At 64.4% G+C, this 109966-nt stretch carries 96 protein-coding genes, 1 tRNA gene and 3 pseudogenes; 51 read left to right on the top strand and 49 right to left on the bottom strand.

All coding sequences use genetic code 11. From position 1 onward, the window contains the following. Position 1: 1 nt before the first annotated feature. From SIN08_RS14300 to SIN08_RS14280, 5 genes are all read right to left on the bottom strand, one after another. Complete coding sequence (locus SIN08_RS14300) at positions 2 to 1399, bottom strand: NAD(P)(+) transhydrogenase (Re/Si-specific) subunit beta (protein WP_322449554.1); 1398 nt, start codon at positions 1397 to 1399, stop codon at positions 2 to 4. Position 1400: 1 nt separating this feature from the next. Beyond that, positions 1401 to 1817: an NAD(P) transhydrogenase subunit alpha gene (locus SIN08_RS14295; protein WP_322449553.1), complete on the bottom strand. Its 417-nt coding sequence runs from the start codon at positions 1815 to 1817 to the stop codon at positions 1401 to 1403. Beyond that, the gene (locus SIN08_RS14290) at positions 1817 to 3274 is read right to left on the bottom strand and encodes a Re/Si-specific NAD(P)(+) transhydrogenase subunit alpha (protein WP_322449552.1); all 1458 of its coding nucleotides are present in this window, start codon (positions 3272 to 3274) and stop codon (positions 1817 to 1819) included. Before SIN08_RS14290 ends, SIN08_RS14295 begins: the two co-directional genes overlap by 1 nt. Before the next feature lie 98 nt (positions 3275 to 3372). Further along, complete coding sequence (locus tag SIN08_RS14285) at positions 3373 to 4392, bottom strand: 2-dehydropantoate 2-reductase (RefSeq protein ID WP_322452267.1); 1020 nt, start codon at positions 4390 to 4392, stop codon at positions 3373 to 3375. Between the two features lie 438 nt (positions 4393 to 4830). After that, positions 4831 to 6195 (bottom strand): phosphomannomutase/phosphoglucomutase, encoded by a 1365-nt coding sequence (locus tag SIN08_RS14280; RefSeq protein ID WP_322452266.1) that lies wholly within the window; start codon positions 6193 to 6195, stop codon positions 4831 to 4833. Between the two features lie 192 nt (positions 6196 to 6387). Here SIN08_RS14280 and SIN08_RS14275 point away from each other — a divergent pair, with 192 nt between their 5' ends. The 4 genes from SIN08_RS14275 (at position 6388) to cysQ (ending at position 11318) form a co-directional block, all read left to right on the top strand. Continuing rightward, the gene (locus SIN08_RS14275; protein ID WP_322452265.1) at positions 6388 to 7509 is read left to right on the top strand and encodes a DegT/DnrJ/EryC1/StrS aminotransferase family protein; all 1122 of its coding nucleotides are present in this window, start codon (positions 6388 to 6390) and stop codon (positions 7507 to 7509) included. A 166-nt stretch (positions 7510 to 7675) separates the two neighbouring features. Next, the gene (gene cysD / locus SIN08_RS14270; protein ID WP_322452264.1) at positions 7676 to 8581 is read left to right on the top strand and encodes a sulfate adenylyltransferase subunit CysD; all 906 of its coding nucleotides are present in this window, start codon (positions 7676 to 7678) and stop codon (positions 8579 to 8581) included. After that, positions 8581 to 10494, top strand: coding sequence for a sulfate adenylyltransferase subunit CysN (gene cysN, locus SIN08_RS14265; protein ID WP_322452263.1), 1914 nt, complete (start codon positions 8581 to 8583; stop codon positions 10492 to 10494). Before cysD ends, cysN begins: the two co-directional genes overlap by 1 nt. After that, positions 10488 to 11318, top strand: a complete 831-nt coding sequence (gene cysQ / locus SIN08_RS14260; protein WP_416208075.1) for a 3'(2'),5'-bisphosphate nucleotidase CysQ — start codon at positions 10488 to 10490, stop codon at positions 11316 to 11318. The genes cysN and cysQ overlap by 7 nt, the downstream gene beginning before the upstream one ends. 1 nt (position 11319) lies before the next feature. Here cysQ and SIN08_RS14255 read toward each other — a convergent pair whose 3' ends face one another. After that, positions 11320 to 12240 (bottom strand): carbohydrate kinase, encoded by a 921-nt coding sequence (locus tag SIN08_RS14255; protein ID WP_322452262.1) that lies wholly within the window; start codon positions 12238 to 12240, stop codon positions 11320 to 11322. A gap of 34 nt (positions 12241 to 12274) precedes the next feature. After that, positions 12275 to 13486 (bottom strand): ROK family transcriptional regulator, encoded by a 1212-nt coding sequence (locus tag SIN08_RS14250; RefSeq protein ID WP_416208074.1) that lies wholly within the window; start codon positions 13484 to 13486, stop codon positions 12275 to 12277. A gap of 205 nt (positions 13487 to 13691) precedes the next feature. Here SIN08_RS14250 and SIN08_RS14245 point away from each other — a divergent pair, with 205 nt between their 5' ends. The 6 genes from SIN08_RS14245 (at position 13692) to SIN08_RS14220 (ending at position 19905) form a co-directional block, all read left to right on the top strand. After that, the gene (locus SIN08_RS14245) at positions 13692 to 14732 is read left to right on the top strand and encodes a sugar ABC transporter substrate-binding protein (protein WP_322452261.1); all 1041 of its coding nucleotides are present in this window, start codon (positions 13692 to 13694) and stop codon (positions 14730 to 14732) included. An 83-nt stretch (positions 14733 to 14815) separates the two neighbouring features. Then, on the top strand, positions 14816 to 15853 hold the full coding sequence (locus SIN08_RS14240) for an ABC transporter permease (protein WP_322452260.1): 1038 nt from the start codon (positions 14816 to 14818) through the stop codon (positions 15851 to 15853). After that, positions 15850 to 16629, top strand: coding sequence for an ATP-binding cassette domain-containing protein (locus SIN08_RS14235; RefSeq protein ID WP_322452259.1), 780 nt, complete (start codon positions 15850 to 15852; stop codon positions 16627 to 16629). Before SIN08_RS14240 ends, SIN08_RS14235 begins: the two co-directional genes overlap by 4 nt. 173 nt (positions 16630 to 16802) lie before the next feature. Beyond that, complete coding sequence (locus tag SIN08_RS14230) at positions 16803 to 18329, top strand: aldehyde dehydrogenase (NADP(+)) (RefSeq protein ID WP_322452258.1); 1527 nt, start codon at positions 16803 to 16805, stop codon at positions 18327 to 18329. An 8-nt stretch (positions 18330 to 18337) separates the two neighbouring features. Next, entirely contained in the window at positions 18338 to 19267 is a 930-nt protein-coding gene (locus SIN08_RS14225; RefSeq protein WP_322452257.1) for a 2-dehydro-3-deoxygalactonokinase, read from the top strand. Next, positions 19264 to 19905, top strand: coding sequence for a 2-dehydro-3-deoxy-6-phosphogalactonate aldolase (locus SIN08_RS14220; protein ID WP_322452256.1), 642 nt, complete (start codon positions 19264 to 19266; stop codon positions 19903 to 19905). Before SIN08_RS14225 ends, SIN08_RS14220 begins: the two co-directional genes overlap by 4 nt. 597 nt (positions 19906 to 20502) lie before the next feature. Here the strand turns inward: SIN08_RS14220 and SIN08_RS14215 are convergent. Beyond that, a complete protein-coding gene (locus SIN08_RS14215; RefSeq protein ID WP_322452255.1) occupies positions 20503 to 20760 on the bottom strand; it encodes a hypothetical protein in 258 nt (85 codons plus the stop codon). A 138-nt stretch (positions 20761 to 20898) separates the two neighbouring features. Here SIN08_RS14215 and SIN08_RS14210 point away from each other — a divergent pair, with 138 nt between their 5' ends. After that, entirely contained in the window at positions 20899 to 21369 is a 471-nt protein-coding gene (locus tag SIN08_RS14210) for a GNAT family acetyltransferase (protein WP_322452254.1), read from the top strand. A gap of 138 nt (positions 21370 to 21507) precedes the next feature. On the opposite strand, the gene SIN08_RS14205 is transcribed toward SIN08_RS14210, so the two are convergent. After that, positions 21508 to 22008 (bottom strand): SRPBCC domain-containing protein, encoded by a 501-nt coding sequence (locus SIN08_RS14205; RefSeq protein ID WP_322452253.1) that lies wholly within the window; start codon positions 22006 to 22008, stop codon positions 21508 to 21510. An 87-nt stretch (positions 22009 to 22095) separates the two neighbouring features. Between SIN08_RS14205 and SIN08_RS14200 the strand changes: the two genes are divergently transcribed. After that, positions 22096 to 22503, top strand: a complete 408-nt coding sequence (locus tag SIN08_RS14200; protein ID WP_322452252.1) for a helix-turn-helix domain-containing protein — start codon at positions 22096 to 22098, stop codon at positions 22501 to 22503. Between the two features lie 214 nt (positions 22504 to 22717). After that, positions 22718 to 23275 carry a phosphotransferase gene (locus tag SIN08_RS14195; protein WP_322452270.1) on the top strand — a complete coding sequence of 186 codons (558 nt, stop codon included), beginning with the start codon at positions 22718 to 22720 and terminating at the stop codon, positions 23273 to 23275. A 124-nt stretch (positions 23276 to 23399) separates the two neighbouring features. On the opposite strand, the gene SIN08_RS14190 is transcribed toward SIN08_RS14195, so the two are convergent. The 4 genes from SIN08_RS14190 to betI all read right to left on the bottom strand — a co-directional run bounded on the left by SIN08_RS14190 (position 23400) and on the right by betI (position 27248). Continuing rightward, a tRNA-Pro gene (locus SIN08_RS14190) sits at positions 23400 to 23476 on the bottom strand. Between the two features lie 59 nt (positions 23477 to 23535). Then, positions 23536 to 24999: a betaine-aldehyde dehydrogenase gene (gene betB / locus SIN08_RS14185; RefSeq protein ID WP_322452251.1), complete on the bottom strand. Its 1464-nt coding sequence runs from the start codon at positions 24997 to 24999 to the stop codon at positions 23536 to 23538. A gap of 16 nt (positions 25000 to 25015) precedes the next feature. After that, positions 25016 to 26668 carry a choline dehydrogenase gene (gene betA, locus SIN08_RS14180; RefSeq protein WP_322452250.1) on the bottom strand — a complete coding sequence of 551 codons (1653 nt, stop codon included), beginning with the start codon at positions 26666 to 26668 and terminating at the stop codon, positions 25016 to 25018. Next, the gene (gene betI, locus SIN08_RS14175; protein WP_322452249.1) at positions 26661 to 27248 is read right to left on the bottom strand and encodes a transcriptional regulator BetI; all 588 of its coding nucleotides are present in this window, start codon (positions 27246 to 27248) and stop codon (positions 26661 to 26663) included. The genes betA and betI overlap by 8 nt, the downstream gene beginning before the upstream one ends. Positions 27249 to 27337: 89 nt before the next feature. Between betI and SIN08_RS14170 the strand changes: the two genes are divergently transcribed. Beyond that, the gene (locus tag SIN08_RS14170) at positions 27338 to 28132 is read left to right on the top strand and encodes an SDR family NAD(P)-dependent oxidoreductase (protein ID WP_322452248.1); all 795 of its coding nucleotides are present in this window, start codon (positions 27338 to 27340) and stop codon (positions 28130 to 28132) included. On the opposite strand, the gene SIN08_RS14165 is transcribed toward SIN08_RS14170, so the two are convergent. Further along, a complete protein-coding gene (locus SIN08_RS14165; RefSeq protein ID WP_322452247.1) occupies positions 28039 to 28881 on the bottom strand; it encodes a DUF3750 domain-containing protein in 843 nt (280 codons plus the stop codon). The genes SIN08_RS14170 and SIN08_RS14165 overlap by 94 nt on opposite strands. Before the next feature lie 58 nt (positions 28882 to 28939). Between SIN08_RS14165 and SIN08_RS14160 the strand changes: the two genes are divergently transcribed. After that, entirely contained in the window at positions 28940 to 29947 is a 1008-nt protein-coding gene (locus SIN08_RS14160) for an asparaginase (protein ID WP_322452246.1), read from the top strand. A 112-nt stretch (positions 29948 to 30059) separates the two neighbouring features. On the opposite strand, the gene SIN08_RS14155 is transcribed toward SIN08_RS14160, so the two are convergent. The 3 genes from SIN08_RS14155 to SIN08_RS14145 are packed head-to-tail and all read right to left on the bottom strand — an operon-like array spanning position 30060 to position 34664. Further along, positions 30060 to 31052 carry a magnesium transporter CorA family protein gene (locus tag SIN08_RS14155; RefSeq protein ID WP_322452245.1) on the bottom strand — a complete coding sequence of 331 codons (993 nt, stop codon included), beginning with the start codon at positions 31050 to 31052 and terminating at the stop codon, positions 30060 to 30062. A gap of 49 nt (positions 31053 to 31101) precedes the next feature. Continuing rightward, entirely contained in the window at positions 31102 to 33228 is a 2127-nt protein-coding gene (gene scpA, locus SIN08_RS14150) for a methylmalonyl-CoA mutase (RefSeq protein ID WP_322452244.1), read from the bottom strand. Then, positions 33225 to 34664, bottom strand: coding sequence for a methylmalonyl-CoA mutase family protein (locus SIN08_RS14145; protein ID WP_322452243.1), 1440 nt, complete (start codon positions 34662 to 34664; stop codon positions 33225 to 33227). The genes scpA and SIN08_RS14145 overlap by 4 nt, the downstream gene beginning before the upstream one ends. Positions 34665 to 34867: 203 nt before the next feature. Between SIN08_RS14145 and SIN08_RS14140 the strand changes: the two genes are divergently transcribed. Then, positions 34868 to 36412 (top strand): DUF853 domain-containing protein, encoded by a 1545-nt coding sequence (locus SIN08_RS14140; RefSeq protein WP_322452242.1) that lies wholly within the window; start codon positions 34868 to 34870, stop codon positions 36410 to 36412. 11 nt (positions 36413 to 36423) lie between these two features. On the opposite strand, the gene SIN08_RS14135 is transcribed toward SIN08_RS14140, so the two are convergent. Continuing rightward, positions 36424 to 37170: a L,D-transpeptidase gene (locus SIN08_RS14135; protein WP_322452241.1), complete on the bottom strand. Its 747-nt coding sequence runs from the start codon at positions 37168 to 37170 to the stop codon at positions 36424 to 36426. Between the two features lie 205 nt (positions 37171 to 37375). After that, the gene (locus SIN08_RS14130; protein ID WP_322452240.1) at positions 37376 to 38038 is read right to left on the bottom strand and encodes a haloacid dehalogenase type II; all 663 of its coding nucleotides are present in this window, start codon (positions 38036 to 38038) and stop codon (positions 37376 to 37378) included. Positions 38039 to 38190: 152 nt separating this feature from the next. Between SIN08_RS14130 and SIN08_RS14125 the strand changes: the two genes are divergently transcribed. From SIN08_RS14125 to SIN08_RS14110, 4 genes are all read left to right on the top strand, one after another. Then, a complete protein-coding gene (locus tag SIN08_RS14125; protein WP_322452239.1) occupies positions 38191 to 39069 on the top strand; it encodes a branched-chain amino acid aminotransferase in 879 nt (292 codons plus the stop codon). Positions 39070 to 39170: 101 nt separating this feature from the next. Continuing rightward, complete coding sequence (locus tag SIN08_RS14120) at positions 39171 to 39773, top strand: superoxide dismutase (protein ID WP_322452238.1); 603 nt, start codon at positions 39171 to 39173, stop codon at positions 39771 to 39773. A gap of 163 nt (positions 39774 to 39936) precedes the next feature. Beyond that, positions 39937 to 40386, top strand: coding sequence for a cytochrome c (locus SIN08_RS14115; protein ID WP_322452237.1), 450 nt, complete (start codon positions 39937 to 39939; stop codon positions 40384 to 40386). A gap of 6 nt (positions 40387 to 40392) precedes the next feature. After that, entirely contained in the window at positions 40393 to 41310 is a 918-nt protein-coding gene (locus SIN08_RS14110; protein ID WP_322452236.1) for a cytochrome c, read from the top strand. Positions 41311 to 41386: 76 nt separating this feature from the next. Here SIN08_RS14110 and SIN08_RS14105 read toward each other — a convergent pair whose 3' ends face one another. The 3 genes and pseudogenes from SIN08_RS14105 to SIN08_RS14095 all read right to left on the bottom strand — a co-directional run bounded on the left by SIN08_RS14105 (position 41387) and on the right by SIN08_RS14095 (position 44873). Next, positions 41387 to 43480, bottom strand: a complete 2094-nt coding sequence (locus tag SIN08_RS14105; protein ID WP_322452235.1) for a S9 family peptidase — start codon at positions 43478 to 43480, stop codon at positions 41387 to 41389. Positions 43481 to 43622: 142 nt separating this feature from the next. Further along, positions 43623 to 44457, bottom strand: a pseudogene (locus tag SIN08_RS14100) (DUF6456 domain-containing protein). Beyond that, positions 44454 to 44873, bottom strand: a complete 420-nt coding sequence (locus SIN08_RS14095; protein WP_322452234.1) for a helix-turn-helix domain-containing protein — start codon at positions 44871 to 44873, stop codon at positions 44454 to 44456. The pseudogene SIN08_RS14100 and the gene SIN08_RS14095 overlap by 4 nt, the downstream one beginning before the upstream one ends. Positions 44874 to 45092: 219 nt before the next feature. Between SIN08_RS14095 and SIN08_RS14090 the strand changes: the two are divergent. Then, a pseudogene (locus SIN08_RS14090) lies at positions 45093 to 45353 on the top strand (cytoplasmic protein); the annotation flags it as partial. Between the two features lie 188 nt (positions 45354 to 45541). Here the strand turns inward: SIN08_RS14090 and SIN08_RS14085 are convergent. The 8 genes from SIN08_RS14085 to SIN08_RS14050 form a co-directional block, all read right to left on the bottom strand. Then, on the bottom strand, positions 45542 to 45961 hold the full coding sequence (locus SIN08_RS14085; RefSeq protein ID WP_322452232.1) for a MucR family transcriptional regulator: 420 nt from the start codon (positions 45959 to 45961) through the stop codon (positions 45542 to 45544). Between the two features lie 278 nt (positions 45962 to 46239). Further along, positions 46240 to 46599, bottom strand: coding sequence for a monovalent cation/H(+) antiporter subunit G (mnhG, locus tag SIN08_RS14080; RefSeq protein WP_322452231.1), 360 nt, complete (start codon positions 46597 to 46599; stop codon positions 46240 to 46242). Further along, entirely contained in the window at positions 46592 to 46930 is a 339-nt protein-coding gene (locus SIN08_RS14075; RefSeq protein WP_322452230.1) for a cation:proton antiporter, read from the bottom strand. The genes mnhG and SIN08_RS14075 overlap by 8 nt, the downstream gene beginning before the upstream one ends. Beyond that, on the bottom strand, positions 46927 to 47400 hold the full coding sequence (locus tag SIN08_RS14070) for a Na+/H+ antiporter subunit E (protein ID WP_322452229.1): 474 nt from the start codon (positions 47398 to 47400) through the stop codon (positions 46927 to 46929). Before SIN08_RS14070 ends, SIN08_RS14075 begins: the two co-directional genes overlap by 4 nt. Next, the gene (locus tag SIN08_RS14065; RefSeq protein ID WP_322452228.1) at positions 47397 to 48956 is read right to left on the bottom strand and encodes a Na+/H+ antiporter subunit D; all 1560 of its coding nucleotides are present in this window, start codon (positions 48954 to 48956) and stop codon (positions 47397 to 47399) included. Before SIN08_RS14065 ends, SIN08_RS14070 begins: the two co-directional genes overlap by 4 nt. A gap of 7 nt (positions 48957 to 48963) precedes the next feature. Further along, the gene (locus SIN08_RS14060; protein ID WP_322452227.1) at positions 48964 to 49341 is read right to left on the bottom strand and encodes a Na+/H+ antiporter subunit C; all 378 of its coding nucleotides are present in this window, start codon (positions 49339 to 49341) and stop codon (positions 48964 to 48966) included. After that, a complete protein-coding gene (locus SIN08_RS14055) occupies positions 49341 to 49760 on the bottom strand; it encodes a Na+/H+ antiporter subunit B (protein ID WP_322452226.1) in 420 nt (139 codons plus the stop codon). Before SIN08_RS14055 ends, SIN08_RS14060 begins: the two co-directional genes overlap by 1 nt. 1 nt (position 49761) lies before the next feature. Continuing rightward, complete coding sequence (locus SIN08_RS14050; RefSeq protein WP_322452225.1) at positions 49762 to 52137, bottom strand: putative monovalent cation/H+ antiporter subunit A; 2376 nt, start codon at positions 52135 to 52137, stop codon at positions 49762 to 49764. 225 nt (positions 52138 to 52362) lie between these two features. Between SIN08_RS14050 and msrB the strand changes: the two genes are divergently transcribed. Continuing rightward, positions 52363 to 52773, top strand: coding sequence for a peptide-methionine (R)-S-oxide reductase MsrB (msrB, locus tag SIN08_RS14045; protein WP_322452224.1), 411 nt, complete (start codon positions 52363 to 52365; stop codon positions 52771 to 52773). Positions 52774 to 52863: 90 nt separating this feature from the next. Here msrB and SIN08_RS14040 read toward each other — a convergent pair whose 3' ends face one another. Further along, entirely contained in the window at positions 52864 to 53289 is a 426-nt protein-coding gene (locus tag SIN08_RS14040) for a SufE family protein (protein WP_322452269.1), read from the bottom strand. A gap of 65 nt (positions 53290 to 53354) precedes the next feature. Beyond that, positions 53355 to 53693, bottom strand: coding sequence for a DUF5330 domain-containing protein (locus SIN08_RS14035; protein ID WP_322452223.1), 339 nt, complete (start codon positions 53691 to 53693; stop codon positions 53355 to 53357). A 480-nt stretch (positions 53694 to 54173) separates the two neighbouring features. On the opposite strand from SIN08_RS14035, the gene SIN08_RS14030 reads away from it, so the two are divergent. From SIN08_RS14030 to SIN08_RS14020, 3 genes are read left to right on the top strand one after another with little or no spacing between them, the layout of a single operon-like run. Then, positions 54174 to 55916, top strand: coding sequence for a PAS domain-containing sensor histidine kinase (locus SIN08_RS14030; protein WP_322452222.1), 1743 nt, complete (start codon positions 54174 to 54176; stop codon positions 55914 to 55916). After that, positions 55891 to 56742 (top strand): peptidoglycan-binding domain-containing protein, encoded by an 852-nt coding sequence (locus SIN08_RS14025; protein WP_322452221.1) that lies wholly within the window; start codon positions 55891 to 55893, stop codon positions 56740 to 56742. The genes SIN08_RS14030 and SIN08_RS14025 overlap by 26 nt, the downstream gene beginning before the upstream one ends. A gap of 22 nt (positions 56743 to 56764) precedes the next feature. Next, a complete protein-coding gene (locus SIN08_RS14020; RefSeq protein WP_322452220.1) occupies positions 56765 to 57109 on the top strand; it encodes a DUF1491 family protein in 345 nt (114 codons plus the stop codon). On the opposite strand, the gene SIN08_RS14015 is transcribed toward SIN08_RS14020, so the two are convergent. Further along, the gene (locus SIN08_RS14015; protein ID WP_322452219.1) at positions 57085 to 58005 is read right to left on the bottom strand and encodes a hypothetical protein; all 921 of its coding nucleotides are present in this window, start codon (positions 58003 to 58005) and stop codon (positions 57085 to 57087) included. The two genes, SIN08_RS14020 and SIN08_RS14015, sit on opposite strands and share 25 nt — an antisense overlap. Before the next feature lie 235 nt (positions 58006 to 58240). On the opposite strand from SIN08_RS14015, the gene SIN08_RS14010 reads away from it, so the two are divergent. Next, complete coding sequence (locus tag SIN08_RS14010; protein WP_322452218.1) at positions 58241 to 58420, top strand: hypothetical protein; 180 nt, start codon at positions 58241 to 58243, stop codon at positions 58418 to 58420. A gap of 6 nt (positions 58421 to 58426) precedes the next feature. On the opposite strand, the gene SIN08_RS14005 is transcribed toward SIN08_RS14010, so the two are convergent. The 3 genes from SIN08_RS14005 to SIN08_RS13995 form a co-directional block, all read right to left on the bottom strand. Beyond that, positions 58427 to 58978, bottom strand: a complete 552-nt coding sequence (locus SIN08_RS14005) for a DUF1254 domain-containing protein (protein WP_322452217.1) — start codon at positions 58976 to 58978, stop codon at positions 58427 to 58429. Beyond that, the gene (locus SIN08_RS14000; protein ID WP_322452216.1) at positions 58971 to 59555 is read right to left on the bottom strand and encodes a DUF1214 domain-containing protein; all 585 of its coding nucleotides are present in this window, start codon (positions 59553 to 59555) and stop codon (positions 58971 to 58973) included. The genes SIN08_RS14005 and SIN08_RS14000 overlap by 8 nt, the downstream gene beginning before the upstream one ends. An 85-nt stretch (positions 59556 to 59640) precedes the next feature. Continuing rightward, entirely contained in the window at positions 59641 to 61788 is a 2148-nt protein-coding gene (locus tag SIN08_RS13995) for a PBP1A family penicillin-binding protein (protein WP_322452215.1), read from the bottom strand. A gap of 320 nt (positions 61789 to 62108) precedes the next feature. Between SIN08_RS13995 and SIN08_RS13990 the strand changes: the two genes are divergently transcribed. The 17 genes from SIN08_RS13990 to SIN08_RS13910 all read left to right on the top strand — a co-directional run bounded on the left by SIN08_RS13990 (position 62109) and on the right by SIN08_RS13910 (position 80524). Then, positions 62109 to 63092, top strand: a complete 984-nt coding sequence (locus SIN08_RS13990) for an IS1595 family transposase (RefSeq protein ID WP_322452214.1) — start codon at positions 62109 to 62111, stop codon at positions 63090 to 63092. Between the two features lie 252 nt (positions 63093 to 63344). Next, positions 63345 to 63626, top strand: coding sequence for a CRISPR-associated protein Cas2 (locus SIN08_RS13985; protein ID WP_322452212.1), 282 nt, complete (start codon positions 63345 to 63347; stop codon positions 63624 to 63626). A gap of 1266 nt (positions 63627 to 64892) precedes the next feature. After that, a complete protein-coding gene (locus tag SIN08_RS13980) occupies positions 64893 to 65387 on the top strand; it encodes a hypothetical protein (protein ID WP_322452211.1) in 495 nt (164 codons plus the stop codon). Then, entirely contained in the window at positions 65320 to 66339 is a 1020-nt protein-coding gene (locus tag SIN08_RS13975; RefSeq protein WP_416208073.1) for a terminase large subunit domain-containing protein, read from the top strand. Before SIN08_RS13980 ends, SIN08_RS13975 begins: the two co-directional genes overlap by 68 nt. Beyond that, entirely contained in the window at positions 66336 to 66542 is a 207-nt protein-coding gene (locus SIN08_RS13970) for a hypothetical protein (RefSeq protein ID WP_322452210.1), read from the top strand. Before SIN08_RS13975 ends, SIN08_RS13970 begins: the two co-directional genes overlap by 4 nt. Before the next feature lie 87 nt (positions 66543 to 66629). After that, positions 66630 to 66923: a hypothetical protein gene (locus tag SIN08_RS13965; protein WP_416208072.1), complete on the top strand. Its 294-nt coding sequence runs from the start codon at positions 66630 to 66632 to the stop codon at positions 66921 to 66923. 57 nt (positions 66924 to 66980) lie between these two features. Beyond that, positions 66981 to 67646 (top strand): response regulator transcription factor, encoded by a 666-nt coding sequence (locus tag SIN08_RS13960; RefSeq protein ID WP_322452209.1) that lies wholly within the window; start codon positions 66981 to 66983, stop codon positions 67644 to 67646. Positions 67647 to 67710: 64 nt separating this feature from the next. Next, on the top strand, positions 67711 to 69066 hold the full coding sequence (locus SIN08_RS13955) for an ATP-binding protein (protein WP_322452208.1): 1356 nt from the start codon (positions 67711 to 67713) through the stop codon (positions 69064 to 69066). Positions 69067 to 69179: 113 nt separating this feature from the next. Beyond that, positions 69180 to 69590, top strand: coding sequence for an RT0821/Lpp0805 family surface protein (locus SIN08_RS13950; RefSeq protein WP_322452207.1), 411 nt, complete (start codon positions 69180 to 69182; stop codon positions 69588 to 69590). A gap of 77 nt (positions 69591 to 69667) precedes the next feature. Then, positions 69668 to 70804: a c-type cytochrome biogenesis protein CcmI gene (gene ccmI, locus SIN08_RS13945; protein WP_322452206.1), complete on the top strand. Its 1137-nt coding sequence runs from the start codon at positions 69668 to 69670 to the stop codon at positions 70802 to 70804. 7 nt (positions 70805 to 70811) lie between these two features. Then, positions 70812 to 71246, top strand: coding sequence for a cytochrome c maturation protein CcmE (gene ccmE / locus SIN08_RS13940; RefSeq protein ID WP_322452205.1), 435 nt, complete (start codon positions 70812 to 70814; stop codon positions 71244 to 71246). A 9-nt stretch (positions 71247 to 71255) separates the two neighbouring features. Next, entirely contained in the window at positions 71256 to 73247 is a 1992-nt protein-coding gene (locus tag SIN08_RS13935; protein WP_322452204.1) for a heme lyase CcmF/NrfE family subunit, read from the top strand. Then, the gene (locus SIN08_RS13930) at positions 73244 to 73696 is read left to right on the top strand and encodes a cytochrome c-type biogenesis protein (RefSeq protein WP_322452203.1); all 453 of its coding nucleotides are present in this window, start codon (positions 73244 to 73246) and stop codon (positions 73694 to 73696) included. The genes SIN08_RS13935 and SIN08_RS13930 overlap by 4 nt, the downstream gene beginning before the upstream one ends. A gap of 149 nt (positions 73697 to 73845) precedes the next feature. Then, entirely contained in the window at positions 73846 to 75348 is a 1503-nt protein-coding gene (locus SIN08_RS13925; RefSeq protein WP_322452202.1) for a Do family serine endopeptidase, read from the top strand. Between the two features lie 125 nt (positions 75349 to 75473). Then, positions 75474 to 76148, top strand: a complete 675-nt coding sequence (locus SIN08_RS13920; protein ID WP_322452201.1) for a response regulator transcription factor — start codon at positions 75474 to 75476, stop codon at positions 76146 to 76148. Further along, the gene (locus SIN08_RS13915) at positions 76145 to 77554 is read left to right on the top strand and encodes a sensor histidine kinase (protein WP_416208076.1); all 1410 of its coding nucleotides are present in this window, start codon (positions 76145 to 76147) and stop codon (positions 77552 to 77554) included. The genes SIN08_RS13920 and SIN08_RS13915 overlap by 4 nt, the downstream gene beginning before the upstream one ends. Continuing rightward, positions 77555 to 80524, top strand: a complete 2970-nt coding sequence (locus tag SIN08_RS13910; protein ID WP_322452199.1) for a bifunctional [glutamine synthetase] adenylyltransferase/[glutamine synthetase]-adenylyl-L-tyrosine phosphorylase — start codon at positions 77555 to 77557, stop codon at positions 80522 to 80524. Between the two features lie 109 nt (positions 80525 to 80633). Here the strand turns inward: SIN08_RS13910 and SIN08_RS23660 are convergent, their stop codons facing one another. The 4 genes and pseudogenes from SIN08_RS23660 to pepN form a co-directional block, all read right to left on the bottom strand. Then, positions 80634 to 80810 carry an autotransporter gene (locus SIN08_RS23660; protein ID WP_416208071.1) on the bottom strand — a complete coding sequence of 59 codons (177 nt, stop codon included), beginning with the start codon at positions 80808 to 80810 and terminating at the stop codon, positions 80634 to 80636. Between the two features lie 88 nt (positions 80811 to 80898). Next, positions 80899 to 82839 (bottom strand): annotated as a pseudogene (locus SIN08_RS23655) (autotransporter outer membrane beta-barrel domain-containing protein); the annotation flags it as partial. 1279 nt (positions 82840 to 84118) lie between these two features. Then, on the bottom strand, positions 84119 to 86446 hold the full coding sequence (locus tag SIN08_RS13900; protein ID WP_322452197.1) for a PAS domain-containing sensor histidine kinase: 2328 nt from the start codon (positions 86444 to 86446) through the stop codon (positions 84119 to 84121). A 179-nt stretch (positions 86447 to 86625) separates the two neighbouring features. Beyond that, on the bottom strand, positions 86626 to 89271 hold the full coding sequence (gene pepN / locus SIN08_RS13895; RefSeq protein WP_322452196.1) for an aminopeptidase N: 2646 nt from the start codon (positions 89269 to 89271) through the stop codon (positions 86626 to 86628). Positions 89272 to 89414: 143 nt separating this feature from the next. Here pepN and SIN08_RS13890 point away from each other — a divergent pair, with 143 nt between their 5' ends. Further along, a complete protein-coding gene (locus tag SIN08_RS13890) occupies positions 89415 to 91727 on the top strand; it encodes a xanthine dehydrogenase family protein molybdopterin-binding subunit (RefSeq protein ID WP_322452195.1) in 2313 nt (770 codons plus the stop codon). A 69-nt stretch (positions 91728 to 91796) separates the two neighbouring features. Beyond that, a complete protein-coding gene (locus tag SIN08_RS13885; RefSeq protein WP_322452194.1) occupies positions 91797 to 92753 on the top strand; it encodes a DMT family transporter in 957 nt (318 codons plus the stop codon). Between the two features lie 45 nt (positions 92754 to 92798). Here SIN08_RS13885 and SIN08_RS13880 read toward each other — a convergent pair whose 3' ends face one another. Further along, the gene (locus SIN08_RS13880; RefSeq protein ID WP_322452193.1) at positions 92799 to 93584 is read right to left on the bottom strand and encodes a helix-turn-helix transcriptional regulator; all 786 of its coding nucleotides are present in this window, start codon (positions 93582 to 93584) and stop codon (positions 92799 to 92801) included. Positions 93585 to 93734: 150 nt separating this feature from the next. Here SIN08_RS13880 and SIN08_RS13875 point away from each other — a divergent pair, with 150 nt between their 5' ends. Next, the gene (locus SIN08_RS13875) at positions 93735 to 94130 is read left to right on the top strand and encodes a hypothetical protein (protein WP_322452192.1); all 396 of its coding nucleotides are present in this window, start codon (positions 93735 to 93737) and stop codon (positions 94128 to 94130) included. A gap of 16 nt (positions 94131 to 94146) precedes the next feature. On the opposite strand, the gene SIN08_RS13870 is transcribed toward SIN08_RS13875, so the two are convergent. Continuing rightward, on the bottom strand, positions 94147 to 95004 hold the full coding sequence (locus SIN08_RS13870) for a uracil-DNA glycosylase (protein ID WP_322452191.1): 858 nt from the start codon (positions 95002 to 95004) through the stop codon (positions 94147 to 94149). Between the two features lie 39 nt (positions 95005 to 95043). After that, positions 95044 to 95631, bottom strand: coding sequence for a hypothetical protein (locus tag SIN08_RS13865; RefSeq protein ID WP_322452190.1), 588 nt, complete (start codon positions 95629 to 95631; stop codon positions 95044 to 95046). 159 nt (positions 95632 to 95790) lie between these two features. On the opposite strand from SIN08_RS13865, the gene bluB reads away from it, so the two are divergent. Beyond that, positions 95791 to 96459, top strand: coding sequence for a 5,6-dimethylbenzimidazole synthase (bluB, locus tag SIN08_RS13860; RefSeq protein ID WP_322452189.1), 669 nt, complete (start codon positions 95791 to 95793; stop codon positions 96457 to 96459). Positions 96460 to 96574: 115 nt separating this feature from the next. Next, positions 96575 to 98281, top strand: a complete 1707-nt coding sequence (locus tag SIN08_RS13855) for an electron transfer flavoprotein-ubiquinone oxidoreductase (RefSeq protein WP_322452188.1) — start codon at positions 96575 to 96577, stop codon at positions 98279 to 98281. Positions 98282 to 98351: 70 nt separating this feature from the next. Here SIN08_RS13855 and SIN08_RS13850 read toward each other — a convergent pair whose 3' ends face one another. From SIN08_RS13850 to SIN08_RS13835, 4 genes are read right to left on the bottom strand one after another with little or no spacing between them, the layout of a single operon-like run. Then, entirely contained in the window at positions 98352 to 99374 is a 1023-nt protein-coding gene (locus tag SIN08_RS13850) for an endonuclease/exonuclease/phosphatase family protein (RefSeq protein ID WP_322452187.1), read from the bottom strand. 45 nt (positions 99375 to 99419) lie between these two features. Next, on the bottom strand, positions 99420 to 100916 hold the full coding sequence (locus tag SIN08_RS13845; protein ID WP_322452186.1) for an AMP nucleosidase: 1497 nt from the start codon (positions 100914 to 100916) through the stop codon (positions 99420 to 99422). Positions 100917 to 100957: 41 nt separating this feature from the next. Then, entirely contained in the window at positions 100958 to 101146 is a 189-nt protein-coding gene (locus SIN08_RS13840) for a hypothetical protein (RefSeq protein ID WP_322452185.1), read from the bottom strand. Continuing rightward, positions 101139 to 101333 carry a hypothetical protein gene (locus SIN08_RS13835; RefSeq protein ID WP_322452184.1) on the bottom strand — a complete coding sequence of 65 codons (195 nt, stop codon included), beginning with the start codon at positions 101331 to 101333 and terminating at the stop codon, positions 101139 to 101141. The genes SIN08_RS13840 and SIN08_RS13835 overlap by 8 nt, the downstream gene beginning before the upstream one ends. A 199-nt stretch (positions 101334 to 101532) precedes the next feature. Between SIN08_RS13835 and SIN08_RS13830 the strand changes: the two genes are divergently transcribed. Next, positions 101533 to 102237 (top strand): glutathione S-transferase family protein, encoded by a 705-nt coding sequence (locus SIN08_RS13830; protein WP_322452182.1) that lies wholly within the window; start codon positions 101533 to 101535, stop codon positions 102235 to 102237. Between the two features lie 132 nt (positions 102238 to 102369). Here the strand turns inward: SIN08_RS13830 and SIN08_RS13825 are convergent, their stop codons facing one another. Then, on the bottom strand, positions 102370 to 102714 hold the full coding sequence (locus SIN08_RS13825) for a DUF2147 domain-containing protein (RefSeq protein WP_322452181.1): 345 nt from the start codon (positions 102712 to 102714) through the stop codon (positions 102370 to 102372). 366 nt (positions 102715 to 103080) lie between these two features. On the opposite strand from SIN08_RS13825, the gene SIN08_RS13820 reads away from it, so the two are divergent. Beyond that, positions 103081 to 103347 carry a sel1 repeat family protein gene (locus SIN08_RS13820; RefSeq protein ID WP_322452180.1) on the top strand — a complete coding sequence of 89 codons (267 nt, stop codon included), beginning with the start codon at positions 103081 to 103083 and terminating at the stop codon, positions 103345 to 103347. Positions 103348 to 103613: 266 nt separating this feature from the next. Here SIN08_RS13820 and SIN08_RS13815 read toward each other — a convergent pair whose 3' ends face one another. Continuing rightward, positions 103614 to 105593, bottom strand: coding sequence for an acetyl/propionyl/methylcrotonyl-CoA carboxylase subunit alpha (locus SIN08_RS13815; protein ID WP_322452179.1), 1980 nt, complete (start codon positions 105591 to 105593; stop codon positions 103614 to 103616). A 402-nt stretch (positions 105594 to 105995) separates the two neighbouring features. Here SIN08_RS13815 and SIN08_RS13810 point away from each other — a divergent pair, with 402 nt between their 5' ends. Continuing rightward, positions 105996 to 109952 carry a hypothetical protein gene (locus SIN08_RS13810; RefSeq protein ID WP_322452178.1) on the top strand — a complete coding sequence of 1319 codons (3957 nt, stop codon included), beginning with the start codon at positions 105996 to 105998 and terminating at the stop codon, positions 109950 to 109952. Positions 109953 to 109966 lie beyond the last annotated feature (14 nt).

The raw sequence follows: 109966 nt of genomic DNA, 5'->3' as shown, positions 1-109966 counted from the left end.
CCTACTGTTCGAGTGCCTTGACGATGTCCTCGGTCATTTTCTTTGCGTCGCCGAGCAGCATCATGGTTCCGTCCTTGTAGAACAGGGTGTTGTCGATGCCGGCGTAGCCGGAGCCGAGGGAGCGCTTGACGAACAGGCAGGTGCGGGCCTTGTCGACGTCGAGGATCGGCATGCCGTAGATGGGCGAGGCCTTGTCGTCGCGGGCGGCCGGGTTGGTGACGTCGTTGGCGCCGATCACGTAGGCGATGTCGGCCTGGGTGAACTCGGCGTTGATGTCTTCGAGCTCGAACACCTCGTCGTAAGGAACCTGGGCCTCGGCCAGAAGCACGTTCATGTGCCCGGGCATGCGGCCGGCGACCGGATGGATGGCGTATTTCACCTCGACGCCCGCCGCCTTCAGCTTGTCGGCCATTTCTCTCAGCGCATGCTGGGCCTGGGCCACCGCCATGCCGTAGCCCGGCACGATGATCACCTTCTGGGCATTCTGCATCAGATAGGCCGCATCGTCCGCCGAGCCCTGCTTGACCGTGCGCTCGATGCCGTCGTCCGCCGCGGCGGAAGTCTCGCCGCCGAAGCCGCCGAGGATGACGGAGATGAAGGAGCGGTTCATGCCCTTGCACATGATGTAGGACAGGATCGCGCCCGACGAGCCGACCAGCGCCCCGGTGATGATCAGCGCCAGATTGCCGAGCGTGAAGCCGATGCCGGCCGCCGCCCAGCCCGAATAGGAGTTGAGCATCGAGACCACCACCGGCATGTCGGCGCCGCCGATCGGGATGATCATCAGGACACCCAAGGCCAGCGACAGCAGGACGATCAGCCAGAACACCGTCGTGCTCTGGGTCGTCACCAGCAGGGCGATCAGCACGATCAGCGCGAGGCCGAGCCCGGCATTGACCACATGGCGGGCCGGCAGGAGGATCGGCTTGCCCGACATGCGCCCGTCGAGCTTCAGAAAGGCGATGATGGAGCCGGTGAAGGTGATGGCGCCGATCGCCACGCCGAGCGACATCTCGACCAGCGCCTGGGCGTGGATGGCGCCCAGCGTGCCGATGCCGAAGCTTTCCGGGGAATAGAGCGCGGCCGCCGCCACCATGACGGCGGCAAGGCCGACGAGCGAGTGGAAGGCGGCGACGAGCTGCGGCATCTTGGTCATCTGGATGCGCCGGGCGATCACCGCGCCGGCGCCGCCGCCGGCGGCCAGCCCGAGGACGATCAGCCCCAGCCCGCCGGCAGACGGCGTGGCGATGGCGAGCGTCGTCAGGATGGCGATCCCCATGCCCGCCATGCCGAAATAATTGCCCTGCCGGCTGGTCGTCGGGTGCGACAGGCCCCTGAGCGCCAGGATGAACAGGATGCCGGAAACGAGATAGAGGAAGGAAGCAAGCTCGGCGTTCACGTCACTTGTCCTTCTTCTTGTACATGGAAAGCATGCGGCTGGTCACCAGGAAGCCGCCGAAGATGTTGACCGAGGCGAGCACCAGGGCAACGAAGCCGAAGCCGGTCGCCAGCCCCGAGGCCGAGATGCCGACGGCCAGCAGCGCGCCGACGACGATCACCGAGGAGATGGCGTTGGTGACGCTCATCAAAGGCGTGTGCAGGGCCGGCGTGACCGACCACACCACGTAGTAGCCGACGAAGATCGCCAGAACGAAGATGGCGAAGCGGAAGACAAAGGGGTCGACCGCCCCGCCGGTGGCGCCGTGCGCCAGGGCGCCGGCGGCATCGGCCGCCTCGAAGTTCTCGACGGCGGCGCGCACGCCCGCCGTGGCGCGCTCGAGCTGCTCGAGCGCCCGTTCGACTGCGGTGGGTTCCATCAGTTCTCTCCCCCCGTTGTGTTCGTGCTGCCGGCCGTCCCGGCGGGTGCGGCGGCGCCGGCCGCGGTCTGCTTCGGCTTGGCGGCGTCCGACTTGGCCGCGTCCGACTTGGCCGCGTCCGACTTGGTGGCGTCCGACTTGGCCGCGCCAGATCCGGATGCCCCCGTCTTGGCGGCACCCGACTTGGCCGTAGTGGTCTTGGCCGTGCCGGTCTTGGCGCCCGTGCTCCTGGCCGTGCCGGTCCTGGCTGCGCCTCTCTTGGATGCGCTTCTCTGGGCGCCCGCCGGCTTCTTCGCCGCGCCGCCCTTCGCCCCGCCGGCCGCCGGGGCCGCCTCGGCAAGGTTCGGATGCACCACCTTGCCCGCATGGGTCAGAAGCGTCGCCTTGACCAGCTCGTCGTCGAAGTCGATGGCAAGCGCCCCCTTCTCCTTGTCGACCAGCGTCTCCAGGAAGGCATAGAGGTTGCGCGCATAAAGAAGCGAGGCCGAGGCCGCCACCCGGCCCGGCACGTTCAGATGGCCGAGGATCTTCACCCCGCCCGCCGTCGTCACCACCTCGCCGGGCTTGGCGCCCTCCACATTGCCGCCGCGCTCGACCGCCAGATCGACGATCACCGAGCCAGCCCGCATGGACTTGACCATCTCGGCCGATACCAGCTTCGGCGCCGGCCGGCCGGGGATCAGCGCCGTGGTGATCACGATGTCCTGCTTGGCGATGTGCCCGGAAACGAGCTCTCCTTGAGCCTTTTTCTCCTCGTCCGTCAATTCGCGCGCATAGCCGCCCTCGCCGGAGGCGTCCTTCAAGGCCTCGGTCATGACGAACTTGGCCCCGAGCGAGGCGACCTGCTCGCCCGCCGCCGCCCGCACGTCGGTCGCCGAGACCACCGCGCCCAGACGCCGCGCCGTGGCGATCGCCTGCAGGCCGGCCACGCCGGCGCCCATCACGAACACCTTCGCCGCCGGCACCGTGCCCGCCGCCGTCATCATCATCGGCAGCGCCCGGTCATATTCCGCCGCCGCATCGATCACCGCCCGGTAGCCGGCAAGGTTCGCCTGCGAGGACAAGACGTCCATCGACTGCGCCCGCGTGATGCGCGGCATGAACTCCATGGCGAACGCCGTCAGCCCGGCCTTCGCCAGCGCCGCAACCTCGCCCTCGTGGCCGTAAGGGTCCATGGCGGCGATCACCACCGCGCCTTTTTTATAGCCCTTGACCTCGGCCGCCTCCGGCCGCCGCACCTTCAAGACCACGTCGGCCTTGCCGGCATCGGAAGCCGCGCCAACCTTCGCCCCGGCCTTCTCGTACTCGGCATCGGAAATGCGCGAGGCAACCCCCGCACCCTTCTCGACCACAACCGAAAAGCCAAGACCGACAAGCCGCTTCACCGTGTCCGGCGAAGCCGAAACACGTCCCTCGCCAGCAGCCCGCTCTCGACCAACAAATATCGTCTGTCCCACCGTCTGTTCCTTGTCGTTGGAAGGTTCCGCCGCGTTTCCTCGCCGCATGGGACAGGCCGGGCGTTGCAACGCCCGGCCTTTGCCGATTGCCGGAAGAATCAGGAGGCGGCCTTCTCCTGCACGGGGTCCGTCTCCGGAAAGACCGGGTAGAGCCCCTTCACGCGTCCCATCTGCTGCGCGAGCGCCAGAACGCTGTCGATGAAGGGCGTCTCGATCTCGCCCAGCCGGCCCATCTCCTGAACCGAGGTCAGAAGCGCGTCGAGTTCAATGGTGCGCCCCTTGTCGACGTCCTGCAGCATCGAGGTGCGGTGTGCCCCGACCTTGGCCGCGCCGTTGATCCGGCGTTCGACGTCGACCCGGAACGTTGCCCCGAACTTCTCGCCGATCGCCTGCGCTTCCAGCATCATGTTGCGTGCAAGCGTACGGGTGCCCGGATCGGTCGCGACCACGTCGAGCGTGGCGCCCGTCAGGGCGGAAATCGGATTGAAGCACAAATTGCCCCAGAGCTTGATCCAGATGTCGTTGCGGATGTCGTCGTAAAAGCGTGGGCTCAACTCGCCTGCTTCCAATGCTTCGGCGAGCCGCTTCACGCGTGCGCTTTCGCTGCGGTCCGGTTCGCCGAGGCCGAACTGATTGCCGTAAATGTGCTTGATCACGCCCGGCTCGGTAATTGTGGTGGCCGGGTAGACGGTGGCGCCGATGACGCGCTCAGGGCCTATGACGTTCCATTGCCGGTTGCCGGGGTCGACGCTTTGCAGACGATAGTCTGCGAACTCCGGTCCGAGCCCGTGGAAGTACCACCAGGGCAGCCCGTTCTGGGCAGTCACGACCGCGGTATCCGGTCCCAGAAGGGGAACCATGTCCTCGGCGACCTGCCAGGCCTGATGTGCCTTCAGCGCCACGACCACGTAGTCCTGCGCTCCAAGTTCGCGGGGATCACTGGTTGCGGGCATGTGCTCGACGATCTCGCGATCGTCCAGGAGGAGCTTGAGTCCGTTTTCGCGAATGGCTTCGAGATGGGCGCCGCGGGCGATCAGCGATACGTCGGCCCCGCCGCGCTTCAGCATCACTGCCATGTAGCCGCCGATCGCGCCGGCACCGTAAATGCAGATCTTCATGGTTCTCCTCCAGGTCACCTTGCGCCCGCTGCAGGGATGCTCGCGCGGGGTATGAACCCCGTCCCACGCCGCATTGACAACGGATGCGTTCGATACCACCCGCCACCGATCCCGATGGCAGGTATGCGATGCAGTGCCCTAAGCTGTGGTATACATAATCCCACAGAGGCATGTCGTGTCAATCCCCGTGCTCCTGCTGCAGGCCTGGCATAGGCGGCATTCCCGCAGGCGGGAGGAGGGATGTCACCGCATTTCGACCGGGAGCGTGGGCGCTTTCCAAGGAGACGGCGGCTCGTCCAGTCTGCCGTGAAGGAAGCTAATATGCTGAAAAGGCGGGCCCTTTGCGGCGGACGGGATCTTGACGACCCCGCCGTCGACCGCATGCGGGAACAAGCGGACCCGACGAGACGGCGTTGCGGCTGCGACGCTGTGACCCGGTCAGGCCGGCGTGCCGCCGATCAGTCCGCGCAACTCGGCCACCTTTTCCTCCAGGAGTTGCCGGTCCGCCCGGGTCTCCACATTGAGGCGCAGGAGGGGCTCGGTGTTGGAGGCGCGCAGGTTGAAGCGCCAGTCGTCGAAGACAAGGCCAAGCCCATCGAGCGTCTCGACCTCCGGATTGGCCGGCTTATAGTGCTCGGCGATCTTTTCCTGGATCGCCTTGGCATCCTCGACGGTGAAGTTGATCTCGCCGGAGCAGGGGAACTTGGCGATTCGCTCCTCGAGCACATCGGCGAGCTGCGCGCCGGTGGCCGAAAGCTCGCAGACCACGTCCAACCAGGCGAGCATGCCCGAATCGCAATAGGCGAAATCGCGGAAATAGTGGTGCGCACTCATCTCACCGCCATAGATGGCGTTTTCCTCGCGCATCATGTGCTTGAAATAGGCGTGTCCCGTGCGGCAGGGCTTGGCCACGCCGCCCATGCTTTCCACGATATCGATCGTGTTCCAGGTAAGTCTCGGATCGTAGAGGATGGTACTGCCGGGCACCTTCTCCAGCATGCGCTTGGCGATCATGCCCACCAGATAATAGCCCTCCACGAAGCGGCCCTTGTGGTCGTAGAGGAAGCAGCGGTCGAAATCGCCGTCCCAGGCGATGGCGAGATCGGCCCCATGCTCGACAACGGCTTGGCTCGCTTTTTGCCGCTTCTCCTTGAGCAGTGGGTTGGGGACGCCGTTGGGCAGGCGCGGGTCGGGCTCGTGGTCGATCTTGATGAAGGTGAAGGGCAGGTGCTCTTCCAAAAGGTCGATGATCGGACCGGCGCAGCCATTGCCCGCGTGGCAGACGATCTTGAGCGGCTTGAGATTCTGGCCGGCGACCTCTTCGAGGAGCCGCTCGATATAGGCGGTCCGATCGCATGTCGGCTGAAGCGCTCCGCGCCCGGCATAATCGGCAGCCGTTGCGAACCGCCTGTCTGAGCGCATCAGCGCCTCGATCGCGTTGAAGGCGTTGTCGGGCGTGGCGGCGGCCGCGCCCTTCAGCACCATCTTGATGCCGTTGTAGTCCGGCGGGTTGTGGCTCGCCGTCACCATCAGCCCGGCATCCGCGCCCGAGCGCGCGGTGTGGAAATAGACTTCCTCGGTGCCGCACTGGCCGACCGGCAGCACGTTCACCCCGCTGTCGAGCAGGCCTTGCGCGAGCGCGCCGGCAAGCGCCGGGCTGTCAAGGCGCATGTCGTGTCCCACGACGACAGCCTTGGAACCCAGGCTTTCCTTCACCGCCTGGCCAAAGCGGTAGGCAAAGGGGACGTTGATCTCGCCGGGTATCTGGCCGCGAACGTCATACGCCTTGAAAGGTGCGCTCATTCCGGTTCCTCTCCTGAACAGCAGCGAACGTCTTTCTGTTAAATGGGAAGACATCATGACGCAATTGCGAAGGCGATCCTCACCACTTGTGACAGGTGCTGCGACAGAGTGAACATTGCTATCTGTTGCGAAAGTTCCTGCGCGCGCCTATTCCGCAAGTCAGACACATCGGGGCGAGGCAGGAAAACGAATATGCAATTCATCGATCTCGGCGCGCAGCGCGAGCGCATTCAGGAAAGGCTTGAGAAAAGCATCGCCAAGGTGCTGGCCGAGGGGCGCTATATCCTGGGGCCCGAAGTCGCCGCGTTCGAGGAGAAGATCGCCGACTATATCGGCGTGAAGCATGCCGTCGCCTGCGCCAACGGCACCGACGCGCTTCTGATCCCGCTTTTGGCCCGCGGCATCGGGCCGGGGGACGCCGTCTTCTGCCCGTCTTTCACCTTCGCCGCGACGGTGGAAGTAGTGGCGCTCACCGGCGCCGCCCCGGTCTTCGTGGACATCGATCCCGACACCTACAATATCGATCTCGAAAGCCTCGATGCCGCCATTTCCCTGGTGCGCGAGGACGGTCGGCTGGCGCCTAAGGGGATCATTCCGGTCGATCTGTTCGGACTGGCGGCCGACTACGACGGCATCGCCAGGATCGCCGCGCGCGACGGGCTTTTCGTCATCGAGGACGCCGCCCAGGCGACCGGCGGCGCGCGCGGCAATACCATGTGCGGCGCTTTCGGCGACGTCGCGGCCACCAGCTTCTATCCGGCCAAGCCGCTCGGCTGCTACGGAGACGGTGGCGCGATGTTCACCAACGATGCGGAACTGGCCGACATCCTGCGCTCCGTCGCCTTCCACGGCAAGGGCGAGAGCCAGTACGACAATGTGCGCATCGGGCTCAATTCGCGGCTCGACACCATCCAGGCGGCGATCCTGATCGAGAAGCTCGCGATCCTGCCCGAGGAGATGGATCTGCGTCAGGAGGTGGCGGCGCGCTACAATGACCTGTTGGGGGATGTCGTGAAAGTACCGCAGATCCCGCGAGGCAGCCGCTCCGCCTGGGCGCAATACGCCATCGAAACGCCCGCGCGTGACACCGTCCGTGCCAGACTGAAGGACGAAGGCGTCCCCTCCGTCATCTATTATGAAAAGCCTCTGCACGTGCAGGGTCCCTATGCGCATTATCCGCGCACGCCTGCGGGATTGCCCGTCTCGGAAAGTTTGCCGGATCGTATACTGTGCCTGCCGATGCATCCGTACCTCTCCGAGGGCGACCAGGTACGCATCGCCAGGGTCGTTCGCGAGGCGGTGAGGGAGGCCTGAAAGGGGTGAGGGAAGAACATTTCACATTCGCCTTCATTGGCGAAAAATGTGCGTCGGCAGGCCGGTGCCATTGGGTTGCGGCGCCTTTGAGCGCCTCAGGATCGCCATGCTATTGCCGGAGTGTTCCCGTCGCGGGAGAGTAACGACAGTACGAAGGTTCGAAAATATGCCGGGAACCCTTACGCATCTCCAGCGCCTGGAAGCCGAGTCGATCCACATCATGCGCGAGGTGGCGGCGACCTTCTCGAAGCCGGTGATGCTTTATTCCATCGGCAAGGACTCCTCCGTCCTGCTGCACCTGGCGATGAAGGCCTTTTATCCCGCCAAGCCGCCCTTTCCCTTCCTGCATGTCGATACGACCTGGAAGTTCAAGGAGATGATCGCCTTTCGCGATCGTATGGCCGCCGAACTCGGCTTCGACCTTCTGGTCCATACCAACGAGGAGGGCGTGCGCGACGGCATCAACCCCTTCGACCACGGCTCCAACGTTCATACCAACATCATGAAGACCGTGGCCCTGCGCCAGGCACTCGACAGATACGGCTTTGACGCGGCCTTCGGGGGCGCGCGGCGCGACGAGGAGAAGTCGCGCGCCAAGGAGCGCATCTTCTCCTTCCGCACCGCCTCCCACAGCTGGGATCCGAAGAACCAGCGCCCGGAGATGTGGAAAATCTACAATACCCGTGTCGCGCAAGGCGAATCCATTCGCGTCTTTCCTCTGTCGAACTGGACCGAGCTCGACATCTGGCAATACATCCTCCAGGAAAACATCCCGATCGTGCCGCTCTACTTCGCCAAGAAGCGGCCGGTGGTGGACCGTGGCGGCATGACCATCATGGTCGACGACGATCGCATGAAGCTCTTGCCCGGCGAGAAGGTCGAGGAGCGGAAGGTGCGCTTCCGCACGCTTGGCTGCTATCCGCTGACCGGCGCCATCGATTCCGAGGCCGAAACGCTGGAGGACATCGTCGCCGAGATGCTGACGGCGCGCACCTCCGAGCGGCAGGGCCGCCTCATCGACCGTGACGAGACAGGCTCGATGGAAAAGAAGAAGCGGGAAGGATATTTCTGATGCTGAAGGTCGACGACTCCACGCTTCCCGAAATCGAGGCCGCCGATATCCGCACCTATCTGGCGACTCAGGAAAACAAGACGCTTCTGCGGTTTCTGACCTGCGGTTCGGTGGACGACGGAAAGTCGACCCTGATCGGCCGGCTCCTCTTCGACACGAAGCTGATTTTCGAAGACCAGCTTTCGGCCCTCGAGCAGGATTCCAGGAAGCACGGCACGACTGGAGAGGATATCGATTTTGCCCTGCTCGTGGATGGACTGGAGGCGGAGCGTCAGCAAGGCATCACCATCGACGTCGCCTATCGCTTCTTCTCAACGCCCCTGCGCAAGTTCATCGTCGCCGACACGCCGGGCCACGAGCAGTATACGCGCAACATGGCGACCGGCGCCTCCACCGCCGATCTCGCCATCGTGCTCGTCGACGCCCGGCAGGGAATCCTGAGACAGACGCGGCGGCATTCCATGATCGCCTCCCTTCTGGGCATCCGCCACATCGTTCTGGCAGTGAACAAGATCGACCTCGTTGATTTCGACGAGGCGATCTTCAACGACATCGTGGCCGAGTACGAGTCCTTCGCGAAGGATCTCGGCTTCACCTCCATGGTGCCCATCCCGATGTCGGCGCGCTACGGCGACAACGTCACCAGGGCGTCGGAAAAGACGCCGTGGTATTCCGGTCCCTCGCTGCTGGACCATCTGGAGACGGTGGACGTCGAGGCCGAGGCGAGGGAGCGTCCCTTCCGCTTTCCCGTGCAGTATGTGAACCGGCCCAATCTCGATTTCCGCGGTTTCGCGGGCACCGTCGCCTCCGGCACGGTCGCCGTCGGTGACGACGTGGTCGTCGCCAAGTCGGGCAAGCGCTCGCGCGTCAAGCGGATCGCCAGCTACGGCGGTGACAAGGCGCGCGCCGTTGAAGGCGAGGCGGTGACGCTGCTTCTGGAGGACGAGATCGAGGTCTCCCGCGGCAACATGCTCGTTGCACCGGAGGCCCGGCCGCATGTCGCCGATCAGCTCGCCGCCAATGTCGTGTGGTTCGACGAGCATCCGCTGCTTCCCGGGCGCATGTATCTCCTGCGCACCGAGACGGACGAGGTGAACGCCACAGTCAGTCATCTGAAGCATCGCATCAATATCAACAATTTCGCCCACGAGGCGGCCAAGTGCCTGAACTTAAACGAGGTGGGCGTCTGCAATTTCTCGCTCCAGGCGCCGATCGCCTTCGATGCCTTCCAGGACGACCGCACCACCGGCGCCTTCGTTCTGATCGACCGGCTGACCAACGCCACCGTCGGCGCCGGCATGATGCTTTATCCCTTGCGCCGGGCGGCCAATATCCATTGGCAGGCGCTGGATGTGTCGAAGAACTCGCGCGCCGAGTTGAAGCATCAGAAGCCCGCAGTCCTGTGGTTCACGGGGCTGTCCGGCTCCGGCAAGTCGACCGTCGCCAATCTCCTGGAGAAGAAGCTGCACGCGGCTGGTCGCCACACCTACATCCTCGACGGCGACAATGTGCGCCACGGGCTCAACCGCGACCTCGGCTTCACCGAGGAGGATCGCGTGGAGAACATCCGCCGCGTGGCGGAGGTGGCGCGCCTGATGGCCGATGCCGGGCTGATCGTCCTGGTCTCCTTCATCTCACCCTTCCGCGCCGAGCGCCGCATGGCGCGCGACCTGATGGCGCAGGACGAGTTCGTCGAGGTTTTCGTCGACACGCCTTTCGAGGAATGCGCCAGGCGCGACCCCAAGGGACTCTATGCCCGCGCGCTCAAGGGCGAGATCAAGAACTTCACCGGCGTCGACTCGCCCTATGAGGAGCCGGAACGGGCCGACGTTCACCTGAAGACGGTGGGCCGTGCACCCGAAGATCTGGCGGACGAGTTGGAAACGTGGATGCGGGAGCGAGGCTATTGCTGAACGACACCGTGGAACGGCTGAATGACGAGGCTGCGCTTCTCGGCCTTTTCGAGGAACTTGCGTTGGCCGCCGGCCGCGAGATCATGGTGCATTACCACGAGGGCGTCAGCGTCGAGAAGAAGGCCGACGCCTCGCCGGTGACGGAGGCCGACCGGGCGGCCGAGCGTGTCATCCTCTCAGGGCTGCGCGCCACCCTTGCCGGGGCACCTTGCGTTTCGGAGGAAGAGGCTTCCGGAGGCGTGCTGCCGGTCTGTGGCGATGACGGCTTTCTCCTGGTCGACCCCCTTGACGGCACGCGCGAATTCATCAACCGCCGGGCCGACTTCACGGTCAACATCGCCCTGGTGAAAGAGGGTGTGCCGGTGGTCGGGGTCGTCTATGCGCCGGCGCGCGACCTGCTCTATTCCGGCCGGCCGGGAGCTGCTTTCGAGGTGGAAGTACGCGATGGCGGGAAGGTGACGGGCCGGCGCGAGATTGTCGCCCGCCCGGCGCACACGCCACCGGCCATCGTCGCCAGCCGCTCCCATTCCACGCCGGAGACGGTCGCCTTCATCGAGCGTTATCCGGGTGCGGAGACCGTGTCGGTCGGCTCGTCGCTCAAGTTCTGCATGCTGGCGCGCGGCGAGGCGGACCTCTACCCGCGCTTCGGCCGCACCATGCAGTGGGATACCGCCGCGGGGGATGCCGTGCTGCGGGCCGCCGGTGGGCGCACGCTGACGCTCGAAGGCGCGCCGATCACCTATGGCCCGAAGGGCGGGGAGGGGCTTGAAGCCTTCGCCAACCCGTTCTTCATCGCCGAGGGGCGTCCCGCCGCCCGCGTTTAGGTTACATTTCCGCCCGCCAGGGCGGGTTTGCCCCGGCGCGCGAGACGGTGATCGCGGCAACGCGCGCGGCAAAGGCGAGCGCATCGCGCACGGTGCCTTCCTGCAGCCGTGCCACGCCCGCCTTGCTCAGGGCGCCCGCCTCCCGCAAGGCTGCCAGCATGCCGGCATTGAAGGCATCCCCCGCGCCCACCGTGTCGACGACCTCCACCGGCACTGCCTCGACCACCGCGCTGCCGCCGTTCCAGAATGCCGCTGCGCCCCGGCCGCCGCTGGTGATCACGACGAGCTTCGTGCCCGCCCCGAGCAAGTCCCGCGCTGCCTCGGCGTGGCCACCCGTTCCGCCAAGCCAGGCAAGGTCCTCTTCCGAAATCTTCACGATGTCGGCCATCGCCATCATGCGGCGCATGCGCGCCCTGTGGGTCTCCGCATCCTTGATGAAGACCGGCCTGATATTGGGATCGAGCATGGTGACCCGGGTGGAGGCCTCGCGCGCCATCAGCGCCTCGTAGGTGCCCCCGCAGGGCTCCGTCGCCAAACTTATCCCGCCGAACAGGAGCGCTTCCACCCCGTCGTCGAGGCGTGGCAGGTCCGATTCGGAGAGCATGCGCCCGGCGGTGTTCTCGTCATAGAAGAAATAGCTCGCCTGTCCGTCCGCGAGAGTGACGAAAGCGAGCGTGGTGGGAAGGCTCGAGATCCTGGCATAGGTCAGATCGACCCGGCTTTCGCGCAGGGCCGCCTGGAGCCGGACGCCGAAGAGGTCGTCGGAAAGCCCCGAAAAGAAGCCCGCAGGCGTCTCCAGCCTGCCGAGCGCCAGCGCACTGTTGAAGACCGAGCCGCCCACATGCGGGGCGAAAGCGCTCTCGCCGCTTTTCGCTTCGCGCGGCAGCATGTCGATCAGCGCTTCGCCGCAGCACAGGATCATGGTTTCTCCTCCCTCGGTTAGATTGATGGCCGGATCAAAAAGCGGATTGGGCGCCGACGAGGAAGCGGTCAGCCAGCGGCAGGCTTGCGCCGCCCAGCGCGCGGGCGTGGCGCCCCACCGTTCCCTCGCGCACGGCGGGCAGGGCGATGCCCTCCGAATCGAGACCGGCGAGGCGGTGCGCCGTGCGCTCCACGATCGCGGCGCGAACGGAAAGCGGCAGCCATCCGTCGATCACGGCCGTCTGGAAATCGATTACCGCCGAGGCGGCCAGAATCGCATGCGCCAGACCGTGTGCGGCTTCTTCGATCCACGCGCTTTCCTCCGGTCCCTGGGCGCCCCAGTCGTCGGGGGAGACCCACAGATGCGTGGTGTCCCGTCTGCTCGCCAGAAGCCGTTTTTCAAGCGCGCTCAGGGAAGCGATGTCGATAAGCTGCCGCATCCTGCCGTTCCTGTCCGGAACGGGCATCGATCCAAGCGCCCCGGCATTGCCGGTGCGTCCCCCGAACAGGCGGCCGCTGAGAGCCACGCCTCCGCCGACGAAAGCACCGAGATAGAGATAGACGAAATCGCCCCGGGCGGGCGGATCGCCGAAGACGAGTTCGGCGCCGCAGGCCGAGGTCGCATCGTTCTGCAGATAGACCGGGAAGGGACATTTTTCCGCAACCGCGGCGCGAATATCCACCTCCCGCCAGCCGTCCATGGCCCCCGGCGGCGCCCCGGCGGCGTCCGCCCAGTTCCAGAGCTGGAAGGGGATGGCGATCCCCAGGCCGGCGACACGCTCCCAGTCCCGGGGCGCGAGGCTGCCGGCGATCTCGTCCATGTCCGCGGTCACCAGGCGGATCGTCTCTGCCGGTGTCGGATAGGCGTAGGAGTGCCGGCATGTGCGGCGGATCGTGCCGCAAAAATCGATCAGCGCCAGCTCCGAGCTGCGCCGTCCGATCTTCAGGCCCAGGAAAAAGGCGCCGTCGGGATTGAGGCTCATCGGAATGGAGGGCTGCCCCACCTTGCCGCGCTGCGGATCGCCGCGCACCAGAAGTTCCTCCGCTTCGAGCCGGCGCATGATGACCGAGACGGTCTGGGCGGAAAGCCCGGTCATGCGCGCGATCTCGGTCTTGGCGAGGCTGCCGTTGCGGCGCAGGAGCGAAAGGACGAGGCGCTCGTTATAGTCGCGCATGCCGCTCTGGTTGGTGCCCAGATTCTGGCGTGGCGGTGCCTCTTCGCCCTCTCGTTGCAGGCCGATTTCCACGGACTGGTTCCTTTCCCTCCCGGCATGGATTGCGGCGCAGAATGCTGCGCCCGGCGCGTCAAGTCAACAATAAATAAATAAAGTTGATTTATATATTGACAGCTCCGTGATCCTTCTGTTTTCTGACTGCGTGTGATCGCTCGAAAAGGGCTGACACCTCGTGGCGCCGACAGGCGTCATCTCATGTTTTCTCGGGAGGATTACCGTGAACAAATATGCGCTACTGAAGACCACTGCGTTCGCGCTTGCGAGCGCCGCCATCCTCGGGCTTGCCCAGCCTGCCGCTGCGCAGGACGAGCAGGTAAGCGCCTGTCTCATTACCAAGACGGACATCAACCCGTTCTTCGTCAAGATGAAGGAAGGCGCGACGCAGAAGGCGGAAGAGCTTGGCATCGAGCTTTCCACCTATGCCGGTCGCGTGGACGGGGACCATGAGACCCAGCAGCAGGCGATGGAAAGCTGTATCGCCGCGGGCGTCGATGGTGTGCTTATCACCGCGTCCGACACCAAGGCCATCGTGCCGCTCGTCCGCCGCGCCCGCGAGGCCGGCATTTTGGTGATCGCGCTCGACACGCCGTTGCAGCCACTCGACGCCGCCGATGCGACGTTCGCCACCGACAATTTCGAGGCCGGCCGCCTGATCGGCGCCTGGGCGAAGGCGACGCTTGGCGAGGAGGCGGAGAATGCGCGCATCGCCTTCCTCGACCTCAACGAGAGCCAGCCCTCGGTGGGCGTCCTGCGCGACCAAGGATTCATGACGGGCTTCGGCATCGACACGGCCGACCCCAACCAGTGGGGCGACGAGGACGATCCGCGCATCGTCGGCCACGAGGCCACCAACGGCAACGAGGAAGGCGGCCGCAGGGCGATGGAGAACCTGCTTCAGGTCGATCCGAACCTGAACGTCGTCTACACCATCAACGAGCCGGCTGCGGCGGGTGCCTACGAGGCGCTCAACGCGTTCGGCAAGGCCGACGACGTGACGATCGTCTCGATCGACGGCGGCTGCCCGGGCGTCCAGAATGTCGCCGAGGGCATCATCGGCGCCACCGCTCAGCAATATCCGCTGCTGATGGCCTCGATGGGCATCGAGGCGATCGCTCAGTACGCAGAGGACGGCACGGTGCCCGAGCCGAGCGAGGGCCTTGATTTCTTCAACACGGGCGTCAACCTCGTCACCGACGATCCGGTCGAGGGCATTCCCTCCATTTCCGTGGAGGAGGGGCTGGAGCGCTGCTGGGGCTGATCCCGGGGCAAGGCCGTTCATTCATGTGACGGGGCGGCACTCGCGGCCGCCCCTCCATGCTGGAAGAGGCAGGGATGTCGGACATGAGTAAGCAAGAAGGCGTGGCCGAGCAGTTCGCACAGTTCGATCACGTCACCCGTGGACCATTGGCGACGGTGCAGCGCTTTCTTCACGCTAACCCGACGATGGTACCGTTCATCGTGCTCTTGCTGTCGACGGTGATCTTCGGGCTGATCTCGCCCAATTTCTTTTCCGCCTTCAACCTGTCGCTGATCATGCAGCAGGTGGCGATCGTCGGCACGCTGGCGGCGGCGCAAAGCCTTGTCATCCTCACCGCCGGCATCGATCTTTCGGTGGCCGCCGTCATGGTGATGGTCTCAGTCATCATGGGCCGGCTCTCGGTCGACTTCGGCGTTCCGGTGCCGCTCGCCATTCTGGCGGGCATGCTGTGCGGGCTGGGAACCGGGGCGGTCAACGGCCTGCTCGTGACCGCCGTGCGCCTGCCGCCCTTCATCACCACGCTCGGCACGTGGAACGTTTTCCTGGCGCTCAACTATTATTTCTCGGGCCGCGAGACGATCCGTTCCCAAACGCTGGACGCCGAAGCGCCGCTCCTGAAGCTCTTCGGCGAACGCTTCGAGGTCGGCGGCGCCGTGCTCACCTGGGGCGTCGTGCTGATGGTCGCGATCTTCATCGTGCTGTGGTACGTGCTGCAGTACACTGCCTGGGGACGACGCGTCTACGCCGTCGGCGACGACAAGGAAGCGGCGGAACTCGCCGGTATCCGCACCAACCGGATCCTCGTTTCGGTCTATATGGCGGCGGGCTTCATCGTGGCGCTGGCGGCGTGGTCGTCCATCGGCCGCGTCGGCTCGGTGTCCCCCACCTCCTTCTTCGAGGCGAATCTCCAGTCCATCACCGCGGTGGTGATCGGCGGAATCTCGCTTTTCGGCGGGCGCGGCTCGATTCTCGGCCCCATGCTCGGCGCGCTGATCGTCGGCGTGTTCAATTCCGGCTTGAGGCTCGCCGGCGTGGAAGTGCTGTGGCAGCTCTTCGCGACGGGCTGGCTCATCATCCTGGCGGTCGCCATCGACCAGTGGATTAGAAAGGTGTCGGCATGACGGAACCCGTTCTCAAGGCGCGCGGCATCGTCAAGCGTTACGGACATGTGGTGGCCCTCGACAGGGCCGACTTCGACCTTTACCCCGGCGAGGTGCTCGCGGTGATCGGCGACAACGGCGCTGGCAAGTCGACGCTGATCAAGGCGCTTTCCGGTGCCATCCAGGTCGACAGCGGTGAGATCACGCTGAACGGCGAGCCGATCAATTTCGCCTCTCCGCTGGCCGCCCGCCAGGCCGGCATCGAGACGGTGTATCAGACGCTGGCGCTGTCGCCGGCGCTGTCGATCGCCGACAACATGTTCATGGGCCGAGAGATCCGCAAGTCGGGTGTGCTCGGTCAAGTCTTCAAGATGCTCGACCACGCGGAGATGGAGCGCCAGGCGCGCCAGAAGCTGGCGGAACTCGGCCTGTTGACGATCCAGAACATCAACCAGGCGGTGGAGACCCTGTCCGGAGGCCAGCGCCAGGGCGTGGCCGTGGCGCGCGCCGTCTCCTTCGGCTCCAAGGTGGTGATCATGGACGAGCCGACGGCGGCGCTCGGCGTCAAGGAGTCCCGCCGCGTGCTCGACCTCATCCAGGACGTGCGTGCACGCGGGCTGCCTATTGTTCTGATTTCACACAACATGCCGCATGTCTTCGAGGTCGCCAACCGCATCCATGTACACCGGCTCGGGCGGCGCCTGTGCGTCATCGATCCCAAGGACTATACGATGTCCGACGCCGTCGCCTTCATGACCGGCGCCAAGGAGCCCCCGGCCGAGGCCATGGCGGCCTGAAGTCGGCGCGCGGGGTCGCCCGCGCGGCGCGCCTGTCCCCACCCACTTGCTATCCGGCAGCAAGGTCGGCTTGACGACTCATGCGCTTTTCTTCGCGTCAACCGGTCGACGTGGCGGTTCTGGGAGAATAGATAAGGGCTCTCCCTCCAGGAACTCTTCACAAGGAACGGAACATGTCTGAGAACTTCGAGCCACGCGGAAAACACCTGATTGCCGGCGAGTGGGTCGGAGGCGATAAGACCTTTTCCTCCGATCCGGTGGCCGGCCCGGCGCATCAGTTCGCCGTCGGCACGTCCGCCGATGTCGACCGCGCGGCGAAGGCCGCCGAGGACGCCTTCTGGACATACGGTTATTCGCGCCGCGCCGACCGCGCGGCGTTTCTGAACGCCATCGCCGATGAAATCGAGGCGCGGGCGGAGGCGATCACACAGATCGCAACCCAGGAAAGCGGGCTGCCCGAGGCGCGGATCAACGGCGAGCGTGCCCGCACCACGGGCCAACTCCGCCTGTTCGCCAGCCACATCGAAAAGGGCGACTATCTCGACCGCCGTCACGATCCGGCCGACCCGGAGCGCAAGCCCGCGCCCAAGCCCGACCTGAAGCTGATCCAGCTTCCCATCGGGCCGGTCGGCGTGTTCGGGGCATCGAACTTCCCGCTCGCCTTCTCGACCGCCGGCGGAGACACGGCGTCCGCGCTCGCGGCCGGCTGCCCCGTGATCGTGAAGGGCCATCCGGCCCATCCGGGCACCGGCGAGATCGTCGCCGAAGCGATCGCCGCCGCAATCGAGAAAACGGGCCAGCACCCGGGCGTCTTCTCTCTCATCCAGAGCAACACCAACGAGGCGGGCGAGGCGATCGTCACCCACGAGTTGGTGAAGGCGGTCGGCTTCACCGGCTCGCTCGGCGGCGGCCGCGCGCTCTTCAACCTGGCGCAGAACCGGCCGGAGCCCATCCCCTTCTTCGGCGAACTCGGGTCGATCAATCCGCAATTCGTGCTGCCGGCAGCGCTGGCGGCCCGCGGCGCCAAGATCGGCGAGGGCTGGGCCGGCTCGCTCGTCATGGGGGTGGGGCAGTTCTGCACCAATCCCGGCGTGGCGATCGCGCTGGAGGGAAGCGATGCCGATGTCTTCGCCGGCGCGGCACAGGCCGAGTTGGAGAAGGCCGTCGAGCAGCCGATGCTGACGGCGGGTATCGCCGATGCCTACCGGCGCGGCCGCGATCGCCTGTCCGGCCTTGGCTGCGCGCGGGCGCGGCTGGCCTCCAAGGCCGAGGGCCGCAATGCCGGCCCGGACCTTCTCGAGACCACGGGCGAGGATTGGCTCGCCAATCCCGACATGCACAACGAGGTGTTCGGGCCGCTGGGCATTTTCGTGCGTGCGAAGGACGAGGAGCAGATGCGTGCGATCGCGCGCGGGATCGAAGGGCAGCTCACCTGCACGTTGCACATGGACGACGCCGACACGGCGCTGGCCGCTTCGCTGATGCCCATTCTGCAGCGCAAGGCCGGCCGGCTTCTCGCCAATGGTTTTCCGACCGGCGTCGAGGTGAGCGACGCGATGATGCATGGCGGACCGTATCCGGCCAGCACCAACGCCTCCACCACCTCTGTCGGCACCCTGGCGATCCGCCGCTTCCTGCGTCCGGTTGCCTTCCAGAACCTGCCGGAGGCCCTGCTGCCGGCGGATCTGGTCCAGTCCTGAGGCGCGCCATGGCCGGGCCCGGACCCGCCTTCTGTGCCGCCATCGATTGGGGCACGACGAACCTGCGGCTGTGGCTGATGGACGAGGCGGGCCGGGTGCTCGGCGAGCGGACGAGTGGGGAGGGTATGCGCGCCTGCCTGCCCGACCGCTTCGCCGCCGTTATGGAGACGCACCTCGAAGCGCTCGGCGCGCCTGCTGACCTGCCGGTCGTGGTGGCCGGCATGGCGGGCGCGCGCGGGGCCTGGCGCGAGGCGGCCTATCTCGACACGCCGGCGCCGCTCGACGCGCTGCACAGTCACGCCGTTCGCGTCGAAGGGCTGGGGCGCGATGTGCGCATCCTGCCTGGTGTCTGCCGGCGCACGGCGGGCTGCGAAGACGTGATGCGCGGCGAGGAGACCCAGCTTGCCGGCGCACGCGCGGCCAGGCACGGTACGGGTCTGTTCTGCCTGCCCGGCACCCATTCCAAATGGGCCTGGCTGGAGGCGGGGCGGCTTACGGCGTTCACCACATTCATGACCGGCGAGCTCTTCGCCATCCTGAGCGAACACTCCATCCTTGCCGAGACGGTCGGCGCGGACGGGGAGCCCGCTTCCTCCGCCTTCACCGATGCAGTGGGCGAGATGCTGGAGGAGGGCGCTGGACTGACCGGACGCCTCTTCACTATCCGCGCCGCAGCACTTCTTGGCCGAGGCGCCCCCGCCGAGGCCAGTGCACGGCTGTCCGGACTGCTGATCGGTGCGGAGGTCGCCGCTATGCGCGCGCGTTGCGAAGGGGCGGGCGAGGTGTTTCTGGTGGCCGGCGGAGCTCAGGCACGGGCCTACGAAGCGGCACTCACCGCCGCGGGCTTCGGCTGCCGCAACCTGGATGGTGGGGCGCTGGTCCGGCAAGGTCTCTTCTTCGCCGCGAGGGCCCTCTGGCCGGAAAGGACAATTGCATGACGCAACAACGTATTCCCTGGCCCCAATTGCGCCGCGACCTCGTCGCCATCCTGCGCGGGCTGCGGCCCGAGGAAGCGCCGGCCATCGTTGAGGCGCTGCTTGAGGCGGGGATCGAGGCGATCGAGGTGCCGCTGAACTCGCCGGAACCGTTCCGTTCCATCGAGCGTGCCCGCAAGCTGGCCCCGGACAACGTTCTGATCGGCGCCGGGACTGTGCTGAGCGTGGCGGATGTGGACCGGCTTCGCGATTGCGGCGGAAACCTTCTCGTGAGCCCCAATGTCGACCCCGCCGTGCTCTCTCGTGCCGCCGAATGCGGCATGGTGACCATGCCCGGCGTCTTTTCGCCCACCGAGACGCTGGCCGCCGCGGCCTCCGGCGCTTCGGCGCTGAAGTTCTTCCCGGCGAGCGTGCTCGGGCCCTCCGGGATCAAGGCGATCATGGCCGTGTTGCCGCCCGGCGTGCCGGTGGGTGCTGTCGGCGGCGTGTCAGAGCGCGATTTCGCGGCCTATGGCGATGTCGGCGTGCGTACCTTCGGTCTCGGCTCCAGCCTTTACAGCCCCGGTGCCGGTGCTGCCGAGGTCGCCGAAAAGGCACGCGCGGCCGTGGCGGGGTATGACGCCGTCTTTTCCAGCGGCTGAGCGCCGGTAGCAGCCAAATGAGGAAAAGGGAAACGATCCAGGACCCCGTACCGGTTCTTACCTGAATTGCCGCATTGACTTCGGCGACCGCGCCCGCATTCTATCCTGGGGCTTGGACGTTTCTATCGACAGGGAGTGCATCAGCCACATTTACCGATGTCATTGAAATCTTCGGGCAATTGGGATTGTCTGCTGAACAGATGGTGGGGCGCGCCTTTTCTCGTATCCTGATGGCAAGCGCTGGACCGCTGGCAGGCTGATCGATCCCGAAATTCCGCATCTTCATGAAACGAAACGGCGCCAGCCCGTTATTTGTCGAATCCGGCGGGGTATGCGGCCACCGCATGAAGGGACAGCTCCGGGGGAAGATTTGCAGAAGCAGGAAACATGGCGTTGCGAGGGGTGCGGTGAGAGTCGGAATATGCGCGATATCGACAGGCACAGATTCGTTAGGATCTCGATCCGCCTGGCCGGGGGAGGCAGGTTGCTTGATGTAGAACGCGAACTTTGCCCGGACTGCATCAGGCGATTGTTGCGCACGGCCGATCCTGAAAACTGGGCAGACACCGCCTCTCCAGGCGAAGAGAAATCGGCTGGCTAGGGCGTCTCAGGGCTGCTGTCGGGCGAGACCTCGCCATCGTTCAACTGCCGGATGGCCTCGTCGGCTTCGTCCTCCTCGAGTCCGGACAACGGCAGCCCGTCTATCAGGACGACCTCCTCGCTGTCGCTGTCGAAGACCTCCCATAGCCCTTCCGTATCTTGCCGTTTGTCGAAGCCGTTCGCCATGAAGAGACAGATAGCGTGCAATGCGGTCGCGGCAATGGCCCGCCCGCGTTCTGCGCTGGATTTGCACACTGCCACACGCTGGTAGAGCGCGCATGGGCAGTCGCCCTTCCGTAACGACTGGCAAGCACGCGGGACCAACCAAGCACCGGTTGTGCAGGAACGAAAACGCTCCGCCGACGCTTTAGTCAAAAAGGAGGGGCGCTAGCCGTGAAGACACTCTACGAAAAAGTGGCACTCACCTATTTTATGGTCGCCACGGTCGCTTTGCTTGTTTCAGCCTTTCTTCTGGTGGGCTTTGCTGTTTGGGAAATTGCCAGCAGTGTCATTGCCGCGGAAATCCCGATCGTCGACCGCGTCCGCCGGACGTTGGACGGTATAGGACTGATGATCATCGGCTTCGCCGTGGTAGAGGCGGGGACGTTCATCGCGGAGGAGGAACTGTTCCGCAAAAGGGAACTGCGCTCCACGCGGGAATCGCGACGATCGATAACAAAATTCATCACGATCATTGTAATCGCAGCCAGCCTGGAAGCACTGGTGATGGTCTTCAAGACGAGTCGCGAGCATATTCCAGCGGTTATTTATCCGGCGGCGCTGTTCACTTCGGCCATGTTGGCGCTGGTAGCGCTGGGCGTTTACCAGTGGTTCTCCAGCCACGTTGAAAACGAATCCGAATAGCCAACACGACCGGACCAGGACCAAACGCTCGATCCGTAACGCACAAGAAGGTTCAACCGGCGAGATCGAACTTCTTCAAAACATCAGCTTTCTGGGGGACCACCACCTTCCGGGCTTTCCACGAGTCTGCCGTATAGCTCATGCGGAAGCTGCCGCTCGTTCCTCGGCCAGAATCTCGGCGAGGCGCGTTAGACTCGTCTCCCAGCCCGCCCGCGTCGCCTCGCATATCTCCCTGATCATCAGGCCCGCATGATCAACCGTCAGGCGCACGCTGTCGCCCTCCGGCTCCACGCGATAGGTGACGGTCGACGGGTTTCCCGCTTCGCCGACCATCTTCCACGTATGAACCAGCCGAACGGGAACCTCGATTTCGAGATATTCGCCCTTCAGCCGATAGGGCTGTCCTCCCCCAATGCCAGCCGATTCCCAGCGCCCACCGACACGCACATCGCCATTCCATTCCCTGGTATCGAACACGCCGGGATGTACCCACCACCGGCAGATTTCCGCCGAGGTCATCGCTCGGAAGACACGATCGGGCGTGGCGGGAAGCAGAGCCGTGGCCGAAACTTCGCCCCGCGCGAAATCGGCAAGCGCGGTTACCGATGTTGCTCTTGTGGGGCTATCGGACTTCATCATTGTCTCCTCCATTCTTCGATGGATGGAGGGTAATCATCATAGTACGATTTCGTAAATACGGACAAAAAAGATAGTATGGAGAAAATCATGCAGGCAGGATCGGAAAGTTTTTCGGGCCCAGCCGCCTCGCTGCTGACAGGGCTCGACATGAGCCATATCCGGCTTTGCCCGGCCATCGCGTTCAACCAGATCGTCGGCGGCCGCTACAAGCTTCACATTCTTTGCGTTCTCAACAGCGGACCTCATCGCTACGGCGAGATCGGACGTTCGCTCCTCAAGGGGGGGCTGGGCAAGCCGATCACGCCCCGCATCCTGAGCCGCGAGCTGAAGGAACTGGAACAGCGGGGCCTTATCGATCGCAAGGCCTATCCGGTCGTGCCGCGCAAGGTGGAATACAGCCTCACGAATCGAGGACGGGCACTCCTGCCGATCCTGGCCGAAATCATTCGCTGGGGAGCAACCGGCGCCCATGAGGAAATACTGGAGGGCGCATGAGCGCAGGCCATAGATCAGCGGGAATGGTCATGACCGTTGGCCGGGCGCTCAATTGCATCTCCTTGCTAGCTCCAATGGCGGTCGCGTTACCGCCGGTGTCGCCCGCGTTGGGGACACCGTCAGGCGGCCGATCGCAAAAGATCGAGCGCATGTACACGACCTCCTTTCTCACCTTGAGCGGAGGGGCTTTGCGGGTGCGCCGCGCTTCTTGGGCATGGACGAGCAGGATCGCGAAATTCTGAGTTTCCTTCCAGGAGAGGTGCCGAGCGACCTTGGTCACTTCGGTGATGCGCAGATTACGACCGCCGCGGATCTCCCAAAGCGCTTTCATGATGCAACGGCAGACTTTCCTCTTGTCCGAGATAGCGGTGCAGAGGTCATCTGCCACAATGACTGGGGCCCGACGAATGCGGTCTTCCGAGACGGCTTGCCTTACGGGTTAATCGATTTCCACACGATGGTGCCGGGCCTCCGTCTATGGGATTTGGGTTATTCAGCTTTCGCCTGGCTCGATCTAGGCAATCCCGACTATACAGGCGATGAGCAAATTCGACGTTTGTCAGCCATGGCGGAAGCGTATGGAAAGCGGGGCTGTTCTGCCGACCAGATTGCGATCTATGCGGTGGCGCGGCAGACCGCTCTTGCAATATCAGGGCGGGTGCAAGCCAATGCCGAGATGGCAAATTGGGCGGCCTCCGCCGCGTCTTGGACCGTCCTCAACGTAACCGAGCGATTGAGTCCTACCGGCTATGCTTTGCGTTCACGCATTTAGACTGCGCGGAACTGCCAACCGAAATTGCGCGCCATAGGATCTCGACAACGCGAAAAGCACAAACGTTTGCTGTGGGATATTTGTGAGGTGCCGCGCACGACGGAGCCAGACGCCTTGGAGATGTTGGTCGGAGTGGCAGGATTCGAACCTGCGACCCCCTCGTCCCGAACGAGGTGCGCTACCAGACTGCGCTACACTCCGTGACCCGACGGCGGGCTTATAGCTGCCGTGCGGCTGCTTCGCAAGTCGAAACCGGCCTTTCAGTAGGGGCTTTCGACATCGCCCGTCTCGACATAGACCGCCTTGATCTGGGAATAGTGGTCGAGTGCCGCAAGGGCGTTTTCGCGGCCGACGCCGGAATTCTTGAAACCGCCGAAGGGCAGTTCGATTGGTGTCAGGTTGTAGGTGTTGATCCAGCAAGTTCCCGCCTGCAGCGCGCCGATGACCCGATGGGCGCGGGCCATGTCGCGCGTGAAGACGCCGGCGGCCAGGCCGAACTCCGTGTCGTTGGCGCGGGCGACCGCTTCCTCCTCCGTCCCGAAGGATAAGACCGACATGACGGGACCGAAGATCTCCTCGCGCGCGATCCGCATGTCGTCGCGTACCTCGGTGAAGATGGTCGGTTCGATATAGAAGCCGTTTTCGAGCCCCTGTAGGCCGGGCACGCCACCGCCCAGATGCAGGTGAGCGCCTTCATCCTTTCCAAGCTCGATATAAGACAGGACGCGCTCGCGCTGAGCGGCGGAGATGAGCGGGCCGAGGTGCGTATCGGGGTCGAGCGGATCGCCGAGGCGGATGGCGCGCGTGCGTTCGGTCAACCGGTCGAGGAAGCGGTCGTAGATACCCTTCTGCAGGAAGACGCGGGTGCCGTTGGAGCAGATCTGGCCGGTGGAATAGAAGTTGCCGAGCATGGCCCCGCCGACGGCGTTTTCCACATCGGCGTCGTCGAAGACGATGATGGGCGACTTGCCGCCAAGTTCCATGGTCGCCTTCTTCATATGTTCGCCGGCCAGTCCCATGACGCGCTTGCCCGTGGCGACGGAGCCGGTGAGCGAAACCTTCGCCACGCCCGGATGGCCCACGAGCGCAGCGCCCACTTCCCCGGCACCCTGCACGACGTTGAAAAGCCCGTCCGGCAGACCGGCTTCGGTGAGGATCTCGGCAAGCGCCAGCGCAGAAAGCGGGGTGTTTTCCGACGGCTTGAAGATCATGGCGTTGCCCATGGCGAGCGCCGGGGCAGCCTTCCAGGCGGCGATCTGGATGGGATAGTTCCAGGCACCGATCCCCACACAGACGCCGAGCGGCTCGCGCCGTGTGTAGCCGAACGGGCCGCCGAGTTCGACGTGATCGCCATTGTGCGCGGCAATCGCGCAGCCGAAGAACTCCAGCGCGTCCGCCGCGGAAGCGGGATCGGCCACCAGCGTCTCCTGGATGGCCTTGCCGGTGTCAAGCGTCTCCCGCCGGGCGAGTTCGTCGTTGCGCTCACGCAGGATCTCCGCTGCCCGCCGCAGAACGCGGCCGCGCTCCATCGGTTTCAGGCCGCCCCAGGACGTTTGTGCGGCTCGCGCCGATTCGACCGCCAGTTCGATGATGTTCGGCGTGGCGAGGTGGAGGCGGGCGATCGTCTCGGCCGTCGCCGGATAGAGGACGGCGAGCGGATCGCCTTGCGTGTCCTCGACGAAATCGCCGTTGATGTAGTGCGAGGCCTTGGGCTGGGCACGCATTGTTCTTCTCCGAATGTTAGCGGTCGCACACCTGCCAGCGCGGATTGATCCACGGCTCGCGGTTCGATGGCGGCAGGAGCGGCTTGCCGAGGATATGATCGGACGCCTTCTCGCCGACCATGATGGATGGTGCGTTCAGATTGCCGTTGGTGATGCGCGGGAAGGTGGAGGAGTCGGCCACCCGCAGCCCCTCCACGCCGATCACCCGCAATTGCGGATCGACGACGCTCGCCGAATCGGCCCGATCCCCCATACGGCAGGTGCCGCAGGGATGGTAGGCGCTCTCGACATGCTCGCGGATGAACTCGTTCAGCGCCTCGTCCGAGGCGACATCGTCTCCGGGCGCAATCTCGTGGCCGCGGTAGGGCGCAAAGGCGTCCTGGGCGAAAATCGAGCGCGTCAGCCGGATGCAGTGTCGGAAATCGGCCCAGTCGTCCTCATGGGCCATATAGTTGAAGCGGATTTCCGGCGCCTTCCACGGGTCGGAGGAGGTAAGGGTGACCGCGCCGCGCGACTTCGACCGCATCGGCCCCACATGGGCCTGGAAGCCATGCGCTTTGGCTGCCGCTTTGCCATCGTAGCGGATGGCAACCGGCAGGAAATGATACTGGATATCCGGGTATTCGACGCCGGCGCGCGAGCGCAGGAAAGCGGCCGCCTCGAAGTGGTTGGAGGCGCCGAGGCCGCTCTTGAAGAGGAGCCATTCGGCGCCGATCAGCGCTTTCGAGGCCAGGCCCAGCTTCGAGTAGAGCGTGATCGGCTCGAGACATGCCTGCTGGATATAGAGCTCCAGGTGATCCTGCAGGTTTTTTCCGACGCCCGGCCGATCCGCTATCACCTCGATACCGAGGCGGCGCAATTCTTCCGCCGGGCCGATGCCGGACAGCATGAGGAGCTTCGGCGAATTGATGGCGGACGCCGCGACGACGACTTCGCGCCTTGCTTTAACGACCTGAATCGCATTGCGCGCTTCGATCTCGACGCCCGTCGCGCGTTGATTCTCGATGACAATGCGCCGCGCGAAGCCTTTGACGAGACTCACGTTCTGCCGTTTCAAGGCCGGCTTAAGATAGGCGTTGGCAGCGGACCAGCGGCGCCCCTGATGGATCGTCTGCTCCATCGGACCGAAGCCTTCCTGCTTGGCGCCGTTATAGTCGTCCGTCACCTCGAAGCCCGCCTCGCGGCCCGCCTCGATAAAGGCCTGAAAGAGCGGATTAAGTCTTTGTCCGCGCTGCACGTGAAGCGGCCCGTCCGTGCCGCGCCAGCCGTTTTCGCCGTCCTTCGCGTTCTCCATGCGCTTGAAATAGGGCAGCACGTCCGCGAAGGCCCAGCCGGCCGCGCCGGTTTCGGCCCAGTGGTCGAAATCGCGCGCGTGGCCGCGCACATAGACCATGCCGTTGATGGAGGAGGAGCCGCCGATCACCTTGCCGCGCGGCGTGGCGAGCACGCGTCCGCCCAGATGCGGCTCGGGCTGGGTGCTGTAACCCCAGTCGTAGCGCCGCATGTTCATGGGGAAGGACAGTGCCGCCGGCATCTGGATGAAGGGCCCGAAATCGCTGCCGCCATACTCGATCACGATGACGGAGTGCTTGCCGTCTTCCGACAGGCGGTAGGCGAGGGCGGAGCCCGCCGAGCCGGAGCCGACGATGACATAATCCGCTTCAAGCATTGCCGGACCCTTCGAGCTTGAGCTTGAGATAGTCCTCGACCAGCGCGATCGCGGAGGCCGCGTCCGGCGGTCCGTCCTTCAGCGCGCGGCGGATATAAAGGCCGTCGACGAGGGCGGCGATGCCTTCGGCCGTGCGCTCCGCCTCGGTGGCAGAAAGGAGTGGCTTCAGGGCAAAGACGAGGTTGGAATGAAGCCGGCGTGCATAGACACGCAAGAGCCGCCTGAGTCGCACGCTGCGCTGCGCCTCCACATAGAAGGCGAGCCATGCGGCGATGATCTCCGGCCGGAACTGCTTAGACGAGAAGTTGACGCCGATGATGGCGCGCAGGCGCGCCGATCCCGCCAGCCCCTCGACCGCCGAACGCAGGTCGCGGCCAAGCTCGGCGAGGATGTGCCGCATGGTTGCAAACAGCAGATCCTCCTTGCCGCCGAAGTAATGGTGCGCCAGCGCGGGCGAGACGCCGGCCCGGCCGGCGATTTCCGACATGGTGACGTCGAGCGAACCGCGCTCACCGATGGCGACGATGGCGGCATTGATCAGCGCCTGGCGGCGCACGGGTTCCATTCCGTTCTTGGGCACGGCGTGAAGTTAATATTGATTGACCAATCAATCAAGAAAAATCCCCTCCGCGTTCGGTTGCGATGTGGTATGAATGCGCAAGCGAGGAGATGGCGAATGGCGGCGGCACCGGACGGGCTTTCCGTCACAATGCAGGCAAGATGAACCAGGTGGTGGTCGTCACCGGCGGCGCCTCGGGAACGGGGCTGGCCGTGGTCGAGCGGCTCCTCGATGACGGCTGGTTCGTGGCCGTGGTGGACGCCGACAGCGCGGCGCTGGCGGAAGCGGAAGACCTCTTAAGCGGCGAGGAGGCGATCTTTCTGGCCGCTGACGTGACCGACGAGGACGAGGTCGCCGAAGCATTCGACACGGCGGTGGAGACCTTCGGGCTGCTGACGGCACTCGTCAATTGCGCCGGCGTTCGCCGGGAGACGGCTTTCGAAGAGACGAACGCGGAACTCTTCCGGCAGGTCCTCGACATCAATCTTGTCGGCTCCCTCATCGCTTCGCAAGCGGCGCTGGAGCGCATGGGCGAGAGCATGGGAATCGTCAATCTCTCCTCCGTCAGCGGCCTGCGGGCGACCGCCGGCAGCGCCGCCTATGGCGCGGCCAAGGCGGGGGTGAAGATGATGACTGAAACGATGGCGCTGGAGCTTGCCGGACGCAGCGTGCGCGTCAACTGCGTGGCGCCCGGTCTCATCGAGCCCCCGGCCACCGTTTTCGACGAGGACATGGACCATCGTCGCGCATGGCTCGAACACACGCCGCAGGGGCGCTTTCCAACCCATCGTGAAGTGGCGTCCGCCGTCGCCTACCTGCTTTCGCCCGAGGCCGGTTCCGTCAACGGCCATACCCTGGTGGTGGATGGCGGCTTCTCGATCGCAGGCCTGCCGCGCGTCGATTGAGCCGACGCGGTATTCCAAAGCTCGATTCGTCCGAAGCCCGGCAGCTTCAGGGCGGGACGCAGGATGTCTATGCCGGCGACCAGGCCGAGGAAATTCAACTCCACGCCGGTTTCCCGTCCAAGCGCTATCCCCGCATATCCGCCGAGAAAGAGGCGGATGTCCGACCAGTCGGCGTCGTGCTCGAAGCGCAGCCAGTCCGGCCGGAAGTCGCGGCCGATGGCATTTGGCGGCATCAGCACGCCGAGGTCCGGCACTTCGTTCACGACATGGGCGACGAAAGAGTTGGAATTGGGCCCGGGCCAGATGGTGTAGTCGCCGTTGTCGGCAAAGGGATAACCGTCAATCGCGACACGAACCGCGGGGATCAGGCGCTCGGCCTGCATGCCGTGCATCGACCTGACGATATAGGGCTGGTTGGAATACCAGCGCCCGTCCGGCGGATAGGCGTTGCGGCGGACGGGGCGGCCCCAGCCTACTTTGTCGTAGCGCTCATAGGCGCCGTCTTTCGGCTTGAGCACGATCCAGGTATGGACGGAAAGCGCGCCCTTGAGCCCGCCCGTTCGCGCGGCCATCACATAGATGGCGGCCTGCGGGCTTTCCGCGGCGGGCGGCAGGAGACCCGTGGCGCTCCAGTTGGCGGTGCGCCAGGACCCGGGGCGCTCCTGCAGGACCCACCACCCGGCGAAGGCCGCCGCCGGCAGAAGGAAAGCGACCAGGATAAAGATTACGAGATACTTGATTTTCCGCACCGTGCCCGCTCTACACCACCAGGAGAGACAATCCTAATGCCGGCAAGATGGTGAGAGAATGGCAAACCCTGTCCTTGTCGAGGTGCTGCGCGGGGTGACCGTGGAGAGCAGGCACCGCGGCGCGGTCTCTGTGGTCGATGCCGATGGCCGCGCGGTGCTCGAGATCGGTGACGTCGAGCGGCCTGTTTTTCCGCGATCGGCGGTGAAGGCGGTCCAGGCCCTGCCGCTTCTCGAAAGCGGCACGGCGGATGCCCTCGGTTTCGGCGATCGCGAGATCGCGTTTGCCTGTGCCTCCCACTCCGGCGAGCCGGCGCACACCAGGCTGGCCCTGGAGATGCTCGCCAGGGCCGGGCTGGATGAAAGCGCCTATGAATGCGGGGCGCACTGGCCGACGGGGCAAGGCGCGACCATCGCGCTTGCGAGGGCCGGCGGCACGCCGACCCAGGTCCACAACAATTGCTCGGGCAAGCATGCCGGCTTTCTCTGCACCTGCTGTCATGCCGGCATCGACCGTCACGGCTATGTCGCCCATGGCCATGCCCTGCAGGAGATGGTGCGCGAGGCGCTGGAAAGCATGACGGGTGTGGCCCATGGGATGGATGCGTGCGGCACCGACGGCTGCTCCATTCCCACCTATGCTGTGCCGCTGAAGAAGCTCGCCCACGGCTTTGCCCGCATGGCGACGGGCACCGGGCTGGCGAGGGAGCGCGCGGCGGCGGCGAGGCGCATCGTCACCGCCTGCATGGCAGAGCCTTTCTATGTCGCCGGCACGGATCGGGCCGACACTGTCATGATGGAAGCGGGGAGGGGGCGGATTTTCACCAAGACCGGCGCGGAGGGAGTGTTCTGTGCCGCGATACCGGAACTGGGGCTTGGGATCGCGCTCAAATGCGACGACGGCGCCACCCGGGCGGCGGAGGTGATGGTCGCGGCCGTCCTGTCCCGGCTCTTGCCGGCCGATGATGCGCTGCGCGCACAACTGGCGGTCATGGCGCGGCCGGTGCTGAGGAACTGGCGGGGAACCGAGGTGGGCGCCCTGCGGCCGGCGGGAGCGCTGGAAGGATAGGCGCTGTTCCGCTTTTCCCGCTCTATACTTCGATCGCTATCGTATAATCGCTGAAAAAGGTGGCGGCACCGTCCTCATCGATTTCACTGGCTGCGAGTGGCAACGAAGGTGGCTAAAGCCACCCTTTGCGACGGAAGTAGAGCAGCGGCAGGAGCGCCGAAACCACCATCAGGAAGAGGGCCATCGGATAGCCCCAGGGTTGGTTCAGCTCGGGCATGATATTGAAATTCATGCCGTAGATGGAGGCGACGAGGGTCGGAGGCATGAAAACGACGGCGACCACGGAGAAGATCTTGATGATGGCGCTCTGTTCGACCGTGATCAGCCCGACGATGGTGTCGAGCAGGAAGGTGATCTTGTTCGAAAGAAAATCGATATAGTTTTCCAGCGAGTGCGCGTCCCGCTCCAGGGATTTGATCCAGGTACGCATTTCCTTCCGGGCGTCGTCGGCCTTCATGGTCACCGTGACATAGGCGAGCAGCCGGGAGATCCCGGACAGGCTCTCGCGTACCTTCGACAGGAAAGTCCCCTGTCCGCCGATGCGCGTCAGTATACGGCGGAACTCCTTGGTGCTCATGGGGCGTTCTTTTCCTCGCCGGTTGAAGATCGTGCGCGAGGCGGTATCGATTTCCTCCGTCACGCCCTCCAGAATATCGGCGAGCCGGTCCGTCGCCGCTTCGATGATGCCGAGTACGACGGTCATTCCGCTGCACTTCGGATCGAGCAGCCCGTTGCCGGGCTTGGTGGCGCGGCTGACGTAAAGGCCGAACGCCTTGGGATCGCTGTAGCGTACGGTGACGAGCAGCTTTCCCGACAGCACGAAGGAAACCGGGGCAATGGCGCGGTGCTCCTTGTCGACCGCATGCATCAAGGGTGCGGTCAGATATTGCACGCCCTCTTCCATATAGAAGCGGCTCGACTCCTCGATTTCGACCATGTCTTCGTTCGTTGGTATCGGCGCACCTGCCCATGCCTCCACCGTTTTTTCCTCTTCGGCGGAAGGATGCAGCAGGTCGATCCACAATGCGTTGGCGGGCAGTGGTTCGCCCGGGTGCAGATCGACCTGGCGCAGGTGGTCGTCCTCGATGCAGAAAACCTGAATCATGGCTTGTCCCCGTGCCGCGGCTGGTGCTGGATGATGAAGTGCAAAGGTTTCAGAGACGTTCAAGCAGCGTGTCGACCAGCCGCTCGGCCGTTTCCGGAATGTTGCTGCCGGGCGGGAAGATCTCGGCCGCCCCTGCATCGCGTAGCGTATCGAAATCGTCCGGCGGGATGACACCGCCGGCGACGATCAGGACATCGTCGCGACCGCGCACCTCCAGCGCTTGTTTCAATTCGGGGATGAGAGTGAGATGGCCGGCGGCAAGCGAAGAGACGCCGACGATGTCCGCTTCATTCTCCGCAGCCAGATCCGCCACTTCCTCGGGCGTTTGAAACAGGGCACCGACCGTCACCGCGAAGCCCAGATCGCCGAAAGCGGTGGCGATCACCTTCTGCCCGCGGTCGTGGCCGTCCTGCCCGATCTTGGCGACGAGGATGCGGGGCGGCCGGCCGGTTCTGGCGCGGTATGCGGCGATCTTCTTCTCCGCGCCGACAACCGCGGGGTTCCCACCCGATTCCTTGCGGTAGACGCCCGAGATCGTGCGAATCTCGGCGACATGGCGGCCGAAGACCTTCTCCAGCGCCAGGGAGATTTCGCCGACCGTGGCATGCGCGCGGGCGGCGCGGACGGCGAACTCCAGAAGGTTCCGCCCTTCCTCGGCGGCCTTTGTAAGCGCGGCAAGGGCGGCCTCGACGGCACCGACGTCGCGCGTGCCCTTCAGTTGCTGAAGCTTCGAAAGCTGACGCGCGCGGACCTGTGCATTGTCTACTCTGAGCACATCGACCGTCCGGTCCGACTCCGGCCGGTACCGGTTGACGCCGACAACCGCCTGTTCGCCGGAATCGATGCGCGCCTGGGCGCGGGCGGCCGCTTCCTCGATCCGCAGTTTGGGAACGCCTTTCTCGATCGCCGCGGCCATGCCGCCGAGGCCCTCCACCTCCTCGATATGCGAAAGAGCGCGCGCGGCGAGGTCGTGGGTGAGGCGTTCGACGAAGTAGGACCCGCCCCAGGGATCGATGAAGCGGGTCGTGCCGGATTCGGCCTGCAGCACGAGTTGCGTGTTGCGGGCGATGCGGGCGGAATGGTCGGAGGGCAGCGCCAATGCCTCGTCGAAGGCGTTGGTATGCAGCGATTGCGTGTGGCCCTGGGTGGCCGCCATGGCCTCCACCATGGTGCGCACGATATTGTTCGAGGGATCCTGGGCGGTGAGCGACCAGCCCGAGGTCTGGCAATGGGTGCGCAGCGACAGCGAGCGCGCGTCCCTGGGCGCGAAGGTCTCGCGCATGAGGACGGCCCACAGCATCCGGGCCGCGCGCAGCTTGGCTACCTCCATGAAGAAGTTCGTGCCGGTCGCCCAGAAGAAGGAAAGGCGCGGCGCGAAGCGGTCGACCTCGAGACCCGCGGCGATACCGGCGCGGACATATTCGATGCCGTCGGCGAGCGTATAGGCAAGCTCCAGATCCGCCGTCGCGCCGGCCTCCTGCATGTGGTACCCGGAGATCGAGATGGAATTGAACTTCGGCATGTGCTCCGCCGTGTAGGCGAAGATGTCCGAAATGATCCGCATGGAGGGCTTGGGCGGATAAATGTAGGTGTTGCGGACCATGAACTCCTTCAGGATGTCGTTCTGGATGGTCCCGGCGAGATCCTTCTTTTGGACACCCTGTTCCTCCGCGGCGACGATGTAGAGCGCCATGATGGGCAGCACGGCACCGTTCATGGTCATCGAGACGGTCATTTCGTCGAGCGGGATGCCGTCGAAGAGCTGGTGCATGTCGAGGATGGAATCGATCGCCACGCCGGCCATGCCGACATCGCCGGCGACACGCGGATGATCGCTGTCATAGCCGCGATGGGTGGCAAGATCGAAGGCGACGGAAAGCCCCTTCTGCCCGGCCGCGAGGTTGCGCCGGTAGAAGGCGTTCGATTCCTCGGCCGTCGAGAAGCCCGCATACTGGCGGATGGTCCACGGCCGATGCAGATACATGGTCGCGTAGGGCCCACGGACGAAGGGGGGTAGGCCGGGATAGGTGTCGAGAAAGGGGAGGCCTTTTAAATCCTCCTCGCCGTAGGTCCGGCGGATGGCGATTCCCTCGGGTGTCTCGCGGCTCTGGGAAGTGTGCTCGCCTCTGCCCTCAGCCGGCGGCGACCAGGCGAGCGCGGAGAAGTCCGGGATCATGCACTTTCTCCGAGCCCCTCGTCGATCCGTGAGGCCGGCAGTGGATCGCAGGCCATCGCGCCGTCGTGCGGCATGGGCTGCCGCTCGGCCGAAAGGGTGGTGACAGGCCGTTCGCGGTCCATCGTGTAGACAGTCGTGCCGACCACCTTGTTCTCGCCGTCGCGGAACCCGGCAAGGCGTTCGCTGCGCGCCGCGGCGATGCGCTTCTGGAGATGACCGGCCGCGAGGCTGCGCAGAACACCGCCCTCCGCCTCGATATGCCGGAACTCCTCCCACGCCTTCTCACAAAGGCTCTCGGTCAGCGCTTCGACGCTGCCGGAACCGGCGGCCGGGTCAGCCACGAAATCGAGGCGGCATTCCTTCTCGAGAATGAGCTGCGTGTTGCGCGCCAGGCGCCGGGCGAAGGCGTCGGGCAGGCCATGGGTGATGGTGTGTGGCAGGACGGACAGGGAATCGGCTCCACCGGTGGCCGCGGCAAAGGCGGCAATGGTGGTGCGCAGGATGTTGGTTTCGGGGTCGCGTGCCGTCATCATCCGGTAGGATGTCTCGGCATGGATCGCGACCGGCATCGGATCGATGCCGCAGGCTTCCAGCATGCGCGCCCACAGCTTGCGCAACGCCCGGATCTTGGCCATGGACAGGAATTCGTCCTGATCGATACTGAGCGAGAACCCGATATGGGGCGCGGCATAGATGAGCGGCTGGCGCGCCTCCTCGAACATTCTCAGATGCGCCACGGCAGAAGCCAGCATGATGCCGAGTTCCTGGGCCTCCGTCGCCCCGGCATTGTGGAAGACGCGGCCGTCCGCCTCCAAAAGGATGCCCGGCAGCGCCATGGCGAAGAACCCGGCGAGCGACTGCGGCATCGAGGCCTCGAGCGCCTCGATCGACATGCGCATGCGCCCTGTCCCGGCAAAGAGCGAGGCGGGATCTATGCCGAAGGACAGGCTAAGGCGTTCGGGGTCAACCCGCTTCTCGCGCAGAATGTCCACCAGCCAGTCCACGGAAGCGCGGCTTTGCGGGTGGACGTCGATGCGCAGATGCAGGTCGTGCAGCGGGATGTCCGCAAGAACCGTCTGCAGCCCTTCCGCGCTGGCCGGAAGCCCATAGCCGAATGCGTTAGGCGCACCGGCGAAGACAAGCGACAGGCCGGTGGCACCCTGCGCCAGATCGTCCTTTGCCTGCGTGTTGGCGCGTACGGGGTCGGGATCGTCCAGCCGCTGGACCAGGAGCCACGGCGTGTTCGGGTCGCGGCGGGGCAGCGGGTTCCGCCCGGCGGCGCGTTCACGGAGCGGCTCGATGCCTATCCCGTCGCCGGTGCGGTGGACAAGCGCGTTATAGTCGACGTCCTTGCCGAGCGACTTTGCGACGAGTTCCAGCCACTGCTTCCGGTCGACACCGGGAAAATCCGACTTGGTGAGGACCGTCCGATCCATCTTGCCTCCCAGTTCCTTGTGCTACCCCGCCTTCTAAGCCTGCGAGTTTAGGATGAGCTTGAGCGCGCTGCAATGCATCCTTCGATGAGTGTTGCAAATAGGGCGCACGGAGTGCAGCTCAAGAAGAGGCCGTTGTCGGAATCGGCAGCTCTGTTATAGCTGAAACGCTTATCGGCCGTCGCGGCGCGGAGGGAGAGGAAGACATGACCACCGAGGACAGCATCTTTGTGGGCGCCAGCCGGAACACCGACGACAGCTATCAAAAAGCCGAACGGCTCTTGCTGAAATACGCCAACCGGCATGGTCTTATCACCGGCGCGACCGGCACCGGCAAGACGGTCTCTCTGCAGATCCTGGCGGAAGCGTTCTCCGATGCCGGCGTGCCCGTTTTCTGCGCAGACATCAAGGGCGACCTCTCCGGGATCGCGATGAAAGGGGAGGAGAAGGATTTCCTTCTCAAACGGGCGGAGGCGGTCCGGCTGGAACCCTACACCTTCCGCGAGGCCCCCGTCATCTTCTGGGATCTGTTCGGCGAAAAGGGCCATCCGGTGCGCACCACCATCTCCGAGATGGGGCCGCTTCTTCTCTCGCGGCTGATGGACCTTTCGGAGGCGCAGGAAGGCGTCATCAACATCGCCTTCCGGGTCGCCGACGAAGAGGGGCTGCTGCTGCTCGATCTGAAGGATCTGCAGGCCCTCCTGGCGCACGTGGCCGAGCGCGCCGACGAGATCGGCACCCGCTACGGCAATGTCTCGAAACAGTCCGTGGGTGCCATCCAGCGCGCGCTTCTGGTCCTGGAGCAGCAGGGTGCGGCGCACTTCTTCGGCGAACCGGCGCTGGGAATCTCCGAGTTGATGCGCACCACGCGCGACGGGCGTGGCTATGTCAATGTGCTGGCAGCCGACAAGCTGATGATGAATCCGCGCCTCTACGCAACCTTTCTCCTATGGCTTCTGTCGGAACTCTTCGAGGCATTGCCTGAGGTCGGGGATCCGGACAAGCCACGGCTCGTCTTTTTCTTCGACGAGGCGCATCTGCTCTTTGACGAGGCGCCGAAAGTGCTCACCGAAAGGGTGGAGCAGGTGGTCCGCCTCATTCGCTCGAAGGGGGTGGGCGTCTATTTCGTGACGCAAAATCCTCTGGACGTGCCCGAAAGCGTGCTGGCACAGCTCGGAAACCGGGTTCAGCACGCCTTGCGCGCATACACCCCACGGGAGCAGAAGGCGGTGAAGACGGCGGCGGAGACCTTCCGCCCCAATCCAGACTTCGACTGCTTCGAGGCCATCACCAAGCTCGGTGTCGGCGAGGCGCTGGTCTCCACGCTGGAGGAGAAGGCGGTTCCCTCGATCGTCCAGCGCACGCTCATCCGGCCGCCGTCCTCGCGCATCGGCACCATTACCGATGCCGAGCGCCAGGCGGTCATCAACGCCAGCCCCGTGGCCGGGCAGTACGACAAGACGGTGGACAGGGAGTCGGCGTTCGAGCGGCTGCAAAAGAAGACCGAAAACGTGGCGAGCGCACCGCAATCCGGCCAGGAGCAGGAAAAGGCCGAAAGCGGCACGACCGGCTGGTCATTGCCCGATTTCGGCGGGGGAGGCTCCCGCTCCACCAGCCGTTCGTCCGGTCGCAGCTCCTATCGGCGCCAGTCGGTTACGGAAGCCGCGATCAAGTCCGTCGTCCGGTCGGTCGGCACGACCCTGGGCCGCGAACTGATCCGCGGCATCCTCGGCAGCTTGAGACGGCGCTGAAGGGAAGGGCTCTAAACCATGCTGGGCCCGTCGGTGACGAGGATCGGCGAGTCGATCGGGACCTGATCGTAGAGATGGATCACATCCTGGTTCATCATGCGCACGCAGCCCGATGAAACGGACTTGCCGATGGTCCACCATTCCGGCGAGCCGTGGACACGGTAAAGCGTGTCCTTGCCGTCCTCGTAGATATAGAGCGCGCGCGCGCCGAGCGGATTCATGATCCCCGGCTGCATGCCGCCGTTCCACTCGCCGGTCGCTTCATCATACTTCGCGCGGTACTCCTCAAGTTCCGGCTGGCGGTCGATCATTTCGGCGGGCGGGAACCATTTCGGCCACACGCGCTTGCGCGCAATCTCGGCGCGTCCCGACCATTCGAAGCCGGCACGGCCCAGGCCCACGCCGTAGCGCAGAGCTCTGCCGCCTTCCCGCACCAGATAGAGAAAATGCTGAGAGACATTGACAACGATCGTTCCGGGCCGTTCGCCGGTCGGGTCCGGCACTTCCTGGCGATAGAGGCGCGGATCGATCTTCTCAATAGGCACGGGCGGGATCTCGTAGCCGTTGTCCACCATAGGGCCGTACATGGCGCTGTAGGAAGCGGGACCGGGCTCCGGCTGGGGGAGTGGGCGGACTGCCGGCGGCGTCGACGGCACGCTCACGCAGGCCGAGAGGGAGAAAGTCGCCGCCCCCGCCGCTGCGGTGGTGAGCAGCCTGCGACGGGTGAGGACCCGTGGAAAATCATCGACTGTCGGCATGTCGTCTCTTCTGTATGGTGCGAATGGCTTTCATCCGAATGGTATCGTGATCTCCACCCTCCGGTCGGGACCGGTCCGGAGATGCGACAATATACGCATCTGCATTGCAATGTGATTCAGGCGTGAAGGTGATCCTTTTGGACGGCAGTGCTTTGTCCCCTCGCTTATGGCATTTTTGCAACGCTTTCGCCCGTTGCTGTATCCATCAACTTGACGTGATAAGTCCTTTGAGCGAGGGCAGAATCAGGTCCGGCGGGAAATCGGTGTACTCGTTCGGCTGCTGCGTGCGGTTGATCCATACGGTGCGGAATCCGTACAGCGCGGCGCCGGCGATATCCCAGCGGTTCGAGGACTGGAAGGACACGGCGTTGGGATAAATACGCCACGCCGTGGTTACCAGGTCGTAAACAGCGGGATCCGTCTTGAACTTGCCCGCCAGATCGGCCGAGAGGACGTCGTCGAGAACGGAGTCGAGGGCGGCCGAACGCACTGCGGCTTCCAGCATGGGCATCGACCCGTTCGACAGGATGGCCAGGCGGGCCCCTGCCGCCTTCAGCGCTTTCAGGACCGCCGGCACCTCCGGATAGCAGTCGAGATGCCAATAGGCCTCCAGCAGTGTGTCCCTGTGAGTCGGGTCGACGGAGGGCACCTTTTTGAGGGCGAAATCCAGCGCACGTTCCGTCAGGGTCCAGAAGTCGACGTGCCGGCCCATCAAGGTGGAGATCCAGGAATATTCCAGCTGCTTGGCGCGCCAGATTTCCGAAAGCACCTGGCCATCCGAACCGATCGCCCCGGCGTGGCGGCGCACGGCCGCGTGCACGTCGAAAAGCGTGCCATACGCATCGAAGACGAATGCGGAAAATTGCATGGGCGGAGCCTTGATCAAACGGCAACACTTGACCGCAACCGCCCCCTGCGGTCAAGAACCGCTGGACCGATCCTTGAAGGGGTGTGACAATTGACGAGGCAGAGCAAACCATTATCCCTGCCGCTTACGGGAAAAGACGCGGAGCCGAAACGATGAACGCCCTGCCGGAAGCGCAAAGCACCACCTGGACCTTTCTCGACGGCGAATGGCACGAGGGCAATGTGGCGATCGCCGGCCCGCGCACCCACGCCATGTGGCTCGGTTCCTCCGTCTTCGACGGGGCGCGCTGGTTCGAGGGAGTCGCCCCGGACATCGACCGCCACGCGGAGCGCGTCAACAACTCGGCACGCGCCATGGGCCTCGAGCCGAGCCGGCCGGTGGAAGAGATCGTCGCGCTGACCTGGGAAGGGCTGAGAAAGTTCGACGGCAAGACGGCCGTCTATATCCGTCCCATGTACTGGGCCGAGCACGGCGGCTATATGAGCGTGCCGGCCGATCCCGCCTCCACGCGCTTCTGCCTGTGTCTCTACGAGGCGCCGATGATCTCGCCGGCGGGCTTCTCGGTCTGCGTCTCGCGCTTCCGCCGCCCCACCTACGAGACCATGCCGACCAACGCCAAGGCGGGCTGTCTTTACCCGAACAACGGACGCGCCATTCTCGACGCCAAGGCACGCGGCTTCGACAATGCGCTGGTGCTCGACATGCTGGGCAACGTCGCCGAAACCGGCACCTCGAACATCTTCATGGTCAAGGACGGCCAGGTCTTCACGCCGGCGCCCAACGGCACCTTCCTTTCCGGAATCACGCGCACGCGCGTGATGGCGCTGCTTGCCGAAGCCGGTTCGCCGGTGGTGGAGAAAGCATTGAGTGTGCAGGATTTTCTCGGCGCCGACGAGGTCTTCTCGACCGGCAACCATTCCAAGGTTGTTCCCGTGACCCGCGTCGAGGATCGGCAACTGCAGCCCGGCCCCATGGCCAAGAGGGCGCGGTCGCTTTATTGGGAATGGGCGCATTCGACGCCCGCGGCTTAAGCTGATAGGAACCATCGGGCCGGCGCGGTGTTGTCGAACCGCGCCCTCGATCCCATCTGCAAGAAGCAGGATTTCAACCGCTGTTACGAGGGAGACCGAACATGGCCTTTGAACTGCCAGACCTGCCTTACGACTACGAAGCGCTTCAGCCCTACATGTCCAGGGAAACGCTTGAGTATCACCACGACAAGCACCACAAGACCTATGTCGACACCGGCAACAAGCTCGCGGCCGAAGCCGGCATGGACGGTCTTTCCCTCGAGGAGATCGTCAAGCAGTCTCACGGCAAGAATCAGCCCCTCTTCAACAATGCCGGCCAGCACTTCAATCACCTCCATTTCTGGAACTGGATGAAGAAGGACGGCGGCGGCAAGAGCCTGCCGGGCGCGCTGCAGACGGCCTTCGACAGCGATCTCGGCGGCTACGACAAGTTCCGCGCCGATTTCATCAATGCCGGCGTCACACAGTTCGGCTCCGGCTGGGCCTGGGTGGCCGTCAAGGACGGCAAGCTGGAGATCATGAAGACGCCGAACGGCGAGAATCCGCTCGTGCACGGCGGCACGCCGATCCTGGGCGTCGACGTGTGGGAGCATTCCTACTACATCGACTACCGCAACGCGCGGCCCAAATACCTCGAGGCCTTCGTCGACAACCTCATCAACTGGGACTACGTCCTCGAGCTCTACGAAAAGGCGACCGGCTGAGCCGACGCCGGCAGTGGACGCATTGGGAAACCCGGCCTTGCGCCGGGTTTTTCATTTGCGCTTTCCCGATCTCACGAAACCGTGAATGCATCTGCGGGACATTTGAGACATGCGTCGCTGTCAGCAACTATCATGCCGGTGAGCGAATCTCCGGAGCTAGCTGATGAAAAGACTTGCAATTTCCCTTTCCGCGCTTCTCGTCTCCTCTGTCGCCGTGGTCGCCGCCGACGATCCGATCGCGGTGCGGCAATCCCTGATGCAGGCCGTCGCCGGTGCGGCCGGTGCCTCGGGCGGCATGTTGAAGGGAGAGATCGATTATAATCCCGTCGTCGCCAAGGCGGCGATCGCCACGCTTTACGGCGTTTCCCAGGCCTATGGCGACTATTTCCCGGAAGGCTCCCAGAACGGCGATACGGATGCTGCTCCTGAGATCTGGGAGGATATGGAAGGGTTCCATAACGCGCTGGCCGATTTCCAGGCCGACGCGGCGGCCGCCTTCGAAGCGGCGGGCAAGGACGGCCCCGCGGATCTGGCGGCGTTCAAGGCGGCTGTTCAGCCGGTCCTTTCCAACTGTCGCGACTGTCACGAAAGCTTCCGCATCCAGGACGACTAGACCTCGATGCTGCGCAACCTGCTTTTTGGCGGCGCCGCCCTCGCGGTGCTGGCCGGTGCCGCGTTCTGGTTCCTGACGCGGCCGGAGGGGATTGGCAGTTCGGCCCTTGCGGCGGTCGGACCCGGCGATGCGACGCGCGGTGAGCGCATCTTCTGGGCAGGCGGCTGCGCATCCTGCCATGCGCGGCCGGAGGCCGAGGGGGAGCGCCTTCTGGAACTCTCCGGCGGGCTGGAACTGGAAACGGCGTTCGGGACGTTCGTGGCGCCGAATATTTCGCCCGATCCTGCGCAAGGGATCGGCGAGTGGGACGAGAGCGTCTTCGTCAACGCTATGCTGCACGGCGTCTCGCCGGAAGGCAAGCATTATTACCCGGCCTTTCCCTACCCCTCCTACGCCCGCATGGAGACGCAGGACGTCCTCGACCTTTTCGCCTATCTGAAAACACTGCCGCCGGCCGCGGAAGAAACGGCGCCGCATCGCCTTTCCTTCCCCTACACAATGCGGCGCGGTATCGGCCTATGGAAGCTCATCTACATGCATGAGGAGCCCTTGGTCGAGCTACCAGCCGATGCCCCGGAAGCGGTCTTGCGCGGGCGTTATCTTGTCGAGGGCCCCGGCCATTGCGGCGAGTGCCATACACCGCGCTCCTTCGCCGGCGGGCTGCAGTTCGAGCGCTGGCTGGCCGGTGCGCCGGCGCTCGAAGGCGACGGTCGGGTGCCGAACATCACGCCGAGCAGCGCCGGCATCGGCTCCTGGTCGGTTGCGGACATCACCTATTACCTCGAATCCGGCTTCACGCCGGATTTCGATTCCGTCGGCGGGGAGATGGTCGCCGTGCAGAAGAACATGGCCCGATTGCCGGAGGAGGACCGTGCGGCCATTGCGGCGTATCTGAAGGCGGTGCCGGAAGTCGAAGGGGAGTAGGCGCGCGAGTCCCTGCTACCGCCTCCGTGCGAAGCCTGGCGCCCGGGCTTTTCGATGCTTTTGCTGCCCTGCTGCCTTATTCCTCTATTCCCACCATCTTCAGGACAAAGGCATAACTCAGTGCCTTCTCCTCCAGACTCGAGAAGCGGCCGGAAGCGCCGGCGTGGCCGGCATCCAGGTTGATCTTCATGAGGATGGGATTGTCGCTCGTATTGTGGTCGCGCAGGCGCGCCACCCATTTTGCCGGTTCCCAATAGGTCACGCGCGGGTCAGTCAACCCCGCGAGCGCCAGGACGGCGGGGTAGGGCTGGTCCGCCATATTGTCATAGGGCGAATAGGCGGCGATCGTCTCGTAGTCTTCCCTGCTGGCGATGGGATTGCCCCATTCGGGCCATTCGGGCGGAGTGAGAGGCAGCGTGTCGTCGAGCATGGTGTTGAGCACGTCCACGAAAGGGACGGCGGCGACGATGGCGCGAAAATCCCGCGGCGCCATATTGGCGACCGCCCCCATCAGCATGCCCCCGGCCGAACCGCCCTCGGCGATCAGGCGGTCATGGCTGGTATAGCCCTCGGCCACGAGATGGCGGCCGCAGGCGATGAAATCGGTGAAGGTGTTTGTCTTCTTCTCGCGCTTTCCATCCTCATACCAGGCAAAGCCCTTGTCCTTGCCACCGCGGATATGAGCGATGGCGTAGACAAAGCCGCGGTCCACCAAGGAGAGCGGGTTGGTGCGGAAGGCGGCGGGAATGGTGATGCCGTAGGCGCCATAGCCGAACAGCAGGCAGGGCGCGCTGCCGTCGCGTGGCATACCGCGCCGATGGACCAGCGAAATGGGCACCAGCGCGCCGTCGGGCGCCGGCGCCATCAGCCGGCGCGTGACGTAGTCGGCCGGGTCGTGGCCGGACGGCACCTCCTGGGTTTTCAGAAGCGTCCGCGCGCGCGTGCGCATGTTGTAGTCGAACTCCTGCGCCGGCGTCGTCATGGAGGAGTAGGTGAAGCGGAAGACGTCCGTATCGTATTCGAAGGAACCGATGAGCCCCAGTGAATATGCTTCCTCGTCGAAGGCGATGACGTGTTCGTCACCGCTTGCGCGCTCGCGCACGACGATGCGCGGCAGGCCGTCCTTGCGTTCGAGCCGCACCAGATAATCCTTGAAGGCGAGCAGCGAGAGAATCAGCCGGCCCGGTTCGTGCGGAACCACCTCGCGCCAGGTAGCCGGGGACGGGTCGGCGGCGGGCGCGGTCATGATCTTGAAATCCTTCGCGCCGTCGCGGTTCGTCAGGATGAAGAACGCCTCGCCGGCGGGCTCCAGGTCGTATTGCACGCCCGTCTCGCGCTCTGCGACCAGCCGCGGGGCGGCGCGCGGATCGTCCGCCGGCAGTATGCGGTATTCGCTGGTCTCGTGGTCGTGGATGCTGATGAGGATCCAGTCGTTCAGCCGGCTGTCGACGACATTCATGAAAAAGCCGGGATCGGTTTCCTCGTAGATCAGCCGGTCTTCCGCCGCCGGCGTGCCCAGGGCGTGGAAGAAGACCTTGGAGGGGCGGTGGTTGTCGTCCAGACGGGTGTAGTAGAAGCCGTCGCCGCCGGCATTGAAGCTGCCGGAGCCGCTCGTGTTCTCCACCTGGTCCTCGAGATCGGTGCCGGACGGCAGCGCGCGCACCTTGAGTGTGTAGAACTCCGAGCCCTTGTCGTCATAGCTCCACAAGAGGTGGCCATGGTCCGGCGAGTGGTCGACGGTGCCGATGTGGAAATAGGCCCTGCCGTCCGCCTCGCCGTCGCCGTCGAGCAGCACCTCTTCCTCACCGCCCTCGCGCGGCACGCGGAAGAAGCGGGGATGCTCTCCGCCCTCGCGAAACGCGCTGCCATAGGCGAAGGGACCATCCTTCAACGGCACCGAGGAATCGTCTTCCTTGATGCGCCCCTTCATCTCGGCGAAAAGCGTCTTCTGCAGCCCTTTGGTATCCTCAAGGAACTGCTCCTGATAGGCGTTCTCGCCCTCCAGATGGGTGCGAATGTCCGCCGCGAGCCGAGAGGGATCCTTCAGCACCTCCTGCCAGTTCTCCGCCCTCAGCCAGGCATAGTCGTCCGTGCGCGTCACGCCATGGCGGGTATCCTCGTGCGGGCGGTTTTCGGGTCGCGGCGCGGAAGAGGGGGCCTGTGCTGACATCGGGCGCTCCTTGGTAAAGATGAAGATCGGATCCTGTCCGGGTCCGGGGGAATGAGCAGTCTTGCCGCATGACGTCAAGTCTGCAGGCTGGCTCCGGCGGTCATGGTGTCTCGGAGGGGTAGGGGCGCAAGCCCGTCCGAGCTTACCCCGACCCGTCGAATCGCGGCCGGTAATCCTGCGCGCCCCAGTGCAGGATCCTTCCGCTCCGGTGACGGCGCGTGCGCGGTTCGTAATGCCGGCTGAGTGCGGCAAGTGCGGTCTTCAGGACGACCTTGGCCGAGCGCACCGGCCAGCCGCGCTCCGCCTCGACGCGCTCCAGACCTTTGAGGAAACAGCAGACGTCGACCAGAACGCCGGCAAGTTCCGGTCCGACCGCCGCCAGTGCCTGTTCAACCCGCTGGCGTGCGGCCAGAGCGGATTCGGTCAGGTTGGCGAGGCCGTTATCCCCGCCGCCGCGGCGGCCGCTGGAGACCGACTCTTCCCAATTGGCGCCGAGGCGCGGCATGATCTGACCGCGGGTGTAGTCGGCGCGCAAGCGCTCGCCGGCGCGGAATTCGCTCTCCTCGAGAAAGGGTGTGCCATCCCTGCTGCGGCGGCGGGCGAGCTGGGCGAGGGGGGGATTCGGTCAGATTCGCCGTCAGCGTGCACTTCCCCTCCCGGGTGAGGTATGTGCGCTCGCCGATCTCCATCTGCTGGGCACGGAACGGCTCGCCGCCCTCAGCCAGGCTACGCCGTGCCAGCGCTTCCCCTTCCGGCGAGAGCACGAGATCGCCGCCGGCTTTTCTGACCAGGCCGTCATGCGTCAATCGGCGAACGGTCTCGACGCGTGCCGAGACCGTTCCGCGTTCACCGCCGTCGAGAAGCACGGTTCCCGTCTTTGCGGCCGGGCGCGGCGTTGCCGGTCCCTGGGAGAGAAACCGGGTCACCCGGAGCCGTTCCTTGCGCGCACGTAGCGTGGCCGTTTCCTCACGTTTCATCGCAGCACCTCCGACTGTCGGAAAGCCGCGGCGGTCACGCGCTCCGTCATGACGACGATGCGGTCAAAGTCCTCATCATCGCGCATGTCCTCGATCAGGTGGCATGCATGGAGAACGGTAGTGCGGTCGCGTCCGAAGCCACGGCCGATCTCGGCCATCGTCAGGCCCAGGACCACATGCGCGGCATACATGCCCAGCTGCCGGACGCGCGCGACATGGGTGGGCGACTTCCCCGGGCGGCGCAGCGCGCGCCCGCTTACGTTGAAAAGCGCGGCGACGATGTCGATCACGCAGTCGCAGATATCCGCGACCCGCTCGTCGCTCACCGGGCTCAGCCGCCTCGGGGGGCCGTCGGCAAGCGGGGCGGGATCGTTCTGGATCCCCTCTCGTCTCCAGGTGGCGGCGGAAATCGGCACGGGGTTGATTCCTCCATGGTGGAAAAAGGAATTTTTTCCTTTATAGCGCCGTGCGTTGTGAGCGTGAACAAATAAAGAACATTGATTTGGAAGGTTGCGTTTACCCCTTTGATATCAAAAGGTTTTTTCATCGGGACAAAAAATAGAACGACCGATTTATCCCCGCTCTGCGCTCGCGCGTCACACTCCGTGCATCAATGAAAGGAGGTTGCGAAGGGCATGATCGAAGATGAGGCGAAGGCATTCCGCGATGCCAGGAAGCGCGAAGTAGCCGAGGCAAGACAATGCGCGGCTTTTTTCCTCGTTTCCGGCATCGATCTCGCCGAGGCCCTGACGGCGAAGGGCGAGGAGCGCGCGGCGATCCTGGTTCGCCTTGCGCGATTGATCGAGCGGGAGCGGCTGAAGGGCTCGCGCCGGCACTGGAGCTACGATCTCAACCGGCACATTGCGCTCAAGCAGGCGTATGATCGTCTGAAAGGATGTGAGGAAGCCCGGCTTTCCGGCGCCCGGACCGCCGGAAATGTTTCTCCGGTGCGCCGCCGGCGCCGCCGTGAGATTGCGCGTCCGGCAGACCATGGGCGGTTCGCCGGCTCCCGCTGAGATGAGGGGCCGGCTCAACGAAAGGCGGCGCCCGCGGGGCGCCGCCATTTTCGTGTATAGCGAATGCTCTACTTGGATTTCGGCTTGCGGCCGAGACCCATCTTCTTGGCCAACTGCGAGCGCGCCACGGCATAGTTGGGAGCGACCATGGGATAGTTGGGGTCCAGCCCCCACTTCTCGCGATACTGCTCCGGCGTCAGTCCGTAATGCGTCATCAGGTGGCGCTTCAGCGATTTGAACTTTTTGCCGTCTTCCAGGCAGATGATGTAATCGTCGTGCACGGAGCGCTTCGGATTGACGGCTGGCTTCTGCTTCTCGGCAGGGGCCTGCTCTGCGCTACGGTTCACGCGACCAAGCGCTGCATGAACGTCAGCGATCAAGTTCGACAACTCCGAAGCAGGAACAGGATTGTTGCTCACATACGCAGCGACAACATCCGCCGTCAGTTCGATCAGCACCTCATCATTTTTCGTCTGTTGGTCATCCATTTCGATACCTATCCCCGGTTTTTCTTGAAAGTTTGTCGCACCTTCTAAGGTCTATAGATTCTGGAGCATCCACAATCTTACTCATCATTCCGGTACGCAATGGCGGAATGGATATTCACACTTCAGATATGTCGTCAACAGGAAATCTTTTTCAAGATCCGAATGGACTATATCTGTTATACTTGGTTGCATTTCACACATTTCAAGAAATATAGCGCTCACCGACACTTACACCCAGGTCGATGAACGCATCAAGGTCGTTGGCTGGATCGGTGCGGCTATTTCCGCTGCTCTTCCTTGAACTCGCCGATTGCCGCCATGTCGTCATGGACCGACCCTTCCCAGAGGCGGTAGCCAACCGCGTAGGCGGCTTTGGCGAGCAGGTGAGCGGAGAGGGGGGCGGTCAGCAGGAGAAAGACGATCGCCGCCAGGGCGCGCGTGACCGTGGCGTGGTCATGCGCATAGAACGCAAGCGCCAGAAGCAGAACCCCGGAACCGAGCGTCCCTGCCTTGGAGGCGGCGTGCATGCGCGAATAGAGATCGGGCAGGCGCAGGATGCCGATCGCGGCGACGAGCGTGAAACTCGCACCGATCAACATCAGCGCGCTAATGAGAAGGTTCATCAGCAGTTCAGTCATTGCTCTGATCCACATACAGGCCGCGTGCATCGTCCGAGATGAACTCATCCTCGTAGCGGCGGCTCATCACGAAGCGGGCGAAGGCCACGGTTGCGAGAAAGCCTACCAGCCCGAGCGCGATGGCGATGTCGAGATACAGCGTGAAGCCCGTACGAATGCCGATCACGACGATGAAGCCGATGGCCGTCGTCACCAGCATGTCGAGCCCCAGCACCCGGTCCGGCAGTGTCGGGCCGATGACGACGCGCACCACCGTGAGCAGGAACGACAGGCTCAGAATCCCGAGCGCGACGATCTCGGCGAAGGCAAGGATATTTTCACCGGTGATCATCGAAAGGCCTCCATGATCCTGCGTTCAAAACCCTGGGCGATGTCGCGCCGCAGCGCGTCGGGCTCCGAGCAATCGATGGCATGGATGTAGAGGAACTTGTGGTCCTCCGATACGTCCACCGAGAGCGTTCCGGGCGTGAGCGTGATCATGTTGGCCAGCAGCGTGATCTCGAGATCCCGCTCCACTTTGAGCGGATAGGCGAAAATGCCCGGCTTCAGGTTCATCCGCGGCGACAGAACCAGGAGCGCCACCCGCCAGGCCGACAACACCAGCTCGTACAGAAACAGCGCCGCCAGCGAGATGAACCGCATCCCACGGCGGAAATAGCCGAGGGAGCCCGCCTGTTCGCGGATGAGATACAGCGCGAGTGCACCGAGCAGGAAACCGAAGACAATATTGGAGAGCGTGAACGCGCCCGTGATGGCAGCCCAGACGAGGGCTAGAAGTATGTTGACGAGATACAGATTCACGGCCGCGCCTCCTCGGGGAAGATCGTGCGGATATAGCCGGAGGAATCCAGGATCCCACCGGCCGCCTTCTCGGCAATGCCGATCACAGGGGCTGGATAGAGCCCCATTATGAGGACCGGCACCGTCAGCGCCGTCAGTGCGGTGTAGCCGAGCAGCGGCGAAGTCGGCCTCTGCGGCGCGTCGGCCATTTTCGGACGCCAGATCGCCAGGATGAAAACGCGCCCGAGCGCCAGGGTCGTCAGAAGCCCGGTCGCCAGGATCGCGAAGGCAAGCCAGGGCTGGCCCGAATCGATCGAGGCCCGTACGAGCATCACCTTCGGCCACAGGCCCGAGGCCGGCGGAAGGCCGGCCACTGCCAGCATGAGGATGAGCGCAAACGCGGCGATCAGCGGGTTGGAGGCGTAGAGCCCGGAGAGCGTGCGCAGCGAATAGGTTCCGCCGAGCCCGTTCATGACGCCGGCGAGCAGATAGAGAGCCGTCATCACTATCATCGAGTGGAAGGCATAAAAGACCGTGCCGGCGAGGCCTTCCGCCGTGCCGAGCGCCAGACCGGCCAGCATGATGCCGACCCCGGAGATGACGACGAAGCCCAGCACGCGACGCAGATCCGATTGGGCAAGCGCTCCCATGATGCCGATGACCATGGTGCCGGCCGCCACCCAGGCGATCAGACCGGACAGCAAATTAAGCTCTGGCGGGAACAGCATGACCAGAACACGCAGGAGAGCATAGACGCCGACCTTGGTCAGCACGCCGCCGAACAGGGCCGCCGTGACGATGCGCGGTGTATGATAGGAGGCCGGCAGCCAGAAATTGACGGGGAAGGCCGCGGCTTTCATGCCGAAGGCAAGCAGGAAGAGCACCGCCAGCGTGGTCAGCGGTGCAATTTCCCGCAATCCGTCCGCTTTGCGCGCGATGTCGGCCATGTTGAGGGTGCCGAAAGCGCCGTAAAGCAGTGCAGTCGCGGTGAGAAAGAGCGTCGTTCCGACCAGGTTGAGGATGGCGTATTTGGTCGCGCCGTCGAGCTGTCGATGTTGCGAGCCCAATACCAGCAGACCGAAGGAAGAGATGAGGAAGACTTCGAACCAGACATAGAGATTGAAGATGTCGCCCGTCAGGAAAGAGCCGCTCACGCCCGCCATCATGAGCATCATGAAGGGATAGAAGCCGTACCTCCGCCCGACCGCGCCGATGTCGATCATGGCATAGAACGCGCAGACCAGGGCGGCGAGCGTGGCCACCAGCGCCAGCGAGGCCCCCAGCGCATCCGCCATGAAGGAGATGCCGAACGGCGGAAGCCATCGACCCATGGTCATGGCGAACGGCCCGTTCTCGAGCACGCGCACCAGAAGCCCGATGTTGCACAGGAATGTGAAGACGAGGCCGGTGACCGCGAGGCCGGCGTGAAAGCGCGTCTCATGCCGCACCATGAGCAGGACGGCGCCGAAGACGATGGGGATGGCCACCGGCGCCACCACGAGCCAGTCGGCCAGCGGAACGGGGGCGGTTACCATCGCGCCCGAAAGATCGACCGTATGACCTGGTTCGACAGCCATGTTTGCCTCAATACCCTAGGGGCGGGAGATCCTCGCCTTTCGGCTCGGCCACCCGCATGCCGTCCGTGTCGTCCGTGCCGAGCTCCTGATAGGAGCGAAAGGCAAGCACGAGCAGGAAGGCAAAGATGGAAAAGGAAATGACGATCGCCGTCAGGATGAGGGCCTGCGGCAGCGGATTGGCGACCGAACCGGCGGGAACGTCGAGATCGATCGGGATGATCGGCGGCACCTCGCGCGTGACCCGGCCGGCGGTGAAAATCGTCAGATTGACCGCGTTGCTGAAGACCGACACCCCGAGGAGGATGCGGATGATGTGCTTCGACAGCATCAGGTAGATGGAGACCGCGAAGAAGATGGCGACGGTGAAGGCGAGAATGGCTTCCATCACACATGCTCCCTTTCTTCCAGTGCCAGCGCGATGGAGCTGATCGACCCGACAACGACGAGATAGACGCCGATGTCGAAGAAGAGCACCGTAGAAACGTCCACGGGCAGTCCCAGGACGTTGATCACGGTCCACTGGCCGGTCAGGAACGGCATATCGAGGTACAGCGAGACCACGCCGGACATGGAGGAGACGAACAGCCCGAAGCCGGAAATCGCCATCGGATGAAAGTAGAGCGCGCGGCGCACCGGTGAAACGCCGCAGGCGATGCCGTAGATGGCGAAGGCCGAGGCGGCGATGAGACCGCCGATGAAGCCGCCGCCCGGCTCATTGTGCCCGCGCAGGAGCACGAACACCGAAAACAGCACCATCAGGCTGGTCAGATAGGGTGCGACCGTGCGGAAGATCAGCGTGCGCATTTCATGCCTCCACCTTTTCCGCGGTCCTGACCGGCGGCGCGTCCTTGGCACGCTTCGGCGCGGCCCCGGGCCGGATGCGGACGAGCGCGAGGATGACAAGCCCCGCGATCATCACGACGGCGATCTCCCCGAGGGTGTCGAGGCCGCGGAAATCGACGATGATGACGTTCACGATATTGCGCCCGTGGGCGATGACGCGGGCGTTCTCCGCGAAGAAAGCGCTGAGCGTCGCATCGAAGGGGATCTGCGTCACCTGCAGAAGCATGAGCCCCAGCCCGAGCCCGCAGAGCATGGCGATGGAAAAGTCGACCGCCTTTTCGCTGGTCGGGCGGTGGTCGGCCGGCGACAGGCGAAGCCGGGTCATGACCAGCGCCAGGATGACGACGGAAAGCGTCTCGACCATGAACTGGGTAAAGGAAAGGTCCGGAGCTCCGAGCAGCATGAACAGAAGCGCCACCGCGAAACCCTGGATGCCGAGGGAGACGATCGCCGTCAGCCGGTCGCGCGCATAAAGGATCGCCATAAGCCCGATGAAGGCGATGGCAAGCACAACCACCTCATAGAAGGGAAGTGCGGGGATGGTGGGCATCGAGGGCAATTCGCCGAAGGCGATCATCGGGATGAAGAGAGCGGCCGCGAGCGCGATGAACGTCACAGTCATGTAAATGTCGAGCCGGCCGTTCTGCACGAAGCCAGTCACCAGGGCCGAGATGCGGACGGTGCCGCGCACGGCCTGGTCAAACCCCTTGTCGGGGCCCCAGCCGATCGCCGCGAGCGTGGAGGCCATCGCTGTCCGCCCACGCTCCAGAGCAAGATAAAAGAGAATTCCGAGCGCGACGGTCACCAGCGAAAGGAAAAGAGGCATGCCGATGTGTGGCACCACGGTGATGGAGACAGAGACCGGCTCGCCGATCACGGCGCTGGACATGGGGTTCGAGACGTAGTGGTGGCTCCAGTCGGACGCAAGCGCCGTCAGCAGGCCGCTCACCGCAAGCACCACCGGCCCGAGCCACAGAAGAACCGGTCCCTCATGCGGGGATTTCGGTGTCTCCACCCGGTTGCCGAGGAACGGTTTCAGCGCCACGGCGAAGCCGATGGCGAACATCAGTGCATTGCCGAAGACTGCGACGAGGGTCAGAAGCAGGCTCCAGCCGTTGGCGAAGCCGAGGCCGGCATAGATCTCCTCCTTGGCCAGGAATCCGAAGAAGGGCCCGAGTCCACCCATGGACATGGCGGCGAGCACGGCGGCGAAGAAGGTGACCGGCATGGCGCGACCGATGCCGCCGAGCCTGGTGATGTCGCGCGTGCCCGTCTCATGGTCGATAGCGCCCGCCACCATGAAGAGCGTGCCCTTGAACATCGAGTGGGCGACCAGGTAGAGCACCGCCGCTTCCGCGGCGACCTTCGAGCCGAAGCCGGTCAGCATCACCAGAAGCCCGAGCGAGGCGACCGTTGTATAGGCGAGCATCAACTTCAAATCCGTCTGCCGGACGGCGAGCAGTGTGCCGACGATCAAGGTGGTGCCGCCGAAGATCGGCAGAATGGTCTCCCATGCGACCGTCTCGCCCATCACCGGATTGAGCCGCATGACGAGGTAGACACCCGCCTTCACCATGGTTGCCGAATGCAGATAGGCGGAGACCGGCGTGGGCGCTTCCATGGCGTTGGGCAGCCAGAAATGAAAGGGAAACTGCGCCGACTTGGTGAAGGCGCCGCCGAGAACTAGAAGCAATGCCGCAATATAGAGCGGCGCCTCGCGCAGCGCGTCTTCCTGGTCGAGCAGCGCCGAGAGCGAGGTCGCGCCGACGGCGTGGGTGACGACAAGAAGACCGGCCAGCAGCGAAAGCCCGCCGAGCCCGGTGACGATCAACGCCTGCAGGGCAGCTCGGCGCGAGGCCTCGCGCGCATGGTCGAAACCGATCAGCAGGAACGACGTGATCGAGGTCAATTCCCAGAAGACGAAGAGCGTGAGGAAGGAATCGGCCAGCACCAATCCCTGCATCGCGCCCATGAACATGAGGATGAAGGAGAAGAAGCGCCCTTGCTGCGCGTGTCCCTTCAGATAGCCGCCCGCATAGAGCACGATCAGTGCGCCGATGCCCGAGATCAGCAGCGCGAATGTGAGCGAGAGGCCGTCGATGTACCAGGAGAAATCCGTATCAAGGCTCGGAATCCAGGCGTAGCCGGCGCTTATCGTGTCCCCACCCGCCACCTGCGGCAGGAAGCCGGCGAAGTGGAAGAACGCGGCGAGCGGCACAAGCGCCAGGACCCACGCCGCATTGTGCCCGAACATCCGCGTGAGATAGGGTGCCGCGGCCGCACCGAGGAACGGCAGAATCAGGATCAGAAACGTCGACCACTGCCCATCCGCTGCCATCGAGTCCCCCTCTTATTATGTGCAGCCAGCGAATTGCGAAAGATCTCAGGGCTATGAAGCCTGAATCGCCGCCGTGACATAAACGGTCGCGCCGTGAGGGGCAAGGCGGGCGCGACAATAGGTCCAGCTATTCATCAATTTGCGGCGACAATATCAACAGCTTTACCTGAAAAAACAGGCCTGCTGCGCCTATATTTAGCTGGAGATAAAAGAGGAGCAGTGACTATGGCGGATCAGAAGCGGCCGAAGGTTCAAAAGAGTGAGGCGGAGTGGCGCGAACAGTTGACGCCCGAACAATATCACGTGACGCGCGAGCATGGCACCGAACGTGCTTTTACCGGTCCTTACTGGGACGACAAGCGGGAAGGCTTATATCGCTGCGTCAGTTGCGGACGTCCTCTTTTCGAATCGGAGACCAAGTACGATTCCGGCACCGGCTGGCCGAGCTTTTACGCGCCGGTGGACGATGACGCCGTTTCTCTCCATGAAGACCGGGGGCTCCTCATGAAGCGAACGGAAGTGCGCTGTGCCGACTGCGACGCCCATCTCGGCCATGTCTTTGACGACGGGCCGCAGCCGACCGGGTTGCGCTATTGCATGAATGGGACCGCGCTGGATTTCGAGGAAGAGAAGTAACCGACGGCCTGCATCCCGGGCAGATCAATAACCCGCGTCCGATATCGAAAAATCCGGTATGCGCCGGACTGCCACGGCGGCAGCCCGCGGCTATGCCGCCGCCATGGCGCCTTCGGCCTCGCGCTTGATGCGCTGGATCATGGCGCGCAGGCCGTTGGCACGCTGCGGCGTGAGATGCTCGTCGAGGCCAAGGGCGCGCAGCGCTTCTTCAGCGTCCGTGGCGAGGATCTCGCTTGCTCGGCGCTGGCTGAAAAGGGCCAGGACGATGGCCACAAGGCCGCGCACGATATGCGCATCGGAGTCGCCGCGGAAGGTGATGACCGGATCGGAGCCGTCGCCGATATTGGTCTGTAGCCACACCTGGCTGACGCAACCGCGCACCTTGTGCCGATCGTCGCGCGCTGACTCGGGATATTCCGGCAGCTCGTTTCCCAGCTCGATGATATAGCGGTAACGCTCCTGCCAGTCGTCCAGGAACGCGAAATCGTCGCGGATCGTGTCGATGGTCGTTGTCATGGCCTGCATATAGTGTTTCTCGCCGCGAGCGTCACGGAAAAATCCCGATTCACGGGTGCAGGTCTTCAGTCCTGCGGCGCAGAGGTGCCGACGACGGGTTCCTCAGGGGTGGGGGCTTCCTGCGGTTCCGCCTGCGGCGATTCCTCGCCGCCAGACAGTTGCTCGGCGAGCCGCAAGCCTTCCCGCACGCGTGTGGCGATCGTACGCATTGCCGCGCTGGCGACGGCACAGACCTGTGGCTGGCGTTCACACAGGCGGGCGACGTCGCGAACGGCCTCGCCGGCGGCACCCAGCGTCTCCAAGGGAGTGACCGGTTCGACATCCGGAGCGTGGCCATGCGTGCCCAACGGGATGAACAGGAGCGCCAGCGACAGCCAGAAAGCGCAGCGGATCAGGAATCTCATGGTTCACACGTCTCCTGTGCGGCCTTCGCCCGTGACGGGCAGGGCCGTGGGGCTTGGGTGAAATGCTACGCTTGGGCCCTGAGGAATTGGCTAAAATTCTCGGTAAACAAGCAGAAAAGCCGGAAAATCGGCTCTTGAAGCGTATTTGGTTCAAGTTCTCATAACTTTGGCATTTAGTGCTTAACCAGCCAAACCCCCGCCATCGTTCGGCAATCAGTTTTCCCGCGGCTTGAATCGGGACGCATGGGAGCCGTTATTTCCGCGCGCTGACGGGCGACCCTTTGTTAACCATGCGGGCATTCGCACCTTCGCGCCGCCTGCTTTTCGCGCGCGGCGCGGCGTTCGGCGCCGGCAATTTATCCTTTCCTTAAAGGCTGGGTGCGAGGGTCGCGACGAGAACAAGAGCCCGCCAAGCGGACACAAGCTGAGCGCGTCGAGTTGAGTACACGAGAGTTCCATGTCGCAAATCGGCTCCAGGGCATGCAGGCCGCATGCGCCCGCCTGCTGCATCCGTCCGTGACGGGCGAGGCCGAGCGCGCGCGTCAACTACGCCTTCTTCAGGTCCTCTTTGCCGCCCCTGCATTTGCAGCGCTTGCGGCTGCGCTCGTGCTCGCCGGATGGGGTGGCGGCACGACCGTTTTGAGCGGTGTGGCGATGGTGTTCGGCCTCGGGCTGCTTGCTCCATTCGCGCTGATCGCCACGGGACGTCGCGATCTCGTCGAGCCGGCCGCGGTCATCCTCGGCATGGCAGTTGTCGCCGGCCTGATCGCCGTCGGCGGCGGACTTGCCTCACCACTTGCGGCGATGGCTGCCGTGCCGGCGGTGGAAGCCGGGTGGATCGCCCGCAATCGCAGGGCCGCTGGTATCGGCCTTGCTGCGGGAGGCGCTGGCGTGGTGCTCGGCGCCGGCGCAGCCGCGGCTTTGCCGGATGTGGCGTCCACGGTTTCGGGTTCAGCCTGGCAGTGGATCGTGCCGCTTGCCTACGCCGCCACCATCGTCCTCCGACTTTCCTCCGGCCTTTTCGAGACGCGCGGGGAGACCGAGTCCCGGCAGCCGCCGGTCGAGGACATCATCGGGGCGGTCGTCCTCGGCCTGCGTTCGAACGGCGATGTCGCGCATGCTTCCGAGCAGGCTCGAAGACTTCTGGCGGTCGCGCCCGAGATGCTGCTGGGCCCCGGCCTCTTCGACCGTCTCCACGTCGCCGACCGCGTATCCTACATGAGCGCCCTGGCGGACCTGAGGGAGGGAGCCGAGTCGCGCACAGTGCGGCTGCGCGTGAGGATGCCGGCGGATGACGGCGTTCCGGGAGGGCACTATCGTAGCGTGATCGCAGACATGGTCGCCGATCCTGAAGGGACGATGATCGCCGTTCTTCGCGACGATGCGGCCACCGACGAACTGCAGGCGGCGCTTGCCAGGGCGAAAGAAGCCGCGGAAGGCGCGACACTTGCCCGTGATCACTTCGTGGCTTCCGTGAGCCATGAACTGCGTACGCCGCTCAATGCCATTGTCGGCTTCTCCGATGTCCTTGCCAATGAAATGTTCGGTGGCTTCGCGAACGACAAGCAACGTGAATATGTGGGCCTTATCCGCCAGGCGAGCGGGCATCTCCTGTCGGTGGTGAACGGTGTTCTGGACATCTCGAAGCTGCAGTCGGGCACCTATGCGCTGGCGGCGGAGCCTTTCGCATTCGACGAGGCGGTCGATTTGTGCGTCGCGCTGATGGCGCGCGAGGCGGAAGCAAAGGCGGTGGCCTTGAAGACCGATATCGCAAAGGACATCGGTATGGTGCATTGCGACCGCCGTGCGCTTCAGCAGGTGCTCATCAACTTGATTTCCAATGCCGTGAAGTTTACGCCCTCGGGAGAGGTGAAGGTGACGGCGCGACGTTCTGGCGATCGGCTGGACCTTACCGTCAGCGATACGGGGATCGGCATGGCCGCCGATGACCTGGAGCGGGTAGGGACGCCTTTCACGCAGGTGCAGAACGGCTATTCGCGCCAGGGCACGGGACTCGGGTTGGCGCTGGTCAAGGGGCTGGTGGGCCTGCAGGGCGGCGGCATGAGCATCGAGAGCGCGCCGGGCGCCGGCACACGCGTGCACGTTTCGCTGCCGGCCAGCGATGTGAGGCGAGACGAGGAACTGGAGGTTGCAGGTGCCGCGGACGGCGGAGCGAACTGGAGTGGCGAGTGGAACGATGAAACACTACGCAAGAGCGCCTGAACGCCGCCGGCGTAGCGGCTGGTTCGGTGCGGGGCTTTCTGCCGCGGGGTCCGCCGTTGCGCGCAATCCGATTGCGGTGGGGGGAACGACGGCCTTTTTCGTGTCGCTGGCCTTCGTTTCGGCCAACGCACTATGGTATCAGCCGCAGATGCACCCCAGCGCTTTCGTGTCGACGCGCGCCTCTCAATTCGCCGTGCCCGAGCAGGACATGGCTCCTCAACCTCAAGCCGTACCGCGCGAAGAGGCGCGCCGCGCGCCCGCCGAACCGCGGCGGCAGCCGGCACCGGAACCCGAGACAACCGGCTCGGTTGCCGAGGACACGGACACTCAGCCTGCTGAGGCAGGTGATCCGACGGTGCGGGCGGTACAGAACGTTCTCAGCGAACTGGGGCTTTACCGCGGGCCGGTCGATGGCCTGACGGGACCGCAGACGCGCGGGGCGGTGGAGACATACCGGCGCATCGTCGGACTCGAGGAAAACGGCGAGATCGATGCGCCCTTGCTGCAGCAGCTCGGTCTGGAAGAGGCGACCGCGAATGCTGCCCCGCCGCGTCCTGCGCCACGCCCGGCGCCGCAAGCCGATGGGGCGGTGCAGACCGCTTCCCTGGATACCGCCGCCGCGCAGGCAGCGGGCGATCCGACGGTCGAGCGCGTCCAGGCGGCCCTGAAGGCCTTCGGCAACGACGATATCGAGGTTGACGGTGTCCTGGGCGAGAACACGCGCGGGGCGATCCGCGAGTTCCAGTCCTTGTTCGGCCTGCCGGTGACGGGCGAACCGGACGAACCGCTTCTTTCCAAGATGCGCGAAATCGGGCTGACCAACTGATCCGCCGATTGAGGACCGCTCAATGCGCGTGACCAGCGACTTGTGGGTGTCGGTGCTGGTGAGGCGCATTTTCTCCGACGGCGGTTTCGCGGCGGTCAGGCGCAGGGGTGCGAAGGAGGCAGGCGCCATCTTCGTGATTCGGCGCACGCGCCTGGGCGAACTGGAGCTCTTCGCGCCGGCCTCGCAGACCAGCTATGACGAGGCGCGACCGAGTGACCGGCAGTTCGTGCGTCTTTCCGCCACGGGAGATGAGGAGGCGGTGGAAAAACGCCTGGAGCGCGAGATTCGCTTCGACCCGGACGTATGGATCGTCGAGATCGAGACGGCCGCGGAGGTGGACAGCTATCTGGCGCTGGCCAGCGACTGATGTGCGGCACCCGTTCGCTGCCCCTTCAGGCGCCAGAAGACGACCTTTTCCCGCGCACTTTCCACCGAGGTGGCTTGGTAGCGCTCTACGAAGAGGCGGATGCCGGCGGCATGCGCCAACTGGGCCGGGTAGGCCGTCGCACTGATCAGAAACGCTTGTTCGACCGTCAGTCCGAGTGCTTTCAAGCCGGTGAGGAGATCGGAGTAGACGATGCCGTCGGCGAGGCGGCGCGCCTCTGACAGCGAAATCGAGAGCGCCTCGGCGAGCGCGGCGGCGAACGCGGCTTTGTCCCCGGCAAGCACGGAATCCCGCAAGCGGCGGTACGTCTCTTCCGATCCATGCAAAGCGATCTCGCGGGTTTCCTCTGTTTCGGCTTTCCTTTCCTCCGCTTCCCGCATGACCGCGCGCAGTTGTCGGCGTGCTTCTTCCAGCGCGTCTTCAGCTTGTTCCGAATTGCCGGAGATTTCGGCTGCGCTTTCTGCCCGCGCGATGAGCGCACGGATAAGGTCGGCCACCACGGGATTGAGGTCGTCACGCCTGGCAATGGCGCGCGCATGCGGCAGGCCGTGGCGGGCGATGAGCCTGATCAGATCGACATCGCCGAGGGTGCGTGAACGCACCAGGAGCGGCGCAGAAATTCCCACGGGCTCGGCGCAGAGCCTGCGCACGAGCCCGGGCGGGGCTGGATCGCATTCGCAGAGCGCCGCCGCAGCGAAACGGCGCGCCTCGGCCGGCACGGAATCGTAGAGGCCGAGGGCGAGATCGTCGAGTTGGACGAGCTCATTGCGCGTCGGCCGGGCGAGGCTGCAAAAGCTGGAGATGGCCGCACGGAAGAGCCGCTCTCCATTGCCCGCCTGCCCCCTGAACGCGATATGCCTGAAATCCGCAGTCGACACGCAGCAACGCCTGGACACAACATGGGTTAATTCGGCACGGCGGTGACCACCGTGCCCGTTTCGCTCAAATTATCGGGAATGCGTTAGCGACCCATTAACCGCGCCGTTAAGCAAAGTCTTCACCATGGGGGGTGCGCCGGGGCGGGTTGCATAAAGGGTTTTTTAACCATAATCGGCGTTGATGACGCGCGGAGGCGTTGCGTACCCACTCCGGCACGATGCGGGAACGTGAGATATGGCCACGATCTTTTCCTTCAAGCCCGACCATACGCCGGCACGCGCGCGGCGGGCGCTCCCGGCCGGGGGCGCCGAGGTCATCATTTTCCCCGGTGTGCGCTATGAGCGCGTACAATCCGCAGCTTGCAAGAAGGTTTCCGCCGGCCCGCGCAGTGCCAAGCGGCGGAAGAAGCGCTGAAGGCCGTCAGTCGGCCTGTCCGGGCGCGCAGCGGATGCCTTCCAGAAAGGTCTCGGCGACGCCGCGCCACGTCTCGTCGGGAACGAAGGCGCGAAAGAGCAGCAGTCCCTCCGCGGAATCGACCTCGATGAACACCGAATCGCGGAACGCCGCCGGAACGGCCCGCCGCATCCGCAGCATCTGCTCCGGAGTCAGGACGACGAGATCGAGGTCCTTGCCCGCCATCGCCCGATCGCTGATGCTGAAGACGTTGAGTCCGTTGCGGTCGTAGATGGACATGGACCAGAAGGGGACCGCGCCGCTGCCGCGAACGTGAAGTGTCCCGTCGCCGAGATCGAACGGGCAGACCGCGGCCTCGATAAAGGGATTGGCCGGCTCTGGAACGTCCGCACCGAGGACCGCCCGCTCCAGGCGGACCGTTTCGAAGGGGCGTGCGACAGCGGACAGACGGGTCCAGACATCCTCAGTGGAATAGCGCGGCACCAGGACGAGGATGACGATGTGCACGATGGCCGCCCCGACGAGTCCGAGCAGGACGGCATGGAGGATCCTAAGCATCGCACCCCGTCCTTGTGATTTCCGGCAGTGAAAGCCCTTGTGCTTCAGCACCGTTGGTCGCCGGCGTGTCGAAGAGAGTGAGCACGAGGCGCAACTCCCCCGTGCCGGTGAGAGCCAGCCAGTTTCCCGGTGCGGGATGGGGCGAGACGGTGATCGCGAAGCCGTTGTCGGGCGTGCGCAGAATCCGCCAGGAGTGCAGGGCGGTTTGACGGCGATGAAGCGGAGGCAGCAGCGCGCCGCCGGGCGCGGCGGCATAAAGCGTCCAAAGACGCGCCACCGGCATCGGTCCCTCGATCCTGTAGGTGCAGCTCCGACTGAGACTCTGCCCGGCCGAATCCCGCATGGCGGTGAAAACGATGCCTTCCGAGCGGCCAAGCGGGATGCCGCCTTCGCGGGCAAAGCGCGCCCGGGAATAGGGATCGGCTTCACGGGTTCCCATGCTTGGATAAGCCGTCCACGGCCCCGCCCTGACGGCGCCGATGGGCGGCGCCTCCTCCAGCATCAGCCACACGCTCGCCGCACCTCCGCCGATCGCTATGACGAGCGAGAGCAGGACAAGGAATACCGTTTTCAGCATGAGTGTCCGCGACGGATGTTTTCAAAAGGGGATAGCCGAGCCCACTGCTGCAGTGCAAGCGTGGGCGTTGTCGCCGGCTGACGGGTCAAAGTGCCGAAACCGCCTCGGGGCCCCCGTTCTGCTCCAGGGCAGGCGCACTACGGAAGCGCTCGAGCAGGCCGTCCAAGACGTCTTTGGTGGCCGGCGGCAAAATGCGCGTGCGCGTGCCAAGATCATCCGTTTCGCCCGTCGCACCATCCGTCGCGGCGACCACTGTTTCATCGCGCTCGGGCAGGGGGTTCTCGATCCCGGGAATTGGCTTCAGCTCGATGTTGCGATGCGCATAGGCCATGAAGCGTTGCCAGACCATGGCCGGCAGGGAGCCTCCGGTCATGCGGTTGGTGGGATGGTAGTCGTCATTGCCGAGCCAGACGGCGGCAACATAGTTGCCGGTGTAGCCGACATACCAGCCATCGCGGTAGGACTGGGTGGTGCCGGTCTTGCCGGCCGAGCGCGCCAGGGGAAGGGCAGCCCGCCGTCCGGTTCCCCGTTCGGGAACCTGGACCAGAATGCTGTTCATGGCCGAGACCGCCTGCTCGCTGAGCACGCGGTGCGGGGCAGGGGTGTCGCGCGCGCCATCGTAGACGACCTTTCCCGAGTGGGTGAGAAGCTGTCGGATACCATGGCGCATACCCGCAAACCCGCCATTGGCGAAGACGCTGTACGCGGTTACCTGGTCCATGACGGTCATACCGGAGGTGCCGAGCACCATGGTCTTGTGGCCATTGAGTTCCGTTTCCACCCCCATCGCCTTCGTAAGCTTCTGGATCGGCTCGATGCCGAGATGATCGCGTGCAAGGCGCACCGGTACGGTGTTGTAGGAATGGATGAGCGCGGTGGCGAGGTCCACCCGGCCGGCATAGCGGCGTGTATAGTTTTGCGGCGACCAGTTGCCCCAGGAGATCGGCCCGTCGGAGATGACCGAACCCGGCTCGAAGCCCGCCTCCATCGCCGTGGCATAAACATAGGGCTTGAAGGAGGAGCCGGGCTGCCGCACGGCCCGGGTGGCGCGGTTGAACTGGCTCTGGCCATAATCGCGCCCGCCAACGAGGGCGCGCACGGCGCCATTGGTCTCCAAAACCACCGCAGCGCCCTGGCTGACGTCATAGTCCTCGCCATACTGGCGCAGATGGTATTCGAGCGATTCCTCGACGGCGTGCTGCAGGTCGGGATCGAAGGTCGTGCGCGCGACGAGCGAGTGGGTGGCGCCATCGGGCGCGATCTCCTTGACCTGCTCGAAGGCCCAGTCGAGGAAATAGTCCGGACTGTCGTGCTTGCCCCGGTCCACCGCACTGGCGGGGTTGAGCCGGGCCGAAAGGACCTGCCCCTCCGTCATGAAGCCGGACTGGACCAGATTGGACAGAACCTCGTTGGCGCGGGCGCGGGCGGCCGGCAGGTTGATGTGCGGTGCATAGCGCGCCGGCGCCTTGAAGAGACCGGCGATCATGGCCGCCTCGGCAAGGTCCAGGTCCTTCACCTCCTTGTCGAAGTAGAAATCGGCCGCGGCGGCGATGCCGAACGTGCCGCCGCCGAGATAGGCGCGGTCGAGATAGAACTGGAGAATCTCCCTCTTCGACAGGTTGGCTTCCAGCCAGATTGCCAGGAACGCTTCCTTGATCTTGCGCTCCATCGTGCGCTCGTTGGTCAGGAAAAGATTCTTGGCCAGCTGCTGGGTGATGGTGGAGCCGCCCTGGACGATGGTGTTGGCACGCACATTCTCGCTCATGGCGCGCAGGAGGCCGAAAAAATCGATGCCGAAATGCTCGTAAAACCGCCGGTCTTCCGTGGCCAGAACCGCCTTGACCACGTGGTCGGGCATCTCGCCGACGGGCACGGAATCGCGTTGAATAATGCCGCGCTGGCCGATCTCGTTTCCGTAGCGGTCGAGGAAGGTGACGGCATAGTCGTCCTGGACGCGCCAGTCGCCGGCGGTCTCCTCGAAGGCGGGCATGGCCAGCGCCAGCATGATGACGGCACCGGCAGCAATCAGGGTCACACCTTCGCTGAAGAACTCCACCACCGCGCGCTGCGGGCCGTAGACACGAAAGCGGCGGAAGAAGATCGTGATGTTTTCCCAGGTCTCGGACAGTTTGAAGCCGGCTTCATAGAGCGTGGAGTCGATCCAAGCATCGACTTCGAGGAGCCTCGTCGCCCTCGGTACCCGCCCCTTGTCCGACCTTCGCCCGTTTTCCATCTGTCGGCCGCCCAGCCTCTTCCCTTAGCCTTGCCCTTACATCTGTCGCGGAAACCGGTCGCGGCAAGAGCGCAAGGAAATGTCCCTCCTTGGAAAGGATTAGCACATTTGCGACACCGCAGGAGGAGGATTCCGACGGAGAGGAAGGGAGAACGCAAAATGGGTAAAGACGTGTCACAGAACGGCAACGTGTGGTGTTTTCGCGGAGGTGGTTTTTGCTGCTTTGTTGCGTCGGATGTATATAATTAGGAAAAAAGTCCTAATTATATACTTGACGTACTAGCCGCGATTTGCGATAAGTGGGCCAAGGAGTTACGGCCATGTTCGATCTGACCAACGAGATTTACACTGACGCCAACAAGGCCCGCGAGCATTTGGAGACAATCCATTGGCCGAACGGTCCTGTGTGCCCGCATTGCGGTAACGTCGATCCTGCTCGCATTTCGAAGATGCAGGGCAAATCAACCCGCCCCGGCGTCTACAAGTGCAACGAATGCCGCAAGCCGTTCTCCGTCACGGTCGGCACTGTCTTTGAGCGTTCCCATATTCATTTGAACAAGTGGGTTCTGGCTTCGCATCTCATGGCCGCTTCGAAAAAGGGCATGAGCGCTCACCAGCTTCACCGCATGCTTGGTGTCACCTACAAGACAGCATGGTTCATGGCGCATCGCATTCGTGAGGCCATGAAAGAAGACAACGGCACGTCCGGCCCGCTTGGCGGCGAAGGCAAGACCGTTGAAGCCGATGAGATGTACATCGGCAAGCGCGAGACGCCCCGTAAGCTGGCCCGTGGCCGCATCGCCAAGCCCACCAAATCAGGCAAGGCAGGCGGCGCACAGAAGCGCATCGTTGTTGGCCTTGTCGAGCGTGGCGGCAAGTCCCGCATGTTCCACCTGAACGACGCCACGAAAGAGACCGTGCGTGACGTACTGGTGCGCAATGCTGACCGCAAGTCTACGCTCTACACAGACGAAAGCCGCCTCTACACCCGCACCGGCGAAGAATATGCCGATCACAAGACCACCAAGCATTCCGCTGGTGAGTATGTCCGCTACGAGGATGGCGCGGTTATCCACTCCAACACGATTGAAAGCGTGTTTTCAGTGTTCAAGCGCGGCATGGTCGGCGTCTACCAGCATTGCGGCGAAGCCCATCTTCACCGCTACCTTGCCGAGTTCGACTTCCGTTATAACCGCCGTGCTGCGCTCAAGATCAGCGATGCAGAACGCGCCGAAGACCTGCTTCGTGGCGCACGCTACAAGCGCCTCACCTATCGGCGGATTGGTGAAGCCCGTTACGCCTAAGCAGAAGGCGCGCCGACTCCTCTGGTTGCGAAAAAAGCGTGGGGACAACTCCTGATTCCTGTGTACGGAACGGGAACACCCTTGTTTCCACGGTGCTGACTCCCCTCAAATGGAAAACGGCGGTGATTCGTGGTCACCGCCGTTATCGTCAACCAAGCCATATGGGGGCTCGGCCTTGAAGAACAATCACCAAACTAATTCTATAGGTGATTCCGTCAAGCCTTCCTGTGGCCTCATACAGGAAACTTCGACATGACATCCTACCTTCTCGCTTACGACCTGCGAAACGAGTCAGGTTCACACGACTATGAACCGCTGTGGGAAGAACTAAAGCGCTTCGGCGCTCAGCGCACCCAATACTCGCTGTGGCTAGTCGCCACTGACGCGAAGGCAAAGCCGCTTCACGACCATTTCAAGCAATACCTCGACAAGGACGATCGGCTTTGGGTCAACGAAGTGGTCAAAAACAAATACTACAGCACCGCGATCAAAGGAACGAACGCGTGGCTGGATGAGAATCCCCCGGTTCGCTAGACCTCAGTCTGGCCCCGTAGGAAACTTCATCAATCTTGACAGAGACGCGAAGCGCCTTAGCGACGAGATCGATTATCCTCTTTTTCATCCTCGGCGTCCTTTCGCTTCTCGCCCTTCCCGGTCTTCGGATCGGGAGGGGTTTTCAACAGGCGGCGCAATACCTCGTCGCCCTTCTTCTGGTCTTTGTCTTTGGGTTCTATAGGCATGAGCGAATACCCGTCATTCCAACCTGACCCGTTCAGTGATCGTGCGCTTCTATTGGTCGGCCAGATCATAACGCGATGGTCACGACTCGACCAATGGGTTTGGAGCGAGATTGCCAATCTCCAGATGAAGGTGAGGGCGCGATACTCCAGAATTCCGAGCTACTTTCCTGGAGAGGAACGGCCCCAAAAGCCCTTTTATGAAGTAGGCAATTACCACCCACCAGCCGGCGCAAAACCTCACATCCGCGCTCGTCATTGTAGGAGATTGGTTTACCACTTAGTTGGCAACGATCCTTCGCATTCTCAGTTTAGCACCCTCTTGGGTGAGTTCATGCATCTATATGACATTAGATGTGATCTAGCGCATGCCGAAATGGACTTCGATGCCACTCAGCAGATGGTCATCCTGCGGAGCAATGAATGGAGAGAGGCATGGCATCTCGAAAACCAGAAACGACTCGATGATATAAGAGCCCTAGATACCCCTCTTTTCACAGAAGCCCTTAAAAAGCACCGTGAATGGCGCGCGAAAACCAGAAAGCAAGCGAGCGGAGAAAAGGAGTATCACATAGCGGATTTGGAATCCGTCGCTAAGCGACTTGAGACCCTTTGGTGGGATCTCCGTCGCGCTTCTGCCTCTCTTCCATGGAGAGAGGGCGGCCCTCTCGAACCAATTGACCCACCAAATCCGCGAGGTAGACGCAAGCGTCCTCTTCGGTGAGAACCAGTTCATCGAAACGCTCGTCGCCCGTTTCCCTCTCCTGAGACCACGGTTTTAGATAGCGGAGTATTACCTCCGCTATCTTCGCCTCAAGATCTTCATCGCCGGCCTGTCGCGAATCATTTTGCATTTTGCACCTAGTACGTCAAGTATATAATTAGGAAAAAAGTCCTTGACGCCGTGACGGTGGTTTGGTAGGGTTCAGGCATCGTCGGAAAAGTGGGTTCAGCGGCGGCGCGGTGTTTAGCGGTGCTGTTTCGTCCCTTCCGGCATGGAGATTTGCGAGCGCTGCGGCTTTCGGGCCCAGCGCTTTTTTGTTGGCTGGATGGGAGAGGCGGATTGCCGGAATCGGCTGCAGGTGTGCTTACGGCGGTGCGGGCGCTCTATGAAGGGGTGCCGGCGAGCCTGGATCTTCTGGCGCGGATCTCGGGGCGGACGGAGGCCTATCTCGAAAGGCGGGCGCGGGAGGAAGGATGGCGTGCGCCGGAAGAATTTTCCCTTTCCGATCCCGAGGCACTGGAAAGGCGGCTTATGGCGCTGTCGGACCGGCTGGTGGGTGATCTGGAGGCGGCAAGCGCCGAGGGGCGGGCCGCAGGGACTTACGACAAGGCGCGCATCGACGCGCTGTCGGCCATGCTGAGGATGGTCGAAAAGCTCGGTGAAATGACCCGCGTTCCCGAGCGTGCTGCAGAAAAGAAGAAGAAGAACGATGCAGAACTGGCCGCCGCACTTGCCCTCATCGATGCCCGCATCGTGGAGCTTGCTTGTGAACTCGCAGCAAGCCTGGGCGGCGGCGAACCTCAAGGGGAGGCTGGCGCTCCAGATTCCCGATGAATGGTTCGGCCATGCGCGCGTGCCGCAATACCCGGTGGGGGCGCGGCTTCGCGATACCTGGCTGGTGATGGGCGGGCGCGGATGCGGCAAGACGCGGCTTGGCGCGGAGTGGGTCAACGCGCTCGTGCGGGGCCTGCCCCCTTTCGCGGAGCAGAGATACAAGCGGATCGCGCTGGTCGGCGAGACGCTGGCCGACGTGCGCGAGGTGATGATCGAGGGACCGTCTGGGCTCCTGGCCGTCTCGCGCGGCGACCGGCCGCGCTACGAGCCGAGCCGGCGGCGGCTCGTGTGGGACGACGGCGCGGTGGCGCAGGTGTTTTCGTCGGAGGACCCGGACAGTTTGCGCGGGCCGCAATTCGAGGCCGCCTGGTGTGACGAGGTGGCGAAATGGAAGCATGCGGAAGCCTGTTTCGACATGCTGCAGTTCGGCCTGCGGCTGGGGCCGCGGCCGATGCAGCTCCTGACCACGACGCCGAAGCCGGTGCCGTTGATCCGCCGGCTCGTGGGAAGCGGCGAGGTGACCCTGACGCGGATGCGCACGGCCGACAACGCCGCCAATCTTTCGGCGCGCTTCATCAAGGCCGTGGAACGGAATTATGCGGGTACGCGGCTGAAGGGACGCTGGCGTGACGGCGACCTGCACCTTTCCTGGATACGGCGTGGACGCATCGGCGCCGACAACTGGATGGCCGGGGATATACCGCTGGGTGAGGCGCAGGAGCTTTATCGCGTGGAGGTCGCTCCGCAGGATGGGGCGGCGCTGCGGACGGTCGATCGCACGAACCGGGAATGGACCTACGGAGCGACGACGATGCAAGCCGATTTCGGGGGAGTGCCGCCGGCGATCGACGTCACGATCAGGCAGGTCAGCGCCACAGTCGGTGCGGGTATAGCGCTGCGGCGCACGATCCGCACGGAGATATGGAATAGGCCAAAAAGGAGACTGCAATGAATGCAATGAAACCCTGGTATCTGTCCCGCACCATCTGGGCCTCCCTGGTGACCGTGGCCACCGCGGTGGGAGGCTTGTTGGGTTTTCCCGTGGAGGAACGGGACGGCGAGGCGGTTTCCGAAATGATACTGCAGGCGGTCACAGCGATCTCCGGCCTGATGGCGATTGTCGGTCGCGTCACAGCGGATAGCCGAATCGGCTGACGGAACGGTCCGCATGCGCAAGTCGTGGCGTGTGCGGACCGCACACCGTTCATCCCACATTCAGAAGTCATACGTTAGATCAGCGACATGAAATCGAACCGCCGCACATCCCTTTGGCTTGCCTTGCTCGTATGGGGCTCGGCTGCGTCGGTTTCCACGGCATACGGCCAGAATTGGCCCGAAAAGCCGATTTTGCTCGCCCAGAGCGATGCAGACTGCTATGCCATCGGCCAGCGTATCGCGGCCGAGAACGGTGGGACGCTGGCGAAGGCTTCGACCGAATCAAGCGGCGGCCAGACCGTCTGCAGGATCGTGGTGTTGGTCCCGGGGCAGGGCGGAGAGCGGCCGCGGCGCCGGGAGTTCACCGTTCCGTTGCAATAGCCGGATTCGGCACACGGTTGTTCATCCAAAGGTGTCTCTTAAAAGCGTAGCGGTTTCATGCGGATACTCGTTATCGAAGATGATCTCGATCTCAACCGGCAGATCAGCGCCGCTCTGCAGGATGCAGGCTATGTCGTAGACAAGGCGTTCGACGGGGAGGAAGGCCATTTTCTGGGTGATACGGAGCCCTATGATGCCGTGGTGCTCGATGTCGGCCTGCCGCGGATGGACGGAATCAGCATTCTGGAACGCTGGCGCCGGGACGGCAGGACGATGCCGGTTTTGATCCTGACCGCGCGCGATCGCTGGAGCGACAAGGTTTCCGGCATAGATGCAGGCGCCGACGACTACGTGACGAAACCGTTTCACATGGAGGAGGTCCTGGCCCGCTTGCGCGCGCTCATTCGCCGGGCCACCGGTCATGCCTCCTCGGAACTTTACTGCGGCCCGTTGAGAGTGGATACCCGCGCCTCCAAGGCCGACATCAACGGTGTCCCCCTGAAGCTGACATCGCACGAGTACCGGATGCTGGCCTATCTGATGCACCACAAGGGTTCGGTTATCTCGCGCACCGAACTTGTCGAACATCTCTATGACCAGGATTTTGACCGGGATTCCAACACGATAGAGGTCTTTGTCGGTCGTTTGCGCAAGAAGCTGGGCTCCGACTTGATCGAGACCGTGCGCGGCATGGGCTACCGCATGCGCGAGCCAAGTGAATGAGCAGGCCGGGCGGGTGCGCACGCGGCTGAACTCGTCTCTAGCGCGCCTCCGGCGCATGCCTCGAATGCTGACGTTCCGCGTCGTTGCGTTCTCCACCATCTGGGCCGTCATTGCACTCGTGGTGATCGCCACGGTCATCTCGACGCTCTTCAGGCAAGTCAGCAACCGCGGCTTCGAAGAGGTTCTGTCGGCACATCTTTTCAACCTGATCGCGTCGGTAAGCGCCTCGGACGCGGGCAGACTCGAGGGAAGTCCCAATCTGGGTGACCTGCGTTTCTCCGAACCGGAGTCCGGCTGGTATTGGGCTGTCGAACCGGCATCGGATTCCCTGCATAATCCCCTGCGTTCGGCCTCTTTGACGCGCACGATCTCTTCTCCCTCCACCGCCGCCGTGCCGTTCAACCGGGAGTATCAGCGCACCTATCTGGCGCGGGGCCCCGGGGGGGAGACGATCCAGGTTCTCGAAGCGGAGATCGTGCTCGGGGAGGACGAGCGCATCGCCCGGTTTCGGGTCATGGGCAACCACAGCGAACTGGAAGATGAGATCGCAAATTTCACGCGGCGGCTCTTTACGTATCTGGCGCTATTCGGACTTGGCACGGTAGCCATCAACGCGTTCGCGATCCTGCTCGCGCTGAGGCCGCTGCGGAGCATACGGCTGGCGCTGGCCGATATCCGCGCCGGCACCGCCGAACGCCTTTCCGGCCCGTTTCCCGGCGAGATCGTGCCGCTGGCGGAAGAGACGAATGCTCTGATCGAAAGCAACCGCCGTATCATCGAGCGCTCGCGTAAGCAGGTGGGCAATCTCGCCCACTCCCTGAAAACGCCACTTGCCGTGTTGATGAACGAGGGCCGGGCGATGGAGGGGCAGCGCGGTGCATTGATTTCCGCCCAGGCTTCGGCAATGCGGCAGCAGATCGACTATTATCTTCAACGCGCGCGTGCTGCAGCCCAGCGTAATTCCCTCGCTTTGCGCAGCCCCGTCAACGAGACCCTGGAGCGCATGGCGCGGGTCGCCGGAAAGCTCAATCCCGAAAAGCGGCTGGAGCTTCGCCTGCCACCGGAGAATGTAGTCTTCGCAGGCGAGCGGGAGGATCTCGAGGAGATGACGGGCAATCTCCTGGAGAATGCGATGAAATGGGCCGAAAGCCGAGTCGCGCTGATCCTGGAGGCGCCGCCTGAAGATACGGTGGACCGCCGCAGCTTTGCTATCCTCATAGAGGACGACGGGCCGGGGATCCCGGAGGACCAGGCCCGGCAGGCCTTGCAACGCGGTCGCAGGTTGGACGAGAGCAAGCCCGGAAGCGGGCTGGGGCTGGCCATTGTCGCCGATCTGGTGGAGGAGTATGGGGGGACACTGAAGCTGGACCGTTCCGCGCTCGGCGGTCTCAAGGTGGAAGTGAAACTCGTGAGCGCGTAACTTGGCGCATGCACGTGCTTCGGATTTGAACAAAGTTCCGTCAAACATGCTCTATAGGAGGCGGCGCCTTTGCAAACGTACGATTGAGCGGGTGGACAGCAATGAAATCTAGAATGGCTGCCGGTGTTGCGATCCTCGCCCTTTCTGGCTGCGCTGCGAACCTCGGTGAAACCTATCAAGGGGGGCTCACGCAGCCGGTGGAAACGAAGGGCGTAGATCCGGTAGGGGGGCTTGTCGGCGGATCCCTGGTGGCGATCAGCGGCGCCGAATTGACGCGCGGCGAGCGTCTGGCGGCCATCAACGCCGAGTATCGTGCGCTTGAATCGACTCCGGCCGGAGAGCCCGTCGCCTGGGGCGACGAAGGGACCGGCCATGGTGGTACGGTGACGGCGGCCCAACCCTATCGGGTGGGGTCGCAGGATTGCCGGCCCTACACCCATGTGGTGCGCGCGGGAGGGGCCGCTCGTTCGGTGCGCGGTACCGCTTGCCGCAACGCAGACGGAAGCTGGACTCTGCTGAACTGATGCGATGCCAGGCGTTATGCCAAAAGGCCGCATACTTCGGGAGTTGGCAGCGTCCGGTATGACGGATAATTGAAGGCATGCTGTTCTGGGTTCTTGCCGCGCTTCTGACGCTCGCTGCCTCACTGGCGGTGATGTATCCCTTCTTGCGCGGCCGCCGGAAGGTGGCATCGGGCGCGCAGCATGATCTGAGCGTCTATCGCGATCAACTCGCCGAACTCGAGCAGGAGATGCGCCGCGGCCTGATCAGCAAAGAGGACGCGACCGAGGCACGTGCCGAGATCGGCCGCCGGATTCTGCGCCTGGAGCAGGAAGACAGCCCCGGCAGCTGGACCGCTTCCGGCCGCACGGCGCGGGCGGTCGCCACAGTGGCGGTGTTGGTCGTGCCCGTGCTGAGCTGGAGCCTCTATGCTCTGACAGGCTCGCCCGGCATGCCGGCGTCGCCGCTCGAGCAGCGCCTGGCCGGGGATCCTGCGCAGGCCACCGTCGAGGAGCTGATCGCGCGCGCCGAAGCCTTTCTGGCCAGCAACCCCGACGATGTTCGCGGCTGGGAAACGCTTGCCCCCATCTATGCGCGTCTCGGCCGTTATTCCGATGCGGTGGATGCGTATCGCAAGACGATCGAACTTAGCGGAGCGAGCGCTGCCCGCGAGGCCGCACTCGGCGAGGCGCTGGTCGGTCAGGCGGGCGGTATCGTTACGGCTGACGCCGAAGCGGCTTTTGCCCGTGCATTGTCGCTGGACGGGGCCAATCCGCGTGCCCGCTTCTTCATGGCGATGGCCCGCGCCCAGGAGGGAAATGCCGCTGATGCGCGCAGCATGTGGAATGCGCTTGCCGCGGACCTGCCGGAGGAGTCCCCGTGGCGGCAGGCGGCACACCGCGCCGTTGCCGGTCTTTCGGCAGGCCCGCGGGAGGATGATCAGCCAGGACAAAAAGACCCTACGCAGGAGGATCTTGCGGCGGCAGATCAGATGTCTCCTCAGGCACGCCAGGAGATGATCGAAGGAATGGTGTCCAGTCTGGATGCGCGGCTGCGGGAGGATCCGTCGGATACTGACGCTTGGCGGCGGCTGTTGCGTTCCTATGTGGTTTTGGGCAGGCAGGAAGAGGCGGCAGATGCCCTGCAGCGGGCCGTAGCCGCCCTTGATGGGCAAAGCGCCGAAGCCACTGCGCTGATAGACTATGCCGAGACACTCGGCATTTCACGAAGCGAGTAGGTGGGATGTGACGCGGAAACAGAAGCGATTATCGGTGATCGGTATGGGAATGGCATTCCTGGCCCTGGCGGCCGGTCTGACATTCTATGCGCTGGGCCAGCAGACCTCCTATTTCTACATGCCGTCGGATCTGCTTTCCCAATCGGCCGTCGCCGGTGAGCGTATCCGCCTCGGCGGATTGGTGGAGGAAGGGTCCATTGTCCGAGGGGAGGGTACGCGCGTGCGCTTTTCCGTCACCGATCACGGAAATTCGGTTCCGGTCGTCTATGATGGCATCCTGCCAGACTTGTTCCGGGAAGAGCAGGGCGTGGTGACGGAAGGGGTTATCGGTGCCGATGGGACTTTCCTGGCCGACACCGTGCTCGCCAAGCACGACGAGACCTATATGCCGCGCGAGGTGGCCGACAGCCTGAAGGAACGCGGCGTTTGGCAGGAGGAGTAGGGGTGCAGGATGAGCGTTGAACTTGGCCATTTTGCCCTCGTTTTGGCACTGGCGCTCGCGCTGGTGCAGTTTTGCGTGCCGTTTGTCGGAGCGCGGATCGGTAGTGCGCGGCTGATGCATGTGGGCGGACCGGTCGCGATCACCGGCTTTGCGTTCCTCGCCATTTCCTTCGCCGCGCTCGTTCTCGCCTATGTTCAGTCGGACTTTTCCGTCGCCAACGTCTGGGAGAATTCGCACTCGGCCAAGCCGCTCCTCTTCAAGATCACCGGCACCTGGGGCAACCATGAAGGCTCGATGCTTCTGTGGGTCCTCATTCTGTCGCTGTTCGGTGCGCTGGTGGCCGCTTTCGGCCGCAACCTGCCGCCGAGCCTGAAGGCGAATGTTCTGGCGGTGCAGGGGCTCGTGGCCGCCGCTTTCCTGTTGTTCATCCTGTTCACCTCCAATCCGTTCGCAAGGTTGCAGCCGGCACCGATCGAGGGGCGCGACCTCAACCCCATCCTCCAGGATGTCGGTCTGGCGATCCACCCGCCCTTGCTTTACCTCGGCTATGTCGGCTTCTCCATTTCCTTCTCCTTCGCGATTGCCGCCCTGATCGAGGGGCGTATCGACGCGGCCTGGGCGCGCTGGGTGCGGCCGTGGACGCTGGCCGCCTGGGCCTTTCTGACCGGCGGCATCGCAGTCGGCTCCTACTGGGCCTATTACGAACTCGGCTGGGGCGGTTTCTGGTTCTGGGACCCGGTTGAGAACGCGTCTTTCCTGCCGTGGCTTACCGGGACGGCACTGCTCCATTCCGCGCTCGTGATGGAAAAGCGCTCGGCGCTGAAAATCTGGACGGTGCTGCTTTCCATCCTCACTTTTTCGCTGTCGCTGCTGGGAACCTTCCTGGTGCGTTCCGGCGTGCTGACGTCGGTCCACACCTTTGCCTCCGACCCGACCCGGGGTGTGTTCATTCTGGCCATCCTGGTTTTCTTCATCGGTGGGGCGCTGGCACTTTTCGCACTGCGCGCGGCGGCGCTCGCGCCCGGCGGTCTGTTTGCGCCGATCTCTCGGGAGGGGGCGCTGGTCCTCAACAACCTTCTGCTCACCACCGCCGCGGCAACGGTTCTGGTGGGAACGCTCTATCCGCTCGTCGTCGAGGCAATAACGGGGGAGAAGATCTCGGTCGGCGCCCCCTTCTTCAACCTCACCTTCGTGCCGCTCTTCCTGCCGCTGCTCGTCGCCGTCCCCTTCGGGCCGGTCCTGGCGTGGAAGAGGGGCGACCTGCTTGCGGCCGCCCAGCGCCTGCACCTCGCATTTGCCATGGCGGTGCTCGGCGCATTTTTCGCCTATTTCCTCGTCGACCGGGCCACCGCCCTTGCCGCGGCGGGGATCGGCATCGGCCTGTGGCTCGTCTTCGGAGCGCTTACCGACCTGGCGCTCAAGGCGGGGGCGGGCAAGGCGCCGATCGCAACGAGCCTGCGGAGGTTCAAGGGGTTGCCGCTTTCCGTCTTCGGAAGCGCGCTTGCCCATGCCGGGCTGGGCCTCACCACCCTCGGCGTTGTCTGCGTTACGGCGCTGGAGACGGAGCGCATCTTGACCATGCAGCCCGGCCAGTCGACCGAGATCAGCGGCTTTACGCTGCAGTTTGAAGGCATGCGGCCCTTCACCGGCCCTAACTATACGGAAGAGCGGGGGCGGTTCCTCTTGTCCGAAACGGACGGCCGACGACTGGGGGAGATCGTTTCCTCCAAGCGGGTCTACACCGCGCGCGGCACGCCGACCACGGAAGCCGGGATCCGGACGATGGGCCTGAGCCAGCTTTACGTCTCGCTCGGGGATCCCACCGTCGACGGCGGCCGGGTCGTCCGCATCTGGTGGAAGCCCATGGTGACGCTCATCTGGCTCGGTGCCCTGGTCATGGTCGCCGGAGGAAGCCTGTCGCTGATGGACCGCCGATTGCGCGTAGGCGCGCCGGCCGGCCGCAAGGCTGCGCTGGCAGGTGCTGAAGGACAGCGCGGATGATGCGTGCTGCTTTCCTGTCGCTCCTGTTGGCGCTCGCCGTTCCGGCGCATGCGGTGCAGCCCGACGAGATGCTGGGCGATCCCGCCCTCGAGCAGCGCGCGCGCGAAATCTCCGCGGAATTGCGCTGCATGGTCTGTCAGAACCAGTCCATCGACGATTCCGACGCCGAACTGGCCCGTGACCTGCGCGTCCTCGTGCGCGAACGCATCCGTGCCGGTGATACGGATGCGGAGGTGCTCGACTACGTGGTGTCCCGCTATGGGGAGTTCGTGCTTCTGAAGCCCCGCTTCAGTCTGCGCAACGCGCTGCTTTGGGCAACGCCCGTCCTCGTGCTCCTGGGAGGCGGGATGCTCCTCCTTGTGAGCTTGCGCCGGAGAGGTGGCCGCACCGCCGCCCTGTCGGCGGAAGAGGAAAAGACGCTCGAGAAAATACTCAACGAGCGCAACTAAGCCGCTCCAACGGCTGCGAAGATTACCAAAGTTTCATTCGGAGGAAATGGCATCGTAAGGTGGTAGCGCTTATGTGTCGCCTGGAAGACGCAGAGATGCGCTCACGCAATCTACGATGACTGTGAATGGCAAGAGGAGCAAATTCCGCCATGAACTCTGAAAAAACCACGTCCAAAGTGCGTTCCCGGCTCGTCGCCGCGGTCGCCTCGCTGGCGGTGGCCGGCGCCATCGGCGCCGGTGCGGTTGGTGTCGGGTCGCTGCCCGTCCTGGCTGATCCGGTCGAGCTTCAAAAGCCGGTGCAGGCGCCCAGCTTCGCCGACGTCGTGGAGGCGGTGTCCCCGGCGGTGGTGAGCGTTCGCGTCAGCGGCAAGACGCCGCCGCAAAGCGAAATGGCCGGAAGCCCCTTTTTCGATATGCCGGGCTTTGAGAATCTTCCCGACGATCATCCCCTGAGGCGCTTCTTCGATCAATTCGGCCATCGCGGGGAAGGGCGCTCCGGACCGCCGCGTCCGCCGCGTGAGCGCCCCATGGCCCAGGGATCAGGCTTCTTCATTTCTGAGGACGGCTATCTGGTGACGAACAATCACGTGATCCAGGGTGGCGACGACTATGTCGTGGTCCTCGACGACGGCACCGAGCTTTCCGCGGATTTGGTCGGCACTGATCCACGGACCGACCTGGCGGTGCTCAAGGTCGATGCCGACCGGGACTTCACCTATGTCGATTTCGCCGATGACGACAATGTTCGGGTCGGTGATTGGGTGGTCGCCGTCGGCAATCCGTTCGGTCTTGGCGGAACGGTTACGGCCGGCATCGTTTCGGCGCGCAGCCGTGTCATCAATGCCGGTCCCTACGACGATTTCCTGCAGATCGACGCGGCGGTGAACCGTGGCAACTCCGGCGGTCCGACCTTTGACCTTTCCGGCAAGGTCGTCGGCGTCAACACCGCGATCTTCTCGCCTTCCGGCGGCAATGTCGGCATCGCCTTTGCGATCCCCGCCAACCTCGCCAAATCCGTCGTGACGGACCTGATCGATGACGGCACGATCGAACGCGGCTGGCTTGGCGTGCAGATCAGGGAACTGACACCGGAGATGGCAGACGCGGTCGGTCTGGAAAAGAGCCAGGGCGTGTTCATCGAGAACGCCAATGAAGGCGAACCGGCTGCCGAATCGGGCATGCGGGCAGGGGACGTCGTCATCGCCATTGACGGCGAGAATGTCGCCTCGCCGCGTGAGCTTGCACGCAACATCGGCAACCGTGACCCGGGCGAGAGCGTGCAAGTCACCGTGTGGCGCAACGGCCAACCCGAAAACATCGATGTGAAGCTCGGCGAAATGCCGGACGAGCAACAGACCGCCGTGGCGCCGGGCGCTCCGGCGCCGGCGACGCCCACCGATTTCGGCTTTTCGGTGACACCGGCGGAGGATGGCGGCGGGCTCGTCATCACCGATGTGGATCCGGGCAGCGCAGCGGCGGAGACCGGCCTCATGCCGGGTGACATCATCCGGTCGGTCAATTCGCAGCCGGTGGAGTCGCTGGATGACCTGCGCGCCGCGGTCGACGCGGCGTCGGAGGCCGGCCGTGGCGCGGTTCTGGTGCAGATCGAGCGCGAAGGCGCCAACAGCTTCGCTGCACTGCCCATCGGCTGACCTGGAAGTGCGGCTCGCCTTTGGCGGGGGCGGGCGGGCCGCTTCCCGCGCCGCCGCCAAAGCGCGCTTTTCGCGGCGGCGCGGGTTTCTGTCCAGCGCCCCGCGATCCGGGTATATGTACCGACATGAAGATTCTGGTGATCGAAGACGACCACGAGGCCGCGAGCTTTCTGAAAAAGGCGTTTTCGGAAGCTGGCCACATCGCGGATGTGGCTCCCGACGGTGAAACCGGCTTCGCGCTGGCCGACGGCGGCAGCTACGATGTCTTCGTCATCGACCGCATGCTGCCGCGTCGCGACGGACTGTCGATCATCGCCGAGCTGCGCTCCAAGGGCAATGCCACGCCGGCGCTCATCCTCTCCGCCCTGGGCGAGGTGGACGACCGGGTGACCGGCCTGCGCGCCGGCGGGGACGACTACCTGACCAAGCCCTATGCCTTCTCCGAACTGCTCGCCCGCGTCGAGGTTCTGAAACGCCGCGGCGGTGCCAAGGACGTGGAAACCGTCTATCGGGTGGGCGACCTGGAGCTCGACCGCCTGTCCCACACTGTGCGGCGCGACGGCCAGGAGATCGTCCTGCAGCCGCGCGAGTTTCGCCTGCTCGAATACCTCATGCGCCATGCCGGCCAGGTGGTGACCCGCACCATGCTCCTGGAGAATGTGTGGGACTATCACTTCGATCCGCAGACCAACGTCATCGACGTGCATATCTCGCGCCTGCGCGGCAAAATCGAGAAGGGCTTCGACAAACCCGTCCTGCATACGGTTCGTGGCGCGGGCTACATGCTCCGGGCCGACTGATGCCTGCCATGCCGGCCATCATGAAGACGACCGCGGCGCGACTTTCCGCACTCTATCTTCTGCTGTTCACCGTTTGCGCGGTGGTTCTTGTCTTCTACGTGACCTCGCTGTCGGTGCGCATGCTGACCGCGCAGACGCGCGAGGCGATCGTCGAAGAGGTGAACGGGCTTTCCCGGGCATACCGGCGCGGCGGGCTGCCGACACTGATCCGCGTGATGGACCTGCGCTCGCGGCAGCCGAGTGCCAATCTCTATCTGATCACGAACCCCAACGGCCTTATCCTGTCCGGCAATGTCGAGGCGATAGAACCCGGCGTGCTCGATTCGGTAGGCTGGACGAGCCGGCCCTTCGCCTACCGCCGCTACGGCGAAGCCCAGGAGGACGGCGGGAAGTTGCGGCATACTGCCGTGGCCCAGGTGATCCGGCTGCCCAACGACATGATCCTGCTTGTCGGCCGGGATCTGGGCGAGCCGGAGAAATTCCGCCTCGTCGTCCGCAGGGCCCTGATGGCGGCCCTTGGCATGATGGGGCTCGGGGCGATTCTGATCTGGTACTTTATCGGCCGCACCGCCCTCAAGCGCATCGACAGCGTCTCCGAAGCCAGCGCCCAGATCATGGGCGGCGACCTGACCCGGAGGCTGCCCGTTTCCAGCGCCGGGGACGAGTTCGACCGCCTGTCGGAAAATCTCAACGCAATGCTCGACCGTATCGCCGCTCTCAACGAGGGCCTGAAGCAGGTCTCCGACAACATCGCCCACGATCTCAAGACGCCGCTGACGCGCCTGCGCAACCGCGCCGAAGCCGCCCTGAACAGCACCGGCGGTGATGCCCCCTGCCGCGAGGCACTGGAACAGACGATCGCCGAATCGGATCAGCTCATCCGCACTTTCAACGCGATCTTGATGATCTCGCGCCTGGAAGCCGGCTACTCGGCCGAAACGACGACCAGCGTCGATCTTGCAGCTATCGTTGCCGACGTCGTTGACCTGTACGAGCCGGCGGCGGAGGAAATGGGCGTCACACTTGGCGCCGACGCGCCTCAGCCGGTACACATCGACGGGAATCGCGAGCTGATCGGGCAAGCGCTTTCGAACATCGTCGACAACGCCATCAAATATTCCGCGGGTGCTGCTAAGGAGCCGGCGGTTTCGGTTTCCCTGGTTCGGGAGGGCAATTTCGCGCACCTGACGGTCCGTGACAACGGCCCCGGCATTCCCGATGCGGACCGCGAGCGGGTGACCGAGCGGTTCGTCAGGCTCGAGGCAAGCCGTACGCAGCCGGGTTCGGGTCTGGGCCTGAGCCTGGCCAAGGCCGTCATGACCTTCCACGGCGGCCGCCTGGAAATTTTCGGCAGCGGGCAGGGGCTATCGGTTGCGATGGTCTTTCCGACAGGCAAGAATGGGTGAATGTCTGGAGACGTCGCACAGGAAAGCCGAGACGGGTCGGCATGGTTCGGCAAACCGGTGCGCCGGCTCAGCCCGCTCGATGCCGAGCACGCGCGTGAAGAACGCGAATCTCTTGCCGAGACCGCGCACGCGGAAGAGTGTCCACGCCTTGCCGGCCTGTTGACTTCGGACAGCCCGCTGGCGGATTTCCTCGGCACGGCATTCACGCTGTCGCCTTATCTGCGCGATTGCGCCCGCTGGGCGCCGCAAAGCCTCGAGGCGCTCTTCGACGAACCCGTGGAGGTACGGCTTGCGCGGCTGAACGATGCGGTTCAGGCGGCGCCGTTCGCCGAGGACGCCACCGAGGCGAGCGTGATGGCGGCACTGCGCCGGCTGAAACGCGAAGCGCATTTCCTCGTTGGGCTGTGTGATCTTTCCGGTGCCGTAGACGCGGAGACGACCGTCAAACGGCTCAGCGCGCTTGCCGATTCGTGCCTCTGCGCGGCCGTCGATTTTCTCCTGCGCGACGCACACCGTCAGGGCAAGCTGCGCCTGCCGGACCCGGACGATCCCGCCCCCGGGTCGGGATGGGTCCTGCTCGCCATGGGTAAGCTGGGCGCGCTGGAGCTCAACTACTCCTCCGACATCGACCTCATCGCCCTCGTCGATCCCGAGGCACCGGCCATCCCCGACCCGCTCGAGGCGGCGGATCTTTTCGTTCGTCTGACGCGCAGGCTGGTGCGCATCCTGCAGGACCGTACCGCTGACGGCTACGTCTTTCGCACCGACTTGCGGCTGCGGCCCGATCCCGGTGCGACCCCGCTGGCGATCCCGGTGGAAGCCGCGCTCAACTACTATGAAAGCCGCGGCCAGAACTGGGAGCGGGCGGCCATGATCAAGGCGCGCCCGGTGGCCGGCGACGTGAAGGCGGGCGAAGCCTTCCTGCGCGAACTGCAGCCCTATGTCTGGCGCAAATATCTCGACTATGCCGCCATTGCCGACGTCCATTCCATCAAGCGGCAGATCCACGCCCACAAGGGGCACGGCGACGTGGCGGTGCTGGGGCACAACGTCAAACTCGGGCGCGGCGGGATTCGCGAGATCGAGTTGTTCGTCCAGACCCAGCAGCTGATCGCCGGCGGGCGCTTTCCGGAACTGCGCAGCCGGACGACCGTCGACACGCTGCGCAAATTGGCCGAACGCGGTTGGATTTCCGAGGAGGCGTGCGAGGGGCTGGCGAAACAGTACTGGTTCCTGCGCGACGTTGAGCACGCGTTGCAGATAGTCGCGGACGAGCAGACGCATACGCTCCCCGAGGACCCCGACGGGCTCCGGCGCATCGCTCTTTTGCTCGGCTATGCCGACGGCGAAGCCTTCGCCGAGGCCTTCCGCAAGGCGCTTGTCATGGTGGAGGGGCACTATGCGGCGCTCTTCGAGACCGCCCCGCAGCTTTCGCGCGGTGTCGGGAACCTGGTCTTCACCGGAGATGTCGACGATCCCGGCACGCTGCAAACCCTATCCGAGCTCGGCTTCGCGCGCCCGAGCGACATCTGCAGGGTCATTCGCGGCTGGCATTTCGGCCGCTACCGGGTGACCCAGTCGGCCGAGGCACGCGAGCGGCTGACGGAGCTCACCCCGGCCTTGCTGGAGTCCTTCGGCGGCACGCGCCGCGCGGATGAGGCCTTGCTCCGCTTCGACCAGTTCCTGTCCGGCCTGCCGGCGGGAATTCAGCTCTTTTCGCTGCTGCAGTCCAACCCGCGCCTGTTGCAGATGCTGGCCACGATCATGGGGGCTGCGCCGCGCCTGGCCGATATCGTCACACGTCGGCCACATGTCTTCGACGGCCTTCTCGACCCGGCTCTGCTGTCGGAGCTGCCCGATCGCGCCTATCTCGCCGAGCGACTCGAGACCTTTCTGAAGGCGGCCCGAATATACGAGGAGGTGCTCGACCGCCTGCGCATCTTCGCGGCGGAGCAGAAGTTCCTCATCGGTATCCGCCTTCTGACGGGCAGCATCGACGGCCCGCGCGCCGGCAAGGCGTTTTCCGATCTTGCGGACCTGACCATCGGCGCCGCGTTCGACGCCGTTCAGGAGGAGTTTGCCCAGACCCACGGGCGCGTTCGCGGCGGCCGGGCGGTCATCCTCGGCATGGGCAAGCTCGGCAGCCGGGAACTGACGGCCGGCTCCGACGTGGACCTGATCCTGCTCTACGACCATGCGCCGGACGCCGAGGAGTCTGACGGCCCCAGGGCGCTGGCACCGTCCCACTACTACGCCCGGCTGACCCAGCGCCTCATATCGGCCGTGTCCGCCCCGACCGCCGAGGGGGTGCTCTACGAACTTGATCTCAGGCTGCGCCCCTCCGGCAACAAGGGGCCGGTGGCGACGAACATCGCCGCCTTCCACAACTATCAGCGCAAGGATGCCTGGACCTGGGAGCACATGGCGTTGACGCGGGCGCGGCCGGTCGCCGGCGATCCCGGACTTTGCGAACAAGTGCGCGCGGAAGTGGAGGAAATCGTGGCGCTGCCGCGTGATCCCGGCAAGATTGCGCGCGACGCCGTGGAGATGCGTGAACTTCTGGAAAAGGAGAAGCCGCCCCGCGATGCCTGGGATCTCAAGCTCGTCCCCGGCGGTGTCATCGATCTGGAGTTCATCGCCCAGTTTGCGGTGCTTGCCGGACAATGCGTACTGGAACCGCGCCCCACCGGCACCGCCGACGTGCTTTCCAATCTTGCGCCAAGCTTCGCTGACGAGCAGGCAAGCGCAGAGCTTGCCGCAGCGCACCAGCTTTACACGTCACTGACGCAGAACATCCGCCTTTGCCTTACCGGACCGTTCGAGCCCGACAATGTGCCGCCCGGCTTGGCGGACATTCTCCTGCGTAGCGTGGACCTGCCGGACCTGGGAGTTCTGGAAGCGGATCTGAAGGAGACGGCGAAGCGGGTGCGGGGACATTTCGAGCGGCTTTTGCAAAGGGGCCGTGACTAGCTAAGTCTCCGGTGACGAGGTCACCGTGCCGAACCAGGCTCGAGACGACCTGCTCAAAAGGGGCCGCCGCTTGGCAGCCCCTTGCGCAGTCGTATCCACCGACTCTCTCTTACCACTTGACGCGCAGGCCCACCGTGCCGCCAAAGCTGTAGCTGTCGCCGAGTTCGGCCAGGCTCGTGCGGGCGACGGCTTCACCGTGAAGGGAATACCGATCGTCCGACCAGTTGTAGGAGCCGCCGAGCCCCACGCCTGCCCATGTGCGGTCGTCGGCGCTGGCGAAGGTCACCTTCCTGGCGCTGCCGACACTCACTTCCGTGCCATTGAGGAACTCGTAGTAAAAGATTGCCGGAACCGTAGAAGCTCAGGCGGCTGGTGGTGCCGTTGGCGGCTTGCCAACTGTTCTGATAGTCGACCTGCAGCCCCGCGCGGCCGAGCAGGCTGTCGGCATCGAGCAGCGAGACATTCGCCCGGAAGGGCGCGATGTCGACGAAATCGTCGAAGTCGACGCTGGAGTAGGTGAGTTGCGCCTGCGGCGTCAATGCCCAGTGCGCGTCGAATTCGAAGCGCTGTCCCGCCTCGATACCCAGCGCATAGCCGAAGCCCTCGACGCCGGATGCCATGGTTTGGCCGAGCACCGCGGACTCGAGGTCGGAATCGTACCATGTCACCTGGGCCTGACTGTCCAGATAGAAGCCCTGCTGTCCGTACCAGGTGAGCGCGCCGCCGAAACCGAATCCGGTTGTGTCGATCTTGCCATCGCCGGTGGGCGAAGATACGTCCGCCGTCCCCTTTGCATAATGTCCCGTAACGGAGCCGATCAGCACACCGCCCATGGTGTCATAGAGCTGGCCGTCGAGCCCCACCTGCGCCTTCCAAAGCGACTGCTCATATTTGGCCCGGCTGGTCGACCGGTCGGGCCGAAACGTACCGGTCAGGCCTTCAATTCTCCCCCACACTGCCTGGCCGTCGACAAGCGTTGAGGCGGGGTCGGAGAGGTCAGGGCTGGGCGGCGCCTCGGCGATGCCCGGGCCGTCTCCCTGCTCGATCATGATATTCCCTGCCGCCGACCAGTAGCGGTTGCCGACCCGCTGCCTCAGGCTCGGCAATCCGTTCATGGCCTGCAGGAGTTGGGGAAGGGCCTGATAGAGTCCGGCGCCGGGCTGATAGGTGGAGCGCAGATACCAGTCGCCATCCTTCGGGGTGGAGATCCCGTCCTTGTAGAGGCCGTAGCTGAAGGCGCCCATGCCGATCAACGACCGGTCCCCCACGCGGTAGTTGCCGAGAAGCTCGAATTCGCCATCGGACGAACCGTCGACGTCGACGACCTTGATTCCGTCTTTGGTGAGCGCGCCTTCGCCGCCGGCGTTGTCGACGGAAATGTACGACCTTCCGGACGTGTCGCCGTTTACACGAAGCCGGTCGGTTCGCGAATCGTCGTCGGAAAGGACGGCGCTCAGCCGCAGCGTTCCCTCCTGGCCGACATAGTCCTCACGCAGATCCAAAGTTGTGCCGGCCGCGTCGCCGAAATCGACCAGCCCGGCATTGGCGAGCGATTTGATCGACTGGTCGTGATCGGCCAGTTCGAGCGCCGCACCCTTCGAGACCTGGTGGTCGGACGCCGCACTCAGCGTATTGGCCGCCCCGGCGGCCAGCGTGCCGCTTTCGACCGAGGTTTGCCCGGAATAGCTGTTGCGGCCGGTCAGCGTGGTCCTGCCGGAGCCGAGATGGCGCAGATCACCGCTCCCGTGGATCCTTCCTGCGAAGGTCTGGTTATCGGAGCGGTTCAAAGCGAGGACTCCGTCGTTGGCCACATCGCCTTTGATGCTGCCGCTGGTACCGCCGTCGCCGATTTGAAGCGTGGCGCTCGAGCCGATTTTCGTCTCGCCCGAGTAGGTGTTGGTACCAGTCAGCGTCTGCTTGCCGCTCGCGATGGCGAGTCCGCCACTGCCGCTGATCGTCCCATGGAACGTATCGTCCTGCGCATCGGAGACGACCAGATTGTTGTCCCCGAGTGCCACCCTTCCGGCCTTGCCTCCCGTCAGCCGCTTGATCGTGGAACTGGTGCCGTCGACGGCGGAGATGTTGAAAGTTCCGTCGACCTCGACCAGCTCCGAGGCTTCGATACTGCCTGTGCCGGCAAGTGACAGCCGGCCCTCCTTGATGTGCGTCTCGCCGGAGTAGGTGTTGACGTTCGTCAGCGTGGTCGTTCCCGTTCCTTCCTTGACCAGCTTTCCGGCACCCGAGATGACGCCTCCATAGGTTCCGTCGTCCGTCTGGGTGAGGCGCACGGTCCCCTGGTTGTGGATCTGCTGCATGAGGCTTTTCGCCCCTGCCGCCAGGAAAGCGTTCTCATCGACGAAGATTTCACCGTTCGAACCGGAATTGTCACCGGTGAGCTCGAGCGTCCCGCTTCTGACCATTGTCTTTTCGAGCGAGTTGAGCGCGCCGCCGAGTGTCCAGGTTCCGGTGCCGTTCTTCGTGAGTTCCTCGAAGCCGTTGAAGGCGCTGTCGGAGCTGGCATCCTGGTTCCCTTCGAGGAACACCTGGTCATGTCCTGCACCTCCATCGATCGCTCCGGTAATTCTGGACGTGGGATGAAGGCGCAGCTTGTCGTCGTTCGGTCCGAAGCTGATGTCGCCTATGACGCGCCCCTTGTTGGTGAAGTCAAATGAACCCAGGCCGCCGATGACGGAGCCACCGCTCCCGGAGCTGATGGTGCCCGTTTCCTCGTTGATGATTTTGTTTTGAGGAGCGGTGTCGTAATCGCTCCAGATCACCCGTGTTCTTTCCGAGTGAATCAGGCCGCCATTGATGATGGTGTTTCCCGATCCGAAAAAATTCACTGCCTCGTTGATGGAGCCGGCTCCTTCGGCGATCACCGTAGCATTGCGTTCGACCTTGAGTGTCGAGTTGTTGCGGAAATCGATCGTGTTTTCGCCTCCGCCGTTGAGGCCCGGGCTGTTGGTGTCAGACGTGGTTATGACGGACGAGTTGCTTTTCAGCGTGATGTTCGCGTTGTCTCCCAGCGAGATCGCATTGTTTTCGCGCGTGTGTATCGTCGCCCCGGAACCAACGACCACCGTCCTGTCGTCGTCTCCGTTGCCCGTTCCGACGGCCTGCGTCCACGGATTGGGATTGTTGCTGTCGCATGTGGTCGTCCTTCCCGAGGTGCCGCAAGCGGCTTCGGACGGCACTGGCGACAGCAACAGCGTACCGATAGCCGCGACGGAGACCAGCATCAGCGCGGAATGGCGCTGAACGATGCGGTGGGATGTGGAAGCGCTGTGAAGTGGACGACAATGAAAAGAACTGACACGAGGAAAGTACATGATAATCCTATAAATAATGAAATGCGCTACTGAAATTAAGAAAGGAATATATGAGTTTACGGAATAAATATAACGAATGACAACGAAGGATATCGAGATGAAAATATCTCAGTTTGAGGTATCTGGCAAGCTTCAGCGACCAGGGGTTAGAGTGAACGCTGTTTTGGGCGAGGAGAGCCGGAAGTTAGGGGAAAGGCGCCGCCGATATCGGACGCATCGATAGGCTTTTCGAGACGGCAGGATCGGTCTTCGAAGCCCACCGCCGTCAGGCCGCCTTCGCTCTCTCTCCCGTCGGGATCCGCACGTACACGATCGTGCCCACGCCTTCCCTCGAACGGATCCGCAGTGCGCCGCCATGCAGCTCGGTCAGCGAACGGGAGATAGCCAGCCCCAGCCCTGAGCCGGTATGACTCTTGGAAAACTGGTTCTGCACCTGCTCGAACGGACGGCCGAGCTTTTTCAACGCCGCCCTCGGTATGCCGCAGCCTGAATCTTCGATCGAAAGCATCAGCGCATTGGAAATCTTGCGCGACCTGACCGTGACCTTGCCACCCTGGCCGGTGAACTTCACCGCATTGGAAAGCAGATTGATGACGATCTGCTTGATCGCCCGGCGGTCGGCCACCAGCGAGATGGAATCGGGGATTTCGGTGGTCACCTCGATGTCCTTCTTGGCTGCCTGCAGCGAGACCACGCGCACCGTCTCGCGGATGAGCGGTGCCAGATCGATGCTTTCCCGGCTCACCGAGAACTGTCCGGCCTCGATCTTGGACATGTCGAGAATATCGTTGATGACGCCGAGGAGATAGGTGCCGCTGGCGTAGATATCGCCGATATATTCGTCGTAGCGTTCGGAGCCGAGCGGGCCGAACAGCTTCTGCTGTATGAGTTCGGAGAAACCGATGATGGCGTTGAGCGGCGTTCTGAGTTCATGCGACATGTTCGCCAGGAACTCCGACTTCGCGCGGTTGGCCGCCTCCGCGCGCTCGGTTTCACGCATATATTTGCGGTTGAGCTCGACGAGCTCGCGTGAGCGCTCCTGCTCGGCCCTGCGCGCCACGCTCAGATCGTGAATGGTCGCCATCAGGCGCCGCTCGCTGTCCACCAGCTTTTCCTGGTGCTGCTTGAGCTGGGTGATGTCCGTGCCCACCGAAACCGTGCCGCCGTCGCGCGTCTTCAGTTCGGTGACCTGCAGCCATCGCCCGTCCGCCAATTGCCGTTCGAACGTGGCGCCGGCGCCGAGATTGGCAGCTCTCAAGAGGCGGCGTTCCGAGCGGATCGTGTTCATCCGCGCCTCGACGTCGCTGCGGTGCACGCCGAGGACTATGTCGCTCGGGTCAAGCCCCGTGTCCTGCTGGTATTTCGTGTTGCACATGACCAAGCGTTCCGAGGCGTCCCAGAGCACGAAGGACTCGGTAATGTTCTCGATTGCCGTGCGCAGGCGCTGGTCGGCCGCCTCGGTCTGCTGCGCCAGCGTGCGCTGCTCGGTCACGTCGACGGCGATGCCGATCAGGTGGATCTCCGGCGCGTCCGGGTCGACGACCTGCGCCCGCGCCCGCATCCAGATCCACCGCCCGTCGGCATGGCGCATGCGGAAGACCTGGTCGATCTGGTCTGTCTCGTGCGAGACGATGCGGTTGGCGAGCGTGAAGAGATCGGCATCGTCCGGATGGATGATGTTTGCCACCTCGCCGAAGGACAGCATCGCGTCGGTTGCCTCGTAGCCGAGCATTTCATACATGGAGCGGGACCAATACATCTTGCCCCGTGCCATGTCCCAGTCCCACAGCCCGCATTTGCCGCGCACCAGGGCCAGATCGATGCGCTGATGGGCTTCCAGATAGATCCGGTCGGCGGCCTGTGCGCGGGCCGCCTGGCTGAAATAGGCGTAGAGAATCGCCATCAGCACGCACGCCGTCAGCACGAACAGCGTGACGTTGAGCGAGACCGAGCGCCGCCATCCGGCGAAGATCTCGTCCTTCTGGGCCAGCGCCACGATCGCGCCTTGCCCCGCGGGCAGGATGGAGGCCGCCGCAAGCCAGTCGGCGCCGCCCATGTGCACGTCCTGTACGCCCGCGCGCTCTCCGAACATGAAGAGAGGCTGGCCGCCGGTCATGAAAGCGTCGAGCGGCTGTCCCGCCATCCTACGGATTTGCTGCGAGGCCGCGGTGACGACGAAACTTTCGTCCGTCACGACGAGAAGCCACTCGTCGCCGATTCCGAGGCCTCGCTCGGCTTTCTCGATCAGCGCAAGAACCTGCCGGCCGTCGATCTCGCCGTCCTGGCGCGCGAGCAGGACCGATTGAGCGACATTGTCCGCCGCCGCCGAAAGGAGCCGCTTCGTATCGCGCTCGATGTCGTCGCGCCACGCCATCATGGAAAGGAAGCGGGTCGCGGCGACGATCACGAGAAAGATGATGATGAGGACGGGAATGGCGCGGCGCAGATAGGGTTCGAGGGCGACCAGCCGCTCATACGCCGGTGCAGCGATGATCTTGGCATTGCCGGCCACGCCCATGCTGCGTCTTCTCCGGCTCCAGAATCTGGAGAATATACCCCTCGCAGGCAGTGCCCACGCGTCCGCCTTCGCCATGAAGGCTCCCTCGCTTCTCTTTTCCGCTTGACCGATCCGCCTACGCCAACCTTGCGAATCATCCATAAAGAATCAGAGGTGATTCGCCTTGTCCAGAGGCACGGCGAAAATTGACGCGCGCCTTTCCCGTCGCCGGGCCCCGGCCTTTCGCCTGGTCGGGAAGATGCGGCCGTCTGGCGCTATGCCAGTGTCCGCTCGACGATGTCACGCAGGTCGCGGGAGAGACGCTTTTCCTCGGCGATGCGGGCCAGGGTCTTGCGGGCTTCCTCGCGCCGCCCCTGTTCGAGCGAACGCCAGGAGCGGAAGGCGACTGCCAGGCGTGCGGCGACCTGCGGATTGTGCCTGTCGAGTTGGAGAACCGTGTCGGCAAGGAGGCGGTAACCCGCCCCGTCGGCACGGTGGAACCCGCTCTGGTTGCTGCTTGCGAAGGTGCCGACCAGCGAGCGCACGCGGTTGGGATTGGTCAGCGAAAAGGCTGAATGGCCGGTCAGCCGGCGCACCCGCTCCAGCGTATCGGGGCCGGGGATCAGCGCCTGCACCGCGAACCATTTGTCGAGCACCAGCGGTTCGCCGCGATAGGTCTCCTCGAAGGTGGAAAGCGCCTCTTCGGCCGCTTCGGTGCGGGAGAACTGATGGGCGAGCACGGTCAGCGCGGCGGCGCGATCCGTCATGTTGTGCGCGGTCTTGAACTGGCGTGTCGCCAACGCCGGGTCCGCGGCGCCGGCGGCGAGGTACTCCAGCAGAACATTGCGCAGCGCTCGCCGGCCGGCACTTTGCGCATCAGGACTGAAAAAGCCGCTATCGGTCAGATTTCCATAGAGTTTTTCGAAGATTCTGGCCGCTGTCTTCGCGATCGCCTCGCGCAGCGCATTGCGCGCCGCGGCGATGGCGTCGGGATCGATGTTCCTGCCGATCTCGCGAGCGATGTCGGCTTCGGCGGGCAATGTCAGCGCCAGGGCGCGATAGGCCTCCTTCAGCCCGTCCTCCGCCGCGATCTCGCCCGGGCAGGCAAGCAGCACCGGGTCGAAATCCGGCTCCTTGCCGCCGCGGACAGAGGCCGTGGCGTCGATCAGCGCTTCGGTGAAGAGCGTGTTGAGCGCTTGCCAGCGCGAGAAGAGGTCACTGTCGTTGCGGGCGAGAAAGAGACGGTCCTGGCGGGACATCTCGAAGGACAGCGTGACGGGAGCGGAAAAGCCGCGGTTCAGCGAGACGGCGGGCCGGGTCTCCACGCCCTTGAACCGGACCACCTGGCGCCGCTTGCGCAGATGGATGACGCCGTCTCTCACCCGTGCCCCCTCGGCATCTTGGAAGTCCATGTCCTGTCCGTCGGCTCCCACGAGCCCGAAGGCGAGGGGGATGTGCATCAGCCGCTTGCGCGTTTCCGACGGCGTGGCCGGCACGGATTGCTCGAGCTCGAGCGTCAGTTCCCTGGCCTTCGCGTCATAGTGGCTGCTGGCGGCGACGTTCGGTGTTCCCGCCTGATGGTACCACAGTGCGAATTGCGACAGATCCTGGTCCGACGCGTCCTCGAAGCAGCGCAGGAAGTCCTCGATAGTGACTGCCTGGCCGTCATGGCGCGCGAAATAAAGATCCATGGCGGCCCGGAACGTCTCGTCGCCGAGAACGGTGTGCAGCATGCGAACCACCTCGGAGCCCTTCTCGTAGACGGTCGCCGTGTAGAAATTGTTGATCTCCCGGTAGCGCCGCGGCCGCACCGGGTGGGCTAGCGGACCCTGGTCCTCGGGAAACTGGTGCGCGCGCAGGGTGCGCACCTCGGCAATGCGCTTGACGGCGCGCGAGCGCTGGTCGGCGGAGAATTCGTGATCGCGGAAGACCGTCAGCCCCTCCTTCAGGCAGAGCTGGAACCAATCCCGGCAAGTGATTCTGTTTCCGGTCCAATTGTGGAAATACTCGTGCGCGATGATCGCCTCGATATTGGCGTAGTCCAAGTCGGTTGCCGTCTCCGGATCTGCCAGCACATATTTGTCGTTGAAGATGTTGAGGCCCTTGTTTTCCATCGCCCCCATGTTGAAGTCCGAGACGGCGACGATGTTGAACACGTCGAGGTCGTATTCGCGCCCGAAACGCTCCTCGTCCCAGCGCATGGACCGCTTCAGCGCGTCCATCGCATAGGTCGCACGCGCCTCCTTTCCGTGCTCCACATAGATGCCGAGGGCGACCGGGCGGCCGGAGGCGGTCACGAAGCGTTCGCGCACGCCGCTCAAGTTGCCTGCCACCAGTGCGAAAAGATAGGACGGTTTCGGGAACGGGTCGTACCAGACGGCGTAGTGCCAGCCATCTTCCAGTTCCCCCTTGTCGACGGGGTTTCCGTTGGACAGCAAAAGCGGCGCTTCCGCCTGCCGGGCCTCGACGCGCACGCGGTACGTGCTGAGGATGTCCGGGCGGTCGTGAAAATAGGTGATGCGGCGGAAGCCTTCCGCCTCGCACTGGGTGCAGTAGATCCCGTTCGAGAGGTAAAGGCCCATCAGCGCCTGGTTCTTGGCCGGCGCGATCCGTGTCACGATGGTGAGTTCGAACCGTGCCTGTGGCGGCGGGCGGCGTAGCGTCAGGCGGTCCTCCGTCGCCTCGTAGCAGGAGGGATCGACCGCCTCGCCGTCGATCAGGAGCCGCTCCAGCATCAGCCCGTCCCCGTCGAGCACCAGCGGGGTGTCCGCCGCGACATTTTCCCTGCGCGCGACGGTCAGTTTCGCCGCAACGCGCGTATCGTCCGGGTCGAGCCGGAACACGAGCGCGACTTCAGGAATGTCGTAATCCGTGGGACGGTAGTCCTCGAGCAGGAACACCTGGCCGGTATCGGTACGCATACTCACTCTCCTGCCGGCCACCGCGTTTCCCGCCTCTGGCCCAACAATTTCACCTGTGGCTCTTTACACGATGCGGCCCGTCGACAAAACTGACCGCTCGATATGTTTCCCATTCTCCCGCATAACATCGCAAGGGGCTCGGTATGACGGTTTTCACACCGAAATTCGGCATGGGCGCATCCGTGCTGCGCAAGGAAGACGAGGCCTTTATCACCGGCGCGGGTCGCTACACGGACGACATCACCCCGGCGGGAACGCTGCACGCCTATGTTCTGCGCGCGCCCGTGGCGAAGGCGAAGTTCACGATTTCGTCGATCGAGGAGGCCCGCGCGGCGCCGGGCGTCCATCTTGTCCTGACCGCCGCCGAGACCGCGCATCTCGGCGACATCAGGTCCGGCGCCATGCAGGTACAGCCCGACGGCAGCAAGGCGCCGACGCGCGACATTCCCGTTCTGTGCCGCGACCGTGTCCAGTATGTCGGCGACGCCGTTGCCTTCATCGTCGCCGACACCCGCGCCCAGGCGCAGGACGCCGCCGAACTGATCGAGATCGACTACGAGGACGAGGAACCGGTTGCCGACACGGCGGCTGCGCTGGCAGAGGATGCACCGCTCGTCTGGCCGGAGCTCGGCTCGAACCAGGCTTTCGCCTACCGGGTCGGCGACGAAGAAAAAGCGAAGGATGCCTTCCAGAAGGCCGACCGGGTGGTGAAGATCTCGTTCGTCAACAACCGGCTCGTCGCCAACTACATGGAGCCGCGCGTCGCCATCGGCGAATGGCGGGCGGAGGAGGACCGTCTCGTGCTGACCACCGGCTCCCAGGGTGTGCATCACATGCAGTCGACCCTGGCGGACCAGGTCTTCAACATCCCGCGCGAGAAGCTGCGCGTGCTCACGCCCGATGTCGGCGGTGGCTTCGGCACGAAGAACTTCGTCTATCGCGAGCACGCGCTGGTTCTGGAAGCCGCAAAGCGCCTCGGCCGCCCGGTCAAATGGGCGGGCGACCGCAACGAGCATTTCCTCACCGACAGCCAGGGCCGGGACAATGTCACGACGGCGGAAATGGCCCTCGACGCCGATGGGCGCTTCCTCGGCCTGCGCATCGAGATGTTGGCCAATATGGGCGCCTATATCCACCAGTTCGGCCCCTATATCCCGACCGGCGGTGTATCGATGTCGACCGGCGTCTACGACATCCAGGCGCTCGACGTTACCGTGAAGGGTGTCTACACCAACACCTGCCCGGTCGACGCCTATCGCGGCGCTGGGCGGCCGGAAGCCGCTTTTCTGATTGAGAAGCTGGTGGACGAATGCGCCCGGCAGCTCGGCCTGCCGCGCGAGGAAATCCGCCGGCGCAACTTCATCAGGCCCGAGCAATTCCCTTACCGCACGCAGGCGGGGCGCCTCTACGACCGCTGCGAGCTGGACGCCCACATGACGCTGGCCATGGAGCGTGCCGGCTGGGCCGAATTCGAGGAGCGGTTCGAAGAGGCAAAGAAGCGCGGCCGCATCCGCGGCATCGGCATGGCGACCTACATCGAGGCCTGCGCATTTCCCGGGTCCGAGCCGGCCCACCTTACGCTGAACGCCGACGGCTCGGTGACGCTCGCCATCGGCACGCAGTCGAACGGTCAGGGTCATGCTACCGCCTATGCCCAGTTTGTCTCCGAGAAACTGAACATCGACATAGACAGGATCGAGCTTCACCAGGGCGATACGGACGAGTTGGCCTCCGGCGGCGGCACCGGCGGTTCCCGGTCCATCCCCATCGGCGGGGTCTCGGCTGCGCGCGCCGGCGAGAACCTCGCCGAGAAGATCAAGAAGATCGCTGCCGAGGAGCTGGAAGCCGCCGCCGCCGATATCGAGCTGGTCGAGGGCACGGCCCGCATCGTCGGTACGGATCGCGCGATGGATTTCGCATCCATCGCCAAGGCGGCGAAGAACCCGGACGATCTGAAGGGCGAGGGCGACTTCCACCAGGAGGAGGCGACCTATCCCAACGGCACCCACATCTGCGAGGTGGAAATCGATCCGGGCACCGGCAAGACGCAGATCGTCGCCTACACGGTGGTGGACGATTTCGGCGCCACGGCGAACCCGATCCTTCTCGCCGGCCAGATCCACGGCGGCATCGCCCAGGGGGCTGGCCAGGCCCTTACGGAGGAGACCGTCTACTCGGAGGACGGTCAGCTCATAACGGCGAGTTTCATGGACTATTCCATGCCGCGCGCGGACCTGCTTCCGCCGATCCATTTCGAGACCCGCAACGTGCCTTCGAGCACCAACGGTCTCGGCATGAAGGGTGCGGGGGAGGCCGGCACAGTCGGCTCCACCCCCGCGGTCCTCAACGCGGTGGTCGATGCGCTCCATCGCGCCTACGGCATTTCGCACATCGAAATGCCCGCCACGCCTTCTCGCGTGTGGCAGGCCATTGCGGAGGCGCAAGGGGCAAGGTGAGTCAACAACCGGAAGGCTCCGGCGAAGAGTGCCGGACGGCGTGTGCCGTCCGGCCGGAACGGTAGGACCATGGCAGTCGCGGCAACCGACATCGGCGGCGATCAAAGGCCCCTTGTCGGCATCACCCTGAAGATCATGTCCGTGACCGTTTTCGTGGTCATGTCCTCGCTGATCAAGGCCGCCGGCACGCTACCTGCGGGGCAGATCGTCTTCTTCCGTTCCCTTTTCGCCATCTTCCCCATTCTGGTGATGCTGGCCTGGCAGCATCAGCTCGCCACCGCAATGCGCACCGAGCGCCCGGTCAGCCATGTCCTGCGCGGCCTAGTCGGCGTCACCGCGATGGCGCTCAGCTTCTTCGGGCTGACGCGCCTGCCGCTTCCCGACGCCATCACGCTCAACTACGCCCAGCCCCTGCTGGTCGTCGTCTTCAGCGCGTTGTTCATCGGCGAGGCGGTGCGCATCTATCGTTGGAGCGCGGTGCTTGTCGGCTTCGTCGGCGTTGTCGTCATCGCCTGGCCCAAGCTCACCCTGCTGACCGGTTCCACCGGCCTGGAGGCCGGCCAGGCCGTCGGCGTGATCGCGATCCTCGGCGGCGCGGCCGCGTCCGCCGTCGCCATGCTCCTGGTGCGCCGGCTGGTCACGACCGAAAAGACGGCGACGATCGTCATGTGGTTCTCGGTCACGGCCACCGTGGTGTCGCTGTTCACCATTCCCTTCGGCTGGGCGCCGCTGACGTATTGGCAATTTCTCGCCCTCACCGGTGCCGGGCTTTGCGGTGGCGTGGCGCAGATCCTGATGACCCAGTGTTACCGCTATGCCGAACTGTCGACCATCGCGCCTTTCGAATACACCTCCATGATCCTCGCCATCATTGTCGGTTATTTCGCGTTCGGCGACATCCCGACGCTCTACACGCTGGTCGGCGGGCTGATCGTCGTTGGCGCCGGCCTTTTCATCATCTGGCGCGAGCGCCAGCTCGGCCTCAAGCGCGTCGCTGCCCGGCGTTTCGTCCACCCCGGCGGTTAGCAGGGAAGGGCAGCAGGGTTCCCGTCATATGCTGTCCTACGTGCCCTACTCGCCTCTCAAGAACCGCGCCGTCGCCTCGTCGGTCGGGAAGAAGCTTTCGATGGCGAGCTCCGAAAGCGTGACGTCCAGCGGTGCGCCGAAGACGGTCGTCGTGGTGATGAAGGAAAGCGCGGCAGATCTCAGCCGAAACCGGAAGGGTACCGCGATACCGCTCGCCTTGTCGGTTTTCCGCCGGTGGCCGCCTCCGCCGGGATAAGCGGAAAGCTCCTTTTCGAGTTCGGCGATGACGGGATCGGCCGCGAATTCGTTGAGCCCGCGCAGGCGCTCCAGAACATGACCGCGCCATTCCGCAAGGTTGAGGATGTTGGGCGCCAGCCCCTTCGGATGGAGGCTCAGCCGCAGCACGTTGACGGGTGCCTCGAGCAGCGACTTGTCCTCGACCTCCGCCAGCAAGGGGGCGACCGCGCCGTTGGCGAGCAGCATCGTCCAGTGCCGGTCGATCGCCAGCGCCGGATTGGGCGCATGGCCGTCGAGGATCCGTTGCACGACTTCCATTGCGGGCTTAAGCGAGGGATCGCTGAGAGAGCGTTCGCCGAAGGAGGGAGCATAGCCCGCCGCCAGCAGCAGGCGATTGCGCTCCCTGAGCGGAACTGAAAGCGTCTCGGCGAGCGTGAGCACCATGCTGCGTGAAGGCGCGGCGCGGCCGCTCTCGACGAAGCTCAAATGGCGCTGGGAGATGCCGGCGTCCAGGGCGAGGTCAAGCTGGCTCAAGCGGCGGCGCTGCCGCCATTCGCGCAGGAGCGCCCCCACGTTGTCCCCGGTTCTGTTCATTGCGGTCGTGTCTTGCATGAGCGGAGTGATAGTCCGGCACGCTGAAACGAACGATTACCTTCGGGGTAATCGCCAAGCCATAAGGCGCGCTTCATTTTCCTCCCACCCGGCGGCGATTGAGCCGGCCGGCGGAAACCGAGGAGATCGAAAATGACGCTCACCATTTCTCCCTTTCTGCGCAAGGCGCTCTTGGCTGACGCGGTTGTCAGCGGCGCGGCCTCGATCCTGATGGTCGCCGGGGCAAGTCTTCTGGGCCCGTTGTTGGACCTGCCGGCCGCGCTTCTGTTCTGGTGCGGCCTGGTGCTTGTTCCCTTTGTCGCATTGCTTTTCGTGCTGGCGCGCCGGAAAACGACACAACGCCTTCTGGTGCTCGACGTCGTTCTCGCCAATGCGCTGTGGGGCGCCGCGAGCTTCGCCATCCTGGCAACAGGCCTTATCGCACCGAATGTGCTCGGCGTGCTGTTCATCATGGGGCAGGCACTCGCGGTGGCGCTGTTCGCACTCCTGCAAATCGCCGGCCTGCGCGCAGCCCCGGCCAGCGCTTGAACCGTAAAAGCCCCGGTCAGTCCTCCGGCCGGGGCGATCCGCTCAATTCCCTGAGCTTTGCCTTGATGGCCAGGAAATCGCGCCAGGCGAGCCTCTTGTGCGCGGGATTGCGCAACAGATAGGCCGGGTGCAATGTCGGCAGGGTCGGGATCTCAAGTCCCCCGGGGGTCGTGTGGACAGCCCAGTTGCCGCGCATGCGCATGATGCCGGTCTGTGTCTGCAGCAACAGCTTGGTCGACGGATTGCCCAGCGTTACGAGCACCTTCGGGTGGGCCAGTTCGATGTGCCGCTCGATGAAGGGGCGGCAGATCTCCGTCTCAAGAGGCGAAGGGTCGCGGTTGCCGGGCGGTCGCCAGGGAATGACGTTCGAGATATAGGCGCTTGTCCGGTCGCGCCCGATCGCCGCCAGCATGCGGTCGAGCAGCTTGCCCGAGCGGCCGACGAAAGGCAGGCCCTGCAGGTCTTCATCGCGCCCCGGTGCCTCGCCCACCAGCATGAGATCGGCTTCCGGATTGCCGTCGGCGAAAACGAGGTTCTTGGCCGTATATTTGAGATTGCAGCCGTCGAATTCGGCGAGAATCGCTTTCAGTTCCTCGAGCGAGCCGGCTTGGCGGGCAAGCTCGCGCGCCCGTGCCGCCTGCGCCTCGTCGGGGACGGCGGCGGGCGTGGCCGTCGGCCGCGGCCGGCTGGGCGCGCTTTCACGCGAAGGCGCTCGTGCTTCCGCCGTGGCGGATGACGGTTCCGGTTTTGCAGGCGGCGCCTCGGCGAACCGGTTTTGCGGCTCCTCTTCGAGCGCGGTATCGACACCGGCGTCGGCATAGAAGGCCAGGAGCGCACGCAACCGCGCGGGATCGAGAGGTTCGTCGGGCATCATGGCTGCAATGTCTTCCGCTCTGCCCGGCAATGCAAGGGCTCAGGAAGACGGAATGCGCGGATCCTGCACCAGATGGAACTGGTATGTCGGCGTGAGATCGGTGATGAGGAAGGAGAATACCGCCTCCTGCCGTGGATCGACGTGGCCTTGTCGAAAGAGGAGGCGGTCGGAGGGCTCGAAATCGCGGGTGTACAGGGCGAAGCGATCGGAGGTGATCGTCGTCGGTTCTCTGGCGACCTGGTCGAAGGAAAGTCCGTCGCTGAAGGTGCTGGGTATTCCCAGTTGCGCTTGCAGCTCGAAGGCGAACTCGACCCAGGGAAGACCGCTGGCGTTGAGCGTGTTCAGTTGCAGATAGAGCGTCATGCCCGTGCGCGTCTGCGTGGAGAGGGCAGCGCTCCGGTCGGGGATACGGATCACCATAACCACCGCGCTCGCCGAATAAAGCTCCTGCGTGAGCACGATCGGATCTGCTCTCGTGCCCCTGCCGCTGACGTCGAGGATCCGGAAACCGCCCAACTCGTCGGAAAAGGAAAATCCGCCCGCCGGCCAGCTTCCATCGTCCGCCGGTTGCGCCCCCAGCAGGAAGAGCGCCGCGAAAGCGGCTGCAAGTCGCAAGATACCGGGCATGGTTGGGCCTCCCATGCGCGCCAGCGCCGTTCATTATAGCCGGGCGCCGGCATTGCGGGAATCTCTGCGGTGAATTTCTCCGCGTGCCGCTTGGCACTTTGCAGCCGATCCAAATACGGTGACGGCACGACAACCGGGATGGCGCGGGCGGAGAGCGACATGGCGAACACTTCTGCTGACTATCTCCCTCCAGGCGCTCCCGTCTTCGATGCCGTCTTCCGGGAAAAGCTGCAGGCCCTTCTCGTCTGGCGCCGCGACGTCCGCCGCTTCCGGCCGGACCCGCTGCCCGACGGTCTTCTGGAGCGCCTTTTGAATGTCGCCTGCCTTGCTCCCTCTGTCGGGCTTAGTGAGCCGTGGCGTTTCGTCACCGTCTGCAATGCACGGCGACGCGCCGCCGTAAGGCGCAATTTCGAACGCTGCAACGCCGAGGCGCTTGCCGCCGAGCCTGGCGAACGGGCGGCGCGCTACGCGCGTCTCAAGCTGGCGGGTCTCGACGAAGCGCCCTGCCATGTCGCCGTATTCGCCGACCGCACCACGTCCAAGGGCCACGGCCTCGGCCGGCGCACCATGCCCGAGATGATCGAATACTCGACCGTGATGGCGGTCTATACGCTCTGGCTGGCTGCAAGGGCGGAAGGGGTGGGGCTCGGTTGGGTTTCCATCCTCGATCCACAGGAGATCGCCGCGACGCTGGAGGTGCCGGAGAGCTGGACCTTCATCGGCTATCTCTGCCTCGGTTACCCGCGGGAGGAAGACAGTGTGCCGGCGCTGGAGCGGGCCGGCTGGGAAGAGCGGTCGACTCCGGCCGTATGCAGGCTTGAGCGGTAGGTCCGGATGTCTTCCTCAATGGATCCGCCGCACCCGGGTTGTTTCGCAGCGCTGTTCGATGCGCTATAGCCGGGCCGGGTGAAGGCAGCCAGTCGTGGCGACCGTGGAGGAACGAATGAGCGGACGCGAAAGCATGGAGTTCGATGTGGTGATTGTCGGCGCCGGACCGGCGGGGCTTGCCGCATCGATCAGGCTGAAACAGCTCGATCCGGAGCTTTCCATCGTGGTGCTCGAAAAAGGCGGCGAGGTCGGCGCGCACATCCTTTCCGGCGCGGTGGTCGATCCGGTCGGTATCGACCGGCTGCTGCCTGGCTGGCGCGAGGAAGCGGACCACCCGTTCAAGACGCCCGTCACCGATGACCAGTTCCTGGTGCTCGGACCGGCAGGCTCGATGCGGATCCCCAATACGCTCATGCCGCCGCTGATGAACAATCACGGCAACTACATCGTCTCGCTGGGCAATGTCTGCCGCTGGCTGGCCGACAAGGCCGAGGCCCTGGGCGTCGAGATCTATCCGGGCTTTGCCGCCGCCGAGGTTCTCTATAACGACGACGGCGCGGTCGTCGGCGTCGCCACCGGCGATCTCGGTGTCGAGCGCGACGGCTCCCACGGCCCGAACTATCAGCCCGGCATGGCGCTCCTGGGCAAATACGTGCTGATCGGCGAGGGCGCGCGCGGTTCGCTGGCCAAAGAACTGATCGCGCGTTTCGGGCTTGCCGCAGGCCGCGAGCCGCAGAAATACGGGATCGGCCTCAAGGAGCTGTGGGAGGTCAAGCCGGAAAACCACCGCCCCGGCCTCGTGCAGCACTCCTTTGGCTGGCCGCTCGACGCCAGAACCGGCGGCGGGTCCTTCCTCTACCATTTCGACGACAACCTCGTCGCGGTCGGCTTCGTCATCCACCTCAACTACAAGAACCCCTACCTGGCGCCCTTCGAGGAGTTTCAGCGCTTCAAGACGCACCCCGCCATTCGCGGCACCTTCGAGGGGGGAAAACGCATCTCCTACGGCGCGCGCGCCATCACCGAGGGCGGCTTCCAGTCCGTGCCGAAGATGGCGTTTCCGGGCGGTGTCCTCGTGGGCTGCTCGGCCGGCCTCGTGAACGTCCCGCGCATCAAGGGCTCGCACAACGCGATGCTGTCAGGCATGCTGGCGGCCGAGCATGTGGCCGAGGCGATCGCCGCCGGTCGTGCCAATGACGAGCTGTCCGCCTATGCGGAGGCCTGGCGCACTTCCGATATCGGCCGCGACCTGAAGAAGGTGCGCAACGTCAAGCCGCTGTGGTCGCGCTTCGGCACCTGGCTCGGCGTCGGCATCGGCGGTTTCGATATGTGGATGAACAGCCTTTTCGGCTTCTCCCCGCTCGGCACGCTCGGCCACGGCAAGCCGGACCACGAGACGCTGGAGCCGGCGGAAAAACACCGGCCCATCGACTATCCCAAGCCCGACGGTGTGCTGACCTTCGACCGCTTGTCCTCGGTGTTCCTGTCCAACACCAACCACGAGGAGGACCAGCCCGTGCACCTTCAGGTGAAGGACATGGAACTGCAGAAGGCGTCGGAGTTCTCGATCTTTGCCGGACCCTCGACCCGCTATTGTCCGGCCGCGGTCTACGAATGGGTGGACGACGACGGCAATGCGCTCGCCGGCGGGCCGGGCGCTGCCGAAAAGGGCGGCCCCGCAGCGGAGAACGTCCACGCCCGCTTCGTCATCAACGCGCAGAACTGCGTGCACTGCAAGACCTGCGACATCAAGGACCCGAACCAGAACATAAACTGGGTGCCCCCGCAGGGCGGCGAGGGGCCGGTCTATCAGAACATGTGAGGGGGTTAGGTGAGTGGGGCAGTCGGGGACGCAACTCGCCCGAACTCATTGCCTGACTGCCTTATCCATCCTATTGCCGTAACCGGGCCTGCATCATCTCGCGCGGTGCGGTGTCGGGCTGCACGGAGAACTCCAGGAGCACCGGCAGGTGGTCCGACCCGACATCGTCGAGCCGCCGGGTGTCGAGTGGCACAAGCCTGCCCTTCACGAGGATGTTGTCGATCGGCAGGCCGACCGTGCGCCTTAATGCGTTCGGCAATGGTCGTGCGAGCCACGAAGGGCCGATGGCTTCTAGCCGGGCGAGCCCTCCCGCCGCCGCTATCCGTCGCGCGGTAATGCTCCAGGGAACGGCGTTCAAATCGCCGGCCAGAATGGCGGTCTCGCTGAGTTGCTGAAGCGCCGCCGAAACACGCGGGATCTGCCAGGGTTGTTCGAAGGGCCACGGCCAGCCGAGGTGAAGTGCGGCGACATCGACCGCGGTGCCGCCGAAATTCACCGTTGCAATCGCCAGCGCCCCGCGGTCCAAACATTGCGCCCGCGAGGGGTGCAGGAACGGCCTGCGCGACAGGATGGCAACCCCGCCGACCGGCGTGGGAGGCGGACAGATGATCTGGTGCGGATAGGCGTGCCGCAGAAGCGCGATCTCCTCACGCCACATGGCGGAAACCTCCTCCAGCGTGATCACGTCCGGCTCCACGCGGCCGATGAGCGAAAGCACCTGTTTCGGCGTTCTGTTGTCATAACGAAGGTTGAGCTGCAAAAGCCGGTAGCGCGCCCCATTGGCTGGCTCGACGCGCGCCCAGGCTTGCACGTCGCGGATCGGCAGGGCGAGCGTCGTGGCAATGGCGGTCAGGCCGAGAACCATCGCGGTGAGGCCGATCCGCCGCCAACCCTGGAAAAGAAGGAGCGGCAGGCCCGCGAGCACGACCACGGCGGCCAGATGGATGCGGAAATGCACCAGCGCATCGAAGGCAGGGTGCAGCGCCCCCCAATAGCCCATCACAAGCGGCAATGTCGGCAGCGTGGCGCAGAGCGCCAGCAAGGGGGCGGTCAGCCCGCGACCGGAGCGGCGCGCCGAGGCCTCAGGCGCCACGGTGAGAGACCTTTGCCACTGTGCCTACGGACAAGGCTGCCACACCTACTGGAAAGCCGTTTCCGAAAAGCTGCGCAGCTTGCGCGAATGCAGCCTCTCCGGCGGCATGGCGGCGAGCTTTTCGACGGCCCGGATGCCGATCTTCAGATGTTGCGCGACCTGCCGCTTGTAGAAGTCCGTGGCCATGCCCGGCAGCTTCAACTCGCCATGGAGCGGCTTGTCGGAGACGCACAGGAGCGTGCCGTAGGGGACCCGGAAACGGAAGCCGTTGGCGGCGATCGTCGCCGATTCCATGTCGAGCGCGATGGCGCGCGACTGTGACAGGCGCTGCACCGGTCCGCGCTGGTCGCGAAGCTCCCAATTGCGGTTGTCGATGGTGGCCACGGTGCCGGTGCGCATGATGCGCTTCAATTCATAGCCGGAAAGGCCGGTAATCTCGGCCACAGCCTCCTGCAGCGCCACCTGCACCTCGGCAAGCGCGGGCAGCGGCACCCATACCGGCAGGTCGTCGTCCAGCACGTGGTCCTCGCGCACATAGGCGTGCGCCAGCACATAATCCCCCAAGGCCTGGGTGTGGCGCAGGCCGGCGCAATGGCCGAGCATCAGCCAGGCATGCGGGCGCAGCACCGCGATGTGGTCGGTGATCGTCTTGGCGTTCGACGGACCCACCCCGATATTGACCATGGTGATCCCGCAATGGTCGCTTCTTTTCAGGTGATAGGCCGGCATTTGCGGCATGCGCTGCATGGCATCGCGTGGTGCTTCCTCGCCCGCCAGGGTGACGATGTTGCCCGGTTCGACGAAGGATTCGTAGCCTTCTCCGCCGGCCGCCATCGCCGCGCGTGCATAGGCACAGAATTCGTCGATGTAGAACTGGTAGTTGGTGAACAGGACGAAATTCTGGAAATGCTCGGCCGCCGTCGCCGTGTAGTGTGACAGGCGGTGCAGGGAGAAGTCCATGCGCGGGGCCGTGAAGGGCGCAAGCGGCATCGGCTCGCCGGGCCCCGGATCATAGGTGCCGTTGACGATATCGTCGTCCATGGCGCCGAGATCCGGCACGTCGAAAAGGTCCCGGAGCGGCCGCTTCAGCCGGTCGGGCAGCGAGGCTTCGACGTAGGTATCCTTGAGGAAGGCGAAGTGGAGGGGGATCGGGGTCTCCGATTCGGCGACCGTCACCGGCACACCGTGATTGCGGATGATGAGCTCGAGTTGGTCCATCAGATAGGTGTCGAAAAGATCCGGACGCGTCACGGTCGCCGTGTAGACTCCGGGAGTCGGCACATGTCCGTAGGCCAGCCGCGTGTCGATCTGGGCGAAGGAGGACGTCGAGACGCTGATCTCGGGATAGAAGGCACGGTATCGGCGGTCGCACCGGCCGGTCGCGGCGATGTCGTCGAACGCTGCGCGCAGGAAGGCGGTGTTGCGGTCGTAGATCGCCCTGAGCGCGTCAACGGCGCTGCGCGCGTCGTGAAAGCTCTCCCGTGCGATCGGCTCGGGGCTTTCTATGGTCTCAATGGGCTTTGGATAGATTCGCTTGTCCATAACCCATTATAGGAAGTCTATGCGCCCGTTTCGAGGCACAATCATCGGGCGCGCTTCAGGCTGATCACCAGCACGAGCCCGGCGCCGTTCGAGGCTTTGTAGCTGCCTGCGATGATGTCCTCCTCGCCGCCGTGCACGCTGCCCATGGCGATGACCGGCAACATCAGCAACGAAAGGAAAACCAGGGCTCTTGGTGCCGCGCGCGAGACCTGTGAAAGCGTGTCAGTCATGATTTCCGCCCCTGTAGGCGGGGCCGGGCGCTTCTTGCGAAGGGCACCGGATCCCCTGTTCCACATTGCAGGGAAACGCCTCCATCCCGGGCGCGCCGTGCCGGCCGGCCTGTGCCGCGAAGATGGCGGCCGCCATGCCCATGAGGGATGTTCCCAGGCAGATGGCGGTGAAGCAGCGCGTCAGCATGAAGGCGTTTCCTCGATTACGCTGGCCATATTGCCCGAGGCGCACTGAACCGGTGCTGAGACGCGCGTTCATGACCGGTTCAATTTGATTACCGGGCACGAGTGCTCATATGAGGTGGGTTGGAAGCAGAAGTGTGCGCCGGCGAAGGCCGGGGCCGTTCCTCGCGATCTGCACGCGTCGAGAAAAACGGAGACAGCGAATGACAGCCCAAAACCGCCCCATAGAGCTCCACTATTGGCCGACTCCCAACGGCTGGAAGGTCAGCATCTTGCTGGAGGAGCTCGGGGTGCCGTACGAGGTGCACTACGTCAATATCGGCCGCGGCGAGCAGTTCCGGCCGGAGTTTCTCAAAATTTCACCCAACAACCGCATGCCCGCCATCATCGATCCCGAGGGACCGAGCGGAGAACCGATCTCGATCTTTGAATCCGGCGCCATCCTGCAGTATCTCGGCCGCAAGTTCGGCCGTTTCTATCCCACCGACGAGCGGCAGCGCGTCGAAATCGAACAATGGCTTTTCTGGCAGGTCGGCGGTCTGGGGCCCATGGCCGGCCAGGCACACCATTTCCGCCAGTACGCACCGGAAAAGGTTCCCTACGCCATCGAGCGCTACACGAACGAGTGCAATCGCCTCTACGGCGTCATGAACAAGCGGCTGGCCGACCGTGAGTATCTGGCGGGCGACTATTCCATCGCCGATATCGCTTCCGTCGGCTGGATCAAGCCGCACGAGAACCAGGGACAGGACCTCAACGATTTCCCCCATCTGAAGCGCTGGTTCGAGACGGTGACGGCGCGGCCCGCCGTGGAGCGCGGCCTCGCCGTCGGCCAGGAACATCGCCGCAACATCGCCGAGGACGAGGAGGCCAAAAAGGTCCTCTTCGGACAGCGCGCCCGCGCCTGACGGGAAGCAGGGGCGGGGCGGCCGTTCGCCGGATCGTCCCGCCGGACAGTCAGCACGAGTGCGCGCGTAATCGCGCGCGGCATCGCCACGCTCTTGCTGCCTCCTGCAAATTTCCCCGAAGGGGCTGAACCGCTATAGCCGCGACCAGCGCTCGTTGCGGCAGATGAGGCCGCCCAGCACACAGCCGCCCATGGTGAAGACGTCCCCCTCCAGGCTTCCCTTGCCCTTGTAGGTCTTGCCGTTCTTCGGGTCCGTCACCGTGCCGGAATAGCTGCCGTCGCCTTGCGCCTCGAAGCGCCCGACCGCCTTGCCGGCATGGGGCCCGCTCCTGAGCGTGATGCAGAAGGCCTGGCCGCAGGCGGCGATCTCGGCGGTGTTGCCGGACCGCGTCTTCCACCGTCCTTCGATCGGATCGGCAAGCGCTGGCCCGGCCGATACCGCCAGGAGCGCCGCCAGAAGGAGCGTGTTGCGGAACATGCTTTTCCTCCCCAGCTTACGCACACGTAAGGATAAAGGATTTGGCCGCCTCGGGGAAGTTTCGTGCGGTTGGCTAGCGCCGCAGGTGAAGCATTCACGTCGGTGCGGCTTTTGTCGTGGTTAGCAAAGGGTTGATGCGGGCATTAACTTTTTGCCGGCCGCCCACTTTCAAACACCGGCGTTGCCGGGGTTTCCATCCTTAACGGATTCCGCCTATTTACCGAATGTTTGAACTTTGTTTTCTTCAAATTAATCAAGCTATTTAACGGCGATTTCAAGCCTCGGCTTCATCCTTCGAAACCATCGCAGCACCGCTACAAACAACAAGATGGCGGGCCGCTCTCAGGGTGAAAACGGGGATTTGAAATGGCGCGTTTCGATTTTCATGAGGCAGCTTCCGGCGCGATCGGCGCCGGTACGCAGGCCGACGTTCTTTTCCAACTCGGCATGATGTATGCGACCGGGCGTGACTGCGATGTCGACCTGGTCGCCGCCCACAAATGGTTCAACATCGCCGCGATCAAGGGCTCCGGCCGTGCCGCCGAAATGCGTTCCGAACTCGCGGCAGGCATGTCCAAGGCCGACATCGCCCGTGCCCTGCGCGCAGCGCGCGAATGGATGACGGCCCACTGAGAACACCGGGTAGTGCGGGGGCGCCGGCACGTATCGTCCGCTGGCGACGAAAGGGGGCGGGCGGACAGAGATACGCTGCTGAAGAACGCCGCGACCGGCCGAGCGCCGGCGCGGCGTTATCCTATGCGTACGGCAGCCCTTGGTTCGACAGGCTCACCATGAAGGTTCGTGTCGTACCACAGCTCCAACTGCTTTCGTCCTCATTCTGAGCCTGTCGAAGGGCGAGGGCGAAGGCACGCCCGGCAATCCCGCTGAATTCGTCCCACCTAGTTCTCCGTTCGTCCAGCCCTGGACGGCATGGCCGCTTCGGCAAACCGCACCAGCACCGTCCCGTCGCTCACCTGGGCGCCCTCGGCGGCGATCTCTGCGATGATCCCGTCATGCGGCGCGGTGACCGTGTGCTCCATCTTCATCGCCTCGAGCACCAGGAGCGGCTGTCCCACTTTGACCTTTTCCCCAGCGGTGGCGCGGACCAGCTTGACGAGCCCCGGCATCGGCGCGCGCAGGCTTTCCCCGCCGCTCGCCGCCTCGGCGTCTTCCAACGGGTCTTGCAGTGCGAAGGTATGGCTGTCGGCGCCTCTGAACAGCGTCACGTGTCCCGGCCACGCGGCCGTTTCCCGATCCGCCGCCGGCGACAGTGTCACCGCGTCCTTGGTACCCTCCAGCAACACCGCAAAGCGCCCGTCGCCAAGCCCGGTGATCGCATGCGGCAGTGCCCGCCCGCCATGATGGATGGTGCGCCGGTGCGCGGGTGGATGATAGTGGGCATAGGCCGAGATCGCCTCGAACGGATCCGTGGCCTCGGGCCGATAGGCGGCGCCGGAGGCTGCGAGCGCAGCCTGCGCCACGGTCTTTCCGTCCGGCTCCGCCACCCGGATCAGCGCTTCCCGGTGGCGTTCGATCAACCCGGTGTCGAATTGGCCCGCCGCGAAGTCGGGATCGTCGATCAGCCGCGCCAGGAAGCCCGCGTTCACCGTGCAACCGGCGATCCGTGTCTCGCCGAGCGCGGTGCGCAGCCCGGCAAGCGCGTGTTCGCGGTCGCTCGCGTGAACGATCAGCTTGGCGATCATCGGGTCGTAATGGGGCGAGACGATATCCCCCGCACGCACGCCTGTATCGATGCGCAGATTGGCGCCGTCCAGTCGTTCCGGAAAACGCAAGTGGTGGAGCCGGCCGGTTGCCGGCAGGAAATCGCGCGTCGGATCCTCCGCGTAAAGCCGCGCCTCGATCGCATGGCCCTGGAGCGCGATGGCCTCCTGGGGGAGGGGAAGCGCCTCGCCAGCAGCCACACGCAACTGCCACTCCACCAGGTCCACACCCGTCACCATCTCGGTGACCGGATGCTCCACCTGCAGCCGCGTGTTCATTTCCATGAACCAGAAGCGGTCGGGCTTCAGCCCCTTGGACGCATCGGCGATGAACTCCACCGTGCCGGCACCGCGATAGCCGATCGCCTGCGCCGCCTTTACCGCCGCATCCGTCATCGCCATGCGCATGGCCCGCGTCATTCCGGGGGCGGGGGCCTCCTCCACCACCTTCTGGTGCCGGCGCTGGGCCGAGCAGTCGCGCTCGAACAGGTGCACCACGTTGCCATGGCGGTCGCCGAAGACTTGGCATTCGATGTGGCGCGGCTTCTCGACCAGCTTCTCCACGATCACGCGCGCGTCGCCGAAAACCGCCTTCGCCTCACGCTTGGCTCCGGCGAGAGCCTCGGAGAAGCGGTCGGGGTCGTCGACGCGCCGCATGCCCTTGCCGCCGCCGCCCGCGCGCGCCTTGATGAGCACCGGATAGCCGATCTCGCGCGCCTTCGTGGCCAGCACCACCAGTTCCTGCGCCTCGCCGTGATAACCGGGCACCACCGGCACGCCCGCCTTCTCCATCAGCCGCTTGGCCGCGTCTTTCAAGCCCATCGCGCGAACCGCGCTCGCCGAAGGGCCGATGAAGACGAGCCCGGCCCGTTCCACCGCCTCCACGAAATCGGGGTTTTCCGACAGGAAACCGTAACCGGGATGGACCGCCTCCGCCCCGGTGGCCTGTGCGGCGGCGATGATGCGTGCGCCGTCGAGATAGCTTTCGCTTGCGGGTGAGGGGCCGATGTGAACGGCCTCGTCCGCCATCGCCACGTGCAGTGCCCGCGCGTCCGCGTCCGAATGGACCGCCACCGTCGCAATTCCCAGCCGTTGCGCGGTGCGGATGATGCGAACGGCAATCTCGCCGCGGTTGGCGATCAGGATCTTCTTGAACATGGCCTCTTCTCAAGCAGGTGCCGGTGCGGCCTCGGTGAAGCTCTTATAGCCCGCCTGCCCGAACCGCGAAATGCCTGGAAGCGTGCCGGCCGGCGGGACCAGCACGTCGGATACCTCCATGTTTCCGTAAACATACGTCTTTGAAACTGACGTAAACGCCGCTCCCTTTCTATCCTGAGGCCGATTTCCTGCGCTTCGTTCCGGGAGGCGCCGTCTCGTACCCGTTCTCCGTACATGTGTACGCCCGCTCCGGGCATCCATTGCCACATCAAGTCAACGGGATATTCCATGCCGACAGCACACGTAAGCCACCTTTCCTCCATGGCCGAGACACGCAACGCAGTGGAGCCTTTGCGGTGCGGGGACGCGCGAAGCGGGGGATCGGCTTCGTGGATGCGGGCCGTGCGAAGCACCTTTCGTGCCGCGGCGCTCGCCGCCGCCTTCATGCTTGCCGGCGCGACGACACAGGCGGAGGCGCAGATCCAGCGCAGCTTCCTCAATCTGGGGTTCGAAGAGCCCCAGACCTGCGGCGATTGGGTCTGGCTTGTGAGTGATTCGGTTCCGGGCTGGGAGACGACGCATCCGCCCGGAGGGGGGCACTGCGGCTCAGGGAATGGACCTCTGATCGAATTACAGCAGAGCGGCCGGCACGGCTTCCCCGCGCGCAGCGGAGGTCAATATGCCGAGTTGAACGCGAACGCGAATGCTTCCCGAATCTATCAGTCTGTCTGTCTGTTGCCGGGGGACGACATCCACTGGCGCTTCAGCCATCGCGGCTATTCCGGCACCGACGTCATGGAATTCAAGCTGGGGGACGGGAACAGCAACCAGGTCGTGCGTGTCGGTACGGGGAATTCGGGCACAGGCGGTATCGAGGAGTGCTTCGTCGAGGGCAACATTTCCCAGAACGAGTGTCATGCCAATCCCGGACCCAACGGCTGGTACGACTACGATGGAACGCTTGTCTGGAGCGGCGCGGCCGGTACCCAGCAGATTGGCTTTGAAGCCATATCGACCGCCGACGGGAATGCGGATCTCGGCAATTTTCTGGATGACATCCAGCTCACCATGCACCCGGTCATTGAATTGGAGAGCGACCGGTCGGGGGTGGAGCACGAGCCGGATGCGGCTCTGCCGCAGCTTCTGGTGAGTGGCAACGTCATCGCGCCCCTGCAAGTGGAGGTGTCGGTGGAAGTGGGCGGCGGGACGGCAACGCTGGGCGACGACTTCACGACACCGAGCGGGACGGAGGATTTCACCGTCGTCATCGATCCGGGGGTCTATGCCGGCGACCGCATTCCGCTGGGCATGCAGATCATCGATGACGCTCTCGACGAGGAGTTCGAGACGATCGTCATCCATCTGGTCGAACGGCCGAACGACTATCTTCTCTTCAGCACCCAGACTTGCGGTGACGGCGCGCGCACCACGTCGGTCTACACGATTCTCGACGAGCATCTCGAGTTGCGCAAATCCGCCCGGCTCATCGACACGGACGGCAACGACGAGGCGGACGCGGGCGAGACGATCGAATACACCTTCGAGGTGGAGAACGCCGGCGGGGTGGAACTGACCAACGTCAGCTTCACCGATCCGCTGCTGACGATCCCGAACACCTTCGCCAGCCTGGCATCGGGTGCGGTGGAGACGTTCTCGCTCACCTACACGCTGACGCAGGCTGACATTGATTCGGGCCGGCTGGAGAACCAGGCGACGGCGCATGCGCAGGCTTCCAGCGGTACGCTCACCGATCTTTCGGACGATCCGAACGAGGCGGCGGATGTGGATTCGGAAGGGGACGGGGAGCCGGACGATCCGACGGTGGTGGTCTTTGCGCAGGATATCGCCGCCGACTTCCTCAAGGAAGCCACGCTCAACGGCGACGGCGACGGCTTTGCCGATGTCGGCGAGACGATCGACTACGCCTTCACGATCGAGAACACGGGCAATGTGACGCTGTCGAACCTGACCGTCAGCGACGACAGGGCCACCGTCCAGGGCGGGCCGCTGGCCAGCCTGGCGCCGGGGGCGACCGACAGCACCACCTTCAGCGCCAGCTACACGGTCACCCAGGCCGACATCGACGCCGGGGAGGTGGTCAACCAGGCCACCGCCACCGCCGTCTCGCCGCGCGGCACGCGGGTCGCGGCGCTGTCGGACGACCCGGCCGACCCGACCGACCAGGATCAGGACGGCGACCATTACCCCGACGACCCGACGCGGCTGGTGCTCGACCAGCAGCCGGAGCTGGACCTCGTCAAGACCGTGGAACTCGCGGACACCAACGACAACGGCTACGCCGATGTCGGCGAGACCCTCACCTATGCCTTCACCGTCACCAACACCGGCAATGTGACGCTCACCGGCATCACCATCGACGACGACAAGGCGGACGTTTCGGGCGGGCCGCTGGCGAGCCTGGAAGCGCAGGAGCGCGACGAAACCACCTTCACCGCCACCTACACGATCACGCCCGCCGATATCGACCGCGGGCATTTCGAGAACACCGCCACGGTGCACGGCACCGCCCCCGACGGCACGACGGTGATGGCCGACTCGCACGGCGAGGGCGGCACCGGCCCGACGGTGATCGCGTTCCAGCAGAAGCCTGCCGTGCGGCTGGAGATGACGGGCGCCTTCGACGACGCCGACGACGACGGCCTTGCCGAGGCGGGCGAGACGGTCGCCTACACGGTCACCGTCTACAACGAAGGCAATGTGACGCTCACCAATGTCGATGTCGCCGGCGTGGCCGCGCCCGATCCGGGCGTGCCGGCCAGCATCCTGACGCTCGCCGTCGACGGCAGCCCCCTCGCCAGCCTGCCCGCCGACGAAACGGCGACCCTTTCCGCCACCCACACGCTCACCCAGGCCGACATCGACGCCGGCCTGGCGCTGGCGCAGGTGCGCGCCGGCGGCGGCGCCCCCGACGGCAGCACGGTCGAGGACCTGTCGGACGATCCGGGCGAGGCCGCCGATGTCGACCTGAACGGCGACGACATTCCCGACGACCCGGTGGCGGTGGACCTGCCGCGCAAGGGGGCGCTGTCGACGGTCAAGGGCGGCGTGTTCGAGGACGTCGACGGCAACGGTGCGGCCGATCCCGGCGACCGGCTCCTCTACACCGTCACCGTCACCAACACGGGCAACGTGACGCTCCACGACGTTGCGCCCCACGACGAGGGCCCGCGCTTCGACGGCAAGCCCGGCACCGGCACCCTGTCGGCCTTCACGCCGGGGCCGGTCACCCTGGCGCCGAAGGACACGCAGGACTTCACCGCCGCCTACACGCTCACCCAGGCCGACATCGACCACGCCGTCGGCGTCAGGAACGGCGTCACCAACACGGCCACGGCCACCGGCACCACGCCGGACGGCGAGAAGATCACCTCGCCGCCTTCGGAGCCGGCGCCCGGCACCTCCGGCGGGCTGTCGCTGCCCGGCGCCGCCATCACCAAGGTGGCGGCGCTGACCGAGATACGCCGCGGCGAGCGCGTGCCCTACACCATCACCGTCGCCTCGACCACGGACGATCCCGTGACCGGCAGGGTGATCGACATCATGCCGGCCGGCTTCTCCTATGTGGAGGGTACGGCGCGCCTCGACGGCCGCGCCGTCGAGCCCGCGGTCGAGGGCCGGACGCTCTCCTTTACCGGCCTGACGATCACCGACCAGGAGACGGTCATCACCCTGTCGCTGATGCCGTCGGGCGCTGCCCAGCCGGGCAAGTACGTCAACCGGGCGCGCGTCGTCGGTGCCGACGGCCGGCTCCTCTCGAAGGAGGCGCGGGCCGAGGTCGAGATCGTCCCCGAGCCGGTGTTCGACTGCGGCGACCTCATCGGCAAGGTGTTCGACGATCTGAACCGCAACGGCTACCAGGACGCCGGCGAGCCGGGCCTGCCGGGGGTCAGGGTGACGACGGTCAAGGGCCTGCGCATCACCACCGACAAGCACGGCCGCTTCCACGTCGCCTGCGCCGACCTGCCCGATCAGCGCATCGGCTCCACCTTCATCATGAAGCTCGACCCGCGCACGCTGCCCACCGGCTACCGGCTAACGACGGAGAACCCGCGCACGGTGCGGCTGACCGCCGGCAAGGCCTCGCGCCTCAACTTCGGCGCCGCCATCGGCCGCGTCGTCCGGCTCGACCTTTCCGACGCCGCCTTCCTGCCCGGCACGGTGGAACTCAAGCCCGAATGGCACGGCCAGCTCCTCACCCTCATCGACCTCCTGGAAGCCGAGCCCTCGGTGCTGCGCCTCGCCTACATCGACGCCGCCGCCGACAGCCGCCTCGCCAGGGACCGCACCCGAACCGTCCGCCGCGCCCTCACCGAACTCTGGAAAACAACCCCCGCATGATACCGCCTCGAAAT

This window comes from Chelativorans sp. M5D2P16, from assembly GCF_034427935.1.
Classification (GTDB): Bacteria; Pseudomonadota; Alphaproteobacteria; order Rhizobiales; family Rhizobiaceae; genus Chelativorans.
Note: the sequence above shows the minus strand (reverse complement) of the source record. Positions and strands in the feature narration are given on the sequence as shown.

Coding starts and splice junctions, on each gene's coding strand:
- SIN08_RS14125 (WP_322452239.1), top strand. CDS start 38,191: ATGAACGCCCTGCCGGAAGCGCAAAGCACCACCTGGACCTTTCTCGAC.
- SIN08_RS13900 (WP_322452197.1), bottom strand. CDS start 86,446: ATGGCGAAGGCGGACGCGTGGGCACTGCCTGCGAGGGGTATATTCTCC.
- SIN08_RS13845 (WP_322452186.1), bottom strand. CDS start 100,916: ATGGACAAGCGAATCTATCCAAAGCCCATTGAGACCATAGAAAGCCCC.
- SIN08_RS14075 (WP_322452230.1), bottom strand. CDS start 46,930: ATGATCACCGGTGAAAATATCCTTGCCTTCGCCGAGATCGTCGCGCTC.
- SIN08_RS13995 (WP_322452215.1), bottom strand. CDS start 61,788: ATGGAAAACGGGCGAAGGTCGGACAAGGGGCGGGTACCGAGGGCGACG.
- SIN08_RS14225 (WP_322452257.1), top strand. CDS start 18,338: ATGGCCGGGCCCGGACCCGCCTTCTGTGCCGCCATCGATTGGGGCACG.
- SIN08_RS14130 (WP_322452240.1), bottom strand. CDS start 38,038: ATGCAATTTTCCGCATTCGTCTTCGATGCGTATGGCACGCTTTTCGAC.
- SIN08_RS13875 (WP_322452192.1), top strand. CDS start 93,735: ATGACGCTCACCATTTCTCCCTTTCTGCGCAAGGCGCTCTTGGCTGAC.
- pepN (WP_322452196.1), bottom strand. CDS start 89,271: ATGCGTACCGATACCGGCCAGGTGTTCCTGCTCGAGGACTACCGTCCC.
- SIN08_RS13865 (WP_322452190.1), bottom strand. CDS start 95,631: ATGCCCGGTATCTTGCGACTTGCAGCCGCTTTCGCGGCGCTCTTCCTG.
- betA (WP_322452250.1), bottom strand. CDS start 26,668: ATGCTTGAAGCGGATTATGTCATCGTCGGCTCCGGCTCGGCGGGCTCC.
- SIN08_RS14235 (WP_322452259.1), top strand. CDS start 15,850: ATGACGGAACCCGTTCTCAAGGCGCGCGGCATCGTCAAGCGTTACGGA.
- SIN08_RS13935 (WP_322452204.1), top strand. CDS start 71,256: ATGAGCGTTGAACTTGGCCATTTTGCCCTCGTTTTGGCACTGGCGCTC.
- SIN08_RS14240 (WP_322452260.1), top strand. CDS start 14,816: ATGAGTAAGCAAGAAGGCGTGGCCGAGCAGTTCGCACAGTTCGATCAC.
- scpA (WP_322452244.1), bottom strand. CDS start 33,228: ATGATCCCGGACTTCTCCGCGCTCGCCTGGTCGCCGCCGGCTGAGGGC.
- SIN08_RS13830 (WP_322452182.1), top strand. CDS start 101,533: ATGACAGCCCAAAACCGCCCCATAGAGCTCCACTATTGGCCGACTCCC.
- SIN08_RS14200 (WP_322452252.1), top strand. CDS start 22,096: ATGCAGGCAGGATCGGAAAGTTTTTCGGGCCCAGCCGCCTCGCTGCTG.
- cysD (WP_322452264.1), top strand. CDS start 7,676: ATGCCGGGAACCCTTACGCATCTCCAGCGCCTGGAAGCCGAGTCGATC.
- ccmI (WP_322452206.1), top strand. CDS start 69,668: ATGCTGTTCTGGGTTCTTGCCGCGCTTCTGACGCTCGCTGCCTCACTG.
- SIN08_RS14255 (WP_322452262.1), bottom strand. CDS start 12,240: ATGATCCTGTGCTGCGGCGAAGCGCTGATCGACATGCTGCCGCGCGAA.
- SIN08_RS13820 (WP_322452180.1), top strand. CDS start 103,081: ATGGCGCGTTTCGATTTTCATGAGGCAGCTTCCGGCGCGATCGGCGCC.
- SIN08_RS14005 (WP_322452217.1), bottom strand. CDS start 58,978: ATGCTTAGGATCCTCCATGCCGTCCTGCTCGGACTCGTCGGGGCGGCC.
- SIN08_RS13960 (WP_322452209.1), top strand. CDS start 66,981: ATGCGGATACTCGTTATCGAAGATGATCTCGATCTCAACCGGCAGATC.
- SIN08_RS14135 (WP_322452241.1), bottom strand. CDS start 37,170: ATGCCGACAGTCGATGATTTTCCACGGGTCCTCACCCGTCGCAGGCTG.
- SIN08_RS13920 (WP_322452201.1), top strand. CDS start 75,474: ATGAAGATTCTGGTGATCGAAGACGACCACGAGGCCGCGAGCTTTCTG.
- SIN08_RS13925 (WP_322452202.1), top strand. CDS start 73,846: ATGAACTCTGAAAAAACCACGTCCAAAGTGCGTTCCCGGCTCGTCGCC.
- SIN08_RS13825 (WP_322452181.1), bottom strand. CDS start 102,714: ATGTTCCGCAACACGCTCCTTCTGGCGGCGCTCCTGGCGGTATCGGCC.
- SIN08_RS14170 (WP_322452248.1), top strand. CDS start 27,338: ATGGCGAATGGCGGCGGCACCGGACGGGCTTTCCGTCACAATGCAGGC.
- SIN08_RS14010 (WP_322452218.1), top strand. CDS start 58,241: ATGGCCACGATCTTTTCCTTCAAGCCCGACCATACGCCGGCACGCGCG.
- SIN08_RS14020 (WP_322452220.1), top strand. CDS start 56,765: ATGCGCGTGACCAGCGACTTGTGGGTGTCGGTGCTGGTGAGGCGCATT.
- SIN08_RS13840 (WP_322452185.1), bottom strand. CDS start 101,146: ATGACTGACACGCTTTCACAGGTCTCGCGCGCGGCACCAAGAGCCCTG.
- SIN08_RS13855 (WP_322452188.1), top strand. CDS start 96,575: ATGAGCGGACGCGAAAGCATGGAGTTCGATGTGGTGATTGTCGGCGCC.
- cysN (WP_322452263.1), top strand. CDS start 8,581: ATGCTGAAGGTCGACGACTCCACGCTTCCCGAAATCGAGGCCGCCGAT.
- SIN08_RS14285 (WP_322452267.1), bottom strand. CDS start 4,392: ATGAAGATCTGCATTTACGGTGCCGGCGCGATCGGCGGCTACATGGCA.
- SIN08_RS14280 (WP_322452266.1), bottom strand. CDS start 6,195: ATGAGCGCACCTTTCAAGGCGTATGACGTTCGCGGCCAGATACCCGGC.
- SIN08_RS14120 (WP_322452238.1), top strand. CDS start 39,171: ATGGCCTTTGAACTGCCAGACCTGCCTTACGACTACGAAGCGCTTCAG.
- SIN08_RS14055 (WP_322452226.1), bottom strand. CDS start 49,760: ATGCGCACGCTGATCTTCCGCACGGTCGCACCCTATCTGACCAGCCTG.
- SIN08_RS13950 (WP_322452207.1), top strand. CDS start 69,180: ATGGCTGCCGGTGTTGCGATCCTCGCCCTTTCTGGCTGCGCTGCGAAC.
- SIN08_RS14000 (WP_322452216.1), bottom strand. CDS start 59,555: ATGCTGAAAACGGTATTCCTTGTCCTGCTCTCGCTCGTCATAGCGATC.
- mnhG (WP_322452231.1), bottom strand. CDS start 46,599: ATGACTGAACTGCTGATGAACCTTCTCATTAGCGCGCTGATGTTGATC.
- SIN08_RS14275 (WP_322452265.1), top strand. CDS start 6,388: ATGCAATTCATCGATCTCGGCGCGCAGCGCGAGCGCATTCAGGAAAGG.
- SIN08_RS13985 (WP_322452212.1), top strand. CDS start 63,345: ATGACATCCTACCTTCTCGCTTACGACCTGCGAAACGAGTCAGGTTCA.
- SIN08_RS14220 (WP_322452256.1), top strand. CDS start 19,264: ATGACGCAACAACGTATTCCCTGGCCCCAATTGCGCCGCGACCTCGTC.
- SIN08_RS14040 (WP_322452269.1), bottom strand. CDS start 53,289: ATGACAACGACCATCGACACGATCCGCGACGATTTCGCGTTCCTGGAC.
- betB (WP_322452251.1), bottom strand. CDS start 24,999: ATGCGTGCCCAGCCCAAGGCCTCGCACTACATCAACGGCGATTTCGTC.
- SIN08_RS14155 (WP_322452245.1), bottom strand. CDS start 31,052: ATGATTCAGGTTTTCTGCATCGAGGACGACCACCTGCGCCAGGTCGAT.
- SIN08_RS14110 (WP_322452236.1), top strand. CDS start 40,393: ATGCTGCGCAACCTGCTTTTTGGCGGCGCCGCCCTCGCGGTGCTGGCC.
- SIN08_RS14230 (WP_322452258.1), top strand. CDS start 16,803: ATGTCTGAGAACTTCGAGCCACGCGGAAAACACCTGATTGCCGGCGAG.
- SIN08_RS13990 (WP_322452214.1), top strand. CDS start 62,109: ATGTTCGATCTGACCAACGAGATTTACACTGACGCCAACAAGGCCCGC.
- SIN08_RS14035 (WP_322452223.1), bottom strand. CDS start 53,693: ATGAGATTCCTGATCCGCTGCGCTTTCTGGCTGTCGCTGGCGCTCCTG.
- SIN08_RS13970 (WP_322452210.1), top strand. CDS start 66,336: ATGAATGCAATGAAACCCTGGTATCTGTCCCGCACCATCTGGGCCTCC.
- SIN08_RS14160 (WP_322452246.1), top strand. CDS start 28,940: ATGGCAAACCCTGTCCTTGTCGAGGTGCTGCGCGGGGTGACCGTGGAG.
- SIN08_RS13885 (WP_322452194.1), top strand. CDS start 91,797: ATGGCAGTCGCGGCAACCGACATCGGCGGCGATCAAAGGCCCCTTGTC.
- SIN08_RS14140 (WP_322452242.1), top strand. CDS start 34,868: ATGACCACCGAGGACAGCATCTTTGTGGGCGCCAGCCGGAACACCGAC.
- SIN08_RS14065 (WP_322452228.1), bottom strand. CDS start 48,956: ATGGCTGTCGAACCAGGTCATACGGTCGATCTTTCGGGCGCGATGGTA.
- SIN08_RS13930 (WP_322452203.1), top strand. CDS start 73,244: ATGATGCGTGCTGCTTTCCTGTCGCTCCTGTTGGCGCTCGCCGTTCCG.
- SIN08_RS13815 (WP_322452179.1), bottom strand. CDS start 105,593: ATGTTCAAGAAGATCCTGATCGCCAACCGCGGCGAGATTGCCGTTCGC.
- bluB (WP_322452189.1), top strand. CDS start 95,791: ATGGCGAACACTTCTGCTGACTATCTCCCTCCAGGCGCTCCCGTCTTC.
- SIN08_RS14115 (WP_322452237.1), top strand. CDS start 39,937: ATGAAAAGACTTGCAATTTCCCTTTCCGCGCTTCTCGTCTCCTCTGTC.
- SIN08_RS14050 (WP_322452225.1), bottom strand. CDS start 52,137: ATGGCAGCGGATGGGCAGTGGTCGACGTTTCTGATCCTGATTCTGCCG.
- SIN08_RS13835 (WP_322452184.1), bottom strand. CDS start 101,333: ATGCTGACGCGCTGCTTCACCGCCATCTGCCTGGGAACATCCCTCATG.
- SIN08_RS13890 (WP_322452195.1), top strand. CDS start 89,415: ATGACGGTTTTCACACCGAAATTCGGCATGGGCGCATCCGTGCTGCGC.
- SIN08_RS14105 (WP_322452235.1), bottom strand. CDS start 43,480: ATGTCAGCACAGGCCCCCTCTTCCGCGCCGCGACCCGAAAACCGCCCG.
- SIN08_RS14085 (WP_322452232.1), bottom strand. CDS start 45,961: ATGGATGACCAACAGACGAAAAATGATGAGGTGCTGATCGAACTGACG.
- SIN08_RS14060 (WP_322452227.1), bottom strand. CDS start 49,341: ATGGAAGCCATTCTCGCCTTCACCGTCGCCATCTTCTTCGCGGTCTCC.
- SIN08_RS13955 (WP_322452208.1), top strand. CDS start 67,711: ATGCTGACGTTCCGCGTCGTTGCGTTCTCCACCATCTGGGCCGTCATT.
- SIN08_RS14145 (WP_322452243.1), bottom strand. CDS start 34,664: ATGGATCGGACGGTCCTCACCAAGTCGGATTTTCCCGGTGTCGACCGG.
- SIN08_RS14295 (WP_322449553.1), bottom strand. CDS start 1,817: ATGGAACCCACCGCAGTCGAACGGGCGCTCGAGCAGCTCGAGCGCGCC.
- SIN08_RS14025 (WP_322452221.1), top strand. CDS start 55,891: ATGAAACACTACGCAAGAGCGCCTGAACGCCGCCGGCGTAGCGGCTGG.
- SIN08_RS14205 (WP_322452253.1), bottom strand. CDS start 22,008: ATGATGAAGTCCGATAGCCCCACAAGAGCAACATCGGTAACCGCGCTT.
- msrB (WP_322452224.1), top strand. CDS start 52,363: ATGGCGGATCAGAAGCGGCCGAAGGTTCAAAAGAGTGAGGCGGAGTGG.
- SIN08_RS14195 (WP_322452270.1), top strand. CDS start 22,718: ATGGACGAGCAGGATCGCGAAATTCTGAGTTTCCTTCCAGGAGAGGTG.
- SIN08_RS13965 (WP_416208072.1), top strand. CDS start 66,630: ATGAAATCGAACCGCCGCACATCCCTTTGGCTTGCCTTGCTCGTATGG.
- SIN08_RS13880 (WP_322452193.1), bottom strand. CDS start 93,584: ATGAACAGAACCGGGGACAACGTGGGGGCGCTCCTGCGCGAATGGCGG.
- SIN08_RS13910 (WP_322452199.1), top strand. CDS start 77,555: ATGTCTGGAGACGTCGCACAGGAAAGCCGAGACGGGTCGGCATGGTTC.
- SIN08_RS14030 (WP_322452222.1), top strand. CDS start 54,174: ATGCAGGCCGCATGCGCCCGCCTGCTGCATCCGTCCGTGACGGGCGAG.
- SIN08_RS13870 (WP_322452191.1), bottom strand. CDS start 95,004: ATGATGCCCGACGAACCTCTCGATCCCGCGCGGTTGCGTGCGCTCCTG.